The 110,904-nt window shown below is 73.4% G+C and carries 108 protein-coding genes (2 of these 108 running past the window's edge); 56 read left to right on the top strand and 52 right to left on the bottom strand.

Annotation, left to right across the window (positions count from 1 at the left end):
• Positions 1 to 203, bottom strand: the 5' portion of a protein-coding gene (locus OHA99_RS02620) for a hypothetical protein (protein ID WP_405693736.1). The gene continues 193 nt to the left of window position 1, outside the view; only the first 203 of its 396 coding nucleotides appear in the window; the start codon lies at positions 201 to 203; the stop codon falls past the left edge of the window.
• A gap of 237 nt (positions 204 to 440) precedes the next feature.
• Here OHA99_RS02620 and OHA99_RS02615 point away from each other — a divergent pair, with 237 nt between their 5' ends.
• Entirely contained in the window at positions 441 to 1,073 is a 633-nt protein-coding gene (locus OHA99_RS02615) for a bifunctional 4-hydroxy-2-oxoglutarate aldolase/2-dehydro-3-deoxy-phosphogluconate aldolase (protein WP_405693735.1), read from the top strand.
• Positions 1,070 to 2,125, top strand: a complete 1,056-nt coding sequence (locus OHA99_RS02610) for a sugar kinase (RefSeq protein WP_405693733.1) — start codon at positions 1,070 to 1,072, stop codon at positions 2,123 to 2,125. Before OHA99_RS02615 ends, OHA99_RS02610 begins: the two co-directional genes overlap by 4 nt.
• Here the strand turns inward: OHA99_RS02610 and OHA99_RS02605 are convergent.
• Positions 2,107 to 2,781, bottom strand: a complete 675-nt coding sequence (locus OHA99_RS02605; RefSeq protein WP_153176537.1) for a hypothetical protein — start codon at positions 2,779 to 2,781, stop codon at positions 2,107 to 2,109. The genes OHA99_RS02610 and OHA99_RS02605 overlap by 19 nt on opposite strands.
• 335 nt (positions 2,782 to 3,116) lie before the next feature.
• Positions 3,117 to 3,542, bottom strand: coding sequence for a hypothetical protein (locus OHA99_RS02600; protein WP_153176536.1), 426 nt, complete (start codon positions 3,540 to 3,542; stop codon positions 3,117 to 3,119).
• A gap of 220 nt (positions 3,543 to 3,762) precedes the next feature.
• Between OHA99_RS02600 and OHA99_RS02595 the strand changes: the two genes are divergently transcribed.
• Positions 3,763 to 4,806, top strand: coding sequence for a LacI family DNA-binding transcriptional regulator (locus OHA99_RS02595; protein ID WP_405693730.1), 1,044 nt, complete (start codon positions 3,763 to 3,765; stop codon positions 4,804 to 4,806).
• A 79-nt stretch (positions 4,807 to 4,885) separates the two neighbouring features.
• On the opposite strand, the gene OHA99_RS02590 is transcribed toward OHA99_RS02595, so the two are convergent.
• From OHA99_RS02590 to OHA99_RS02575, 4 genes are all read right to left on the bottom strand, one after another.
• Entirely contained in the window at positions 4,886 to 5,773 is an 888-nt protein-coding gene (locus OHA99_RS02590) for a carbohydrate ABC transporter permease (protein WP_240468924.1), read from the bottom strand.
• Positions 5,763 to 6,725, bottom strand: coding sequence for a carbohydrate ABC transporter permease (locus OHA99_RS02585; protein ID WP_153176535.1), 963 nt, complete (start codon positions 6,723 to 6,725; stop codon positions 5,763 to 5,765). The genes OHA99_RS02590 and OHA99_RS02585 overlap by 11 nt, the downstream gene beginning before the upstream one ends.
• The gene (locus OHA99_RS02580; protein WP_282881835.1) at positions 6,722 to 8,128 is read right to left on the bottom strand and encodes a sugar ABC transporter substrate-binding protein; all 1,407 of its coding nucleotides are present in this window, start codon (positions 8,126 to 8,128) and stop codon (positions 6,722 to 6,724) included. The genes OHA99_RS02585 and OHA99_RS02580 overlap by 4 nt, the downstream gene beginning before the upstream one ends.
• Before the next feature lie 75 nt (positions 8,129 to 8,203).
• Positions 8,204 to 9,295, bottom strand: a complete 1,092-nt coding sequence (locus tag OHA99_RS02575; protein ID WP_405693727.1) for a glycoside hydrolase family 172 protein — start codon at positions 9,293 to 9,295, stop codon at positions 8,204 to 8,206.
• A 284-nt stretch (positions 9,296 to 9,579) separates the two neighbouring features.
• Between OHA99_RS02575 and OHA99_RS02570 the strand changes: the two genes are divergently transcribed.
• From OHA99_RS02570 to OHA99_RS02555, 4 genes are all read left to right on the top strand, one after another.
• Complete coding sequence (locus OHA99_RS02570; RefSeq protein ID WP_153176532.1) at positions 9,580 to 11,058, top strand: FGGY-family carbohydrate kinase; 1,479 nt, start codon at positions 9,580 to 9,582, stop codon at positions 11,056 to 11,058.
• A gap of 137 nt (positions 11,059 to 11,195) precedes the next feature.
• Positions 11,196 to 12,854, top strand: coding sequence for a fucose isomerase (locus OHA99_RS02565; protein WP_405693726.1), 1,659 nt, complete (start codon positions 11,196 to 11,198; stop codon positions 12,852 to 12,854).
• A 9-nt stretch (positions 12,855 to 12,863) separates the two neighbouring features.
• A complete protein-coding gene (locus OHA99_RS02560) occupies positions 12,864 to 13,865 on the top strand; it encodes an NADPH:quinone reductase (RefSeq protein WP_405693724.1) in 1,002 nt (333 codons plus the stop codon).
• Positions 13,866 to 13,949: 84 nt separating this feature from the next.
• On the top strand, positions 13,950 to 14,402 hold the full coding sequence (locus OHA99_RS02555; protein ID WP_153176529.1) for a VOC family protein: 453 nt from the start codon (positions 13,950 to 13,952) through the stop codon (positions 14,400 to 14,402).
• Positions 14,403 to 14,430: 28 nt separating this feature from the next.
• Here OHA99_RS02555 and OHA99_RS02550 read toward each other — a convergent pair whose 3' ends face one another.
• Positions 14,431 to 15,234, bottom strand: coding sequence for a thioesterase family protein (locus tag OHA99_RS02550; RefSeq protein ID WP_164381246.1), 804 nt, complete (start codon positions 15,232 to 15,234; stop codon positions 14,431 to 14,433).
• A 182-nt stretch (positions 15,235 to 15,416) separates the two neighbouring features.
• On the opposite strand from OHA99_RS02550, the gene OHA99_RS02545 reads away from it, so the two are divergent.
• From OHA99_RS02545 to OHA99_RS02535, 3 genes are read left to right on the top strand one after another with little or no spacing between them, the layout of a single operon-like run.
• Positions 15,417 to 15,644 carry a DUF2945 domain-containing protein gene (locus tag OHA99_RS02545; RefSeq protein WP_366471526.1) on the top strand — a complete coding sequence of 76 codons (228 nt, stop codon included), beginning with the start codon at positions 15,417 to 15,419 and terminating at the stop codon, positions 15,642 to 15,644.
• Between the two features lie 6 nt (positions 15,645 to 15,650).
• Positions 15,651 to 15,992, top strand: a complete 342-nt coding sequence (locus OHA99_RS02540; RefSeq protein ID WP_054101253.1) for a DUF3140 domain-containing protein — start codon at positions 15,651 to 15,653, stop codon at positions 15,990 to 15,992.
• Positions 15,985 to 16,416 (top strand): hypothetical protein, encoded by a 432-nt coding sequence (locus OHA99_RS02535; protein WP_153176526.1) that lies wholly within the window; start codon positions 15,985 to 15,987, stop codon positions 16,414 to 16,416. The genes OHA99_RS02540 and OHA99_RS02535 overlap by 8 nt, the downstream gene beginning before the upstream one ends.
• A gap of 25 nt (positions 16,417 to 16,441) precedes the next feature.
• Here the strand turns inward: OHA99_RS02535 and OHA99_RS02530 are convergent, their stop codons facing one another.
• Together OHA99_RS02530 and OHA99_RS02525 are read right to left on the bottom strand one after the other, a co-directional pair.
• Positions 16,442 to 17,818 carry a deoxyribodipyrimidine photo-lyase gene (locus tag OHA99_RS02530; RefSeq protein WP_153176525.1) on the bottom strand — a complete coding sequence of 459 codons (1,377 nt, stop codon included), beginning with the start codon at positions 17,816 to 17,818 and terminating at the stop codon, positions 16,442 to 16,444.
• 556 nt (positions 17,819 to 18,374) lie between these two features.
• Positions 18,375 to 19,937 carry an SDR family oxidoreductase gene (locus OHA99_RS02525; protein ID WP_153176524.1) on the bottom strand — a complete coding sequence of 521 codons (1,563 nt, stop codon included), beginning with the start codon at positions 19,935 to 19,937 and terminating at the stop codon, positions 18,375 to 18,377.
• Between the two features lie 105 nt (positions 19,938 to 20,042).
• Here OHA99_RS02525 and OHA99_RS02520 point away from each other — a divergent pair, with 105 nt between their 5' ends.
• Positions 20,043 to 20,555, top strand: coding sequence for a MarR family winged helix-turn-helix transcriptional regulator (locus OHA99_RS02520; protein WP_405693721.1), 513 nt, complete (start codon positions 20,043 to 20,045; stop codon positions 20,553 to 20,555).
• Positions 20,556 to 20,698: 143 nt separating this feature from the next.
• Entirely contained in the window at positions 20,699 to 22,816 is a 2,118-nt protein-coding gene (locus OHA99_RS02515) for an MMPL family transporter (RefSeq protein WP_153176522.1), read from the top strand.
• A 52-nt stretch (positions 22,817 to 22,868) separates the two neighbouring features.
• On the opposite strand, the gene OHA99_RS02510 is transcribed toward OHA99_RS02515, so the two are convergent.
• Together OHA99_RS02510 and OHA99_RS02505 are read right to left on the bottom strand one after the other, a co-directional pair.
• The gene (locus OHA99_RS02510; protein ID WP_405693720.1) at positions 22,869 to 23,294 is read right to left on the bottom strand and encodes a TIGR03618 family F420-dependent PPOX class oxidoreductase; all 426 of its coding nucleotides are present in this window, start codon (positions 23,292 to 23,294) and stop codon (positions 22,869 to 22,871) included.
• A gap of 101 nt (positions 23,295 to 23,395) precedes the next feature.
• Entirely contained in the window at positions 23,396 to 23,608 is a 213-nt protein-coding gene (locus tag OHA99_RS02505; protein WP_405693719.1) for a hypothetical protein, read from the bottom strand.
• 213 nt (positions 23,609 to 23,821) lie between these two features.
• Here OHA99_RS02505 and OHA99_RS02500 point away from each other — a divergent pair, with 213 nt between their 5' ends.
• The 7 genes from OHA99_RS02500 to OHA99_RS02470 all read left to right on the top strand — a co-directional run bounded on the left by OHA99_RS02500 (position 23,822) and on the right by OHA99_RS02470 (position 29,667).
• The gene (locus OHA99_RS02500) at positions 23,822 to 24,823 is read left to right on the top strand and encodes a mechanosensitive ion channel family protein (protein WP_366471528.1); all 1,002 of its coding nucleotides are present in this window, start codon (positions 23,822 to 23,824) and stop codon (positions 24,821 to 24,823) included.
• A gap of 155 nt (positions 24,824 to 24,978) precedes the next feature.
• Positions 24,979 to 25,629, top strand: coding sequence for a bifunctional 2-polyprenyl-6-hydroxyphenol methylase/3-demethylubiquinol 3-O-methyltransferase UbiG (locus OHA99_RS02495; RefSeq protein ID WP_153176518.1), 651 nt, complete (start codon positions 24,979 to 24,981; stop codon positions 25,627 to 25,629).
• Positions 25,630 to 25,726: 97 nt separating this feature from the next.
• Complete coding sequence (locus OHA99_RS02490; RefSeq protein ID WP_007390169.1) at positions 25,727 to 25,915, top strand: hypothetical protein; 189 nt, start codon at positions 25,727 to 25,729, stop codon at positions 25,913 to 25,915.
• A 20-nt stretch (positions 25,916 to 25,935) separates the two neighbouring features.
• Positions 25,936 to 26,643, top strand: a complete 708-nt coding sequence (locus OHA99_RS02485) for a hypothetical protein (protein WP_405693716.1) — start codon at positions 25,936 to 25,938, stop codon at positions 26,641 to 26,643.
• Positions 26,644 to 26,684: 41 nt separating this feature from the next.
• Positions 26,685 to 27,662: a DUF6895 family protein gene (locus tag OHA99_RS02480; protein WP_153181625.1), complete on the top strand. Its 978-nt coding sequence runs from the start codon at positions 26,685 to 26,687 to the stop codon at positions 27,660 to 27,662.
• Positions 27,659 to 28,579, top strand: coding sequence for a DUF6895 family protein (locus OHA99_RS02475; RefSeq protein WP_153176516.1), 921 nt, complete (start codon positions 27,659 to 27,661; stop codon positions 28,577 to 28,579). The genes OHA99_RS02480 and OHA99_RS02475 overlap by 4 nt, the downstream gene beginning before the upstream one ends.
• On the top strand, positions 28,576 to 29,667 hold the full coding sequence (locus tag OHA99_RS02470; protein ID WP_153176515.1) for a serine hydrolase: 1,092 nt from the start codon (positions 28,576 to 28,578) through the stop codon (positions 29,665 to 29,667). The genes OHA99_RS02475 and OHA99_RS02470 overlap by 4 nt, the downstream gene beginning before the upstream one ends.
• 67 nt (positions 29,668 to 29,734) lie before the next feature.
• Here the strand turns inward: OHA99_RS02470 and OHA99_RS02465 are convergent, their stop codons facing one another.
• Together OHA99_RS02465 and OHA99_RS02460 are read right to left on the bottom strand one after the other, a co-directional pair.
• Positions 29,735 to 31,111, bottom strand: coding sequence for an alpha-lytic protease prodomain-containing protein (locus tag OHA99_RS02465; protein ID WP_153176514.1), 1,377 nt, complete (start codon positions 31,109 to 31,111; stop codon positions 29,735 to 29,737).
• Positions 31,112 to 31,307: 196 nt separating this feature from the next.
• Positions 31,308 to 32,969: an alkaline phosphatase gene (locus tag OHA99_RS02460; protein ID WP_164381221.1), complete on the bottom strand. Its 1,662-nt coding sequence runs from the start codon at positions 32,967 to 32,969 to the stop codon at positions 31,308 to 31,310.
• A gap of 146 nt (positions 32,970 to 33,115) precedes the next feature.
• Here OHA99_RS02460 and OHA99_RS02455 point away from each other — a divergent pair, with 146 nt between their 5' ends.
• The gene (locus OHA99_RS02455) at positions 33,116 to 33,421 is read left to right on the top strand and encodes a hypothetical protein (RefSeq protein WP_366471752.1); all 306 of its coding nucleotides are present in this window, start codon (positions 33,116 to 33,118) and stop codon (positions 33,419 to 33,421) included.
• 42 nt (positions 33,422 to 33,463) lie between these two features.
• Here the strand turns inward: OHA99_RS02455 and OHA99_RS02450 are convergent, their stop codons facing one another.
• Positions 33,464 to 34,264, bottom strand: coding sequence for a class I SAM-dependent methyltransferase (locus tag OHA99_RS02450; RefSeq protein WP_366471532.1), 801 nt, complete (start codon positions 34,262 to 34,264; stop codon positions 33,464 to 33,466).
• Positions 34,265 to 34,461: 197 nt separating this feature from the next.
• Here OHA99_RS02450 and OHA99_RS02445 point away from each other — a divergent pair, with 197 nt between their 5' ends.
• From OHA99_RS02445 to OHA99_RS02435, 3 genes are all read left to right on the top strand, one after another.
• On the top strand, positions 34,462 to 35,142 hold the full coding sequence (locus tag OHA99_RS02445) for a PAS domain-containing protein (RefSeq protein WP_345961686.1): 681 nt from the start codon (positions 34,462 to 34,464) through the stop codon (positions 35,140 to 35,142).
• Between the two features lie 8 nt (positions 35,143 to 35,150).
• Positions 35,151 to 36,128, top strand: coding sequence for a pyridoxal-phosphate dependent enzyme (locus OHA99_RS02440; protein ID WP_153176510.1), 978 nt, complete (start codon positions 35,151 to 35,153; stop codon positions 36,126 to 36,128).
• Between the two features lie 79 nt (positions 36,129 to 36,207).
• Positions 36,208 to 36,567, top strand: coding sequence for a cupin domain-containing protein (locus tag OHA99_RS02435; RefSeq protein WP_007389344.1), 360 nt, complete (start codon positions 36,208 to 36,210; stop codon positions 36,565 to 36,567).
• 71 nt (positions 36,568 to 36,638) lie between these two features.
• Here the strand turns inward: OHA99_RS02435 and OHA99_RS02430 are convergent, their stop codons facing one another.
• From OHA99_RS02430 to rhaI, 8 genes are all read right to left on the bottom strand, one after another.
• Positions 36,639 to 37,949: an FtsX-like permease family protein gene (locus OHA99_RS02430; RefSeq protein ID WP_405693712.1), complete on the bottom strand. Its 1,311-nt coding sequence runs from the start codon at positions 37,947 to 37,949 to the stop codon at positions 36,639 to 36,641.
• A gap of 3 nt (positions 37,950 to 37,952) precedes the next feature.
• A complete protein-coding gene (locus OHA99_RS02425; protein ID WP_054101241.1) occupies positions 37,953 to 38,744 on the bottom strand; it encodes an ABC transporter ATP-binding protein in 792 nt (263 codons plus the stop codon).
• A 120-nt stretch (positions 38,745 to 38,864) separates the two neighbouring features.
• Positions 38,865 to 39,512, bottom strand: a complete 648-nt coding sequence (locus tag OHA99_RS02420) for a lactate utilization protein C (protein ID WP_405693710.1) — start codon at positions 39,510 to 39,512, stop codon at positions 38,865 to 38,867.
• Positions 39,509 to 40,987 (bottom strand): LutB/LldF family L-lactate oxidation iron-sulfur protein, encoded by a 1,479-nt coding sequence (locus OHA99_RS02415; RefSeq protein ID WP_282880392.1) that lies wholly within the window; start codon positions 40,985 to 40,987, stop codon positions 39,509 to 39,511. Before OHA99_RS02415 ends, OHA99_RS02420 begins: the two co-directional genes overlap by 4 nt.
• Entirely contained in the window at positions 40,984 to 41,739 is a 756-nt protein-coding gene (locus OHA99_RS02410; RefSeq protein ID WP_153176506.1) for a (Fe-S)-binding protein, read from the bottom strand. The genes OHA99_RS02415 and OHA99_RS02410 overlap by 4 nt, the downstream gene beginning before the upstream one ends.
• Before the next feature lie 79 nt (positions 41,740 to 41,818).
• A complete protein-coding gene (locus tag OHA99_RS02405; RefSeq protein ID WP_405693708.1) occupies positions 41,819 to 43,273 on the bottom strand; it encodes a rhamnulokinase family protein in 1,455 nt (484 codons plus the stop codon).
• Positions 43,270 to 45,309 carry a bifunctional aldolase/short-chain dehydrogenase gene (locus tag OHA99_RS02400; RefSeq protein ID WP_405693706.1) on the bottom strand — a complete coding sequence of 680 codons (2,040 nt, stop codon included), beginning with the start codon at positions 45,307 to 45,309 and terminating at the stop codon, positions 43,270 to 43,272. The genes OHA99_RS02405 and OHA99_RS02400 overlap by 4 nt, the downstream gene beginning before the upstream one ends.
• Before the next feature lie 120 nt (positions 45,310 to 45,429).
• Positions 45,430 to 46,590 carry an L-rhamnose isomerase gene (rhaI, locus tag OHA99_RS02395; protein WP_153176503.1) on the bottom strand — a complete coding sequence of 387 codons (1,161 nt, stop codon included), beginning with the start codon at positions 46,588 to 46,590 and terminating at the stop codon, positions 45,430 to 45,432.
• A gap of 277 nt (positions 46,591 to 46,867) precedes the next feature.
• On the opposite strand from rhaI, the gene OHA99_RS02390 reads away from it, so the two are divergent.
• The 10 genes from OHA99_RS02390 (at position 46,868) to OHA99_RS02345 (ending at position 57,117) form a co-directional block, all read left to right on the top strand.
• Complete coding sequence (locus tag OHA99_RS02390) at positions 46,868 to 48,385, top strand: sugar ABC transporter ATP-binding protein (protein ID WP_165683774.1); 1,518 nt, start codon at positions 46,868 to 46,870, stop codon at positions 48,383 to 48,385.
• Positions 48,382 to 49,422 carry an ABC transporter permease gene (locus OHA99_RS02385; RefSeq protein ID WP_405693704.1) on the top strand — a complete coding sequence of 347 codons (1,041 nt, stop codon included), beginning with the start codon at positions 48,382 to 48,384 and terminating at the stop codon, positions 49,420 to 49,422. The genes OHA99_RS02390 and OHA99_RS02385 overlap by 4 nt, the downstream gene beginning before the upstream one ends.
• The gene (locus tag OHA99_RS02380; protein WP_405693703.1) at positions 49,415 to 50,428 is read left to right on the top strand and encodes an ABC transporter permease; all 1,014 of its coding nucleotides are present in this window, start codon (positions 49,415 to 49,417) and stop codon (positions 50,426 to 50,428) included. Before OHA99_RS02385 ends, OHA99_RS02380 begins: the two co-directional genes overlap by 8 nt.
• Before the next feature lie 40 nt (positions 50,429 to 50,468).
• On the top strand, positions 50,469 to 51,551 hold the full coding sequence (rhaS, locus tag OHA99_RS02375; protein WP_153176499.1) for a rhamnose ABC transporter substrate-binding protein: 1,083 nt from the start codon (positions 50,469 to 50,471) through the stop codon (positions 51,549 to 51,551).
• A 37-nt stretch (positions 51,552 to 51,588) separates the two neighbouring features.
• Positions 51,589 to 51,909: an L-rhamnose mutarotase gene (locus tag OHA99_RS02370; protein ID WP_153176498.1), complete on the top strand. Its 321-nt coding sequence runs from the start codon at positions 51,589 to 51,591 to the stop codon at positions 51,907 to 51,909.
• 87 nt (positions 51,910 to 51,996) lie between these two features.
• Positions 51,997 to 53,022, top strand: a complete 1,026-nt coding sequence (locus OHA99_RS02365) for a LacI family DNA-binding transcriptional regulator (RefSeq protein WP_153176497.1) — start codon at positions 51,997 to 51,999, stop codon at positions 53,020 to 53,022.
• 127 nt (positions 53,023 to 53,149) lie between these two features.
• A complete protein-coding gene (locus OHA99_RS02360; protein ID WP_381498054.1) occupies positions 53,150 to 54,451 on the top strand; it encodes an alpha/beta fold hydrolase in 1,302 nt (433 codons plus the stop codon).
• Positions 54,452 to 54,506: 55 nt separating this feature from the next.
• On the top strand, positions 54,507 to 55,250 hold the full coding sequence (locus tag OHA99_RS02355) for a PIG-L deacetylase family protein (protein ID WP_381498056.1): 744 nt from the start codon (positions 54,507 to 54,509) through the stop codon (positions 55,248 to 55,250).
• Between the two features lie 58 nt (positions 55,251 to 55,308).
• On the top strand, positions 55,309 to 56,211 hold the full coding sequence (locus tag OHA99_RS02350; protein ID WP_366471753.1) for a sigma-70 family RNA polymerase sigma factor: 903 nt from the start codon (positions 55,309 to 55,311) through the stop codon (positions 56,209 to 56,211).
• 57 nt (positions 56,212 to 56,268) lie between these two features.
• A complete protein-coding gene (locus OHA99_RS02345) occupies positions 56,269 to 57,117 on the top strand; it encodes a pentapeptide repeat-containing protein (protein WP_153176493.1) in 849 nt (282 codons plus the stop codon).
• Here the strand turns inward: OHA99_RS02345 and OHA99_RS02340 are convergent.
• Complete coding sequence (locus OHA99_RS02340) at positions 57,079 to 58,656, bottom strand: cytochrome P450 (protein ID WP_153176492.1); 1,578 nt, start codon at positions 58,654 to 58,656, stop codon at positions 57,079 to 57,081. The genes OHA99_RS02345 and OHA99_RS02340 overlap by 39 nt on opposite strands.
• Before the next feature lie 123 nt (positions 58,657 to 58,779).
• On the opposite strand from OHA99_RS02340, the gene OHA99_RS02335 reads away from it, so the two are divergent.
• On the top strand, positions 58,780 to 59,388 hold the full coding sequence (locus tag OHA99_RS02335; RefSeq protein ID WP_164381184.1) for a TetR/AcrR family transcriptional regulator: 609 nt from the start codon (positions 58,780 to 58,782) through the stop codon (positions 59,386 to 59,388).
• A gap of 114 nt (positions 59,389 to 59,502) precedes the next feature.
• Positions 59,503 to 60,228, top strand: a complete 726-nt coding sequence (locus OHA99_RS02330; RefSeq protein WP_381498058.1) for a DUF2470 domain-containing protein — start codon at positions 59,503 to 59,505, stop codon at positions 60,226 to 60,228.
• On the opposite strand, the gene OHA99_RS02325 is transcribed toward OHA99_RS02330, so the two are convergent.
• The 4 genes from OHA99_RS02325 to OHA99_RS02310 form a co-directional block, all read right to left on the bottom strand.
• The gene (locus tag OHA99_RS02325) at positions 60,196 to 61,431 is read right to left on the bottom strand and encodes a lactonase family protein (protein WP_405693700.1); all 1,236 of its coding nucleotides are present in this window, start codon (positions 61,429 to 61,431) and stop codon (positions 60,196 to 60,198) included. The two genes, OHA99_RS02330 and OHA99_RS02325, sit on opposite strands and share 33 nt — an antisense overlap.
• Before the next feature lie 30 nt (positions 61,432 to 61,461).
• A complete protein-coding gene (locus OHA99_RS02320) occupies positions 61,462 to 62,514 on the bottom strand; it encodes a hypothetical protein (RefSeq protein WP_405693698.1) in 1,053 nt (350 codons plus the stop codon).
• A gap of 39 nt (positions 62,515 to 62,553) precedes the next feature.
• Complete coding sequence (locus OHA99_RS02315; protein ID WP_366471542.1) at positions 62,554 to 63,810, bottom strand: aromatic acid exporter family protein; 1,257 nt, start codon at positions 63,808 to 63,810, stop codon at positions 62,554 to 62,556.
• A gap of 105 nt (positions 63,811 to 63,915) precedes the next feature.
• Positions 63,916 to 64,410 carry an FBP domain-containing protein gene (locus tag OHA99_RS02310; protein WP_153176487.1) on the bottom strand — a complete coding sequence of 165 codons (495 nt, stop codon included), beginning with the start codon at positions 64,408 to 64,410 and terminating at the stop codon, positions 63,916 to 63,918.
• A gap of 248 nt (positions 64,411 to 64,658) precedes the next feature.
• On the opposite strand from OHA99_RS02310, the gene OHA99_RS02305 reads away from it, so the two are divergent.
• Complete coding sequence (locus OHA99_RS02305; protein ID WP_153176486.1) at positions 64,659 to 65,948, top strand: ROK family transcriptional regulator; 1,290 nt, start codon at positions 64,659 to 64,661, stop codon at positions 65,946 to 65,948.
• 92 nt (positions 65,949 to 66,040) lie between these two features.
• On the top strand, positions 66,041 to 66,349 hold the full coding sequence (locus OHA99_RS02300; RefSeq protein ID WP_405693695.1) for a hypothetical protein: 309 nt from the start codon (positions 66,041 to 66,043) through the stop codon (positions 66,347 to 66,349).
• 32 nt (positions 66,350 to 66,381) lie between these two features.
• Here OHA99_RS02300 and OHA99_RS02295 read toward each other — a convergent pair whose 3' ends face one another.
• The 4 genes from OHA99_RS02295 to OHA99_RS02280 all read right to left on the bottom strand — a co-directional run bounded on the left by OHA99_RS02295 (position 66,382) and on the right by OHA99_RS02280 (position 70,727).
• On the bottom strand, positions 66,382 to 67,413 hold the full coding sequence (locus OHA99_RS02295; protein ID WP_153176484.1) for an SDR family oxidoreductase: 1,032 nt from the start codon (positions 67,411 to 67,413) through the stop codon (positions 66,382 to 66,384).
• Positions 67,414 to 67,711: 298 nt separating this feature from the next.
• Positions 67,712 to 68,911, bottom strand: coding sequence for an aromatic acid exporter family protein (locus OHA99_RS02290; RefSeq protein ID WP_381498063.1), 1,200 nt, complete (start codon positions 68,909 to 68,911; stop codon positions 67,712 to 67,714).
• A gap of 76 nt (positions 68,912 to 68,987) precedes the next feature.
• Positions 68,988 to 69,644 carry an HAD family hydrolase gene (locus OHA99_RS02285; protein WP_153176483.1) on the bottom strand — a complete coding sequence of 219 codons (657 nt, stop codon included), beginning with the start codon at positions 69,642 to 69,644 and terminating at the stop codon, positions 68,988 to 68,990.
• A 51-nt stretch (positions 69,645 to 69,695) separates the two neighbouring features.
• Complete coding sequence (locus OHA99_RS02280; protein ID WP_405698879.1) at positions 69,696 to 70,727, bottom strand: PHP domain-containing protein; 1,032 nt, start codon at positions 70,725 to 70,727, stop codon at positions 69,696 to 69,698.
• A gap of 164 nt (positions 70,728 to 70,891) precedes the next feature.
• Here OHA99_RS02280 and OHA99_RS02275 point away from each other — a divergent pair, with 164 nt between their 5' ends.
• Entirely contained in the window at positions 70,892 to 71,128 is a 237-nt protein-coding gene (locus OHA99_RS02275; protein ID WP_007389380.1) for a hypothetical protein, read from the top strand.
• A gap of 33 nt (positions 71,129 to 71,161) precedes the next feature.
• Here the strand turns inward: OHA99_RS02275 and OHA99_RS02270 are convergent, their stop codons facing one another.
• Positions 71,162 to 72,427 (bottom strand): ricin-type beta-trefoil lectin domain protein, encoded by a 1,266-nt coding sequence (locus OHA99_RS02270; protein WP_405693692.1) that lies wholly within the window; start codon positions 72,425 to 72,427, stop codon positions 71,162 to 71,164.
• A gap of 139 nt (positions 72,428 to 72,566) precedes the next feature.
• A complete protein-coding gene (locus tag OHA99_RS02265) occupies positions 72,567 to 73,106 on the bottom strand; it encodes a VanZ family protein (RefSeq protein ID WP_153176481.1) in 540 nt (179 codons plus the stop codon).
• A 393-nt stretch (positions 73,107 to 73,499) separates the two neighbouring features.
• Between OHA99_RS02265 and OHA99_RS02260 the strand changes: the two genes are divergently transcribed.
• From OHA99_RS02260 to OHA99_RS02235, 6 genes are read left to right on the top strand one after another with little or no spacing between them, the layout of a single operon-like run.
• On the top strand, positions 73,500 to 73,682 hold the full coding sequence (locus OHA99_RS02260; RefSeq protein WP_153176480.1) for a hypothetical protein: 183 nt from the start codon (positions 73,500 to 73,502) through the stop codon (positions 73,680 to 73,682).
• Entirely contained in the window at positions 73,679 to 74,131 is a 453-nt protein-coding gene (locus tag OHA99_RS02255) for an MrpF/PhaF family protein (protein ID WP_366471543.1), read from the top strand. The genes OHA99_RS02260 and OHA99_RS02255 overlap by 4 nt, the downstream gene beginning before the upstream one ends.
• Positions 74,124 to 74,396 carry a hydrogenase subunit MbhD domain-containing protein gene (locus tag OHA99_RS02250; protein ID WP_405693690.1) on the top strand — a complete coding sequence of 91 codons (273 nt, stop codon included), beginning with the start codon at positions 74,124 to 74,126 and terminating at the stop codon, positions 74,394 to 74,396. The genes OHA99_RS02255 and OHA99_RS02250 overlap by 8 nt, the downstream gene beginning before the upstream one ends.
• Positions 74,393 to 75,169, top strand: a complete 777-nt coding sequence (locus tag OHA99_RS02245) for an MnhB domain-containing protein (protein WP_381498071.1) — start codon at positions 74,393 to 74,395, stop codon at positions 75,167 to 75,169. The genes OHA99_RS02250 and OHA99_RS02245 overlap by 4 nt, the downstream gene beginning before the upstream one ends.
• A 7-nt stretch (positions 75,170 to 75,176) precedes the next feature.
• Positions 75,177 to 75,536, top strand: a complete 360-nt coding sequence (locus OHA99_RS02240; protein ID WP_153176476.1) for a sodium:proton antiporter — start codon at positions 75,177 to 75,179, stop codon at positions 75,534 to 75,536.
• Entirely contained in the window at positions 75,536 to 77,317 is a 1,782-nt protein-coding gene (locus tag OHA99_RS02235; RefSeq protein ID WP_405693687.1) for a complex I subunit 5 family protein, read from the top strand. The genes OHA99_RS02240 and OHA99_RS02235 overlap by 1 nt, the downstream gene beginning before the upstream one ends.
• Positions 77,318 to 77,342: 25 nt before the next feature.
• Here OHA99_RS02235 and OHA99_RS02230 read toward each other — a convergent pair whose 3' ends face one another.
• Positions 77,343 to 78,026, bottom strand: a complete 684-nt coding sequence (locus OHA99_RS02230) for a DUF4230 domain-containing protein (RefSeq protein ID WP_153176474.1) — start codon at positions 78,024 to 78,026, stop codon at positions 77,343 to 77,345.
• A 111-nt stretch (positions 78,027 to 78,137) separates the two neighbouring features.
• On the bottom strand, positions 78,138 to 80,006 hold the full coding sequence (otr(A), locus tag OHA99_RS02225; RefSeq protein WP_405693685.1) for a tetracycline resistance ribosomal protection protein Otr(A): 1,869 nt from the start codon (positions 80,004 to 80,006) through the stop codon (positions 78,138 to 78,140).
• A 191-nt stretch (positions 80,007 to 80,197) separates the two neighbouring features.
• On the opposite strand from otr(A), the gene OHA99_RS02220 reads away from it, so the two are divergent.
• The gene (locus OHA99_RS02220) at positions 80,198 to 81,151 is read left to right on the top strand and encodes a ribose-phosphate pyrophosphokinase (RefSeq protein WP_153176472.1); all 954 of its coding nucleotides are present in this window, start codon (positions 80,198 to 80,200) and stop codon (positions 81,149 to 81,151) included.
• On the opposite strand, the gene OHA99_RS02215 is transcribed toward OHA99_RS02220, so the two are convergent.
• Positions 81,117 to 81,503, bottom strand: a complete 387-nt coding sequence (locus OHA99_RS02215; protein WP_164381158.1) for an anti-sigma factor antagonist — start codon at positions 81,501 to 81,503, stop codon at positions 81,117 to 81,119. The genes OHA99_RS02220 and OHA99_RS02215 overlap by 35 nt on opposite strands.
• Before the next feature lie 193 nt (positions 81,504 to 81,696).
• Positions 81,697 to 82,638, bottom strand: a complete 942-nt coding sequence (locus tag OHA99_RS02210; protein WP_153176470.1) for an NADP-dependent oxidoreductase — start codon at positions 82,636 to 82,638, stop codon at positions 81,697 to 81,699.
• Between the two features lie 216 nt (positions 82,639 to 82,854).
• Between OHA99_RS02210 and OHA99_RS02205 the strand changes: the two genes are divergently transcribed.
• Positions 82,855 to 83,250 carry a VOC family protein gene (locus tag OHA99_RS02205; RefSeq protein WP_153176469.1) on the top strand — a complete coding sequence of 132 codons (396 nt, stop codon included), beginning with the start codon at positions 82,855 to 82,857 and terminating at the stop codon, positions 83,248 to 83,250.
• Between the two features lie 25 nt (positions 83,251 to 83,275).
• Here the strand turns inward: OHA99_RS02205 and OHA99_RS02200 are convergent, their stop codons facing one another.
• Entirely contained in the window at positions 83,276 to 83,587 is a 312-nt protein-coding gene (locus tag OHA99_RS02200; RefSeq protein WP_153176468.1) for a DUF4235 domain-containing protein, read from the bottom strand.
• A 59-nt stretch (positions 83,588 to 83,646) separates the two neighbouring features.
• Positions 83,647 to 84,672 (bottom strand): glutathione S-transferase family protein, encoded by a 1,026-nt coding sequence (locus OHA99_RS02195; protein ID WP_405693681.1) that lies wholly within the window; start codon positions 84,670 to 84,672, stop codon positions 83,647 to 83,649.
• Between the two features lie 121 nt (positions 84,673 to 84,793).
• Between OHA99_RS02195 and OHA99_RS02190 the strand changes: the two genes are divergently transcribed.
• Entirely contained in the window at positions 84,794 to 85,810 is a 1,017-nt protein-coding gene (locus tag OHA99_RS02190; protein WP_381498081.1) for a cation diffusion facilitator family transporter, read from the top strand.
• Between the two features lie 64 nt (positions 85,811 to 85,874).
• On the opposite strand, the gene OHA99_RS02185 is transcribed toward OHA99_RS02190, so the two are convergent.
• Positions 85,875 to 86,324 carry a nitroreductase family deazaflavin-dependent oxidoreductase gene (locus OHA99_RS02185; RefSeq protein WP_405693679.1) on the bottom strand — a complete coding sequence of 150 codons (450 nt, stop codon included), beginning with the start codon at positions 86,322 to 86,324 and terminating at the stop codon, positions 85,875 to 85,877.
• Positions 86,325 to 86,635: 311 nt separating this feature from the next.
• On the opposite strand from OHA99_RS02185, the gene OHA99_RS02180 reads away from it, so the two are divergent.
• A complete protein-coding gene (locus tag OHA99_RS02180; RefSeq protein WP_405693677.1) occupies positions 86,636 to 87,874 on the top strand; it encodes a cytochrome P450 in 1,239 nt (412 codons plus the stop codon).
• 12 nt (positions 87,875 to 87,886) lie between these two features.
• Positions 87,887 to 88,087 carry a ferredoxin gene (locus OHA99_RS02175; protein WP_007389386.1) on the top strand — a complete coding sequence of 67 codons (201 nt, stop codon included), beginning with the start codon at positions 87,887 to 87,889 and terminating at the stop codon, positions 88,085 to 88,087.
• On the opposite strand, the gene OHA99_RS02170 is transcribed toward OHA99_RS02175, so the two are convergent.
• The gene (locus OHA99_RS02170; RefSeq protein WP_405693675.1) at positions 88,062 to 88,640 is read right to left on the bottom strand and encodes a TetR/AcrR family transcriptional regulator; all 579 of its coding nucleotides are present in this window, start codon (positions 88,638 to 88,640) and stop codon (positions 88,062 to 88,064) included. The two genes, OHA99_RS02175 and OHA99_RS02170, sit on opposite strands and share 26 nt — an antisense overlap.
• 97 nt (positions 88,641 to 88,737) lie before the next feature.
• On the opposite strand from OHA99_RS02170, the gene OHA99_RS02165 reads away from it, so the two are divergent.
• The 3 genes from OHA99_RS02165 to OHA99_RS02155 all read left to right on the top strand — a co-directional run bounded on the left by OHA99_RS02165 (position 88,738) and on the right by OHA99_RS02155 (position 90,780).
• Positions 88,738 to 89,175 carry a nuclear transport factor 2 family protein gene (locus OHA99_RS02165; RefSeq protein ID WP_405693673.1) on the top strand — a complete coding sequence of 146 codons (438 nt, stop codon included), beginning with the start codon at positions 88,738 to 88,740 and terminating at the stop codon, positions 89,173 to 89,175.
• 9 nt (positions 89,176 to 89,184) lie between these two features.
• Entirely contained in the window at positions 89,185 to 89,733 is a 549-nt protein-coding gene (locus tag OHA99_RS02160) for a flavoprotein (protein ID WP_405693671.1), read from the top strand.
• 78 nt (positions 89,734 to 89,811) lie between these two features.
• Positions 89,812 to 90,780, top strand: coding sequence for an aldo/keto reductase (locus OHA99_RS02155; protein ID WP_153176460.1), 969 nt, complete (start codon positions 89,812 to 89,814; stop codon positions 90,778 to 90,780).
• A gap of 62 nt (positions 90,781 to 90,842) precedes the next feature.
• Here OHA99_RS02155 and OHA99_RS02150 read toward each other — a convergent pair whose 3' ends face one another.
• Both OHA99_RS02150 and OHA99_RS02145 read right to left on the bottom strand, forming a co-directional pair.
• Complete coding sequence (locus tag OHA99_RS02150) at positions 90,843 to 91,511, bottom strand: DUF4232 domain-containing protein (RefSeq protein WP_405693669.1); 669 nt, start codon at positions 91,509 to 91,511, stop codon at positions 90,843 to 90,845.
• Between the two features lie 152 nt (positions 91,512 to 91,663).
• Complete coding sequence (locus tag OHA99_RS02145) at positions 91,664 to 94,045, bottom strand: SpoIIE family protein phosphatase (protein ID WP_405693668.1); 2,382 nt, start codon at positions 94,043 to 94,045, stop codon at positions 91,664 to 91,666.
• Positions 94,046 to 94,316: 271 nt separating this feature from the next.
• Here OHA99_RS02145 and OHA99_RS02140 point away from each other — a divergent pair, with 271 nt between their 5' ends.
• From OHA99_RS02140 to OHA99_RS02130, 3 genes are all read left to right on the top strand, one after another.
• Positions 94,317 to 97,403, top strand: coding sequence for a glycoside hydrolase family 2 TIM barrel-domain containing protein (locus tag OHA99_RS02140; protein WP_405693666.1), 3,087 nt, complete (start codon positions 94,317 to 94,319; stop codon positions 97,401 to 97,403).
• A 167-nt stretch (positions 97,404 to 97,570) separates the two neighbouring features.
• Positions 97,571 to 99,814 (top strand): cellulase, encoded by a 2,244-nt coding sequence (locus OHA99_RS02135; protein WP_153176456.1) that lies wholly within the window; start codon positions 97,571 to 97,573, stop codon positions 99,812 to 99,814.
• 369 nt (positions 99,815 to 100,183) lie between these two features.
• Entirely contained in the window at positions 100,184 to 101,785 is a 1,602-nt protein-coding gene (locus tag OHA99_RS02130) for an RICIN domain-containing protein (RefSeq protein WP_153176455.1), read from the top strand.
• Between the two features lie 43 nt (positions 101,786 to 101,828).
• On the opposite strand, the gene OHA99_RS02125 is transcribed toward OHA99_RS02130, so the two are convergent.
• Positions 101,829 to 102,998, bottom strand: a complete 1,170-nt coding sequence (locus OHA99_RS02125; protein ID WP_405693664.1) for a lactate 2-monooxygenase — start codon at positions 102,996 to 102,998, stop codon at positions 101,829 to 101,831.
• 358 nt (positions 102,999 to 103,356) lie between these two features.
• Here OHA99_RS02125 and OHA99_RS02120 point away from each other — a divergent pair, with 358 nt between their 5' ends.
• A complete protein-coding gene (locus tag OHA99_RS02120; RefSeq protein WP_164381129.1) occupies positions 103,357 to 103,791 on the top strand; it encodes a protease inhibitor in 435 nt (144 codons plus the stop codon).
• A gap of 145 nt (positions 103,792 to 103,936) precedes the next feature.
• On the opposite strand, the gene OHA99_RS02115 is transcribed toward OHA99_RS02120, so the two are convergent.
• The 7 genes from OHA99_RS02115 to OHA99_RS02085 all read right to left on the bottom strand — a co-directional run.
• Positions 103,937 to 104,182: a CDGSH iron-sulfur domain-containing protein gene (locus tag OHA99_RS02115; protein WP_405698877.1), complete on the bottom strand. Its 246-nt coding sequence runs from the start codon at positions 104,180 to 104,182 to the stop codon at positions 103,937 to 103,939.
• Positions 104,183 to 104,237: 55 nt separating this feature from the next.
• Entirely contained in the window at positions 104,238 to 104,882 is a 645-nt protein-coding gene (locus OHA99_RS02110) for a HemK2/MTQ2 family protein methyltransferase (RefSeq protein WP_205616621.1), read from the bottom strand.
• Positions 104,883 to 104,912: 30 nt separating this feature from the next.
• Positions 104,913 to 105,944, bottom strand: a complete 1,032-nt coding sequence (locus tag OHA99_RS02105) for an iron-containing redox enzyme family protein (protein WP_405693661.1) — start codon at positions 105,942 to 105,944, stop codon at positions 104,913 to 104,915.
• Between the two features lie 54 nt (positions 105,945 to 105,998).
• Positions 105,999 to 106,178 (bottom strand): hypothetical protein, encoded by a 180-nt coding sequence (locus OHA99_RS02100; RefSeq protein WP_153176450.1) that lies wholly within the window; start codon positions 106,176 to 106,178, stop codon positions 105,999 to 106,001.
• Positions 106,179 to 106,254: 76 nt separating this feature from the next.
• Entirely contained in the window at positions 106,255 to 107,265 is a 1,011-nt protein-coding gene (locus OHA99_RS02095) for a Ppx/GppA family phosphatase (protein ID WP_405693659.1), read from the bottom strand.
• Between the two features lie 30 nt (positions 107,266 to 107,295).
• Positions 107,296 to 110,118, bottom strand: a complete 2,823-nt coding sequence (locus tag OHA99_RS02090; protein ID WP_381587980.1) for an NHLP bacteriocin export ABC transporter permease/ATPase subunit — start codon at positions 110,116 to 110,118, stop codon at positions 107,296 to 107,298.
• Position 110,119: 1 nt separating this feature from the next.
• Positions 110,120 to 110,904: the final stretch of an NHLP family bacteriocin export ABC transporter peptidase/permease/ATPase subunit gene (locus OHA99_RS02085; protein WP_164381122.1), read on the bottom strand. It continues 1,435 nt past the right edge of the window; 785 of the gene's 2,220 nt are visible here — the last part of the coding sequence; its start codon lies beyond the right edge, outside the window — the gene reads right to left on this strand; its stop codon occupies positions 110,120 to 110,122.

The following is a 110,904-nucleotide window of genomic DNA, read 5'->3' as shown; positions in this document are numbered from 1 at the left end:
CCGGCCATGAGCATCCACATGCCCAGGCCGAAGATCAGGGTCAGGGCGATACCGCCGAGAAACGCCCCGAGGGTACTGATCGTGAAGGGGTCGCTCCCCAGCAGGGTCACGGTGTAGTCCGGACCGCCGGACAGGTTGTACGCGATCAGCAGGCCTGCGAAGGCGGCAGCGCCCGCTATGAGCAGGAGGCCCAGCACCAGCATGTCTCTCACCTCGTCGCACGTGGATGTCCTCCAACCGGGTCACCATCAGGAATGGGGCAAAACGCGCAACTTGGTCGCGATGCCCTCCAGGACGACAGGGCCGCCGCCCCCTCCGCGCCGGTGCCCCATCGGCCCCGGCCTCCGGACCGGGTGCGGCGGCGTTCTACCCTGGCCGCCGAGTGCCGCTGGGCGCCGACCGACCCGTAACCCCGATCCCCCGGAGAAGGAGCCTCGCCCGTGGATCTGCGAGCCACCCTCGCCGCCCACCGCCTCGTCGCCATCGTGCGCGGGGACGACGCCGACGCCGCGCTGCGCACCGTACTGACCCTGGCCGACGAGGGCGTGGAACTCATCGAGGTGTCGCTGACCGGCAAGGACGCCCTGGTGGTCATCGAACGGGCCAGAGCCGCCCTCGGACCGGGCCGGCCGCTGGGCGCGGGCACGGTCCTCACCGCCGACGACGCCGTGGCCGCCCACCGCGCCGGCGCCGACTTCGCCGTCACACCGGGCCTGGGGGAGGGCGTCGTGGCGGCCCGCGAGCTGGGCATGCCCGTCCTGGCCGGCGTCATGACCCCCACCGACGTGATCACCGCACGCACCCTCGGCGCCACCGCCCTGAAGATCTTCCCGGCGGCCCAGGCCGGTGGGCCCGCGTACGTCAAGGCCCTGCGCGGGCCCTTCCCGCACGAGGCCCTCGTGCCCGTCGGCGGTGTCGACGAGGCCGCCGCCCGCGCCCACCTGGCGGCCGGCGCGACCGCGGTCGGGGTCGGTTCCCCACTGATCGGCGACGCCGCGGACGGAGGCAGCCTCGACGCCCTCCGCGTCCGCGCCCGCGCCTTCCGCGCCGCCGTGGGGGAGGCCCGGCCGTGACCGGCGTACGGCCCGTGTCCGAGGACCACGACGCCACGGCGAGCGGCAGCGAGAACGCCGCCGATGCGGCCACGAGCCCCTGGCGGCCGCCGCGCGGACCCGTCGTGTGCCTCGGGGAGACCATGGCGGCCATGGCCCCGGCGCCGCCGCACTCGCTGGACGGCACGGAGTCCCTGCTCGTGTCGGTGGCGGGGGCCGAGTCGAACGTGGCCATGTACCTCGCGGACCTGGGCCTGCCCGTCTCCTGGCTCTCGGCCGTCGGCGACGACGCGCTCGGCCGGCGGGTCCGGGCGGCCGTCGGACGGGCGGGCGTGGACGTCTCCGGTGTACGCACCGACCCGGCACGGCCGACCGGCCTGCTCCTGAAGGACCCGGGCGCCGCCGGAACCCGCGTGCACTACTACCGCCGGGGCTCCGCGGCGTCGGCCCTCGGCCTCGACGTCCTGGACGACGAACGGCTCGGCGGGGCCGCCCTCCTCCACCTGACCGGGGTCACCCCGGCCCTGTCCCCGTCCTGCCGGGCCCTGGTCGAACGGGCCCTGGACACCCCGCCGGAACGGCGCGCCCACGCCGTCAGCTTCGACGTCAACCACCGCCCCGCGCTGTGGCCCCCGGACACGGCCCCCGAGGTGCTCCGGGACCTCGCCGACCGCGCCGACATCGTCTTCGTCGGCCTGGACGAGGCCCAGGACCTGTGGGGCGCCGGGCTGACCGAGGCGGACGTCCGGGGGCTGCTCGGCCGCCCGCGGGTCCTCGTCGTCAAGGACGGCGGGCGGGGTGCCACCGCGTTCACCGAGGGGGACGCGTGCACCGTGCCCGCCCTGGCCACGGAGGTCGTGGAGCCGGTCGGCGCGGGTGACGCGTTCGCCGCCGGCTTCCTCGCGGGACTGTGGCGCGGCACCGACCTCACCCGGGCCCTGCGCCTGGGCCACATCACCGCGGCCTCCGCGCTGAAGGTCGTGGGGGACCACGGACCCCTGCCCGACGAGGGCACCGTCGGTGCCCTGCTGGCCCCCGCCGAGCAGGACTGGCGTCAGGCGCCGATGTCGTAGAGCACGAACTGCTCCCACGAGCCCGTGACCTCGGCGGAACGGGCGCGCAGCGCGTACTGGAGCGAACCCGTGTAGCCGTTCTCCATGGTCACGAAGAGGCCGTTCAGCGTGGACTGGAGCGCCCAGCGGTCGAGCGTCTCGTTGTAGTACAGGACGAACCGCTCCCAGCCGCCCGCGCTGGTGGAGCGGGCGCGCAGGACGTTCTGGGCGCTGCCGGTGAAGTTCTTCTCCACCGCCACGTAGCGGTTGTTCGCCAGGGACCGCAGCGCGTACGTCTCGGTGGTCTCGTCCCACTCGAAGGCGTAGCTCTCCCAGGAGCCGCCGAACTCGGTCGAACGGGCCCGCTGGACACCGGTGTTCGGCTCGGCGTAGTTCTTCTCGGTGGCCACGAAACGGTCGTTGCGGACCGACTGCACGGCCAGCAGCTCGGGCTCGTCGGCCGCGGTGGCGGCAGCGTCCCCGGCGGCGAGCGGGGCCCGCCGGGCGTCCTTCTCGCCGGTGATCCGCGCCAGAGCGGTGGCGTCCACCGCCTCCCAGCCGGCCGGGGCGGCCGCCGGCCGGTCGGCCCCGGGCGCCGCGACGGCGGTGGGAACGGTCAGCGCGGAGGCCGCCAGCAGGGCGCTCAGGGACAGCAGGACGGAGGTCGTACGTCGCACGGGAAATCCTCGGCTTTCGTCACACGGATACCGGGGCGGCGGGACGATAATCCCGCGGGAATGGCAACCGGACATGACGGCGGCACCCCCGAATTTCTCCGCACCCCCCACAAAGGCCGCGCTCGGCACCCCTCCCCGGGTGCCTCGGCAGCCGCCGCGCCGAATCGGCGAAGCGGCATCAGCATAGTGATGTTGAAGTGCGAACGGACACCTTTTCCGTCCGCGATCGAGCCCTTCCGCACCGGAATTGTTCGGCATTACGGATTCCGTGGTCCGCCGTTAATTCTCCGGCAACGCGCCGTTACCGCGGCGGCCGCCGCACCGGTCGGACGGGCTCAGCACGCCCTGCGACTGGCTCCGTCGACGACGAAACCGACCCCGATGCCGAGCATCCAGGTGTCCTTCGCCAGTGCCGTACCCTCCTGGGTCGGGCGCAGGCTGCCTTCCTCGCGCATGCCCGGCGTGCGCAGATACAGACCCACCAGGGCGGCCGAGAACGCGGTCAGGCCGATGCCCGCCACAGCCGTCGGGACGACCGGCAGAAGGAGTGCGGCGCCCAGCGTGATCTCACCCGCGGAAAGCAGCCGGAGAAAAGCCGTCGGCTGCAATCTGCCGAGGAACGGATACGTGTTCTTCGCCATTCCGTGCATCATGGCGGCGGTCTGCTCATCGGCTCCGCGCTTGCTCAGACCGGAGTTGAGAATGAAGGCCCCGGTGGCCAGTCGCGGGGCGACATGCCTGAGTTCGACGGGCAGACGCATGGGAACTCCTCGCGGCGTTTTCTGGGAACGGGCTCAGGCTACGGCGCGCGCCCGCCCCGCGCAGCGCGGGCGTACAGGGCCTGCTCCGATCGGGTCAGGGTGCAGTCCCGTCGCACACGCCGTCGCACCCGCCGGGCTCCGGCAGGGCGGGTGCCCCCTCCGCCGCTCGCCCGCTCCGGCAAAGGGTGAAATCCTTTTCAGACGCAGGTAGGGTGAGCAGGTGGACCTTACGCACAGTGAGAGGGCGCGGACGCAGGTGGTGACCATCCAGGACGTGGCGCGAGCCGCCGGAGTATCCCCGGCGACCGTCTCACGGGTCTTCAACGGCGGCAATGTCACCCCGGCACGGGCCCAGTCCGTGCAACAGGCGGCGGTGGCGCTCGGCTTCGCGCCCAACCGCCTCGCCCGGTCGCTGCGCAAACAGCGGTCGAGCGTGATCGCGCTGCTCATCCCGGACATCGAGAACCCGTTCTTCACCTCGCTCGCACGGGGCGTCGAGGACGCCGCGCAGCGCACCAGTCTCTCGGTGGTGCTGTGCAACTCCGACGAGGACACCGACAAGGAGCGCCGCTACCTGGAGGTGGCGCTCGGCGAGCAGATGGCCGGCGTGATCGTGGCGGCGGCCTCCCAGGACGAGACGGACCTCGGCCCCCTGACCGCCCGGGGCGTCCCCGTCGTCGCCGTCGACCGCCGCCCCCGGGACGCGGAGGTGGACGCGGTCCGCCTCGACGACCGCCACGGCGGCGAGGCCGCCACCCGGCACCTGCTGCGGGCGGGATACCGCCGGATCGCCTGCATCACCGGGCCCCAGGGCGCCTCGACCTCCGAGGAGCGCCTGGCCGGCCACCGGGAGGCGCTGCGGGCGGCGGGTCCGGGCCGGGGCGCGGACGACACCTACGTCCGCCACGCCGACTTCCGGGTCGAAGGGGGCCGGGCCGCGATGCGCGACCTCCTGTCGCTGCCCGAGCCGCCCGACGCCGTGTTCGTCGCCAACAACCTCATGACCATCGGCGTGCTCGACGCCCTGCGCGAGGCCGGGCTCACCCCGCCCGGCACCGGCGTCCTCTCCTTCGGCGACGTCCCCTGGGCCTCGCTGGTGCGCCCGTCCCTGTCGGCCGTGGAGCTGCCCTCGTACGAGCTGGGGCGCACGGCGGCCGACCTGCTGTTGCAGCGCATCGAGGGCGGCGCCGCGCCCCTGCAGACCGTGGTGCTGCGCACGACGCTCCAGGTCCGGGAGAGCACCGGCGGCCCGGCCGGCCGGTGAGGACACGGGAGCGGCGCCGCACCGGTCCCCTCGGCCGGTGCGGCGCCGCCCGGCACCGATGGAGTGTGTCCCCGTCCCGCTACTTGATGCCCGACGTCTTGATCGACTCGACGATCTGCCGCTGGAAGACGAAGAAGAGGATCAGCATGGGCAGCGCGGCCACCGTCGCCGCCGCCAGGATGTAGTTCCAGTTCGAGGTGTACTGCGTCTGGAACGAGGCGATGCCCAGCTGGACCACCGTCAGGTCCTGGTCGCTGGTGGCGACCAGCGGCCAGACGAACGCGTTCCAGTTGGCGAGGAAGAAGAAGATCGCCAGCGCGGAGAGGATCGGCCGGGACATCGGGAGCACGATGTTCCAGTAGACCCGCCAGTGGCCGCACCCGTCGATGACGGCCGCCTCCTCCAGCTCCTTGGGCAGCCCCAGGTAGAACTGGCGCAGCAGGAAGATGCCGAAGGCGTTGAAGATCGCCGGGATGATGAGGCCGGCATAGCTGTCCAGCAGGCCCAGCTCGCGGGCGACCATGAACAGCGGGATCAGCACCACGGGCGCGGTGACCAGCAGGGTCGCGAAGATCGCGCCGAAGAGCTTCTCGCGGCCCGGGAAGCGCAGCCGGGCCAGCGCGTAGGCGGCCATCGAGTGGAAGAACAGGGCCGCGATCGTGATCACCGCGGAGATGAAGAAGCTGTTCCACAGGTAGCGCGCGAACGGCACCTCCGTGAAGACGTACACGAAGTTGTCGACGGTGAAGTCCGTCGGGATCAGCTTGCCGTCGGTGACGGTCTCGCGCGTCTTGAAGGACGACGTGAGCATCCACAGGACGGGCAGGACGCTGATCACGGACAGGACGACGGCCAGCGCGGTCAGCCCGGCGCGCGGGGAGAGCGGCCGGCGCCGGCCCGTCTCGGTGCCGGACCGTCCGGGGCCGCCGGAGCCGCCGGTCCCGGTCGTCAGGGTGTCACTGGCCATCGTCGAACCTCCCGCCTCTCGTGAACTTGAAGATCACCGCGGAGACGGCGACCATGATCAGCACCAGGAACGAGCCCATGGCCGACGCGTAGCCGTACTCACCGAACCCGAAGGCCTGCTGGTAGATGTAGAAGATCGCCAGCGACGTGCCGTTGGCGGGCCCGCCGTTGGTCAGGACGAAGATCAGGTCGAGACCGCCGGTGATGGCCGCGACCGTGGACATCATCAGGACGAAGAAACTGGTCGGGCGCAGCAGCGGCCAGGTGATGGAGCGGAACTGCCGCCACGGACCGGCGCCGTCGAGCTTCGCGGCCTCGTAGTACTCCTTGGGGATCTCCTGGAGACCCGACAGGAAGATGATCATGTAGTAGCCCATCATCACCCACACCATGACCGCGATGACGCAGCCGAGGGCGAGCGAGGGGCTGCCGAGCCAGGACTCGCCGTCCAGGCCGGCCGCCCGCATGGCCCGGTTGACCGCGCCGGTCTGCTCGTCCAGCAGGAACTTCCACAGCACGCCGACCACCACGAGGCTGATGACGTACGGCAGGAAGAGCGCCGTGCGGTAGACGCCCATGCCGGGCAGCTTCTGCTTGACCAGCAGGCCGAGGCCGAGGCTCACGCAGAACAGCACGGGCACGAGGATCACCACGTACAGGCCGGTGATCTTCATGGAGTCCCAGAAGAGCGGGTCGTTCATCATCCGCTCGTAGTTGCCGAGCCCGATCCACTCGTAGCTGCCGAAGCCGCTGACCTGGAAGAAGCTCAGCGCGACGGACAGCACCATCGGGACGGCGACGAAGACCAGCAGCCCCAGGACGTCGGGGGCCAGGAAGAGCGCGGCGGCCAGCCACTCGCGGTGCCTGCGGCTGAGCCCGGGGCCTCTGGTCGAGGCCGGTGCCTGCGCCGGGGCCGCGGAGGCCCGGCGCTCCTTCGCGGCGACGCTGCTCATATCAGGCTCGCCCCCTTGTAGCTCTTGGTGTACGCGTCGATGGACCGGGTGGCCCGCTCGATCTCGCCCGCCACACCGCGGCCGGCGAGCATGGTGCCCTGGATGGCGTCGGAGATCGCCTTGTAGACCACCGGGGGATAGCGCGGTTCGGCACGGCCCCCGGGGAAGATCTCGTCCTTGAAGCGGCGCATCACCTCGGCGTCGTAGCCGCCCTTGGCGGCGCCGCGCTCCAGGGCGCTGGCGCGGGGTGCCACATCGGTCTTGGCCCGGACGCACCAGTCGACCATCCGGTCGATGGAGTCGTCCTTCATGGACCCGAGGGCCCAGACGCAGAACTCGGCCGCGACCTCGGGATTGCGGCCCTGCGCGTTGGCGCAGAAGGACCAGCCGCCCAGCGCGGTGACATAGTCGCCGCCCGGGGGAGTGGGGAGCCTGAAGACGCCGTACGGGTAGTCGGGCGCGAAGGCCTTGAAGCTGGCGACGTTCCAGATGCCCTGCTGCCACATGCCGACGTTGCCGCCCTTGAAGCCGCCGATCACGTCGCCCGCGGCGGGCACGGTGCGCGGGGCGATGCCGTGGCGCACGGCGTCCTGCCACAGCGCGAGGGCCTGGCGGGTGCCCTTGGAGTCGAAGGCGACGCCGCCGCGCTCGTCGAGGACGTCGCCGCCGCCCTGCCACATCCACGGGTACCAGGTGAAGTTCTGGTAGTAGCCCGGGTTGGTCTCGAAGACGAGCCCGGCCGTGGTGCGGGAGCCCAGCTTGTCGCCGATGTCGAGCATCTGGTCCCAGGTGGTGGGGATGTCGGCCTCGGACAGGCCGGCCTTCTCCCACAGGTCCTGGGAGTAGAACATCGCCAGCGGCTCGACCTCCATGGGGAGGGCGTAGACCTTGCCGTCGACCTTGCGGCTGTCCAGGGCGGAGCCGAAGTCCTCGACGGCCGCCTTCTCCATGTGCGGGGTGAGGTCCTCCAGGACGCCCCCGTTGTAGTACCGCAGGAAGTCGCCGGGGGAGAGCATGAAGATGTCCGGGCCCTCGCCGGTGGCGAAGGCGGACGGCAGCTTGAAGCCGTTGAGGTAGGTGGGCTGCGGCAGGTAGACGAGGTCGATCTGCTGCTTGTGGGTGGCGTTCCACTTCCCGACCATGTCGGTGAACCACTTGGACTGCGCGTTGATCGCCGGGTCGGGCGAGCGCTGGGGTCCGTAGAAGTTCCAGAACTGGAGGTTGCCCCCCTTGGCCCGGGCCGTGCCGCAACCGGTGAGCAGGGCCGGGGCCGCGACCGCCGCGCCGGTGCCCGCCACGGCGGTGAGGAAGCGGCGGCGTGAGGCGCCGGCCGGGGACGGCGCCGAAGCCGGCGCCGGGGAAGCGGGTGCCGGGTGCCCGGCTTCATTGCCGTGCTGGAGCATGCGTGCGCTCCTGTCGGAGTGGGATGGAGTCGGAGGTGGGACGCTGTGGGGGGCGTGGGGAGGGGACGTGCCCGGTCAGTCGACCTCGAGCGTGAGCAGGTCCGGAGTGGCCGGACGGGACGCGCAGGCGGGTGCGTCCAGGTAGAACAGAGAGGTGCTCGCGATGTCGTCGCCGGTGTGCCGGTAGCGGTGTGGCAACCCGTTGCCCTGACCCGGGCCGATGCCGAGGCTCTGCACGGTGACGCTCAGGTCCTCGGCGAAGCGGATCGGGTCCAGGACGTGCCAGCGGTACATCCCGAACCGCTGCTGGCTGCGGTACAGCCCGTCCGGGCGCAGGATCTGGTTCAGCCCGAGGTACGGGGTGGTGTACGCCGTGTAGCCCTGCCCGGGGACGTCGAAGTTCCAGGCGCCGCCGAAGTAGTCCTCGGTGCCGGTGCCGCAGATCGTCGGGTACTCGTCGTCGCCGTCGAGGTAGAACTTCAGCTCGCCCTCGCCCCACCAGCCGGGGCTGTTGACGCCCCACGCCAGGTACGTGCCCACGTAGCTGCCGGCGCCGGTGACGCCGTCGAGCAGGGTGTGCACCTCGCCGAACGGCACGGGGTGGCTGCGGCGCCACTGGGCGTGGAAGTAGGAGGCGTCCTCCTCGACCTCGTCCAGTTCGTAGTCCACCTGGTAGTACAGCGTGACCTTCTCGGCGGTCAGGTTCTCCAGGGTGATGCGCGCCCTGCGGCGGAAGGGCATCGGCCAGTACGCGTTGAAGCCGCCGTTGGGGTTGGCCGCGACGGGCACGGAGGAGACCTGGCTGAAGACGTTCCAGCCGTTGCAGAAGAAGTCGCCGAGCGGGACCTCGACGGCCGGGGTCTCCTCCCCCTCCCAGTACATCCGCAGCAGGGTGCCGCGCCAGGCGCCGTGCGGGTCGGTGGTGCACCACAGGTGACGGATGGTGCCGGGGCCCTCGATGTCCGCGAGCACCGCCGTCCCGCCGGCGGCGATGTCGATGCTGGGGGAGATCTTCCAGCCCGGTCCGAGGCGGCTCGCCGCCACGGCTCCGGTGCCCTCCGTGGCCCGGCCGCCGCCGGCCCTGGCGCCGGTGAAGTTCTCGGCGCTGATGGAGCGGCTCACGGCGCGCGTCCTGCGGGAGATGCCGTCGAGTCCAAAGGTCGTCATCGTGTCTTGCCCTCAAGGTGGAGTTGCGGAGCGCGCCGTGGGCCCGAGCGGGCGTCGTGGGCGCGGGGAGGACGGTACGCCGCCTTCGTGACGTCGTGCCGGTTCCTGCATCCCTGAAATCCATTTCACCGAAACGTAGAGCGGCCTCCAAGGGGTGTCAAGAGGTGAGACGTCTGTGCGTTTCCGCGCCGCGTCCACCCCCTTTGACCCGGCCTTCTGTGGACAAGTCGCGTCATGTGCGCGCTCCCTTGACGCTGAAATCGATTTCTGCAAACGTGCTCGCCATGCCTCGCAACGCAGTCATCGGTGTGGACATCGGCACCTCGAGCAGCAAGGGCGTACTCGTCGGCCTCGACGGCACCCTGATCCGCTCGGCCGTACGGGAGCACACCCCCGCCAGGCCGGGTCCCGGCCGCTTCGAGATGGACGCCGCCGTCTGGTGGGACGAGTTCACCGCCCTCGCCCGCGAACTGGCCGCCCCCGGCGACGTCACCGTGACCGCCGTCGGCGTCAGCGGCATGGGGCCGTGCGTCCTGCTGACCGACGAACACGACACGCCGCTGCGCCCCGCCATCCTCTACGGCGTGGACACCCGCTCGGTCCGCCAGATCGAGCGCATCGAGGCCGGGCTCGGCGCGGACGAGATCATCCGCCGGGGCGGATCCGCCCTCACCACCCAGGCGGCCGGGCCCAAGATCGCCTGGATCGCCGACGAGGAGCCCGAGCTGTACGCCCGGGCCCGCCGTCTCTACATGCCCAGCTCCTGGCTGGTCCGCAGACTCACCGGTGCCTACGTCCTCGACCACCACTCGGCGAGCCAGTGCACGCCGCTCTACGACACCCACGCCCGCCAGTGGTACGCCCCCTGGGCCGCCGAGGTCGCCCCCGGCATCGAACTGCCGCCGCTGCGCTGGTCCGGCGAGGCCGCGGGCACCCTCACTCCGGACGCCGCCCGGGAGACCGGCCTGCCCGCCGGCATCCCCGTCACCACCGGCACGATCGACGCCTGGGCGGAGGCCCTGAGCGTGGGCGCCCAGGGCACCGGCGACCTGATGCTGATGTACGGCACCACCATGTTCCTCGTCCACACCGTCCCCGAGCCCCTCACGAGCGAGTCCCTGTGGGGTACGGTCGGCGCCCTGCCCGGCACCCGCAACCTGGCCGGCGGCATGGCCACCTCCGGGGCGGTCACCAACTGGCTGCGGGACCTGTTCGCCGACGAGGACCACGCCGGCCTCACCCGCCGGGCGGCCGAGTCGGGGCCCGGCGCCAACGGCCTGCTGATGCTGCCGTACTTCTCCGGTGAACGCACGCCGGTCATGGACCCGGACGCCCGCGGCGTGATCGCCGGCCTGACGCTCTCCCACACCCGCGGCGACCTCTACCGGGCGGCCCTGGAGGCCACCGGCTTCGGCGTCCGGCACAACATCGAGGTGATCGAGGCGGCCGGCGGCGACATCCGCCGCGTGGTCGCCGTCGGCGGCGGCACGCAGGGCGACCTGTGGACGCAGATCGTCTCCGACATCACCGGCCGCCCGCAGGAACTGCGCACCACCACCATCGGCGCGAGCTACGGCGGTGCGCTGCTGGCCGCCGGGCTCGTCCAGGACGTCTGTGTCGACGACTGGAACCCGGTGCGCGCCACGGTGACACCACGCCCCGAACACAGCCGGCGCTACGACGACCTCTACGCCCTCTACCGGCGCCTCTACCCGGACACCTCGGACGTCGTCCACACGCTGGCGACGTTGCAGGACCGCTGACCGGCCGCCCCGCCGACCCACCCCTTCCGGGAACCGGCCGACTGCCCCGGGCCGTCGGCCGGCCGCCCGGGCGCCGGGCCCGACCCGCTCGACCCCGCCGGCCCCCGCCGGCCGCACGCACAACCTACGGAGACCGCATGCCCGCGTACACCCTGCCCGTACTCCACGAGCCGCCGGCCGCCGAGCCGGCCACCGTCTACACCGTGACCAGCGGCGATCTCCGCCCCGCCGCCAACACCACGTGCTGGCCCACCCAGGAGAAACTGGAGAAGGACCTCGCGGCCGCCGTCACCGCCCTCGGCCGGCAGGTGCGCCGCGGCCACCCGGTGGACGAGGCCAAGGGCCACGGGTTCATCGACAGCCAGCGCGCCGGCATCGAGGTCTTCAAGAACCTGCCCAAGGACGCCCCGCTGATCGTCGTCGAGGCCGTCTGGCAGTACAGCCACCACGTCCTCGCCGGGCTGCGCGGCCACCGGGGCCCGATCCTGGTCGTGGCCAACTGGAGCGGCGAGTTCCCGGGCCTGGTCGGTCTGCTGGGCCTGGCCGGCAGCCTCACCAAGGCGGGCGTCGACTACTCGGTGCTGTGGAGCCCCGACTTCACCGACGACTGGGCGCGCGAGGGCCTGCGCACCTGGCTGGAGACGGGCACCCTCACCCACGACACCGGCCACGTCCGGCCCCTGCCCCCGCTGCCGAAGGACGCCGAGACCGAACTGGGCACGGCCCTCGCCCGGCAGCTGCGCGAGGAGAAGGCGATCATCGGCGTCTTCGACGAGGGCTGCATGGGCATGTACAACGCCATCATCGACGACGAGTTCCTCAACCCCCTCGGGATCTACAAGGAACGCCTCTCGCAGAGCGCCCTGGTCGCGGAGATGGACAAGGTCTCCGACGAGGAGGCCCGGGCCGTCCGCACCTGGCTCGACGACGCCGGCATGACCTTCCACACCGGCACCGACGAGGCCACCGAACTCACCGACGCCCAGCTGCTCAGCCAGTTCAGGATGTACATCGCCGCGCTGCGCATCTCCGACGACTTCGGACTCGACGCGGTCGGCATCCAGTACCAGCAGGGCCTCAAGGACACTGTCCCGGCCAGCGACCTCGCCGAGGGCCTGCTCAACAACGTCCAGCGCCCGCCGGTGCGCAGCCGCGACGGTGCCCGCGAGCTGTACGCCGGCGCGCCGCTGCCGCACTTCAACGAGGTCGACGAGGGCGTCGCCGTCGACTCCCTGGTCACCAACCGCATCTGGACGGCGATGGGCCTCGACCCGGCCACCACGCTGCACGACATCCGCTGGGGCGAGGAGTACGACGGCCGGTTCGTCTGGGTCTTCGAGATCTCCGGCTCCGTCCCCGCCTCCCACCACGGCGGCTACGACAAGTCGTACAGCATGCGGCAGCCGCCGATGTTCTTCCCGCTCGGCGGGGGCACCCTCAGCGGTGTCTCCAAGCCCGGCGAGATCGTCTGGTCGCGCGTCTTCCTGATGGACGGCCGCCTCCACGTCGACCTCGGCCGCGCGAGCGCCGTCGAGCTGCCGGCGGAGGAGACGCGGCGCCGGCTGGACGCCACCAACCCGCAGTGGCCGATCATGCACGCGGTCCTGCACGGCGTCACCCGCGACCAGTTCATGGCCCGCCACCGCGCCAACCACCTCAACGTCGCCTACGCACCCGACGCGGCCATCGCCGACCGGGCGCTGCGCGCCAAGGCCGCCCTCTTCGCCGAGCTGGGCGTCGAGGTGCACCTGTGCGGGGACGTGGCGTTGCAGGCCGCGGTGCCGGACGGTTCGTAGCATGCACTCATGAACGGCACAGTCCCCGACATGATGCGGGCGGCGTACATCGACGCCGTCGGACCGGCCGACGCCGTCCGGTACGGAGAACTCCCCGTGCCGGCCGTGGGACCCACGGACGTGCTCGTGCGGGTGGCGGCCGTCGCCGTGAACCCCGTGGACACCTTCGTGCGGTCCGGTGCGTACGCCACACCCCTCCCGACGCCCTTCGTCGTCGGCCGCGACCTGGTGGGCGAGGTCGCCGCGACCGGGCCCGGCGCCGCCGGCTTCGGTGTCGGGCAGCGGGTGTGGTGCAACAGCCTCGGCCACGCCGGCCGGCAGGGTTCCTTCGCCCGGTACGCGACGGTCGCCGCCGAACGCCTCTACGCGGCGCCGTCCGATGTGGACACGGACCACCTCATAACGGCCGCCCACCCGGCGGCCTCCGCCTGGCTCGCCCTCTTCCGGCACGGACGGCTGCGGGCGGGGGAGACCGTGTACGTCGGGGGCGGCGCCGGGAACGTGGGCGGCGCCGCCGTGGCCCTGGCCTCCCGGGCCGGGGCCCGTGTGGTCGCCACGGCGCGTGCGGAGGACGCCGGGACGGTGCGGGAGCTGGGCGCGGCCGAGGTCCTGGACCACCACGCCCCCGACCTCGCCGAGCGCGTGCGCCGGGCCGCTCCCGACGGCTACGACGTGCACCTGGACACGTCCGGGCACGGGGTGCTCGCCGACGCCGTGGACTCGCTGGCGCCGGGCGGGCGGCTGGTCGCGATGGTGGGCCTGGGCACCGGGCCCGCCGCCCTGCCGTTGAGCCGGCTCTACACCAGGGACGCGAGCATCGTCGGCTTCGCCATCAGCAACGCCACGACCGCCGACCTCGCCGAGACGGCGCGGGGCGTCGTGGGCGTCCTCACCGGCACTCCGTGGCGCCCGCGCATCGCCGACCGGCTGCCGCTGTCGATGACGGCCGAGGCGCACCGCAGGCTGGAGGCCGGCGAGGTGCGGGGGCGTCTGGTCCTCACGCCCTCTTGATCGTCTTTCCGGCCGGCCGGGCGCGGTCCATGATGGGCAGGTCGGAGAAACCGAAACCCGTCACAAGAGCGTGGGGGTCCAGGAATGCGCCGTGAAGACCTGCCGGCACCCGAGACGGGGCTGCTGCTCACCCACTTCCTCACCGTGGCCGACGTGCCGCGCTCGCGTGCCTTCTACTCCGAGGTGCTCGGCGGCGAGGTCGTGCTCGACGAGAACCCGTGCATCGTCAGGCTCGCGAACAGCTGGCTCATCATGAACCCGGGCGGCGGACCGACGCCCGACAAACCCGACGTCACCCTGCGCCCGCCGGACGATCCCGGCACGGCGACGAGCTTCCTCAACATCCGGGTCGCCGACATCGAGCGCTGCCACCGCGAGTGGAGCGCGCTCGGCGCCGAGTTCCTCACCCCGCCGATCGACCGGAAGGCCGAACTCCGGTGCTATCTGCGCGACCCGGACGGCTACCTCATCGAGGTCGGCCAGGCCACCGGGCTGCTGGAGGGCATCCTCGCCGATCCGCCCGCGGACCGGGGCTGATCCCCTCCGGCGGGCCCAGCGGGGCGGCTCAGGGCTGCGGACGGACGGTCAGCAACTGCTGGGCGTGGCCCACGGGCCCGTCCACGTCGTGCAGCACGGTGCTGGTGATGCCCTGACCGGTGGGCCCGAAGACGACGGTGGTGTCCAGGCCGGTCCAGCGGCCCCGCGGGGCACGGTGCAGGTGCAGGGTCAGATCGACGTTCGGGAACATCCACTCCCGGGGTGACTGGCGCACCGCGATGCCGTTGGCCGTGTCGACCAGCGCGACGTAGGAGGCCAGTGGGCTCGCGCTCTCCCCGGCGACCAGATCGAGGCCGGTGGAGACCCAGGCGGTGGTGCGGCCGGGGGAGGGCGGTGCGAGCGGGCGTACGTCCAGGGAGGCGATGTAGCCGCCGGGCCACTCGGACTCCATCGGCCAGCGGGCGAGCGTGTCCGGCGCGGTGAGCCGGTCGGCGCCGCCACCGGCGACGGCGCTCGTGTCCCCGTCCGCCAGCAGCCACGCCCTGGCCCGCGCCACCGACCGGTCCGCCATCAGCACGGTCGCCTCGACCAGTTCGATGGTGCGTCCCGGACGTATCGTCTCCACCCGTATCTCGCACTCGTCGAGGGCCGGGCGGCCCAGGATGTCGAAACTGATCCGGCTCAGTGACATGTCCGCCGCGCCGGGACGGCCCGCCAGATGACGGTCGACGGCGTGCACGATCAGCCCCCCGAGCGGACTGAAGTGCTGTTCGTCCCGGCTCCACGCGCCGCCCGCGTGCGGGGTGGGCTTGTAGCGGTGCTCGTCGATCCGCTCGTAGTAGCTGTCCGGGGTCGCTGTGCTGGTGTTCAACGGGCTGCTCCTGGAACGACGGCGGTGCGAGGGCGGCGAGGGCGGGCCGGGACGGCGGCGCCGGGGCCGCGACCAGGATAGTTCGACGGCGAATCGGACCCGGGCCCGAGTGGGGCGCCCCCGGCTGGGAACCCAGACGGTCCGAGGAGACCGAGGGGGAGCGCAGGCGAAGGAGCAGCGCCATGGCGAAGGACCGCGACGACGGCGAGCGCCTGAAGAAGGGCGACAAGGTCACCTGGAGCAGCCACGGCTCCCGCACCGAGGGCGAGGTGGAGAAGAAGATCACCGAGCGCACCGAGGCCGCGGGCCGCACCGTGGACGCCTCCTCCGACGCCCCGCAGTACCAGGTCCGCAGCGACAAGTCGGGCAGGTCGGCGGTGCACAAGCCGTCCGCGCTGAAGAAGAAGTGAGGTGACATGGACGGCGACGAGCAGGACGAGACGCGGGACGCGTTCCACGAGCTGGTGAACATGACACCGGCCGAGCTGGACAAGTGGCTCGACACCGACGAGTCCCGGGACGCCGGGCACCACCAGGACGGCGGCGAGTCCGTCGGGCACGCTTCAGGCCGCCGGATCGTCGGGATCCTGCGGAAGAAGAAGGGCGACCTCACCGACGACGACTACGAGCACATGCGGAAGGTCGTCGGGTACGTCCGCCGGCACCTGGCCCAGCGTCCGTCGGGCGACGTCCGGGACACCCGGTGGCGGCACTCGCTGATGAACTGGGGCCACGACCCCCTGGAGCGCCATGGATGACGACGCCCACCGGCGTCCCGAGGGCGTGAGCGACGCGACGGTCGAGGCCCTCGGGTCGCTGTCCAAGGCGCTGGAGACGACCGAGTGCGCCCGCGGCCACCTGTTCGCCTTCCACCAGTTCACCGGCTCGGCGGACTTCGAGCTCGACCGCGCGGTCCGGCTGCTGCGCGCCGCCGGACACGAGGACTGGGCGGAACGCGTCCGCACCGAGATCCTGGGCCGCAACGTCATCCCGGGCCACTGGACGTTCCAGATCGTCGAGGCGTACGACCGGACGTACTACCAGGCGTTCCGGGAGCTGGAGCGGGACGCGGTGGCCCGCCTCGCCGGGGGCCGCGACCACCTGTACGAGGCGGAACTGAAGGAGGCCCGGCGGACCCGGGACCATCCGGACCACACGTCCCGCCCCGACAGCCCCGCCTGACCGCGGCGCGCGGCGCGTCCGGGGCTCAGTCGCGGCCCCGGGCCCGCTTGAAGCGGTCCAGACCCTCGGCGAGATCGACGATCGGGTCCGGACAGGCGCCGTACCCGGACCGCTCCTCCTTGGGCAACCGCCACGGCTCGTGCACGGAGCGGCCCTCCAGGCCGGCCAGTTCGGGCACCCAGCGCCGGACGTACGCCCCGTCGGGATCGAAGCGCCGCGCCTGGGTCGTGGGGTTGAGAACACGGTGCGGGCGGGTGTCGGTGCCGGTGCCCGCGGCCCACTGCCAGTTGAGCTGGTTGTTGGCCACGTCGCCGTCGGCGAGCAGCTCAAGGAAGTGCCGGGCGCCGACCCGCCAGTCCACGTACAGCGTCTTGGTGAGGAAGCTCGCGACGAGCAGGCGGCCGCGGTTGTGCATCCAGCCCTCGTGCCGCAGCTGGCGCATCGCGGCGTCCACGATCGGGTAGCCCGTGCGCCCCTCCTTCCACGCGGCGACGTCCGCCTCGGCCGCCGCCCCGGTGCGCCAGTGGTCGTGCCGGGTGCGGTAGTCGGCGGCCGAGGCGTGCGGGCGGGCGGCCAGCACCTGGTGGTGGAAGTCCCGCCAGGCCAGCTGCCGTACGAACGCCTCGGGGCCGGGACCGTCCTTGCCGCGGGTCCGGTGGACCAGTTCGACGGGGGAGAGGGCGCCGAAGTGCAGGTCGGGGGAGAGCCGGGACGTCGCGTCCCCTGCCAGGTCGTCGTGGTGGTCCGCGTAGCCCGTGACGCCGCCGCGCAGCCAGGCCGTCATCCGCTTCCTGGCCTCCCGCTCCCCGCCGGCCGGCAGCCCCGGGGACAGTCCCGTCAGGCCCTTGCGGCCGGGCAGCCGCTCCGAGCCGACGCCGTCCGGGACCCGGACCCGGCGCGGGGCGGCCAGCGGCTCGCGGACGGAGCGTTCGCCCCAACGCCGGAAGTACGGTGTGAAGACCGCGAAGTGGTCGGAGGAGGCCGGGGTGACGGACCCCGGGGCCAGCACGGTCGTCACGGCGTCGTGGACGTGCAGCCGGCAGCCGCGCGCCTCGAGCGCGGAGCGCAGGAGTTCCTCGCGCCGGTGCGCGTACGCGCTGACGTCGGCCGCCACGTGCACCTCGTCGGCCTCCGCCTCCCCGGCCACCGCACACACCTGTCCGACCAGGTCGCCGGAGCGCACGACGAGCCGTCCGCCCCGGTCGCGCAGGCCCGCGTCCAGGTCCCGCAGGCAGTCGGCGAGCAGGGCGAGCCGGTTGGGCGCGGCGAAGCCGGCGGCGTCCACGGCCCGGTCGCGGACGAACAGCGGCACCACGGCGGCGGAGCGGTCGAGGGCCGCACGCAGCGGCGGATGGTCGTGCAGCCGCAGATCACGGGTGAATAGGACGACCGACGTGGTCATGGCGCTCCTCGCAGCGGGTCCGGGCGACGCTACCGGACCGCGCGACGCCCTCCCCGGGGACGCGCGGGACGCCGCCACGCCGGGGAAGGGCGGGAGGCGGAGGGGACGGACGGATGCGACCGCGCGCCGCACCCTGCCGGGCGACAGGCGACCCAGGGGGCCAGGCCCGCCGCGCCCTCGCTGCCGGTCCGGAGGCCGGGAAGCAGCGGCGGTCCGGGGCGAGGCGGGGGCGGGCTGCCCGGCCGGGCGGGTTCGGCGTTGCGCCGGTCCGGCGCATCGGACGGTGTCCGAGGGGGCGTCGGCCCAGTACGGGCGCGCGGGGCGGAGCGGTGCGGCGCACACCCGGCCGGGACGCGGGCGCCCGCTCCTGGGTAGGGCGGTGGTGGTGGGCAGGTTCAGTGGCGGGGTGCCGTGACCCGGCCGGGCGGGCTGGGGAGGAGGCGGCGGTGCCGGTCGAGGCCGGGGCCGGGGCCGGGACCGCGAACGGTCACCCGGTACGGGGGTACAGGGCACCGGCCCGGGTCGACGGCAGCACGGCGCGCGGTGTGCCGGTCGCTCACGGGGCAGGGGTGCCGTGGCCCCCGTCGGAGCCGCGCGGGGCGTGTGCGGCGGCGCGGGCGATGTTGCGGGCCATGCCGCCGAACACCACGGCGTGGAAGGGCGACACGCTCCACCAGTACGCCTGGCCCGCCAGTCCGTGGGGATGGAACAGTGCCCGCTGGCGGTACCGCGTCCGCCCGGCGTCGTCGGTCTCGGCGTACATCTCCAGCCAGGCCAGCCCCGGCAGCCGCATCTCCGCGCGCAGCCGCAGCAGCCGGCCGGGGACGATCTCCTCCACCCGCCAGAAGTCCAGCGAGTCGCCGACCCGCAGCCGCGCGGCGTCCCGGCGTCCCCGGCGCAGGCCCACCCCGCCGGCCAGCCGGTCCAGCCAGCCCCGCACCGCCCAGGCCAGGGGGAAGGAGTACCAGCCGTTGTCGCCGCCGATGCCCTCGATCACCCGCCACAGCGCGTCGGGCGGCGCGTCGACCGTCAGCGCGCGGTGGTCGGTGTAGAGGCTGCCGCCGGCCCAGTCGGGGTCGGTGGGCAGCGGATCGCTGGGCGCCCCCGGCACGGAGGCGGACGACCAGCGAGTGCTGACCCGGGCCTCCCGCACCCGTTGCAGGGCGAGGCGCAGCGCCTCGTCGAAGCCCAGTGGGTATCCCGGAGGTGGCGGCACGTACCGGACGATGTCGTTCTCGCGGCACACCACCTCGTGCCGCAGCGACTCGGTGAGCGGGCGCGCGATGGCCGCCGGGACCGGTGTGACCAGCCCGACCCAGTGGCTGGACAGCCCGGGGGACAGCATCGGCACCGGCAGGATCAGCCGCCTGGGCAGCTCGGCGACCTCCGCGTAGCGGACCATCATGTCGCGGTAGGTGAGGACGTCGGGACCGCCGATGTCGAACGCCCGGGACACCTCGGCCGGCATGGTCGCGCTGCCGGCCAGGGCGCGCAGCACGTCCCGGACGGCGACCGGCTGGATCCGGGTGTGGACCCAGCTGGGCGTGACCATCACCGGCAGCCGCTCGGTGAGGTAGCGCAGCATCTCGAAGGAGGCCGACCCGGAGCCGATGACGACCGCCGCCCGCAGCACGGTCGTGGGCACGCCCGAGGCCAGCAGGATGCGGCCGACCTCGGCGCGGGAGCGCAGGTGCGGTGACAGGTCCCGTTCCGGCACCCCGGCCGGGGTCAGGCCGCCCAGATAGACGATGCGCCGCACCCCCGCCGCCTCGGCCCGCTCGGCGAAGGTGCGCGCCGCCCGCCGGTCGGTCTCCTCGAAGTCGTCGCCGCTGCCCAGCGCGTGCACCAGGTAGTAGGCGACGTCGACGCCCTTCATCGCCGCCGCCACCGAGTCGGCGTCCGTGACGTCGCCGCGCACCACCTCCGCCCTCCCCGCCCACGGATGGTCGCGCAGCTTGTGCGGGGAGCGGGCCAGGCACCGCACCCGGTGCCCGGCGTCGAGCAGTTCCGGCACGAGGCGGCCCCCGATGTACCCCGTCGCGCCGGTGACCAGGCAGCGCAGCCCCGCTCCGCCGCTCTCGTCGCTCGTCCGGTCGGGTCGTTCGCTTCCCTGGCTCATGGGGCTCCGTCGCTCGCGGGACAGTCGTCACCGTCACCCCTTCCCCCGGACCGGCCGCGGTGGACGCGTCCCGGCCCAGGTCGACCCTTTCTATACGCTGATCGCGTGGCGACAGCGAACCAGCGCGGACAGCACGCGCACGAGCGGAGGACCGGCCCCGGCCCCGGCACCGAGGCGGGCGACCTGCACGTGCTCGCCGCACAGCTGAGGCGGATGAACGGCGAGATCAACCGTCTCGTGCACGGCTTCGCCGGCAGCCACGGCCTGCACGCCACCGACGTCCAGGCGCTCGCCGCGATCCTGGACGCGCGCGAGCCCATGACCCCCGGGCGGCTGCGCGAGCACCTGGGGCTGACCTCGGGCGCGGTGACGGCGTGCGTGGACCGGCTGGAGCGCGCGGGGCACGTGCGCCGGGTCCGGGAGAGCGCCGACCGCAGGGTCGTCCACCTGCGCTACGTGCCCGAGGCCAAGGAGGCGGCCCGGCGGTACTTCCTGCCGCTGGCCGAGGCCGCCGCCGCCACCCGCTCGCGCTTCGACGACGACGAACTCGCGGTCGTGGTCCGCTTCCTGACGGCGATGAACGAGGACCTGCGGCTCGTGCGGTCCGACGAGCGCTGAGCGGCGGCCCGGCGGTACGGCGTACGGGGGAGCGACCGGGGCACACGCCGGTGTGTCACGAGGGGAAAGTAACTCAATCATTGAGATTGTTTATGATCGAGTCACTTTCCCGCCGCCCCCGCAGCCCTGGAGACCCGCCACCGATGTCCACCCCCTCCCGACGGGCCCGCTGGCTCGTCCCCGCCGTTCTGCTCCTGGTCTGGCTCGGCATCGGCGGAGCGCTCGGGCCGTACGCCGGAAAGCTCGGCGAGGTCGCCACCAACGACCGGGCCGCCTTCCTGCCCCGCAGCGCGGAGTCCACGCGGGTCATCGACGCCCAGAAGGCCTTCCAGCAGGACGAGACGCTCCCGGTGATCGTCGTGTGGACCGCCGACGGCGGCGGCTCCGTCACCGGCCACCGGGCCGGGGCCACCCGCTCCCTGGCACCGCTGGAGGGCGAGCCGGGTGTCGTCGGCCAGGCATCACCCGCGCTGCCCTCCGAGGACGGCGAGGCCCTCCAGGCCGTCGTACAGGTCGAACCGGACCTCGGCGACGCGCTGCCCGACGTCCTGGCACGGATCGGCGACGCGGCCGAACGGGTGCCCGGCACGCAGGCGCAGCTGGCCGGACCCGCCGCCTCCCAGGCGGACCTCTCCGACGCCTTCTCCGGCATCGACGGGCTGCTGCTGGGCGTCGCGCTGATCACGGTGCTGGTGATCCTGCTGCTCGTCTACCGCAGCGTCCTGCTGCCCCTCGTCATCATCCTGGGCGCCGTCTTCGCCCTGGGCCTGGCCTGCGCGATCGTCTACGCGCTGGCCGAGCACGACGTCGTACGCGTCGACGGACAGGTCCAGGGCATCCTGTCCATCCTGGTCATCGGCGCCGCCACCGACTACGCGCTGCTGCTCACCGCCCGCTTCCGCGAGGAACTGGCCCGCCACCCGGACCGCTTCACCGCCGTACGCGCCGCCCTGCGGGCCTCCTGGAGCGCCGTCGTGGCCAGCGCGGCGACCGTCGCCCTCGCCCTGCTGGCGCTGCTGCTCAGCGACCTGACCAACAACCGCGCGCTCGGACCCGTCGGCGCCATCGGCATCGTCTGCGCCGTGCTGAGCACGCTCACCTTCCTGCCCGCCGTCCTGGTCCTGCTCGGCCGGGCCGCGTACTGGCCCGCGAAGCCCGTACCGGCCGGCGACCCGGAGGCGGCCGGCGGACACCGGCTGTGGCACCGCGTCGCCGCACTGGTGGACCGGGCCCCGCGCCGCATCTGGGCGATCTCGCTGGCCGCGCTGCTCGCCTGCGCCGCCTTCGCGCCGACCCTGACCTCCAAGGGCGTGCCCCTGGACGAGATCTTCGTGAACGACACCCCGTCGGTCGCCGCGCAGCAGACCCTGGCCCGGCACTTCCCCGGCGGTTCCGGAAATCCGGCGGTGATCATCGCCGAGGCGGACCGTCTCGACCCGGTCCTCGCGGCCGCCCGCGACACCCGCGGCGTCGCCTCCGCCGCCCCGGTGACCGCCTCCGGACGTCCCGGCGGGGGTGCGCCCAAGGTGGTCGACGGACGGGTGCGGATCGACGCGACGCTCGAGGCGCCGGCCGACAGCGACGCCGCCAAGAGCGCCGTGGCCCGCCTCAGGACGGCCGTCCACGAGGTGCCCGGCGCGGACGCCCTCGTCGGCGGCTACACCGCCCAGCAGTACGACACCCAGCGCACCGCCGAGCACGACCGCACGCTCATCGTGCCCGTGGTCCTCGCCATCATCCTGGTCATCCTGATCGCCCTGCTGCGCTCACTGCTGATGCCGGTGCTGCTGGTGGCGACCGTGGCGCTGAACTTCGTGGCCACCCTGGGCGTCTCCGCGCTGGTCTTCACCCACGTCTTCGGCTTCAGCGGCACGGACGCCTCCGTCCCGCTGTACGGCTTCGTCTTCCTGGTCGCGCTCGGCGTGGACTACAACATCTTCCTCATGTCCCGGGTGCGGCAGGAGTCCCTGCACCACGGGGTGCGGGAGGGCATCCTGCGCGGTCTGACGGCCACCGGCGGCGTGATCACCTCGGCCGGGGTCGTCCTCGCCGCCACCTTCGCCGCGCTCGGGGTGATCCCGCTCGCCTTCCTGGTGCAGATCGCGTTCATCGTGGCCTTCGGCGTCCTGCTGGACACGCTGGTGGTGCGCTCGCTGCTGGTCCCGGCGCTCGCCCGCGACATCGGCGCCGTCGCCTGGTGGCCGGGGCGGCTCGGGCGCCGGACCGGCGGGGCGGACAGGGGTGGCACCCCCGTGAGGTGACGCTCCCGTGAGGTGAGGCCCCCGCGGGGCGACGCCCCGCCCGCCGGGCGCGTCACGCGTCCGGACGTCCCGCCGGGGGCCGCACCGTGCCGAGGAAACGCCGTACGGCGATCTCGATGACGACCCGCTCCGGATTGACCCGGGGCTGCCGGTAGCGGGCGGCGTACCGGGCCTCCGCGTCGCGGACCGCCGCGGCGTCGTCCCGTACGGAAGCGATGCCCTCCAGCGTGGACCAGTACCTGCCCTCCACCTGGCCCACGGCGACGACCGCTCCGGGGGCCCGCCGCACGTTGCGGGCCTTCGTGGTGTCCCGGCTCGTGATGACCCGCGCGGTGCGGGTGGCGTGGTCGTACGTCACCCCGACCGGGACCAGGTGCGGCGTCCCGTCGGCCCGCGGCGTCGACAGGAAGCAGATCCGGCGCTCCTGCCAGACCGGGACGAACTCGTCGTCCGCGTCGTGCCGTTCCCCGGTGTCCATCCGCTCTCCTCACCCGCGCAGCCTGCGTTCCCTCCGGAACAGCATCGCCCGGCGGGCCGGACGCCCGCTCGGCGGGGTCCGGACGGCGGCGGGGACTCGGCTCAGGCGGCGTTCCGGTCGGCCGTGCGGGCCTCGGCCGGTCCCGGACGCGGGCCGGGGGAGCGACGGCCCCGGCCGCCGGGGAGCAGGCGCAGATGCCGCCGTCGCGCGTGCCGGGGCGGCCCGGGATCACCGAACAGCCGGTCCTCCAGGTACGTCATGGTGAACAGCAACAGCCCCAGCCCGGGCAGTAGCAGGACGGCAACGGTAACCACGCCGCAAGTCCCCCTCCGCTGTGGACGACTCCCTGCGGGTGCCCCGGCCGGGCCCGGTGATGAGGGGGAGCGAGTGAAGATGCCGAAACTGTCGGACATAAGGGGCAGCCGGCGGAACGGGTGACACGTGCGCGGGGTCATGTTCGTGCCGCGCGTGGGTAGGCGGCTCCCTCGGCAGACGAGTCGTCCCCGAGGAACGGAGCAGCCGAGCCGATGTCGCACCCCCTCCCGCCCGCCGAACCGGCGACCACCCCGCAGCTGGCGGCCTCGTGGTCGGACTGGATCGGCGACCACACCACGTCACTGATCGGGATACCGCTGCGCATCGCGCTCATCGTCGTGATCCTCCTCGTGCTGCGCATGGTGGCGAAGCGGGCGATCACCCGGGTCGTCCAGCGGGTCCTGGAACCGTCGGCGGGCGAGGCCGAACGCAGCCGCCCGCGCAGGCAGGCCCGCGGCGCCGCCGTCCTGCACCGGGACCGGTCCCGGGCCCGGCAGCGCCGCGAACAGCGGGCCCGCACCATCGGCTCGGTGCTCAGCAGCGCCGTGACCATCGTGCTCTTCATGGTGGGCGTGGCCATGGTCCTCGACCAGGTCGGCATCGCCCTCGGCCCGCTGCTGGCCAGCGCCGGGGTGGTCGGTCTGGCCATCGGTTTCGGCGCCCAGAGCCTGGTCGCGGACTACCTGTCCGGGCTGCTCATCATGGTCGAGGACCAGTACGGCGTCGGCGACTCGGTCGACCTCGGCGAGGCCGTCGGCGAGGTGGAGCACGTCGGCCTGCGCCTGACCCATGTGCGCGACCTCAACGGCGGCCTGTGGCACATCCGCAACGGCGAGATCCTGCGCGTCCGCAACGACAGCCAGGAGTGGGCCCGCGCCGTCCTGGACGTCGCCGTGTCCCACGACGCGAACCTCGACACCGTCTACCGCGTCCTGGAGGACGCCGGCCGCGCCCTGCGCGAGGAGCCGGACTTCGCGGACGTCCTGCTCGAGGACCCCGCGGTGTGGGGCGTGCAGTCCCTGGACGCCGACGGGATGCTGGTGCGCCTCGCGGTCAAGACCGTGCCGCTCCAGCAGTGGGGCGTCACCCGGGAGCTGCGCCGCCGGGTCAAGGAGGCGCTGGACGAAGCGGGCGTCGAGATCCCCTTCCCGCGGCGGACGGTGTGGCTGCGGACCGAGGACCCGGAGGACGAGAAACAGGTCCTGACGCGCTGACGCGCTGACGGGCTGAGGGGGCGGACCGTCGGCGCCGGATTTGCCGGACCGGCAAACATCTTTGGCGCCTCCTGGCCCGCCGGGGCAGCCTGCACGCGGGGCGCGCGACCGTCGCGCCCCGCGTGCAGACGACCGCGCCCGCCTCAGGAGGCACCATGACCGACACCCCCGCGCCGGCCCCCGCCGCGGAGTTCTGGGAAGCCCGCTACCGCGACACCGGCCGCGTCTGGAGCGGGCGCCCCAACGAGCTGCTGGTCCACGAGGCGGGCGACCTCGCCCCGGGCACCGCGCTCGACCTCGGCTGCGGCGAAGGGGCGGACGCCGTGTGGCTGGCCTCGCGCGGCTGGCGGGTCACCGGCGCCGACATCTCCGCCACCGCCCTCGCGCGTGCCGCCGGACACGCCGCCGAGGCCGGGGTCGGCGACCGCGTCGCCTGGGAACGCCACGAGCTGGGCCCCTCGTTCCCCGAGGGCTCCTTCGATCTGGTGAGCGCCCACTATCTGCAGTCCCCGGCCGAGCTCGACCAGCAGGCGGTGCTGCGCGCCGCCGCGGGGGCCGTGGCTCCCGGCGGCACCCTGCTGGTCGTCATGCACGCCGGCTGGCCCTCGTGGCAGACCGAGCCGCCCTTCGACGCCGTCTTCCCCACCCTGGACGGCCTCCTCGCCGAACTCGCCCTGCCCGAGGGGGAGTGGAGCGTCGAGACCCGTCGTACCGCCCGGCGGCCGAGCGTCTCGCCCGAGGGAGTCGAAGGCTTCCGCGAGGACCATGTGTGGCGCCTGAGGCGAAGCGCCGCTTTTGTTGAATGAGTTACCTCCTGAGAAATTTGGGAGGGAAGGCATGTTCTGGGACTTATCGGACACCCTTGGGTGTGAAGGCCTTTGGCTACCAGAGGGAGATGGTGAAATGCCTTCCAAGGACAAGGTGCTCGAGGAAGTCACCCGCACCGAGAACATCGACATCGACGCGGCACTCGACCCCGCCGAGCCCGACGGAGTCTTCCGCGACAGCCGCGAGTGCGCCGCGCTCGCCCTGCAGTCCGGAGGTACCAACCTCCTGCTCTCGCCGCCGACCCCGCGCCCGAAGAAGGGCTGACGGACCGACGGGAGAATCAGATGGAGCAGTCGAGCACATCGGCCCTCCTGCAGGGAACGGTGCTTGACCTCGCTTCCGACGTGGTCTCCGCTCTTCGGAGCGGAGACCACGTGCGAGCGGGGAGCACCCTGACGGGAGGCGGCGCCGGTGAGGGCGTCGCGCGTGCCGCGGTACGTGTCCTGGGCGCCGACACCCTGTTGCCCAGCGTCCTGCTGGGCGTCCCGCCCGACCCAGGACAACTCGCCGTGTTCAAGGACGCGGTGGCGGCCCACCCGCCGCGCGGCGATGCTGCACCCGCCGTCGTGTGGAGCCACTGGGCCATGACCCGCGCCCTGCGCCGGACCGGACCGTCCCCGGACGGACCGCCCGTCGGCGGCACGGGCGCCGAACCCGACGCCCGCTGGCTCGACGGGGCCGGCTGGCAGTTCCTGACCCACCAGCTCGCCGTTCTCGCCCCGCTCGCGCTGCCCGGCGAGGAGTGCGCCGTGACCCGCGTGGCGCGTGGCCGGCCCGTGGACGTCGCCCGCGGCTTCGTCCGGGCGGTGCGCCGCCGCGACTGGCAGCAGGCGGCCGGGGCCGGGCGCTGGCTCACGCTCCTGGACGGGGTGCCCGACACCCTCGGCCTCGAGGCCGGGCTGGACTTCGTACGCCTCATGGGCGGCTCCGACCCGCGGGTGGCCCTCCAGCTGGAGGCGGCGCGGCTGATGCCGGCCGGAGTCCTCCTGTGAGCGACCGGGACGCGGGCGTGCGCGACGTGCGCGTCCGGGACGTGGGCGTCCGCGGCGTCGAGGAGGCCGCGCTGGACTGGGTGTGGGCCCACCGCGACCGCTTCGCGCTCGGCGAGGACGCGCTGGCGGCCGACGGCCAGGTCAACCGGACGTGGAAGCCCCTGGGCGAGCTGACCCAGGTCTGCGCCTCCGTGGCCCGGTGCACCCCGCCGGGCGACCCGCTGCACACCCGCGTGACCGAACTGCTGGACTTCGCCTGGCAGCAGACCCACCGCGGCGAACTCTTCCCGCTCATGCAGTCGCTGGAGCCCTTCGCCACCTACCCGCTGGAGGTGTACGCGGCGTTCGCCTCGGCCGGACTGCGGCACCCCGGCTACGAGGCGTCCGCCGCCGTGGTGGCCCGCACCCGCGGCTGGCGGCTGACCGAGCAGTACCCCACCCGCCGCCTCGGCGTGCTCGAGGCGGAGCGGCGCAGCGGCATCCCCCCGCACGACGGAGTACCGCGGGCGACGGACCGCACCTGGCTGGGCGGCCTGCCGGAACCCTGGACCTTCGAACGCGCGGCCGGTTACGCGCTCACCCACGTCGTGTTCCACCTCACCGACTGGGGAAGCAGCGCCCGGGGCGTGCCGGCCGACCTCGCGGCCTACCTCCTGGACTGGCTGCCGCCCTGGCTGGACACCTGCCTGGACGCCCGGATGTACGACCTGAGCTGCGAGCTGCTCGCGGTCGCGGCGAGCCTGCCGCGCCCCCCGGAGCCGTCCCTCCTGGAGGACGCCTGGCAGCGTGTCGCGGCCGCACAGGCGGGCTCCGGCGCGATCCCCGAGGAGGGCGCCGCCCAGGACGCCGCCGGACCGGATCCGGGACCGGACCCCTACGACTTCACCGACTGCTACCACTCCACCCTGATGGCCGCGTTCGCGGCGGCCCTCACCACGGCGGCGACGGCACCCCCACCGGACGTACGGCACGCCGCACCCCTCGGCGGACAGCACGCCGGACAAGGAGCGCCGGGATGACGGACACCCGCCTGATCCACCGCGTCGGAGCCGGTGCCCTGGAGTGGCTGTGGGCCCACCGTGACGGATTCCGCCTCGAACCGGACGTGGACCCCGAGATCGGCTTCCTGGAACGCTTCAAGCCGATCGGCGAACTCGCCCTGATCTGCAAGGTGCTCTTCCGCGAGGGCGTCGCCGGCTCCCGGCAGGCCCAGCTCGCGCGCCAACTGCTCGACCACACCTGGCGCGAGACCCTCGACGGCGGGCGCATGCTGGTGCGCGGGCAGCGCGTCGAGCCCTTCTCGCCCGCTCCCTTCGAGGTCTACCTGCCGTTCAAGGAGCTGGGCTACAGCCAGCCCGAGATCGAACACGCCACGGTCCTCAACCACCGGCTGGACAGCTGGGCGCGGTTCCCGGTGACCCCCACCCGCCGCCTCGGCCTGTCCGCCTTCCAGCGCCGCTTCGGCCTGACCGCCCGGCCGCCCGAGGCCGACCTGGTCGCCACCACCTGGCTCGCCGGCACCCCCGAGCCGTGGACGGTCGAGGGCCACACCGCCTACGACGTCACGCACACCGTCTTCCACCTCACCGACTGGGGCGAGAACCCGGGCGGGCTGCCGCCCGACGTCGCCGACTACCTCGCCACCTGGCTCCCGGTCTGGATCGACGACTGGCTCGACCTCGAACGCTGGGACCTGCTCGGCGAACTCCTCGTCGTGGACGCCTGCCTGCCCCGGCCCACCCTCGACGAGGCCGCCTGGCGGGGCTTCGCCGCCGCGCAGCAGCCCGACGGCGCCATGCCCGCCGTACGCACGATGCCCGAGGGCACACCCGACGCGGTGTTCGACGTGGTCTACCACCCGACCCTGGTCGCCGCCTTCGCCTCCCTGCTCGCCACCTCCCGCGCCCTCTCCGAGCTGGCGCACTCCGCGTCATGACGGGCCGTCGCACGCCCTGGCCGGGCGTCCCCGCCGACGCGAACGCCCCGGACGCGGCCGCCCCGCCGGAGCCCGCACCGGCCGACGAGGCGGCGCTGCGCGAGCGGCTGACCGGGGCCGTGGCGGCCTCCGACGCCCCCGACGTCGTCTTCGCCGTGTCCCGGCACGGCCGCCGGACCCTGTGCAGCGGCGGTACCGCCCCGCCCCCCGACGTGCCCCGCGAGGACCTGCGCTACGAGACCGGGTCGGCGTCCAAGACGTTCACCGCGCTGCTGCTCACGCGCCTGATCCGGCGCGGCGTGCTCACCGGCGGCGAGACGGCGGCCGGCTGCCTGGCCCCCGGCACGAAGGCCGGCCCGCACCCCGTCACGCTCGCCCACCTCATCACCCACACCGCGGGACTGCCCGCCCTGCCGGCCGACTTCGTGCGCCGGGGCCTGCCCGCCTGGCGCACCAACCCGTACGCCCGGTACTCCGCCGAGCGGCTGACCGACACCTTCCTGCGCCACACCCCCAGGCACCGGCCCGGAACCCGCTGGCACTACTCCAACTACGGCGTCTCCGTGCTCGGCCACGCCGTCGCCGCGACCGTCGGCACCGCCTGGGAGGACCTGATGACCGGGCAGGTGCTGCGTGCCCTCGGCCTCAGCGGTACGGCCCTGCGCGCCGAGGGCCCGGGGACCGACGCGGTGGGCCACCGCAAGGACGGCCGCACCCCCGTCCCGGCTTTCGACGCGGGCGGCTTCCAGGCGGCGGGAGCCGTCCGGTCCACCCCGAACGACCTGCTCACCTTTCTCGAGGCCCACCTGGACCCGGCCCGCTCACCGGCCGCCGGTGCGCTGCGGGCGGTGCGGGTGCCGGTGCTGCGGCGGGGGGCGGGCCACCGGCACGTGCACACCGTGGGGTGGTTCCGGCACCCCACGGACGGCGGCCCCATGTACTTCCACAGCGGCGCCACCCTGGGCCAGCAGGCGTTCCTGGGCTTCCGGCCCGACACGGACACCGCCCTGGCCGCGGTGTGCACCCGGCGGTTCCGCGCCCGGGACCCGTTCATCGCCACCGCCTACGCGCTCCTCGCGGACGGATAGGGACACGCGTGGGCGCGGGGCCGCGTCGAGCGACCCCGCGCCGGGCACGGATGGAGCCTTCCGTCCGTCAGACCCGCTGCCACAGGGCCGGAGTGCTCGCCGGAGAACCGGCGCCCTGCGCCTGGTGGCTCTGGAGACAGCGGTACCGCACACCGTCGAAGGACACGGTGGTGCCGACCTGGTAGACGCGGCCCGCGGCCCACGCGTCCGCCGCCGCGTTGTCCTGCGGCGCGGGCGTCCCGGACGCGGCGGAGGTGGTCTTCAGCGTGAGGCCGAAGTCGCTGAGCAGCGGATTGATCGGCTGGTAGAAGGTCGTCCCGCCGTTCGTGCAGTCGCCCGAACCGCCGGACGTGGTGCCCTGCGCCTGGGTGCCCGACACGAAGGGGCCGCCGGAGTCGCCGGGCTCGGCGCACACGGTCGTCTGCGTCAGCCCGTCGACGGTGCCCTGCGGGTAGGTGACGCTCGTGTCGTGCTGCTGGATCGTCCCGCAGTGCCAGCCGGTGGTCGAGCCGGAACGGCACACCGAGGCCCCCACGAGCGCCTCCACCGACCCGGCGATCTGGATCTTCTCACCGTCCTGCGCCTTGACGTCCGGCGTCGCGGTCCAGTCGGAGTTGACGCCCACCCAGGCCATGTCCTTGCCGGGGAAGGTCGAGGCCTGGAAGGTGCCCTGGGCGGCCTCGTTGAACCCGGTGGTGGTGGCGCCCGGGTCGCCGCAGTGCCCGGCCGTGGCGAAGCCCTGCTGGTCGTCCTTGGTGACGGAGAAGCCGATGGAGCAGCGGGCCTGGTCGTTGATGTAGTAGGCGTCGCCGCCGACCAGGTCCTCCAGCACCCGGGGCCGGTCCGGCGAGACGCGGACACCCACGTCCTGGCCCGACACCCCGGAGGCCGCGAGGAAGGCGGTCGCGGCCGACTCGCTGGTGGCCTGGACGGTGACCCGGTTGGTCTTCACGTCGACGTACCAGACCGGCGTCTGCCGGGTCCGGGTCCGCACGGCGGCGGCGTCCAGCTTCTCCTTGACCGCGCGCAGTTCGGCCAGGTTCCTGCCGACGACGGCCGCCTCGGCGCCCTGTGCCTCGATGGCCGCGGTGTCCGCGGCGTCGGTGGTGGCGACGGTCAGCTCGGCCGAGGTCGCGCCGCTCACCCAGGCGCCGGCGAACCGGTCGCCCAGCGTGTTGCGCAGCATGCCCGCACGGGTGCCCGCCTCCGCCTCGTTGACCAGCCGGGCGGCCGCCTGTCCCGGCGCCAGCCGCAGGTCGCGCTCCATCGCGCTCAGCATGCGCGCCGGGGCCGCGGCCGCGTCGGGCGTGCGGGCCACGGCGGGCCGCGGTGCCGGGGCGGGCGGCGGTGCGGCCGACGCGGCCGAGGGGAGTGCGGTCAGGACCAGGGCGCCGAGCGCGGTGAGGGCTGCGCGGCGGCTGCGCGCGGCATGTCTGCCGACCATGCGATGTGCCTCCTTCGAGTGCTGTGCGAGACAGCGGTGTTCGGTGGGCGCACCGTGGGTCACGGTGCGCCGGCGGCGAAGTCACAGGCCTTGCCGCAAAGATCCGCGGCGATGCCCGGCCCGGGCCCGTTTCGCGCTATGGGGGACGCCGCGGGTGGCATGTGCAGTACGCGGACGCCCTGTGGCGCGGCCGGGATCAGGCGGGTTTCAGTCCCGGCTCGCCCGCCTCGGTGACGAAGGACGCGGCGGTGGTGACGGGAGCGCCGGGCGCGCTGATGGCGGAGACCGTCCTGAAGTCCAGGTGGGCGGCCTGGCGGCCGAGTTCGGCCCGGACGTAGCCGCGCTTGCCGTTGTAGAACTTCATGTGCGGGTTGGCCCGCATGTACAGGTCCCAGTTGGCGGGCTTCTCCACGCCGTCCCGGCCGCTGGCCACCGAGGTGCAGGTGACCTCGGTGCCGACGGTGGCGGACGCCGGGTCGTCGAAGTCCTCCTTGACGTCGAGCGCGTAGCCCACGTGCACGTCGCCGGTGAGGATCAGCCAGTTGTCGACCCCGGCGGCCTTCGCCCCGGCGACCACCCGGTCGCGCGAGGCCCGGTAGCCGTCCCAGGCGTCCATGGAGAGCGCGGCGTCGGCGGTCGTGTCGAACTTGCGCTGCGCGAAGCACACCTGCTGGGGCATCACGTTCCACAGGGCGGTCGAGCCCTTCCAGCCGTCGAGCAGCCACTGTTCCTGCGCGGCGCCGGTGATGGTGCGCGCCGGGTCGTCCGACTCGGCCCCGGGGGCGTGCGGCCGGTCGTCGTAGGCCTGGTCGGAGCGGTACTGGCGGGTGTCGAGGATGTCGAACTGCGCGAGCGTGCCCCAGTGCAGACGGCGGTACAGCCGGGCGTCGGGGCCCTGCGGCAGCTGGGCGGCGCGCAGCGGCTGGTTCTCCCAGTACGCGCGGTACGCGGCGGCCCGCCGCAGCAGGAACTCGGACGGCGGGATGTCGTTCTCCGGGGTGCTGCCCGCGTAGTTGTTCTCGGTCTCGTGGTCGTCCCAGGCGACGACGAACGGGTGCCGGGCGTGGGCGGCCCGCAGGTCCTCATCGGTCTTGTAGAGCGAGTAGCGCAGGCGGTAGTCCGCGAGGGTCATCGTCTCGCGGTTGAACACGTCGGGCAGCGTGACATCGGTGTAGTGGCGCTCTCCGCCCGCGGAGTTCACCGCGTACTCGTACAGGTAGTCACCGAGGTGGAACACCACGTCCACGTCGTCCTGGGCGACATGGCGGAGCACGGTGTAGTAGCCGTCCATGTAGGCCTGGCAGGCGACCGCCGCGAGTTTCAGCGACGAGACGGCGCCGCCCGCCGCGGGCGCGGTGCGGGTGCGGCCCGCCGGGCTGAGCCAGGCCCCGGCGCGGAACCGGTAGTAGTAGACCGTCCCGGGCGTCAGGCCCTTCACGTCGACGTGGACGCTGTGGTTGTACTCGGCGTGGGCGTCGGCGGTGCCCCGGAACAGGACACCCGCGAAGTACTCGTCCAGGGCCACCTCCCACTCGACCGTGACCCGCTCCGTGCCCATCCCGCCGTCCTCCAGGAACGGCTCGGGCGCCAGCCTGGTCCACAGCAGCACCGAGTCCGGCAGCGGATCGCCGGAGGCGACCCCGAGGGTGAAGGGGTCCTTGCTGATCCGGGCGGCGCGTTCGGGGGCGGCGACCGCGCCGCGGGCCGGCAGGTTGGTGGTGAAGGCGAGGGCGGCGGCCGCCGCGGTCACGGTGAGGAAGCGCCGGCGGCCGAGGTGCCGGACGGCGGCGCCCATCACGGCGTCGTGCGGGGAGAAGGCGTGCTCGGCCAGTGCGCTGGGACGGCCCGTGGGCGCCATCTGGTTGTCCTCTCGTACAACGGGGCGATGCGCGGACCCCGCATGCTAAGCAGACAAAACGCTTTAAACGGGCAGGGCTTGCGGAGTGATCACACAGGAGGCGGTACGCGCGTGTGGCCATGGCCCCCGTGGGGCACCCGGAGGCCATGGCCAGGACACGGCGCTACGACGTGGCGGCCTCCGGCCGCTGGTGGGACGAGGTCGACGGCCGTTGGCTGCCGGCCGGCGAGGTGCACGCGTGGGAGCAGGGCAGGAACGAGACGGTGTGCGGGCTGTCGCTCCACCGCTCGCGACTCTCCCGGTTCGCCGGGGTCACCTGGACCGATGTGCTGCCGGAGTCCGGCGGCGCCGCCGACGCAGTCCGCAGGGTCTGTCCCCGCTGCGCCGCCGCGGCCGGTCGCCGGGGAGCGGACTCCCGGCCCGCCTGGCGACGGGTCGACCCGCGCCCGTAGGGGCCGGACGCGCGGTCCGGCCCCTGCTCGCGATCGGGTGGCCTATGCGGGCAGCGGCGACCGGCTCACCCGGATCTTGGACTGGCCGTGCGGCCGCTTCTCCCAGTCCTCCATGAACCGCGCGTGCAGACTGTGCTGGGCGGCGAGCGTGAGCAGGGTGTCCGTGCGGTAGTAGAAGTCCTCGCGGAGCACCTGGTGCTCCGCGCCCTCCGTCCGGTCGAAGGTGAAGTCGAAGAACCCCGTGTCGGTCAGGACGCGGCCGACGTGCGCGAGGCACTCGTCGATGATGCCCAGCGGCGAGTGCGAGAAGACGCTGTGCGCGTGGACGACGTCGAAGTGGTCGTCGGGCAGGAACTCCAGCCGCAGGTCCCCGGTGATGGTCAGGTGGGGCAGCTTCGCCTGGAGCCCGCGCTCGGTCAGGGTCTGCTTGGCGGCGATCAGGATGTCCGGCGAGATGTCGACGCCGTAGTAGTGACCGGTGTCGAGGTGGTCGATGAACCGCCAGCCGCCGCGCAGGTTGCCGCAGCCGATGTCGAGCATCCGGTGCCCGGGGCGCAGCCCGTGCTCGACCAGGTAGTCGAACTGCATCCGTCCGAGCGCCAGCCAGCGGTCGTGCGTCCGGCTGCCGACCGCGGCCTCGGGGCTGCGCCGGGTGTCGGAGGCCATCACCGCCCGGTAGTAGCCGACGTGGTCGGGGTGCTTGATCCGCAGCCACGCGTCGCGTCCGGCCCGGCGGACGTAGGGGCCGACGCGCTCGGGGTGGCGCAGCGCGTACCCGACCTTGTGGGTGAGCGCGGCGCGGTTGTCGCGCAGCTTCTTGGGGGACTCGGCGTCCTTGGGCATGGGGGACGACCTCCGTACGAGTGACTCGGACACTGATGGGCCTCGTAGTAGCGGGAGACATACCCGTGCCGGGTCGTGCCCTCCCGCAACTCCCGGCCGGAGGGGGAGGCGCACTCCGGCGGAACCTGCCCGGCCGCTGCCGAGCGGTGTCGCACTTGGACTTCTGGTCCAGAAGCTGGACGTGTAGTCTGAGTGGGATGAACGAACCCGCACTGGACGCCGAACGCGACACCGTCCTCGCCGCACTGCGCCCCGTCGTCGACGGGATCGCCGCGACGTTCGGACCGGTCTGCGAGGCGGTGCTCCACGACTACCGGCACCCCGAGCACTCGGTCGTGGCCGTCGCCGGATCCGTGACCGGACGGACGGTGGGCGGCGCGATGAGCGAGATCGGCATGCGCGTGCTGGCCCGCGGCGACGAGGCACGCGACGAGCTGAACTACGTCACGCGCACGGCCGAGGGCAAGCTGCTCAAGTCCTCCACCATGGTCCTGCGCGACTCCACGGGTGCCGTCTTCGGTGCCCTGTGCGTCAACCTGGACGTCACCGCCGTCGACCGGGCCCACGCCCTGCTCGGCGCCCTCGCCGGCACCGCCCGGACCCCCGCCGAAGTCCCGGCGACCACCTTCGGCGACGACATCGACGCCGTGGTCGACGCCATCGTGGACGACCATCCGCTGCGACGGGACACCAGCTGGGCGGCGCTGGACCGGGAGCGGCGCCTGGAGCTGTTCCGCGACCTCGACGGGCGCGGTGTGTTCGCCGTGCGCCGCTCGGTCGAGCACGTCGCCGCCCGGCTCGGCATCTCCCGCGCCTCCGCCTACCACTACCTCTCCCAGGCCCGCGCCGTCCCCGGCCCGGCCGCCGACACCCTCTGAGGACCCCCGTGCCGACCACCACCCCGCCCGTCACCCTCGACGACGTCCGCTCGGCCGCCGCCCGCATCGAGGGCGTCGCACACCGCACCCCCGTGCTGCGCTCGCGCACCCTGGACGCCCTCGTCGGCGCCGAGGTCTTCCTCAAGTGCGAGAACCTCCAGCGGGTCGGCGCCTTCAAGTTCCGCGGCGCCTACAACGCGGCCTCCCGTCTCACGCCGGAGCAGCTGGCCCGGGGCATCGCCGCCTACTCCTCGGGCAACCACGCCCAGGCGGTCGCCCTCGCCGCACGCGAGCTGGGCACCACCGCGGTGATCGTCATGCCGGAGGACGCGCCGCCCTCCAAACGGGACGCCGCCGCCGGCTACGGCGCCGAGATCGTCACCTACGACCGCTACACCGGCGACCGCGCGGCCATCGCCGAGGCCCTGGCCGCCGACCGGGGCCTGACCCTGATCCCGCCCTACGAGCACCCGCACGTCCTCGCGGGCCAGGGCACCGCCGCCCTCGAACTGGTCGAGGAGACCGGGGAGCTGGACGCGCTGGTCGCACCGGTCGGCGGCGGCGGACTGATCGCCGGGAGCGCCACCGCGGTCAAGGCCCTGCACCCCGGCACCCGGGTGATCGGCGTCGAACCGGAGGCCGGCGACGACACCCGGCGCTCCCTGGAGGCCGGCCGGCGCGTCACCGTGCCCGTGCCCCGCACCATCGCCGACGGCCAGGCGGTGCCCACCCCCGGCGAGCTGACGTTCTCCGTCAACCGGAGGCTCCTCGACGGGGTGGTGCTGGTCTCCGACGACGAGATCCGGCACGCGATGCGGTTCGCGTTCGAACGGCTGAAGACCGTACTCGAACCCAGCGGCGCCACCCCGCTGGCCGCCCTTCTGAGCGGCCGGATCGACGCCCTGCCCCGCCGCGTCGGCGTGATCCTCTCCGGCGGCAACGTGGACGCCGCCCGCTTCGCCGAACTCTGCGGCGGATCCCGCTGACGGCGGGCGTCCCCCGGATGGCGCCGCCGAGTTGACAGGCGGACGATGGAGTGGTGGGGCCAGGGAAAGGAGGAGCGTCATGCTGGAGGCAAAGACGCTCGACAAGCCGGACGAGCGGCGCGACTTCCCGCGCGGGCACATCGAGGCCGTGCACATGGAAGGGCTCGACTTCGCCGTCGCCACCTTCGAACCGGGCTGGCGCTGGTCGGAGTCCGTGGCACCGATCGCCGGCACCGACAGCTGCATGATCCACCACAACTGCTACGTGGTCGAGGGACGCATGCACGTCCGCATGGACGACGGCACCGAGAGCGAGGTGGGCCCCGGCGACGTCTTCGTCTGCTCGCCCGGCCACGACGCCTGGGTCGTGGGCGACGGACAGTGCGTCGTGTACGACTTCGCCGGCAGCATGGCGAAGGAGTACGCCAAGGCCGACTGACCGGAGGTCCGGAAGGCAGGGAGGGGAGAGGGGGCGACCGCAGTGGCGGTCGCCCCCTCCCCTCCCGCCGGTCACGCGGCCGCCGCCACCGCCCCCACAGCCGGTGTACGCAGCACCCGCCGCGCCGTGCCCAGGCTCGTCCCCAGCGTCGCCGCCGCCGACACCGCCACCATCGCCAGCCACACCCCGAGGAACTGGTCCGGCAGCACCGCGTCGGTGCGGACCACCGTGAACGGCACCACACCGGCCAGCGCCGCCACCGTGCCGAAGAACACCCCGGTCACCGTGAGGACCACACCCTCGGCGGCCACCACGCCCAGCACCTGTCCCGGCGTCGCCCCCGCCAGCCGCTGTTGACCGAATTCACGCGAGCGGTTTGTCGTCGCCGCGTACAGCGAGTTGACCAGCATCACGCACACGAACACCGCGATGATGCCGACCACCGTGAGGTTCAGCGTCTCCAGGTTCTTCGCGTCGACCGACTTCACCAGGCCCGAGGCCTTCACCGCGTCGCTCTCCACGGCCTGCATCGTGACCGTCGCCGTCGAAACGGCGGTGAACATGATCAACGACACCAGGATCCCGGCCAGCTGATCCGCCCGCCGGCGCAGGTTCCGCACCGCCAGCCATCCGCTCGCGCCGCTCAGCGGCAGCCGGGCGAGGACGCCCTTCAGCAGCCGCGGCGACAGCAGCGCGAAACCGACCGAGAGGAGGATCGCCCCGTAGGCCGGCGCCGCCATCAGCGCCTCGTCCGTCGCGGAGAACAGGAAGGTGGAGCAGGCCCCGAGGGCCCCGGTGACCAGTGCCGCATACGCCAGGAACCGCTTCGCCCCGGCCCGCTCCCGGCCGCCCCGCGTCACCCGCCGTACCGCCAGGAACGCGGCGCCCGCGGCGGCCAGCAGGGTGATGTCCACACCGCTCAGCAGGGCGACGGGCCCGAAGGAGTAGTCCACGGACCGCGCCACCTGGCCGCTGTCCTGGAACAGGTCGAGCAGCGCCCGTCCGCCGAGCATCGCCGGGCCGACCGCCAGCGCCGCGCCCACCAGGGCCACGGCCACCGCCTCACCCACGACCATCCGCTTGATCTGCGCCGGGGTCGCCCCCGAGCAGCGCAGCAGCTCCAGTTCGGCGGTCCGCTGACGCACGTTGACCGTCAGCGTCGAGGCCACCGCGAAGAACACCAGCAGGGTCCCGTAACCGCCGACGACTCCCGCCGCCGTGCCCAGCGTCTCCGAGCTGACCGGGTCGACGCCGTCCTGCCCGGCGGTGTCGTGCATCGAGTTGAACGTCATGATGATCGCCGCCCCCAGGAAGGCGGACAGCAGCGTCGCGAGGAACCGTCCGGGACGCCGCCGGATCGACCGCAGAGCCAGTACGAACATCGCTCACACCCCCGCCGGCACGTCGTCGCCCAGGTGCGCGAGGCGCTCCGCCACCGCGTCCGGCGTCGGCGCGTCCATCCGCCCCGCCGGCCGGCCGTCGGCGAGGAAGACCACGGAGTCCGCGTACGAGGCGGCGACCGGGTCGTGCGTCACCATCACCACGGTCCGCCCGTGCACCCGCACCGCCTCCTGGAGCAGCAGCAGCACCTGCCGGGCGCTGCGCGTGTCCAGGGCACCCGTCGGCTCGTCCGCGAAGATCACCCGCGGCTCGGTGACCAGGGCCCGCGCGATCGCCACCCGCTGCCGCTGACCGCCGGAGAGCTGGTCGGGGCGGTGGCCGAGGCGGTCCCCGAGACCGACCGACGTCAGGATCTCCCGCGCCCGCCTCCGGTCCACGCGCCGCCCGGCCAGCTTGAGCGGCAGCACCGTGTTCTGCGCGACGGTCAGCGTCTCCAGCAGGTTGTACTGCTGGAACACGAAGCCGACCCGGCCGCGCCGGAACTTCGTCAGCTCCGCCTCGCCGCCCCCCGTCAGCTCCTTGCCGTCCACGCACACGATGCCGCTGTCCGGCCGGTCGAGTCCCGCCGCGCACTGGAGCAGCGTGGACTTGCCCGACCCCGACGGCCCCATGATCGCGGTGAACGTGCCGCGTCCCAGGCTCAGCGTCACCCCGTCCAGGGCGGTCACGGCGTTCTCCGCCGAGCCGTACGTCCGGGTCACCTTGACGAGCCGGAGGGCCTCGGGGGCGGGGCCCGGGTCGTGGGTGCCTCGTGCGCCGGAGCGAAACATGGTCATCACCTTCCGTGCGGCCCGCCCGGTGCGGTGCCTCGTGGAAGACGCTACGGAGACCGGGGCCGGACCACACTGGGCGCAGGGCCCGTGTCCGGGGGTGTACTCAGCGACACCCCGGCGGCGCTACGAGCCGCTCAGCAGCACCACCTCCAGGGTGCGCGGACCGTGCACCCCCTCGACCCGGTCCAGCTCGATGTCACTGGTCGCGGACGGACCGGAGATCCACGTCAACGGCCGGGCCGGATCGAGGCGTTCGAGGGCCTGCGGGACCGACGCGACCACCTGGTCCGGCACCCGTACGACACAGATGTGGTGGTCCGGCACCAGGGTGATGCGGCGGCGGCCCTGGTCGGGGGAGCCGTCCAGGACGATGGTGCCGGTCTCGGCGACGGCCACGGCGCAGCCGGTGACCACGCTGTCGACCCGGTCGAGTTCCGGCGGGGTGCTCGCCGCACGGTCCTGGACGCGGGTCGCGTCGACGGCCTCCAGCCAGCCAGGCGGCAGCCCCGGGGGCACCGCCACGCTCTGCGAGCCGTGTGCCGCCAGAAGCCGCATCAGCAGGCCGGGCAACTGCCCGTCCGCGCACCGGTGCACGATCGCCCGGTAGTCCGCCAGGTTCTCGGCGAGGAGATCCACCGTCTGCGGGACGGAACGCCGCCCGTGCTCGCGCAGGTAGTCCCGGGTGACGGCCTCTTCGTAGGGCCGTGCGTCGCCCGGCACGTCCGCCAGCGCACGCCGCACCCGGCCCAGGACGCGTTCCCTGCTGCTCACTTCGCTCCGCCCTTTCCGCCGTGCGTGCGCTGCCACCAGTCCCGGAACGGCTCCGCGGGCACCGTCGGCAGGTCTCGGCTGCCGCTCCACGCCCGGCCGGGGCCCGGCAGGGTACGCGGATGCAGACGCCGGGTGCGCGAGGCCAGCCGCTGCCCGGTCCGCAGCGCGCCCGGGTGGGTGAACGCCCACTGCGCCGCCCGCATCGCCGCCCGCTCGGCCGCGTGCCCCTTGGCGGGCTTCAGGACGACCCGGTTGCCGTTGCGGACCGCGGGCCCGCCCTGCACCACCCGCTCCCGCAGGTGCACCAGCACCTCGGGGATGTCGATGGCGACCGGGCACACCTCGTAGCAGGCCCCGCACAGCGAGGACGCGTACGGCAGCGACGCGTCGATCTCGCTGCCGGTGCCCCGCAGCTGAGGGCTGAGGATGGCGCCGATCGGACCCGGGTACACCGAGCCGTAGGCGTGACCGCCGGCCCGCTCGTACACCGGGCAGACGTTCAGGCAGGCCGAGCAGCGGATGCAGCGCAGTGCCTGGCGGCCGACCTCGTCGGCGAGGGTGTCGGTGCGGCCGTTGTCCAGCAGGACCAGGTGGAAGGCGCGCGGACCGTCCTCGTCGGTGGTCCCGGTCCACATCGACGTGTACGGGTTCATGCGCTCGGCCGTCGAGGAGCGGGGGAGGGTCTGCAGGAACACCTCCAGGTCCTGCCACCGGGGCACGATCTTCTCGATGCCGACGACCGAGATCAGCGTCTCGGGCAGGGTCAGGCACATCCGCCCGTTGCCCTCGGACTCCACGACCACCAGGGTGCCGGTCTCGGCCACGACGAAGTTGGCGCCGGAGATGCCGACCTTGGCCCGCAGGAACTTCTCCCGCAGGTGCAGGCGGGCCGCCTCCGCGAGTTCGGCGGGCGTGTCCGTCAGTCCCTCGGGTGCCGGACGGCCCCACTCGCTCATCTCGGAGCGGAAGATGTCCCGGATCTCGCCCCGGTTGCGGTGGATGGCCGGGACCAGGATGTGCGAGGGCCGGTCCTTGCCCAACTGCACGATCAGCTCGGCGAGATCGGTCTCGTAGGCGTGGATGCCCCGGGCCTCCAGCGCCTCGTTGAGGGCGATCTCCTGCGTCGCCATCGACTTGACCTTGACGACCTCCGACTCGCCGGTCTCCTCGACCAGCCGGGCGACGATCTCGTTGGCCTCGTCCGCGTCGGCGGCCCAGTGCACGGTGCCGCCGGCGGCCGTCACCGCCTCCTCCACCTGCACCAGGTACCGGTCGAGATGGCGCAGCGTGTGGTCCTTGATCTGCTTCCCCGCCTCGCGCAGCGCCGCCCAGTCGTCGAGCTCGGCGACCGCGCGGGCCCGCTTGTCCCGGATGGTGTGCGTGGCGTGGCGCAGGTTGCCGCGCAACGTCTTGTTGCCCACGGCCTCCCGCGCCGCGACGGGAAAGGCCGGCATCCCCACGAACGTCCCGCTCATACGGCCGCCTCCTCCTCAGTGCTCGCCAGGATCTCCGCGATGTGCACCGGCCGCATGCCCGTGCGCAGCCGCGCCATGGTCCCGCCGATGTGCATCAGACAGGAGTTGTCGGCCGCGCACAGCACGTCCGCGCCGGTCGACTCGGCGTTGCGGACCTTGTCCGCGCCCATCGCCGCCGACACGTCGGAGTTCTTCACGGCGAACGTCCCGCCGAAGCCGCAGCACTCCTCGGCGCCCGGCAGCGCCACCAGCTCCAGCCCCTTCACCGCTTCCAGCAGCCGCCGCGGCCGGTCGCCCAGACCCAGGCTGCGCAGGCCGTGACAGGTCGGGTGGTACGTCACCGTGCGCGGGTAGTACGCCCCCACGTCGGTCACCCCCAGCACGTCCACGAGGAACTCCGTCAGCTCGTACGTCTTCGGTACCACCGGCGCCAGCGTGGCCGCGAGCGCGTCCCCGCGCCCCTCCGCGCGCGCCCGCTCGCCCATCCTCGGATACAGCTCCCGCACCATCGCGCCGCACGAACCCGAAGGTGTCACGATCGCGTCGTAGCCCGCGAACACGTCGGCGAAGCGGCGGGCCAGCGGCTCGGCCTCGTGCCGGTAACCGGTGTTGTAGTGCGCCTGACCGCAACAGGTCTGGTCCATGGGGAAGTCGACGTCGACGCCCAGCCGGGTCAGCAGCTTCACCACCGCCCGGCCGGTGTCCGGATAGAGCGTGTCGTTGACGCAGGTCAGGAACAGGGCGACACGCATCGCGGCTCCTCGTGTCCGATCGTCGGGCGCATGCCCAGAGCAGGGTAGTCGTCGGGGTGGAGGGCGGGGGAGACCCGGTTCACCGGTCGGCGAGTCGGGCTTCGGCCGCCCGCCAGCGCGCCGTGTCGCCGCGCGGTTCGTAGCGGGTCAACGACTGGGTGCGCGCCAGCAGTCGGCGCATCCCGGCGAGGTCGCCGACCAGACCGTGGGCGCGGGCCTGCACGAGGACGTTGCCGAGCGCGGCCGCCTCCGCCGGCCCCGCCACCACCGGCAGTCCGCAGGCGTCGGCGGTCAGCTGGCACAGCAGCGCGTTGCGGGTGCCGCCGCCGACCACGTGCACGACGTCGACCGGATGCCCGGCGAGCCGCTGCGCCTCCTCGACGGCCGCGCGGTGGGCCAGCGCCAGCGAGTCGAGGATGCACCGGGTCACCTCGGCGGGCGTTTCGGGCACCGGCTGCCCCGAGGCGCGGCACGCCTCGGCGATCCGCTCCGGCATCCGCCCCGGCGCCAGGAACCCCGCGTCACCCGCGTCCACCACCGACCGCAGCGCCGGTACGCGCGCCGCCGCTAGCAGCAGCTCACCCAGATCCGGGTCGCCCCAGGCCCGTACGCACTCCTGGAGCAGCCACAGACCCATGATGTTGCGCAGGTAGCGGACCGTGCCGTCCAGCCCCAGCTCGTTGGTGAAGTTGGCGGCCCGGCTCTCCTCCGTCAGTACGGGAGCGGTCAGTTCGAGCCCGGCCAGCGACCAGGTGCCGGTGCAGATGTAGGCGAACCGTTCGTCCGAGGCCGGTACGGCGGCCACCGCGGAGGCGGTGTCGTGCGACGCGACCGCCGTCACCGGCACGGGCCCGGCCAGCCCCGTCTCCTCCAGCACCTCCGGGCGCAGCAGCCCCGCCGCGTCCCCCGGCCGGCGCAGCGGTGCGAACAGGCCGAGGCCGATCCCCAGCCGGTCGGCCACCTCCCGCGACCAGTCCCCGGTGCGGGGGTCGATCAGCTGGGTGGTGGAGGCGTTGGTCAGCTCCGTGCCCTGCTCACCGGTCAGCCAGTACGTCAGCAGGTCGGGGACGAGCAACAGCCGCCGGGCCGCCGCGAACTGGGCCGTGCCCCGGGCGGCGACCAGCTGGTACAGGGTGTTGAACGGCGCGTACTGCAACCCGGTCGCCGCGTACAGCTCCCCGGCGGGCAGCGTCTCCCACACCCGCTCCGCGACGCCCTCGGTACGGGCGTCGCGGTAGTGCACCGGGTTGCCCAGCAGCGCTCCGTCCGCGTCCAGCAGACCGTAGTCCACCGCCCAGCCGTCCACGCCGACCGAGTCCACCCGGCCCGCCGCCCGCAGCCCGTCCAGCACACCGGCGTAGAGCGCGAGGACGTCCCAGCGCAGCCCGTCGGGGGTGCGGACCGGCCGGTTGGGGAAGCGGTGAGCCTCGGTCAGTTCCAGCCGGCCGGGGCCGACGCGGCCGACCATGACGCGCCCGCTGGACGCGCCGAGGTCGACCGCGGCGTACGCCTTGTCGCCGATGGCGGTGCTCATCGCAGGAACGCCGCGGCGACGCCGGCGTCGACCGGGACGTGCAGGCCGGTGGTGTGGGTCAGGTCGCCGCCGGTCAGCGTGAACACGGCGTTCGCGACGTGCTCGGGCAGCACCTCGCGCTTGAGCAGCGTGCGCTGGGCGTAGAACTCGCCCAGCTTCTCCTCCGGCACGCCGTACACGGCGGCGCGCTGGGCACCCCAGCCGCCCGCGAAGATCCCCGAACCCCGCACCACGCCGTCGGGGTTGACGCCGTTGACCCGGATGCCGTGCTCGCCCAGCTCGGCGGCGAGCAGGCGCACCTGGTGGGCCTGGTCGGCCTTGGTGGCGGAGTAGGCGATGTTGTTGGGGCCCGCGAACACGGCGTTCTTCGACGCGATGTACACGATGTCGCCGCCCAGCTCCTGCGCGGTCATCACCCGGGCCGCCTCGCGCGAGACGAGGAAGGAGCCGCGGGCCATGATGTCGTGCTGGAGGTCCCAGTCCTTGGCCGTGGTCTCCAGCAGGGGCTTGGAGATCGAGATCCCCGCGTTGTTGACCACCAGGTCGACCCCGCCGAAGGCGAGCACGGCCGCCCTGAACGCCTCGGCGATCTGCTCCTCGGAGGTGACGTCGACGGTCACCGCGACGGCCCTGTCGTCCCCGCCCAGCTCCTCGGCGACCGCCGCCGCGTTCTCGGCGTTCAGGTCGGCCACGACCACACAGGCACCCTCGTCGGCCAGCCGCCGCGCGATCGCCTTCCCGATCCCGCTGCCCGCGCCGGTCACGAGCGCGACCCGGGTGGCCAGCGGCTTGGGCCTCGGCATCCGCCGGAGCTTGGCCTCCTCCAGCGCCCAGTACTCGATGCGGAACTTCTCCGACTCCTCGATCGGCGCGTACGTCGACACCGCCTCGGCCCCGCGCATCACGTTGATCGCGTTGACGTAGAACTCGCCGGCCACCCGGGCGGTCTGCCTGTCCTTGCCGAAGCTGAACATGCCGACACCCGGCACCAGCACGATCGCCGGGTCCGCGCCGCGCATGGCGGGGGAGTCCGGCTCCGCGTGCCGCTCGTAGTAGGCGGCGTACTCCTCGCGGTAGGCCGCGTGCAGCTCCTTGAGCCGGGCGACGGCCTCGTCCAGCGGCGTCGTCGGAGGCAGGTCCAGGACCAGCGGCCGCACCTTCGTCCGCAGGAAGTGGTCCGGGCAGGAGGTGCCGAGCGCGGCGAGCCGCGGGTGCTCGGCGCGCGCGAGGAAGTCCAGGACCACGTCCGCGTCGGTGAAGTGCCCGACCTGCGCACGGTCCCGGGACGCCAGCCCCCGGACGTACGGCGCCAGCGCCGCCGCCCGCTCCCGCCGCTCGGCCCCGGGCAGCGCCGCGTACCCCTCGATCACCGCGCCGAACGGCTCGGCCCTGCCGCGCTCGGCGAGGAAGGCCTCGGCGGTGCGGATGATGTGCAGCGAGTTGCGCTCGCACTCCTCGGAGGTGTCGCCCCAGGCGGTGATGCCGTGCCCGCCGAGCACACAGCCGACGGCCTGCGGGTTGGCCTGCTTGACGGCGGCGATGTCCAGCCCGAGCTGGAAACCGGGCCGCCGCCACGGCACCCACACCACGGTGTCGCCGAAGCACTCGGCGGTCAGCTTCTCCCCGTCCGCCGCACAGGCCAGCGCGATCCCGGAGTCGGGGTGGAGGTGGTCGACGTGCGCGGCCTCGACCAGCCCGTGCATCGCCGTGTCGATCGAGGGCGCGGCGCCGCCCTTGCCGTGCAGGCAGTAGTCGAAGGCGGCGACCATCTCGTCCTCGCGCTCGACGCCCGGGTAGACGTCCTTGAGCGCCCGCATCCGGTCCAGCCGCAGCACGGCGAGCCCGCCCTCGGTGAGCGTCCCGAGGTCCCCGCCGGACCCCTTGACCCACATCAGCTCCACATCACCCCCGGTGACGGGATCGGTCCCGGTGCCCTTGGCGGAGGCGTTGCCACCGGCGTAGTTGGTGTTGCGCGGATCGGCACCGAGCCGATGGGAACGGGCGAGGAGGGCGGCGGCTTCAGGGTGAGATGTCATGACGGTGCCTTTTCGATCGAGGGGCGGAGATGCGCCCCGCAAGGGGCGCGGGGAACTGCGCGACCAGCCACATACGGCCCGCAGCCCGCGAACAACACAAACCCGGCAGACGCTTACGGACTAGGCCCCCCATCCCGCCTGCTCGCCACCAACCCGCTCGGCAACGACCTTCTCCGCCCACCCGCAGGAGCGATACGCCTTCATGGGCTCGGGGTCCAGCCCCGACTCCTCCCGCACCTCCCGAAGAAGCGGACGCACGTCCGTGTTGTACGCGTCCATCAACACCGCGTTGGCCTCCAGCACATCCCCCGATGCCTGCGCGGCAGCCAGCGCCGAACCGTCGACCAGCAGCGCCTTCGCCGTGGCCTCCTGCACGTTCATCACCGACCGGATGATGGCCGGAATCTTCGCCTCGATGTTGTGGCACTGGTCGAGCATGAACGCGACGTCGGACGTGAACCCGCCTCCGCGCACCACCTCGTACATGATCCGGAACAGCTGGAACGGGTCGGCCGCGCCCACCATCAGGTCGTCGTCGGCGTAGAACCGCGAGTTGAAGTCGAACCCGCCGAGCTTCCCCTCCCGCAGCAGCGTCGCCACGATGAACTCGATGTTCGTGCCCGGTGCGTGGTGCCCCGTGTCGACCACGACCTGCGCCTTCTCGCCCAGCTTCAGACAGTGCGCGTAGGCCGTGCCCCAGTCCGGCACGTCCGTCGTGTAGAACGCCGGCTCGAAGAGCTTGTACTCCAGGAGCATCCGCTGCCCCTCGCCGAGTCGCTCGTACACCTCGGCCAGACCCTCGGCCAGCCGGTCCTGGCGGGAGCGGATGTCGTCCTGACCGGGGTAGTTCGTGCCGTCGGCGAACCACAGCTTCAGGTCGCGCGACCCGGTGGCGTCCATGATGTCGACGCACTCCAGCAGGTGGTCGACGGCCTTCCTGCGCACCGCCGCGTCGGGATGGCAGATGCTGCCCAGCTTGTACGCGTCGTCCTGGAAGGTGTTGGAGTTGATCGCGCCGATCCGCACGCCCCGCTTCTCGGCGTGCGCCGCCAGCGCGGCATAGTCCTCGACCTTGTCCCAGGGGATGTGCAGGGCCACGGTCGGGGCCACGCCGGTGAACTCGTGCACCTTCGCCGCGTCGTCCAGCTTCTCGAACGGGTCGCGGGGGACACCGGCCTGGGCGAACACCTTGAAGCGGGTGCCCGAGTTGCCGTACGCCCACGACGGCGTCTCGACGGCCTGGGTCTTGAGCGCGGCTTTCACCGCGGCGAGCTCGGTCACTTCGGCGCTCCTGTGGCATCGGGTCGTGGCCTGCTGCGAGTACGACCATGTATGAAACGATTCAGAACGCGAAGTTATGAGCCTCTCGAAGGGGTGTCAACCCTTCTGGCCGCCCCGGCTGTCCGTGACTCGGTCGTAACCTTCGGAGATCGAAACTTTTTCGACCCGGAACCATTGACGTGACATGGCCTCGCTGCCTAACGTCCCCGGCAACCAAGTTGAAACCTTTCACGACGCCGCGAGGGCCGTCCCGCCCGGCGTCGTCGAGGAGCCCCCAATGACCCACCCGTCCGACACGGGTTCGGCCCCGGTTCTGGCGCTCAGGGACGTCTCCAAGTCCTTCGGCGCGGTCCGTGCGCTGCGGGACGTCTCCCTGGACCTGTTCCCCGGTGAGGTGCACGCCCTCGCCGGCGAGAACGGCGCCGGAAAGTCGACCCTCATCAAGACGCTGGCCGGAGTGCACCGGCCGGACGCCGGCCAGGTGCTGCTCGACGGCGCGCCGGTCGTGTTCCACGGCCCCGGCGACGCCCGCGACGCCGGCATCGCCGTGATCTACCAGGAGCCCACCCTCTTTCCCGACCTGTCGATCGCCGAGAACATCTTCATGGGCCGCCAGCCGCGCCGCGCCCTCGGCCGTATCGACCACAAGGCGACCCACGCGGCCACCGCCGCACTCATGCTCCGCCTGGGAGTCGAACTCGACCCCGACCGGCCCGCGCGCGGCCTGTCCATCGCGGACCAGCAGATCGTCGAGATCGCCAAGGCGCTCTCCTTCGACGCCCGCGTCCTGATCATGGACGAGCCGACCGCCGCCCTCACCGGCAGCGAGGTGGCCCGGCTCTTCGGCGTGGTGCGCACCCTGCGCGAACAGGGCGCCGCGGTGCTGTTCATCTCCCACCGCCTCGAGGAGATCTTCCGCATCTGCGAGCGGGTCACCACCCTGCGCGACGGCGCCCGGATCGCCGGCGAGCCCCTCGAGGGCATGACCGAGGACGACCTGGTGCGCCGCATGGTCGGCCGCGACCTCGACGAGCTGTACCCCAAGCAGGACGTCACCCCCGGCGAGAAGGCCCTCAGCGTGCGCAGGCTGACCCGCGAGGGCGTCTTCACCGACGTCTCCTTCGAGGTGCGGCGCGGCGAGATCGTGGCGCTGGCCGGACTGGTCGGCGCCGGACGCACCGAGGTCGCCCGGGCCGTCTTCGGCGTCGACCGCTGGGACGCCGGGGAGGTCGAGGTCGACGGCAAGCCGCTCGTCAACGGCGCCCCCTCCACCGCGATGGCCGCCGGGCTCGCCCTCGTCCCGGAGGACCGCCGCGCCCAGGGCCTGGTGATGGACATGTCCATCGAGCGCAACATCGGCCTCACCGGCCTGCGCACGACCGTGAGGGCCGGACTCGTGGACCGCGGGGCCGAGCGCAGCCGCTCCCTCGACTGGGCCGTCAAGCTCCAGGTCAAGTACGCCCGCATCGCCGACACCGTCGCCACCCTGTCCGGCGGCAACCAGCAGAAGGTCGTCCTCGCCAAGTGGCTGGCCACCGGCCCCAAGGTGCTGATCGTCGACGAGCCCACCCGCGGCATCGACGTCGGGACCAAGGCCGAGGTGCACCGGCTGCTCTCGCAGCTCGCCGCCGACGGCGTGGCCGTCCTGATGATCTCCTCCGACCTGCCCGAGGTCCTGGGCATGGCCGACCGGGTCCTGGTGATGCACGAGGGCCGGCTGACCGCCGAGATCGCCCGCACCGACGCCACCGAGGAGACCGTGATGGCCGCAGCCACGGGGAGGGCCGCCGCATGACGGTCACCGCACCGGAGAAGGCCCCCGCGGCCGACGTGCCGAAGGCGGGCGCCACCCGGCTGGTGGACCGCATCTTCAAGATGCGCGAACTGGCCATCCTGCTCGTCTTCCTGGTGATGATCGCCGTCACCCAGGCCGGCAACAGCGAGTTCCTGTCCGAGCAGGGCATCAAGGACCTCCTGCTGAACGCGACCATCCTGGTCCTGGTCGCCACCGGGCAGTCCCTGGTCGTCATCACCCGCAACGTCGACCTGTCCGTCGGCTCCACCCTCGGCATCAGCGCCTTCGCCGCCGGCGTCTACCTCCAGGACGGCGGCAACCCCGTCGCCGCCGTGCTGCTCGCCGTGCTGACGGGCGTCGGATTCGGCCTGCTCAACGGCGTGCTGGTCAGCCTCGGCCAGGTGCCCGCCCTGGTCGTCACCCTCGGCACCCTCTACATCATCCGCGGCATCGACTCCATCTGGGTCGGCTCCCGGCAGATCACCGCGGCCGACCTGCCCGGCGGCTTCGTCGACTTCGGCTCCGGCGGCATCTCCGCCGTGCCCTGGCTGGCCATGATCGCCCTGGCGGTGCTCGTCGCCACGGCCTACTACCTCAAGCACTTCGGCAGCGGACGCGAGCTGTACGCCCTCGGCTCCAACCCCGAGGCCGCCCGGCTGGCCGGCATCCCCGTCCGCAAGCGGATCCTCGCCGCCTACACCTTCTGCGGCGCCCTCGCCGGACTCGCCGGCGCCCTGTACCTCGCCCGCTTCGGCAACGTCGACTCCGGCACCGGCAACGGCTACGAACTGACCGTCGTCAGCGCCGTGGTGGTCGGCGGCGTCGTCTTCACCGGCGGCTCCGGCAGCGTCTACGGCGCCGCCCTCGGCGCGCTGCTGCTGACCTCGATCAACAGCGTGCTGCCCGCCCTCGGCGTCAGCTCCGTGTGGGTGCTGGCCATCAACGGCATCCTGCTCATCCTCGCCATCGCCGTCGACCGGATCGTCGCGCTGCGGGTGGCCAACGCTCTGAAGAAGAGGAACGCCCGCCATGGCTGACACCTCCCTGACGCGCGCCGTCCGCTGGGACACGGTTGTCGGCGCCCTCCTCGTGGTCGTCCTGCTGCTCTCCTTCGGCTTCGTCGACGGCTTCGGCAACGCCCTCAACCTGTCCTTCCTGATCGGCAACACCCTGCCGATCGCGCTCATCGCCCTGCCGATGACGCTGCTGGTCGTCTCCGGCGAGATCGACCTGTCGGTGGCCTCCACCGCGGGTCTGTCCGGCGCGGTGATGGGCGCCCTGTGGGACCAGGGCATGACCATCGAGACGATCATCCCGATCTGCCTGCTCCTCGGCGTGGTCTGCGGTCTGGTCAACGGCCTGCTGGTCACCCGCCTCGGGCTGCCCTCCCTCGCCGTCACCATCGGCACCATGGCCGCCTACCGGGGCATCGCGCAGATCGTGCTCGGGTCCGACGCAGTGACCGACTTCCCCGCGCAGTACCTGGACTTCGCGGCCGGACGCGTCGACGGCACCTTCCTCCCGTACGCCTTCCTGCCGTTCCTCGTGCTGCTGGCCGTCGCCGTCGTCGCCCTGCACGCCATGCCGTTCGGCCGGTCGCTGTTCGCCATCGGGGCCAGCGAGGAGGCTGCGCGCTTCGCCGGCATCCGGGTCAAGCGGCAGAAACTGGTCCTGTTCACGCTGACCGGCCTGATGTCCTCCCTCACCGGCGTCTTCTGGGCCCTGCACTACGCCAGCGCCCGCTACGACAACGCCACCGGTCTCGAACTGTCCGTCGTCGCCGCCGTGCTCCTGGGCGGCATCGACTTCGACGGCGGCAAGGGCACGCTCGGCGGGGCGATCGCGGGCGTGTTCCTGCTTGGCGCGCTCCAGAACGTCATGAGCCTCCAGGACGTCTCCGCCCAGTCGCAGATCGTCGTCACCGGCGTCCTGCTCGTCCTCTCCGTGCTCGGCCCCCGCGTCGCACGGCAGATCTCCCTCGCGAGGGCCGGACGCAGGGCGGCACCGGCGCCCCCGTCCAAGGCGCCCGCCCCCACTCCGTAACCCCGTCCCCGGCTCCGTCCACCCTCGTAAGGAACCCACCATGCGCAAGTCGTCCATCCGCCGTACCTGCGCGGCCCTCGCCGCCGTCACCTCCCTCGCCCTGGCGGCCACCGCCTGCGGCGGCACCACGAAGGAGGACGTCAAGGACGAGGGCGGCAAGGCCGCCGCGGCGGGCAAGGCCGACCCGAACGCCGCGACGAAGAAGGGTCTGACCGTCGGCTTCCTGCCCAAGCAGGTCAACAACCCCTACTTCACCGTCGCCGACAAGGGCGGCGAGAAGGCCCTCAAGGAGTTGGGCTCCAGCTACAAGGAGGTCGGCACCTCCAGCGGCACCGACACCGCCGGCCAGGTCTCCTACGTCAACACGCTCACCCAGCAGCAGGTCGACGCCATCGCCGTCTCCGCGCAGGACCCGGGCGCGCTGTGCACCGCGCTCAAGCAGGCGATGAAGAACGACATCAAGATCGTCACCTACGACTCGGACACCGACCCCGAGTGCCGCAACGCCTTCATCTCCCAGGCCTCCGCCGACGACATCGGCCGCACCCAGGTGCAGCAGATGGCCGAGCAGATCGGCAACAAGGGCGAGATCGCGATCCTGTCCGCCGCGCAGACCGCGACGAACCAGAACGCCTGGATCGAGATCATGAAGGACGAGCTGAAGGACCCGAAGTACAAGGACATCAAGCTGGTCAAGGTCGCCTACGGAGACGACGACGCCCAGAAGTCCTTCCAGCAGACCCAGGGCCTGCTCCAGGAGCACCCGAACCTGAAGGGGATCATCTCCCCGACCACCGTCGGCATCAAGGCCGCCGCCCAGTACCTGTCCGGCTCCAAGTACAAGGGCAAGGTCAAGCTGACCGGCCTCGGCACCCCCAACGACATGCGCAAGTACGTCAAGAACGGCACCGTCGAGGCGTTCGAGCTGTGGGACCCCGCCAAGCTCGGCGAGCTGGCCGCGCGCACCGCCGTCGCCCTGGCCTCCGGGCAGATCACCGGCAAGGAGGGCGAGACCTTCAAGGCCGGCGCCCTGGGCGAGTACACCATCGGCAAGGACGGCGTGATCAACCTCGGCAAGCCGACCGTGTTCACCGCCGACAACGTCGACCAGTACAACTTCTAGGCCCGGCACAACACCCTTCGTACGGGAGCGGTACTTCATGCAGCGCGTCTGTTTCCTGCTCAAGGTCCGCCGGGACCGCATCGCGGAGTACCGCGAACGCCACGCCGCCGTGTGGCCGGAGATGTGCGAGGCGCTCTCCGCCACCGGATGGCACAACTACTCGCTCTTCCTGCGCGACGACGGCCTGCTCGTCGGCTACCTGGAGACCGAGGACTTCGCCGCCGCCCGGGCCGGCATGGAGGCCACCGAGGTCAACGCCCGCTGGCAGGCGGAGATGGGACCGCTCTTCGAGACCCTCGACGGGGCCCGCCCCGACGAGGCGATGAAGCCTCTCACCGAGGTGTTCCACCTCGCCTGACGGGGGTCTCGCCGGGGCGGCCCGGGTACTGTGTGAAGGTCCCACGGCCGCCCCCCACCCCCACCCGACCTCGGAGGTCCCTGCCCGATGGCCCATTCCGTGGGTATCAAGGACGTCGCCCGCGCCGCCGGAGTTTCCGTGGGCACGGTCTCCAACGTCATCAACCGCCCCGACACCGTCGCGACCGAGACCCGCGCGCGCGTACTGTCCGCGATCGAGCGGCTGGGCTACGTCCGCAGCGAGTCCGCGCGCCAACTGCGCGCCGGCCGCAGCCGCATCATGGGGCTCCTCGTCCTGGACATGGGCAACCCCTTCTTCGTCGACGTCGCCCGCGGCGCCGAGCGGGCCGCCCGCGAGGCCGGACTCGGCGTGATGGTCTGCAACAGCGCCCAGAGCCCGGGCGAGGAGGCCGAATACCTCTCGCTCTTCGCCGAGCAGCGGGTCCGGGGCGTCCTGCTCACCCCCGCCGACGCCACCGGCCGCAACATCGAGAACTTCCGGCGCCACCACATCCCCTTCGTCCTCGTCGACCGCGTCGCCGAGGGCACCACCGAGTGCTCGGTCTCCGTCGACGACGTCGCGGGCGGCGCGCTGGCCGTACGCCACCTCGTGGACGCCGGACACCGCTCCATCGCCTACGTCAGCGGCCCGCCCGGCCTCAACCAGGTCCGCGACCGCCGCACCGGCGCCCTCGCCGCGCTCGCCGAGGCCGGGCTCGGCCCCGACGCGCTGCGCGAACTGCCCACCGAGCGCCTCGACGTCGCCGCGGGCCGCGACGCCGGCGCCCGCCTGCTGGGCCTCGCCGACCGGCCGACCGCCGTCTTCTGCGCCAACGACCTGCTCGCCCTCGGCGTCCTCCAGGCCCTGTACGCCGCCGGGGTCGGTGTCCCGGACGACCTCGCGATCGTGGGCTACGACGACATCGAGTTCGCCGCCGCCGCGGCCGTCCCGCTCACCTCCGTGCGCCAGCCCGCCGTCACCATGGGCGCCATGGCCGCCGAGCTGCTCCTGGAGGAGACCGAGCTGGAGGGCACGGACCGGACCCACCCGCACCGCCGGGTCGTCCTCCAGCCGGAACTGGTGGTGCGGCGCTCCAGCCTCGCCGCGCGCTGACCGGCCGTTCAGCAGGCCGTTCGGCACGATTTCATGATCCCGGGGGTCGGTGGCCGCAGGACCGTGTGCTGAACTGGGACCCGGCCGAAAGAACCGGCCGCCACATCCGTCCGCCCCGGGAGACCCCTTGAGCGTCAGCTACCGCCAGCCAGGCGTCGTGCTCACCGACCGCCGTTTCACCGTGCCCCTCGACCACGCCGACCCGGGCGGGGAGACGATCGAGCTGTACGCCCGCGAGGCCGTCGCGAGCGACAAGGCCGACCAGGACCTGCCCTGGCTGATCTACCTCCAGGGCGGCCCCGGCGGCAAGGCGGACCGTTTCGTCGGCCGCCCCGGCTGGTTCGGCCGGGCCCTCCAGGAGTACCGCGTCCTGCTCCTGGACCAGCGCGGCACCGGCGCCTCCACCCCGGCCAGTCGCCAGACCCTCCCGCTGCGCGGCGGCCCCGCCGAACAGGCCGACTACCTGGCCCACTTCCGCGCCGACGCCATTGTCCGGGACTGCGAGGCCATCCGCCCCCAGGTCACCGGCGGAGCCCCCTGGACCGTCCTCGGCCAGAGCTTCGGCGGCTTCTGCACCGTCGCCTACCTCTCGCTGGCCCCCGAGGGCCTGAGCGCCGCCCTGATCACCGGCGGCCTGCCCTCCCTGGACGCCCACGCGGACGACGTCTACCGGGCCGCCTACCCCCGTATCGAGCGCAAGGTCGTCGCGCACTACGCCCGCTACCCGCAGGACGTCGAGCGCGCCCGCCGCATCGCCGACCACCTCCTCACCCACGACGTGGTCCTGCCGAACGGCTACCGCCTCACCGTGGAGGCCTTCCAGTCCCTCGGCATCATGCTCGGCAGCGGAGAGGGCAGCCACCGGCTGCACTTCCTCCTGGAGGACGCCTTCGTCCGCACCCCGGGCGGACACGAACTCTCCGACGCCTTCCAGGAGCAGGCGCAGGGCCTGCTGTCGTACGCCGGCCGCCCGCTGTACGCCCTGGTCCACGAGGCCATCTACGGCCAGGACGCCCGGCCCACCGACTGGTCTGCCGAGCGGGTGCGCGCCGAGTTCCCGCGCTTCGACGCCGCCAAGGCCCTCGCGGGCGACGAACCGCTGCTCTTCACCGGCGAGACCATCCACCCCTGGATGTTCGACTGCGACCCGGCACTGCGCCCGCTGCGCGAGACGGCCGAACTGCTCGCCGCCCGCACCGACTGGACGCCGCAGTACGACCCGGCCCGCCTCGCCGCCAACGAGGTCCCGGCCGCCGCGGTCGTCTACCACGACGACATGTACGTCGACACCGCCCACTCGCTGACCACCGCCCGCGCGATCCGGGGCCTGCGCACCTGGGTCACCGACGAGTTCGAGCACGACGGCGTACGGGCCGGCGGCCCCCGCGTCCTGGACCGGCTGCTCGCGCTCGCCCGCGACGAGACGTGAGGGACGCGGCCTGAAACCGCGGTGGGGCGCCGGTGGCGCGGGTTAGTGTGCGGGCATGACGGAGCCGACGATCACGCAACTGGAGCCCATGCCCGGCGACTGGCGCCGCGCCCTCGCCGTCGTCGCCCACCCCGACGACCTGGAGTACGGCTGCTCGGCGGCGATCGCGTCCTGGACGGACGAGGGCCGCGAGGTCGCCTACGTGCTCGCGACCAGGGGCGAGGCGGGCATCGACACCCTGGCGCCCGCCGAGTGCGCGCCGCTGCGGGAGCGGGAGCAGCGCGCGAGCGCCGCCGTCGTCGGGGTGAGCCAGGTGGAGTTCCTCGACCACCGGGACGGCGTCGTCGAGTACGGCACCGCGCTGCGCCGCGACATCGCCGCCGCGATCCGGCGGCACCGGCCCGAACTGGTCATCACCATGAACCACCGGGACACCTGGGGCGGCGTCGCCTGGAACACTCCGGACCACGTCGCCGTCGGCCGCGCCACGCTCGACGCGGCGGCCGACGCGGGCAACCGGTGGATCTTCCCGGAGCTGACCGAGCAGGGCCTCGCACCGTGGAACGGGGTGCGCTGGGTCGCGGTCGCCGGTTCCTCCTCGCCCACCCACGCCGTGGACGCCACTCCTGGCCTCGAGCGCGCGGTGCGCTCGCTGCTGGAACACCGCACGTACATCGAGGTGCTGACCGAGGAGGACCCGGAGACGTACGTACGCGGATTCCTCACCGGCTTCGCCCGGGCCGCCGGCGAGCGGTTCGGCGGGAAGCCGGCCGTGACCTTCGAAGTCTTCGGACGGTAGCGGCGTGGCGGGGGAGCAGGGTGTGCGGGTGGGGCACGACGTGCGGGGGGAACCGGACATGCGGGGACAGCAGCGGCTCGCGGAGCGCTTCGAGGAGCACCGGGGGCAGCTCAAGGCGGTGGCCTACCGCATGCTCGGCTCACTGGCCGAGGCGGAGGACGCCGTGCAGGAGGCCTGGCTGCGGCTCGACCGCTCCGGCGAGGACCGCATCGACAACCTCGGCGCCTGGCTGACCACCGTGACCGGGCGGATCTGCCTGGACCTGCTGCGCTCCCGCACCGCGCGCCGCGAGGAGCCGATGACCGAGGGCTTCGACACCTTCGTGCCGGACCCCGTGCTGCGGGCGCTGCCCCGGGCGGACCCGGAGGAGGAGGCCCTGCACACGGACTCGGTGGGCATCGCCCTGCTCGTGGTCCTCGAGACGCTGGAACCGGCCGAGCGGCTGGCCTTCGTCCTGCACGACATGTTCGCCGTGCCCTTCGACGACATCGCGCCGGTCGTCGAGCGCAGCCCCGCCGCCACCAGGCAGCTCGCCAGCCGGGCCCGGCGCCGGGTGCGCGACGCGACCCCCGCGGCCGAACCGGACCTCGGCCGGCAGCGCCGGGCGGTCGAGGCGTTCCTCGCCGCGAGCCGGGCCGGCGACTTCGAGGCCCTGGTGTCCGTCCTGCACCCGGACGTGGTGCTGCGGGCCGACGCCGGGGCACTGGCCCGGGGCGTGGCGGCGTCGAAGACGGTCCGGGGGGCGCGGACGGTCGCCACCGGGGCGTTCCACTTCCGCCACCTCGCCGGGCTCGCCCGGGTCGTCCTGGTCAGCGGCGCGGTGGGCACCGTCGCCGTGTCCGAGGGGCAGCCGCGGTCGGTCACCTACGTCACCGTCGCCGACGGGCTCATCACGGGGCTGTACATCCTGTCCGACCCCGAGCGGCTCGCCCGTCTCGACCTGTCCGCGCTGGAGGTCTGACCGGCCGCACGGGGCCGACCCCGGGGCCGCGCGCCGACGGCCCGTATCCTCGACGACATGCGAGAACACACGGCGGACCGGACGGACACACCGGCCCCGGCGGAACTGCGCGGCGACTGCGGGAGCTGCTTCGGACTGTGCTGCGTGGCCCTGCCCTTCGCCCGCTCCGCGGACTTCGCGGTCGACAAGGACGCCGGCACACCCTGCGCCAACCTCCGCACCGACCACCGTTGCGGCATCCACGCGACGCTGCGGGAACGCGGCTTCAGCGGCTGCACGGTCTACGACTGCTTCGGCGCCGGGCAGCGGGTCTCGCAGGTCACCTTCGGCGGCGCGGACTGGCGCGGCGGCCCGCCGGAGCGCGGGCGCGGCATGTTCGACGTGTTCCCGGTCGTCCGTCAGCTGCACGAGCTGCTCTGGTACCTGACCGAGGCACTGACCCTGCCGGCCGCCCGCCCGGTCCACGCCGACCTGCGCCGGACCCTCGCCGACACCGAGCGCCTCGCCGGGGGGACCCCCGGGGAACTGGCCGCCCTCGACGTGGCCGCACACCGGCAGCGGGTCAACGTGCTTCTGCTGCGCACCAGCGAGCTGGTCCGGGCCGGCGCCCGGGGCCGCAAGAAGAACCGCCGCAACGCCGACCTGATGGGCGCCCGGCTGAGAGGCGCCGACCTGGCCGGCGCCGATCTGCGCGGGGCCTACCTCATCGCCGCCGACCTCACCGGCGCCGACCTGCGGGGCGCCGACCTGATCGGCGCGGACCTGCGCGACGCCGATCTGACCGACGCGGACCTGACGGGCGCCTTCTTCCTGACCCAGCCGCAGGTCAACGCGGCCCGTGGCGGCCCCGGCACCAGGCTGCCGGACTCAGTCACCCGCCCGGTGCACTGGACAGCGGGGCGCTGAGCCTGCGTTCCCGGTGTCCTGTTCCCCTGCCGCCCCGGCGTCGTCCGGGTGGGACGGGGACGACGCCGGGGCGGCGGTGCGCCGGTCCAGGTGCAGCCGCAGCCCCTCCGGCATCAGCGTCAGCCGCTCGGTCACCCGCAGCCGGTATCCGGGGTCCGGCCGCAACTCGTAGCGGCGCAGCAGCAGCCCGAGGACCAGCGTCGCCTCGTGCAGTGCGAATTGCCGCCCGATGCACGCCCGCGCCCCCGTCCCGAACGGCTTGAACGTGTGCGGGGCACGCGCGCGTACGGCCTTCGCGTCGAAGCGGTCCGGGTCGAACCGCTCGGCGTCCGGGCCCCACACCTCCGGATCGCGGTGCAGCATGCCCGTGAGCACCAGCGCCCAGGCCCCGCGTCGCATCGGGTACGCGCCGCCGAGCAGCGTGTCCTCGCGGGCCTCCCGTGCGAAGGCGGGCGCGGTCGGCCACAGCCGCAGCGACTCGTCGAGCACCCGGCGCACGTAACGCAGCTTGGCCACCTGCTCGTAGCCCGGCGCCTCGGTGCCGCCCCACACCCGGTCCACCTCGGCACGGGCCCGGGCCGCCACGTCGGGGTGCCGGGCAAGGTAGTGCAGCGCGAAGGAGAGCGCGCCCGAGGTCGTCTCGTGCCCGGCGACGAGGAAGGTGATGACCTGCCGGCGCACGTTCTCCGGCGACAGCCGCTCGCCGGTCCGCGGGTGGGCCGTCTCCAGCATCCGGTCGAGCAGGTCGCCGTCCCCGCCCCTGCCGCCGTCGCCGCCGGTCGCCCGGCGTTCGCGGACGAGGTCGTCGACCGTGCGGTTGAGGTAGGCGATGTCGGCGGCGTTGCGGCGGCTCGCGTCGCGCAGCAGCCAGGGGGCGAGCGGCGCGGGCACCGTGTTCCGGCGCTGCGCGTAGCCGAGCGTGCCCACCATCGCGGTGACGAAGGGGTGGAGGCGGGGGCGTTCGAAGGAGCCGAAGTCGTGCCCGAAACCGGTGCGCGCGATGGTCTCCAGCGTCAGCTTGGTCATGTCGCCGGGCACGTCCACCGCCCGGCCCGACGCCTCGGCCAGATCCCAGTGGCCGGTGAGCCGCGCGGCCACGTCCAGCATCATCACGTGGTACCCGGCCATGGCCTCGCGGCTGAACCCGGGCGCCAGCACGTCGTGCGCGAGCTGCCAGTTGGGCTCGTGGTTGTACGCTGTGAACAGCCCGTCCCCGGCGACCGGCCGCAGGTTGGCCACGCCCAGGCCCACGTGCTTGGCGAACCGCGTCTCGTCGGCCAGGTCGGCGGCGAGGGAGGCGCCCCACACGAACACGAACTCCTTGCCGAAGACCCGCCGCCGGTAGATCGGCCCCAGCCGCCGCGCGTACCGCAGCGAGTCCTGCATCGGGGTGCGCCGGCTCGCGCCCAGCACGTCACCGAGCAGCGGCAGCCGGTACGGCGGGTGCGGGATGCGGTGCAGCTCCGGCCAGCCCAGCTCGGCACTGCGGAAGCCCTTCGGCAGTCCGTCCCGGGCCGGTTCCCTCGCTGTCTGGGCCATGACGCGATCTCCCTTGACGCAGCGGCGTGTTGCACGAGCCGAGGCGAGCGTGTTGTACATGGATTCAATAACGCGGCCCCAGTCTCGTCCCGTTGTTGAACCGGCGTCAAGTAAGGTGCGGGCATGGCCGCGAACCAGGGCGCGCGCACCCGCCGCCGGCTCAGCACCGCCGAGCGCCGGGAGCAGCTGCTCTCGGTGGGCGCGCGGCTGTTCTCGGACAGTCCCTACGACGAGGTGTGGATCGAGCAGGTCGCCGAGATCGCCGGGGTCTCCCGCGGGCTGCTGTACCACTACTTCCCGAACAAACGGGACTTCTTCGCGGCGGTCGTCGAGCGGGAGAGCGAGCGCATGCTGCGGATGACGGCGGCCGTGCCCGGCGTCCCGGTGCGCGAGCAGCTCACCGCGGGCCTCGACGCGTATCTGGAGTACGTCCGGGCCCACGCACACGGCTACCGCGCCTTCCACCGTGCCGACGCGACCGGCGACCAGGCCGTGCGCCAGGTCTACCGGCGGGCGCTGGCCGCGCAGGAGCGGCAGATCCTCGCCGCCCTGTCCGCCGACCCCGAGTTCGGTCCGGCCGTCGAGGAACGCGGCGACGTACGGCTGGCGGTGCGCGGCTGGCTGGCCTTCACCACCGCCGTCTGCCTGGAGTGGCTGCGGGATCCGGAACCCGCCCGCGAGCAGGTGCGAGACCTGTGCGCACGGGCGCTGTTGGGGGCCATCGCGCCCTGACGCGGCGTGTCCGGATCGCGGTTCGAACCGGTGTCGTGGTTGGCGCGCTCCCCGATCTCCGATAGGTTAGGTGAGCCTTACCTAATGAATTGCCGAACCTGAACGGAGGTTGGGATGGGTGACACCCACGCCTGGACGGCCGCGCCGGCCGCGGCGGAGCAGGCCCGGTCCGTGCTCGCCGCCGCGTGGTCCTGCGCGGTGACCGCGGAGGGCGGCCGCGAGGAGCTCGTCGGCGCGCACACCGTCGCCGACGACGGCCGGGTACTCCTGCACGTGCCCGAGGACAGCGCCCTGCTCGCCGCGGCGCTGTGCGCGCCCCGGGGGGAGCCGTCCGCCGTGCTGGAGTTCGCCGACGTGGCGCCCGTCCCGGTGCGGAGCCGGATCAGGGCCCGGCTCTGGCTCGCCGGCCGGCTGGCCGTGGAGGACGGTCACCTGGCCTTCCGCCCCACCCGGGCGGTGCTGCGGCGCCCCTCCGGTGCCGTGGTCGTCGACGTCGACGAGTTCACCGCCGCCGCGCCCGATCCGCTGGCCCTGGCCGAGGCGCGGCTGCTGACCCACCTCGCCGACTGCCACGACGACGCCGTCCAGCGGCTGACCCGGCTCGTCGACACGGACAGCCTGCACGGAGCGGTCCGGGTGCGGCCGCTCGCCGTCGACCGGCACGGACTCACCCTGCGCATCGAACGCCTCCGTGACCACGGGGACGTACGCCTGCCCTTCCACGCGCCGGCCGACGAGATCGCGCAGCTCACCGAGCGGGTGCACGTGCTCCTCGCGCAGGCGGGCACCGTCTCCTGCCCCCGGGCCCTACAACGGCAGCGCGCAGACGGCGACGGGTGACGCGAACGGCCTGCCCGCGGTGCGCAGTTCGCCACCGTCCTCGCTCACGCGGAAGGCGCTGACGGTGCCGGAGCGCTGGTTGGCCGCGAACAGCAGTCCGCCGTCCGGGGAGAAGGCGATCTGCCGGGGGAAGTCGCCGCCCACCGGCACCGTGCCGAGCAGCCGCAGCCGGGCGCCCGCCGCCTCCACCGCGTACCGGCTCAGACTGTTGTGCCCCCGGTTGGCGAGGAAGGCGTACGCGCCGTCGGACGTGACCAGGAACTGCGCGGGGTGGTTGGGGCCGGACCCCGGGCTCGGCTCCGCCCCGGTGGGCTGTGCCTCGCCCACGGTCAGCCGTCCCGTCTCCGGGTCGTACGCGCAGACCGCGACGGTGTCGTCGACCTCGTTGGCGAGATAGGCGTGGCGCCCGCCGGGGTGGAAGGCGAGGTGCCGGGGCCCGGCGCCCGGCCGGGTCCGGGCCCGCGCGACCTCCGAGAGGGTCCCCGCGTCCTCGTCCAGACGGTAGGTGTACACGGTGTCCGTACCGAGGTCCACCGCGAGGACGTGGTTCCCGTCCGGGCCGGTGACGACCTGGTGGGCGTGCGGCCCCCGCTGTCCGGGGCCCGGCGGGGGATCGGAGTGCGTGACCAGGCCGGTACGCTCCCCGAGCGCGCCCGAGGCGTCGATCGGGTGCACGGCGACGCTGCCCGAGCCGTAGTTGGCGCTGAACAGCCAGCGTCCGCCCGGATGCACGGACAGATGGCAGGGTGCCGCGCCACCGGTGCTCCGGCTGCCCAGCACCCTGCGGTCCGACAGCCGGACCGCGGTCACGGCACCGTCCTCGCGCTCGTTCACCGCGTACAGGGTGCGGCCGTCGGGGTGCACGGCCAGGTACGAGGGGTCGTCGACCTCGGCGAGGACACCGCGGCCGGTGATCCGGCCCGTGCCGGGGTCGTACTCGGCGAGCCCGACGCCCTCGCCGCCGCCCTCTGCGGAGGTGTAGGTGCCGAGGAGGAGCGGGCGCGGTCCGGAGGGCTGCCGCTGCCTGCCCGGCGCACCGCTGCTCGCCCCGGGCGCGGTGCCCGCGGCGGCCGGCCCGTCCGGTCCGCCGTCCGGCTCCGCCGGTCCGCCACAGGCCGCTGCCGCGGGAAGCGCCGCCGCGGCGGTGGCGGTCCGTGCGAGGAGCGTCAGGAATCGCCGCCTGTCCGGACTGTCGCGGTTCATGACGCCCGCCCGCCCTTCCGTGCCGGTCCTCTACCAGTCCCCGTCCTGCACCGGACGGCCCGGGGTGTCCCCGAGGGGGTTCACCTGGTGGGGTGCGGGGGCCTGCCACGGTTCGTGGTCGTCCCCGATCCAGTCCCCGACCGGCTTGACGTCCTGGAGCGGCCCGGTGGGCTCGAGGTCGCGGGCGTCCTGGTCGTAGTAGTCGTACCAGGGCAGACCGGCCCGGGTGTACGCGGCCCGGTCCACCGGGGACGGCGGCGGCGCCTCCCCGGTGATGCGGCGCCACTCCGGCGGTGTCACCAGGTGCACGTAGACCCGCCCGGCCGGCCGCTCGGCCCAGTCCGTCAGCGGCCGTTGGTCGCGGTACACCTCCTGGCGCATGGAACCGCCGACGCCGAGCCCCATGGCCGGCGCGGACTGGCGCCGGACCGTCCCGCCGTAGCCCGGGGCCGCACCCGGGGCGGCCGGTGCCGCCGCCGGCGCCGCGGCTCCGAAGGCCCCGCCCGGACGGGCTCCCCGGGGGGCCGCCGCCCTGCGGCGCCGCTCCTCCTCGCGCCAGCGCAGCAGCTCGGGCGCGTTCAGGGTGAACGCCTGCAACTGCACGCCTCCCCAGACCTCCGCACCGGTGACCTGGCCCTCGACGGTCGCCCCCATGCCGAGCGGCACCGCCACGAACTGACGGACCGTGCCGGAGCCGGAGTTGATGCCGTCCAGCCAGGGCTGGCGGGGGAGGACCACGTAGTTCTGCGGGTCGCGCGACAGCCGGTCGCTCCACGGCCTGCCCGAGACCGCGCACACCTTGCCCACCCCCACCTGGAGGGCGGCGGGTTCCCGCGTGCCCGCGAAACTCAGCCACATGGCCTCACGCAGGTACACCGGCAGCATCACACCGCCGCGCGCACGCCACTGCTCGGGCACGGTGTCCGCGTAGTCGGCGACCCGGCGGACCGGGAACTCGCCGAGCCCCGGCGGCAGCGGATGCGTCCCCGTCTCGGGCAGCCGGAGCGTGCGTACGAAGCGCACCGACGCGCCGCCCGGCAGCGACAGCCGGTTCCCGTCGATCCGCACACTGGTGTCGGTCATCCGAACGCCCCTCATTCGCCGTGAACCGTTCCTCGTCCCTCAAGAGGAACGCCGGGCGGCGGTGCCGCGGTTCCGCCGGCGCAGCCGGGCCCGTACCCGGTCCCACAACCGGGTCAGCCGCGGCATGCGTTCGCGCTGCTCGCGCGTGTGCCGGTCCAGCTCCTCCAGGAGCCGGCGGGAGCGGTGCTCGGTGTCCATCTCGTCGATGATCCGGTTCACCTCGGCCAGCACCGCGCCCCGCAGCTGCCACTGCCTCGCGTCCCGCCTGACCTCGTCGAGGAGCAGGCCGGCCAGCCGGTCCCGGGTGACCGCGGCCTGGCGCAGCTCGGCGGCCAGCCGCTCCTCCGCGGACTCGGCGTTCTCACTCGCGTTGCTGGTGACCAGCACCGAGAAGCTCACCACGGCGTCGGCGATCTCGGACAGCAGCTCCTGGACGGCGGCCCCCGTCTCCGGTGCGAACAGGGGTTCCGGCTCCCGCTCCTTGGCCAGGTCCGTGAAGCTGCGCGCGAGGACCCGCATGACCACCGTGCAGATCTCCAGGGTGTCCAGACCGGTGCGCAGCACGACCCGGTGCAGCAGTCCCTCGCGCACCCGGGGGTTGAACCGCAGACTGTCCTCGGCCTGGCGGAGGTCCTCGTCCACCTCGCCGATGTCGTGGTCGAGCCGGCGCGCCTCGTGCAGCCGGGCCGCCGCCTCGTGGAACGGCATGCTGCCGGCGGCCTCCTCGCCCATGCGCAACAGCAGTTGGCGCACCTGCCTGGCCAGCCCCACGACGGACTCACCGGCCTGCTCCACCCACACCGGAGGCGCCAGGATCAGATTGAAGACCAGACCCACGATCGCCCCGACCAGGGTCTCCACCACCCGGGCCCACGCCAGGCTCCCGTGCGAGGTCACGCCGAGCACCAGCATCGCGCTGATCGCCACCTCGGCGGTGAACTCCTCGGCGCGCACCAGGTGCCCGACACCCAGCGCCGCCAGGATGATCAGGCCCAGGCTCCACCAGCTCAGTCCGACCAACTGGCTGAAGGCGATGGCGACCAGGACACCGGCCACCACGGCGTTCACCCGGCGGAAGCTCATCTTCAGCGTGGCGTACAGGGTGACCTGGACGACCAGCAGGGCGGTCAGCGGCGCGGTGAGCGGTGGCGCCGACTTGTCGGGGGTCAGCCGTACCGCGATGACGTAGGCGATCGAAGCCGCGGCGGCGGAGCGAAAAGCCTGCACCACCATGGGGTCCCGCAGCCACTTCACCCGCCGCAGCGCCGCCCTCGCGGCATCCAGCACATCCCGCATCCTCGGGCTGTTCCCTTCCGCAGGCGCCTCGAACGTGTCCGATCAGGACGGTAGCCGGACGCGGGCGGCCGGGCCCCTCTCACGCGCCGTGCGCCGCCGGACGGGTCAGCCGGTCACCTTGGCGACGAACGCGGACAGATTGCCCAGCGTACGGGCGATCTGCTCCTCCAGGGTGAGGCTCTCCTCGAACCGGCCCCCGCCCTCCGGCACCTTCCTGCCCCGCAGATAGAGGGGACAGGCGAGATCCGTGCACATGTAGAGGCCGACCGAGTTGCCCTCCCGGCCCGCCGCCCCCGCCTTGCGCGCCGTCATCAGCGACACACCGCCCCGCGGATGGGTGGTCAGGCACAGCCCGCACATGCTGCGCTGGAGGAAGCCGCTCCGGGACTGCTGGAACCGCAGCGCCACACCGGCGAGCCGTCCGTCCTGTTCGGCGACCAGATAGCTGCGGTCGGGCGCCCCGGGATCCCGCCAGCCGAAGAAGTCGAGATCGCCCCAGGGGCGCTCGTCGAGGTCACGGGGAACGGTCAGACGCTTGGCCTCGCCCTTCGAGCAGTTGATGAAGGAGGTGCGGATGTCCCGCTCGTCGAGTGCTCTCATGGGAGCCTCCCTTGGTCGAAAGGTTGCAAAGGCCGGTCGGGTCGGTCGGTCAGGGCGGTCGGGCCGGTCCTGGGACGAGGCCGGTCCTAGAGCCTCTAGGTTTTCGCCTAGCGTAAATAGCCTACGGGTCAAGTCGCCACCGGATTTCCGGGCGCGAGTTCATAGCATGAATTAAGGGTGAAGGGAAGTCGCGTGCGGCTGTCCCGCAGAGGTATGTTGCAGACCGGGCACAGCACGGGAGGAGCCACATGGCGGGGCGGAACGGGCGCACGGTGCGCGACCTCAGGAGGGCCAACCGTACGGCCGTGCTCCAGCGGCTCTACTTCGACGGGCCGCTCAGCCGGTTCGAACTGGGCCCGGCCACCGGCCTCAGCTCCGGTTCCGTCAGCAACGTGGTCGCCGACCTGGTCGCCGACGGACTGGTGGAGGAGGCCGGCAGCGTCGACTCCGACGGCGGCCGGCCCCGCACCCTGCTGCGCGTGGCTCCCGCCAGCGGCCACATGATCGGCGTGGACGTCGGCGAGACCCGGGTACGGGTCGAACTCTTCGACCTGACGCTCACCGAACTCGCCCGCGCCGAACGCCCGCTGGCCCAGCAGCGCTATGACGTCGACGTCATCGTCGGACACATCCGCGACGGCATCGCCGAGGTGCTGGCCGCGGCCGGACTCCCGGCCGAACGGCTGCTCGGCGCCGGGATCGGCGTCCCCGGCATCGTCGAGCACACCGCCGAGCGGGGGGCCGTGGTGCACGGCCAGACCATCGGCTGGGACGCGGTTCCGCTGGAGGCCCTGCTGCGCGCCGGATCCCCGCTGCCCGACACCGTCCCGTACCTCATCGACAACGGCGCCAAGACCCTCGGCCAGGCCGAGATGTGGTTCGGCGCGGGACGCGGCGCGCGCAACGCGGTCGTGGTCCTCTTCGGCTCCGGCGTCGGCGCCAGCCTCGTCACCCCCGACGTCGAGCAGGGCCGGGCGGTCGAATGGGGGCACCTGACGGTCCGGGTCAGGGGACGCCGCTGCCGCTGCGGCGCACTCGGCTGCCTGGAGGCGTACGCGGGCGCCGAGTCACTGCTGGCCCGCTGGCGGGAGGAGGGCGGCCGGGTGCCGGAGGGCACCGACGAGGAGACCGCCCTCACCGCGCTGCTCGCCGCCGCCCACCCGTCCGGCGACGAGAGTGCCGACCCGGTCGCGCTCGCCGTCCTGGAGGAGACCGCCGAGTACCTGGGCGCGGGCCTGTCCGACCTGATCAACCTCTTCCAGCCCGAGCGCATCCTCATCGGCGGCTGGGCCGGCCTCCAGCTCGGCACCCGCTTCCTGCCCGCCGTACGCCGCCACGCCGTGTCGTACGCGCTGCGTCATCCCGCCAGGAAGGTGACGGTCGACCTGGGGCGGCTCGGTCCCGACGCCGTCACCGTCGGCGCCGCGATCCTCCCCCTGGCCGACTTCTTCGCGCGCGGCGGCAGGCGTCCCGAGCCGGCCCCCGAGTATCCGGTCCCGGCCTGGCGCACGGCGCTCGAGGAGCGGGCCCCGCACTGAGGTTTCGCCGGTCACCGGGGAGGTACCCGACGCCGCTCCGAGGGCCGTCGGACGGCCCCGGACGAACGGAGCACCACGGGAAGGAGCGCGTCGTGTCCGACCACCGCCAGGAAGGCCCGGGTGAGAACGGTGCCCCCGTCCCGCGCGACATGCCGGACCAGCAGGCCGGGGACCACGACGACCCGTGGGAGGCGGCCTCGCCCACCCGCGAGCAGCGCGAGCACCGGCAGGGCCCGGCGGGCGAAGAGCCCGAGGCCGACGGGGACGCCGCCGGCGACGCGGAGACCGGGCCCGCGACCGACGTGCCCGACACCGACGAGGCGGGCACGGGCCGGCAGGGCGCCCCGTACTCGGGTGCCATGCACCCCGAGCACCCGGTGCCCGACGAGTCCTCCGGCTGAGACGAGTCCGGTCGGCTGAACGGCCGGGTGCGTCAGCCGACCTTCCGCCCCCGCATCGGCTCCGTGTCCGCCCCCGCGCCCTGCCGCAACCCCCGCAGGAACTCCTCCAGCACCTCCGTGGACGTACGCGTCGCGCGCCAGCCGAGCTCCACCCGCGCCCGCGTGCAGTCCATGATCGGCAGCCGCAGTACCGCGTCGAAGAGGTGGGGCGAGGCCGGCAGCAGCCGCAGCCCCCACGCGGCGGCGATCGCCGAGCGGGCCGCGGTGCGCGGCAGCCGTACGGGACGCACCCCGACCAACTCACCCAGCAACTCGGCGTCCACCGGCGGCTCGGCCGCCAGGTTGAACGCGCCCCGCGCGGTCCCGGAACGCACGGCCAGCCGGTAGGCGCCGGCCGCGTCGTCCGTGTGCAGGGCCTGCACCCGCAGCCCCGGGATGTCCGGCAGGAACGGGAGCCGCTCCGGACGCGCCGCCGGACCCGGCAGGAAGCGGCCGCCGAAGATCCGGCGCTGCTCGCTGGCCGACTCCCGCTTGAAGAGGAAGGCCGGCCGCATCCGCACCACCCGGATCCCCGGACGGTCGCGCTCGAAGGTGTCCAGGATCCGTTCCAGATAGGCCTTCTCCCGGCAGTAGGCCGCGTCCGGCCAGCCGTGCGTCGGCCACGACTCGTCCACCGCGTGGTTCTTGGGCCCCGGCGAGTACGCGCCGACGGACGAGGCGTGCACCAGCGCCGGCACTCCGGCCGCGGCCACCGCCTCGAAGACCCGGAGGGAGCCGAGTACGTTCGTGCGCCAGGTCGTCGCCGGATCGTGCGTCGGCTGGAACGCCCAGGCCAGATGGACCACGGCGTCGGCGCCGGCGAAGTGGCCGGTCAGGTCGGTCTGCTCCGAGGCGAGGTCGACCGCGGCCCACTCGGTCTTCGCGGGCGACCACTCGGGGACGCGCCGGGCCAGCCCCAGTACGGACCCCACCTCCGGATCCCCGGAGAGGAGCCGGACCACGCTGGTGCCCACGTTCCCCGTGGCGCCCGTGACCACGATCCTGCTGCCCGTTGTGCTGCTCACCCTGTGCTCCTCTCGGCGGCCTGCCCGTGCGGAGCGCACCGGGTACCCGCCGCCGGGAAGGGACACGCGCAAGAGGAAGCCCCGACCGCGACGGGGGAATCACGGCCGGGGCGGCTCGATGCGGATACGGATGGCGGTCGCCTCTCGGCGAAAGGCTCCACAGGGCTTCAGCCGAACGATCGTCCCTGTGGGCAATAGGTGAGGCCCGGGGACACTGTCCCATCCGTACCCACGGTCTGTTCAACGGCGAACGACCGGCCGGTGTTCCGCCGTCTGTCGCGGTTTGGGGTGATGTGCGTCACCGGTCGGTGGGCTCGCCGGGCTCGGGCACGATCTCGGCCCACAGGTTCTCCGCCTGCAACAGCAGGGTGCCGAGGACCGCGGTCCGCGCGGCCTCCCGCCCGGCGTGCTCCCGCAGCCCCTCCTGCAACCGCCGGTGCAGTTCCTCCATCGTCTCCTCGGCGGCCGCCTCCGTGTCGCCGGCGGTCGGCCGGCCCACCATCCGGTCCGCCTCGGCGTGGCAGGCGTCGCCGATGAGCCGCAGCAGGCGGGCGTACAGGTCGAGCACCGGCCCCTCGGGCGGGGCGGGCGTCCGTTGCTCGTCGGCCGCGACCGCCAGTGTCCGGGTCAGCGCCGTGACGTTCTCGGTGACCCGGCTCCAGCGCCGGTCCTCGCCCTCCGGCGGGACGGCGGTGGGCGCGCGGTGCAGCCTGCGCAGCGGACGCGAGGTGAGCCGCAGGCTCTCCCGGCTCCAGGACCGGGCCGACTCCAGGGCCTCGAGCCGCCGCTGGAGCCGCGCGGCATCGCTCGACCAGCCGGCCGCGCTCTGCGTGTCCCACTGGGTCTCCCGCAGGTCGGCGGCGACGGCGCACAGGAGGTCGCCCGACTCCCGCGCCAGCGCCGCGAGGTTCTCCCGCACGTCCCTCAGATGGATCGGCGGCAGCACCAGGGCGTTGACGGCCACCCCGATGACCGCGCCGAGCGCCGCCTGCCCCACCCGGTGGCCGACCGCGGCGGCCGACACGGCCGTGCCGGAGGCCAGGACGAACACCGCCGTGGTGGCCGCGTAGATGCCCTGGAGGCCGAAGCGGGACCAGTTCGCCACCAGCATCAGCAGCGGCAGGGACAGTGCCAGCGCCCCCGTGGTGTCCTCGGCGACGGCCTGTGCCGCCGACGCCACCAGTGTCCCCACGCAGATCGCCGCGAACTGCTGCCCGGCCTGGCGCACCGAGCTGTAGACGGTGGCCTGCACGAGGACGAGCGCCACCCACGGCGCCATCAGCGCCATCGGGTCGCCCAGCCACACCCCCGCCACGGCCCAGGCGATCAGCGCGGCGCCCGCTGCCTTCAGCGACTGCACCACCAGGTCGCGTTCCCGCCCCGGTCCCCGCCAGGCGGCCCGCACGGCCCGTCCGACGGCCCGCGTTTCCCACCACACCGCGGCCACCGGCCGCCTTCCCCGGAGTGCTTCCCGGAGGCCGTGGAACGCAGCGGTCATGCGGTGCCGGCCGTCCGTACGGCGGGCGGACACGTCCGGCGGCGGAACGTCGCGCAGGAGGGTACGGGCCCGCGGCTCATGCGAACGGGCTCCCGTGCAGGGAGGCCAGCAGGTCGGCCGGGTCGGCGTAGACCGCCCGGGCGCCCGCCTCCTCCAGGTCGGCCCGGGGCAGACCGCCGCACAGCACGCCCACGCAGCGCACCCCGGCCCGGGTGCCCGCACGCATGTCCCACACGGTGTCGCCGACGAAGACGGACCGCTCGGCCGGCACGCCGGCCAGTTCCAGGGCGTGCTCGACCGGCTCCGGAGCGGGCTTGCCCGCGGACACGTCGTCGGCACTGGCGGTGGCGCCGATCGCGTCGTCCGCGTCGATCGCCCGCCGCAGCGCGCCCAGCTCCGCGCCGCCCGCCGAGGTGGCGAGGACCACCTGCCAGCCGTCACCGGCCAGCCGGCGCAGCAGGTCACCGGCGCCCGGCAGGGCGGGCAGCCGGTCGAAGTACTGGCCGTAGAGGGCCTTGTGGGCGGCGCTCAGCCCGGCGTCCTGGTCCGTGTCCCGGTCCTCGCCCAGCAGATGGGCGATCAGGTCGGTGGAGGCGAGCCCCACCGCCCGGTGGATCGCGTGCATCGGCACCCGGTGACCGGCCTGCCGGAACGCCTCCCACCAGGTCGTCACATGCAGGTGATTGGTGTCGACGAGGGTTCCGTCGACGTCGAACACGGCCGCCCGTTCCATGCGCTGTCCCCTTCCGGTCCGTGGAGCGCGGAGCGACGGGCGGGTACCACGTCAGCGCCCCGCCACTCCGGACGGCGTCCGGCCCTCGCGGGTCCAGGCCAGCAACTCGTCCAGGGACCACGTGGTGACCACCCGCTCCGGCGGCACCCCGCACTCCTCGGCCCGTGCGCAGCCGTGGATCTGCCAGTCCAGCTGACCGGGCGCGTGCGCGTCCGTGTCGACCGAGAACAGCACGCCGGCCGCCACCGCCCGGCGCAGCAGCCGCCGCGGCGGGTCGAGCCGCTCCGGGCGGCTGTTGATCTCCACGGCCGTACCGGACTCCGCGCAGGCGGCGAAGACCTCGTCCGCGTCGAACTCCGACTCGGGCCGCCCCCGCCCGGTCAGCAGCCGGCCGGTGCAGTGGCCGAGCACGTCCGCGTGCGGGTCGCGGACGGCGGCGACCATCCGGCGGGTCATCGAGCGGGCGTCCATCCGCAGCTTGGAGTGGACCGACACCACCACCACGTCGAGCCGTTCCAGCAGCTCCGGCTCCTGGTCGAGCGAGCCGTCGTCGAGGATGTCGCACTCGATGCCGGTCAGCAGCCGGAAGGGCGCCCAGGCCGCGTTGAGTTCCGCCAGGACGTCCAGCTGCTCGCGCAGCCGTGCGGGGGAGAGTCCACGGGCCACCGTCAGCCGCGGCGAGTGGTCGGTCAGGGCCGCCCACTCGTGTCCGAGCGCCGCCGCGGTCCGGCCCATCTCCTCGATCGGGCTGCCGCCGTCGGACCAGTCCGAGTGCAGATGGCAGTCGCCGCGCAACAGCTCCCGCAGCTCCTCGCCGCCCCGGGCGAGCGGGGTGTCCGCCTCGCCCTCCAGCTTCGCGAGGTACCCGGGCACCTGTCCGTCCAGCGCCTCGCGCGCCACCTGTGCCGTCGTGGGGCCGACACCCTTGAGCGACTCCAGCGAGCCGGCCCGCTCGCGCAACTCGGCGGCCGGCAGCTCGCGGAGCACGCCCGCCGCGGTGCGGAAGGCACGGACGCGATACGTCGGCGCCCGGGTCCGCTCCAGGAGGAACGCGATCCGCTCCAGCGCCTCGACGGGGTCCATCGCCACCTCCTCGTCCGGCCTCGACCGGCCCTCCCACCGGTCCTCACCCGGCATGTCCAGGGTTCCCCAGAGCAGCGGGGCCCGCACCACGAGCCGGGCGCCCCGTGCCCCTGCCGGGCCGGGACGGGTCCTCGCTTCCACGGGTTCCGGCCTACCCTCGATGCATGACCGAGATCGACAGCCCGCACATCGGCAATCCGCGGATCCTCGTCCTCGGGGTGCACCCGGGCCCGCCCCCGTTCCGGATCGTGGAAATCGACGGCCAGGTGGTCGGTGAGGCCAGGGCCGTCACCGACGTCCTGGAGGCCGCCGCCGCCTTCGGCATCACCGTCCACGACCTGGACGACCCGGAGGTCGTCCGCTGGGTGGGCGGGGACAAGTTCACCTGGACCGCCCACTAGGACGGGTCCGGGCCGCCCCGCCCGTGCGGAGCCTCAGCCGACCGTCCACTTCTGGTTGGCGGCGCCCGTGCAGGTCCAGATCTGCAGCCGGGTGCCGTTGGCCGAGTTGTTTCCGGTGACGTCGAGGCACTTGTCGGCCTGGGGATTGACGATGTCGTGCGCGGCGGTGACGACCCATCGCTGGGCGGCGCTGCCGTTGCAGTCCCACAGCTGGACGACCGTGCCGTCCGCCGTGCCGCCGGCGTTGACGTCCAGGCACTTGCCGAGCGCCCGGACGGTGCCGTCGGAGCCCACCGTCCACCGCTGGGCCGCGGTGCCGTTGCAGTCGTAGAGCTGTACGGGGGTGCCGTTGGCGGTGTTCGCCGCGGCGACGTCCACGCACTTGCCGGCCAGGCCCCGGATCGCGCCGCCGGCCGGCGAGTCGCCCGTCGTCACCGAGACGTGGTCGACGACCAGGGTCTGCGGGAAGACCGTGGAGCCGTCCGGGTCGCCCGGCCAGTAGCCGCCGACCGCCAGGTTGAGGATCAGGAAGTACGGCTTGTTGAACACCCACTGCTTCCCGCCCAGGTCGGCCGGGGTGCGCCGCTGGTAGACGTTGCCGTCCACCGACCACGTGATCGAGTCCGGCGCCCAGTCGACGGCGAACGTGTGGAAGGCGTCCGCGAAGGCCTGGCCGCCCGGCAGGGTGTAGCCGGCGCCGATGCCGCCGGAGCCGGAGTAGCCGGGGCCGTGGATCGTGCCGTGCACGGTGGAGGGCTCGAAGCCGACGTTCTCCATGATGTCGATCTCGCCGGAGTCGGGCCAGTTCACCGGGGTGCCCAGCATCCAGAAGGCCGGCCACATGCCCTGCCCGCGCGGCACCTTCATCCGCGCCTCGACGTGCCCGTACTGCGCCGTGAACTTCCCCGAGGTGTTCAGCCGGGCTGAGGTGTACTGGCAGGTGCCGTACCAGCACTGGTAGTTGGCGGGGTTCTCCTTGCGGGCGGTGATGACCAGGTGGCCCTGCCCGTCCAGGGCGGCGTTCTTGTTGCCCGAGGTGTAGTACTGCCGTTCGTGGTTGTTGACGTTGTCGCCGGTCTCGATCTGCCACTTCGAGGAGTCGACGGCGGCGCCGGCCGGGCCGTCGAAGGTGTCGGAGAAGGCCACGGCGGCGGCCGCGGAGGACGGGGCGCCGACGGCCCCGGCGGTCCGGGCGGCGTCGGGTTCCGCCTGGGCGGAGCCGGTCACGAGGGACGCGGCCAGCCCGGCGGACAGGGCGGCGGCGAGGAGACATCTGCGGAGCAGGCGTGGGCGGGCCACGGCTCTCCCTTCCGTACGGCGCCCCGCGGGGCGCCGACCGAGGTGGGGGGTGGGGTGTGTCGCCTCTTTATTCAAGTAGTGAGATAAGGGCCGGTCAATACCTTGGTACGGACCAGCTTGGGTCGGGCGGACGCCGCACTCAGGTTCGCGCCCCGCGCGCGTGCACCGTGCGGCTCATCCGCCGGCCGAGAAGCAGGTAACCGACCAGCGCACCACCGGTGTTGAGGATGACGTCGTCGACGTCGAAGGCCCGCCCGGTGACCAGGGCGCCCTGCGCGAACTCCACCAGCAGCATCACGACGGCCGTCAGCAGCAGGACGCGCAGCACCCCGCGCGTGCGCGGCGCGACGACCGGGACCAGCACGCCGAACGGCACTCCGAGCAGAATGTTCCCGCCGATCTGCTTGACCGCGTCGCGCAGCGCGGGCTGGTCCAGATAGGCCTTCAGTGAGCGCCCCGGGTGCAGGTTGGTGTGCGTCAGGGCCTCGGACGCGGGGGAGGGGTGCAGCGTCAGCCGCGCCAGCACCACCGCGAACGCCACCATGAAGACGAACGCGCACGCCGTCGCCAGCAGCCGCAACGGCAGGGCGAGCGCGTGCCGCTCGCGACGGTCGGTCTCCCGCGTCTTGGCGGCGCGGGCGCGCGGCCACAGCCGCAGCCCTGAGGCGGCACGAGCCATGTCGGTCCTCCAGTCGTCAACTTCCCCGCGTGGTAGGGCGGTTACCCGCCGATCCACCGAGGATGCCCGGCGAACGGTACGGCCGGCCGCACCCGCCCGGGCCCGCCGTCCCGCCGCCGGTTTCCCCTCGCCCGGCCGGGGCGCTCAGGGGGTGTCGTTTGGATCTTGCCGGGGGCGCGGGGCTCGGGTCGGCCACAAGGTGCCGTCGCCCGGAGCCGGCCTGATCCAAACGACACCCCCTGGCCGGTGGAGCCGCCGCGCGCCGCCGTCGGCCGCCCCTCGCACGGTGCTTGGATGACGGCGAAGCCGGAACGAAAAGCAACAAGGGCGGCACAAGGGGCATCCGGGGCACGGCGCACCGGGCCCGGCCGTGCGGGGCCGCGGAGGTGGCGTGTGAAAGGCCGTAGGACACTCCTCGCCGGGGCCGAGGTGGCCGCCTGGTGGGTCCCGCTCGCCGCGCTCTGGCTGGTCCTCGTGAGCACCGTCGACCCGCTGGAACTCGCCGTGGGCGCGGGCGCCTCGGCCGTGACGGCGTTCGTGGCGCGCGGCGCGCGGCGGGCGGTGAGCGGGCGGTGAACGGCTGGCTCCTCGCCGCCGTCGTCGTCCTCGTCGCCGGAGTCGGTGCCTCCCTGTGGGGCGTGGCGACGGGGCCCCTGCGCCGCCGTGCCACCGCCCAGAACCTGTCCACCGCGCTCGCCTGCCCGGCCCTCCTGCTGCTCTCCCAGGGCTACGACCGTCCCGCTTACGTCGACCTCGCCCTGGTGCTCGCCGTCCTCGGACCCGTGGGCACACTCGTCTTCGCCCGGCTGCTCGCCGACGAACTGGCCGGCGACCCGCCGCACGCCCGGGTCCCGACCTGGACGGCCGCGGCCGTCGGCGCGGCGGTCGTGGTCGCGGTGGGCGTGGCCACCGGGCCGGGCCGGGCGCTGGTCAAACTGCTGGTGATCGGGGCGCTCCTGGTCGGCGGCAACCTGGTCGCCTCCCGGGCGCTCGCCGGCGGGATGCAGGAGGGCCGTCGTGACTGACGCCGTGATCGTCGTCGCTCTGCTGCTGGTCGCCGTGTCGGCCACGGCGGCGGTGGCCGTTCGCGACCCCGTGCGCCAGTCCCTGGTCCTGGCCGTCCTCGGGGTCGTCCTCGCCGTGCTGTTCACCGTGCTCCAGGCGCCCGACGTCGGCCTGTCGCAACTGGCGGTGGGCTCCGCGCTGACGCCCCTGTTGCTGCTGCTGACGGTCCGCAAGGTCAAGCGGCGCGGACGGCGGGGGCGCGGCGGGAAGGAGAGCAACGCGTGAGTGCACGCATGCGGCTGTGGCTGGTGGCCGTGGGCGGCGCCGGCCTCGCCGCGCTCCTCGTGGCCGCCTGCCTGGACCTGCCCCGCTTCGGCGGCGACCGGCACCCCTACGGAGACCGGGCCGTCGAGGCGTCCCTGAGCCGGCGCACCGCCAACACCGTCGCCTCCGTCACCTTCGACCAGCGGGCCTTCGACACGCTCGGCGAGATGAGCATCCTGTTCGCGGCGGTCCTCGGCAGCGTGGTCCTGCTGCGCCAGACCCGTGACGAGCACCGGGCCGCCCCCGAACCCGCCGCCGTCTCCCGGCCCGTGCGCCGCTACGCCCTGCTCGTCCTGCCCGTCGCCCTGCTGACCGGCCTCTACGTCGTCGCCCACGGCCAGGTCAGCCCCGGCGGCGGCTTCCAGGGCGGCGTCGTGGCCGCCACCGCACTGCACCTGCTGTACCTGGGAGCCGACTACCGCGCCCTCGAACGCGTGCGGCCCGTCGCCCCCTACGAGGCGGGCGACGCGCTCGCCGCCTCCGCCTACCTCGTCACCGGCCTCGCCGCGCTGCTCGCGGGGTCCGCCTTCCTCGCCAACACGCTGCTCCCGTACGGCACGTTCAACACCCTCGCCTCCGGCGGCACCGTCCCGCTGCTGAACGCCGCGATCGGCATGGAGGTCGCCTGCGCGGTCGTCGTCCTGCTCGCCGGGTTCCTGGACCAGGCGGTGGAGATCGTGGACGCGGGCGAGAGCGGCGACAGCCACGACGCCTCCGACGAGCACGGGAAGTGAGAGCCCCATGACCGCCGTGACGCACGTGCTGCCCTACCTGGTCGCCGCCTGGGTCTTCCTGGCCGGCTGCTACGGCCTGGCCACCAGCCGCAACCTCATCCACGCCGTCGGCTGCCTGTCCGTGTGCCAGGCCGCCACCTACGTCCTGCTGCTGGCCGTAGGTTACCGGGACGGCGCCACCGCACCGGTGTTCTCCGACATCACGCCCGGCTCCCGGCCGGTGGTCGACCCCGTGGTCCAGGCCCTCGCCCTGACCGACGTCGTGGTCGGGGCCACCGTCACCGCCCTCCTGCTGGCCCTGGTCGTGCAGGTCGCCAAGCGGCACGGCACGGTCGACCCCGACGAACTGAGCGAGCTGCGCGGCTGATGCACCACCTGCTGCCCCTCCTCGTCGCCGTCCCGCTGCTCGGCGCCGCCCTGCTCGCCGCCGTGGGCAGGCACGTGGCCCGTCTCGTCGCGGAGAGCACGGCCTGCGCCGTTGCGGTCGGCACCGCCGCGCTCGCGGTCGTCCTGCTGACGCACTCCTCACCGCCGCTGACCGAGTGGGCGGGCGGCTGGGAGCCCGTGGACGGGCACAGTGTCGGCATCGTCCTGACCGGCGACGGCCCCGGACTCGGCATGGCCGCACTGGTCTCCGTGCTGACCCTGGCGGCGCTCGCCTACTCCTGGCGCTCCTTCGACGAACCGCCGCACGGCCATGCCGGGGCGTTCCCGGCGCTGGTGCTGGTCTTCCAGGCCGGCATGTGCGGCTTCGTGATCGCGGGAGACCTGTTCAACGCGTTCGTCTGGTTCGAGCTGATGAGCGTCGTCGCCTACGCCCTGACCGGTCACCGGGTCGAGGAGGCCAGGGCCGTGCAGGGTGCGCTGGCCTTCGCCGTCGTCAACTCCCTGGGCGCCTACGCCCTGCTCATGGGCATCGCCCTGCTCTACGCCCGCACCGGTGAACTGGCCCTGACCCGGATCGGCGACGCGCTCGACGCCCAGGGGCCGCCCGACGCGCTGGTGCTGGCCGGCTTCGTGCTCGTCCTGACCGGGCTGCTGGTCAAGGCGGCGGCCGTTCCGTTCCAGTTCTGGCTGCCCGACGCGCACGCGGTCGCCCCCACCCCGGTGTGCATGCTGCTGTCCGGCGTCATGGTCGAGCTGGGCGTCTTCGGCGTCTGGCGCGTCTACGACACGGTGTTCTCCGGACCCGGCGGACTGCCCGCCGCCGACGCGGAGCGGGTCCTGACGGTGCTGGGCGCGCTGACGGCGGTGCTCGGCGCGGTGATGTGCTGGCACCAGCGGCACATCAAACGGCTCCTGGCGTACTCCACGATCGCGCACACCGGCCTGTTCCTGCTCGGCATCGGCACCCTCACGCCCGAGGGCGACGACGGAGTCGCGCTGTACGTCGTCGGGCACGCCGGAGTGAAGGCCGCCCTGTTCGCCTGCGCGGGGATCCTCCTCGACCGCTACGGCAGCGTCGACGAACACGTCCTGCACGGCCGCGCGGGCCCGCTGCGCGGCGTCGCCGTGATGGTCGTCGCCGGCGGGCTGGGCCTGGCCGGACTGCCGCCGTTCGGCACGGCGCTCGGCAAGTCCGTCGCCGAGGAGGCGGTGGGCGGCCCGCTCGCCGTGCTCTACGTCCTGGCGAGCGCCGTGACCGCGGCCGCCGTCCTGCGGGTCGCGGCACGGGTGTTCTGGGGGCTCGGCCCGGCACCGCGGGACGCCGGGGGAGAGGGCACCGCCGATCCGGACGAGACGACGGGCTCCGGGGAGGAACCCGAGACCACGCGGCGACTCGGCCGGGTGCCCGACACCATGACGGCGGTCCCCGCCCTCCTGCTGGCCGGGGCCCTCGCCGCCGGCACCGTCCCCGGCTTCGGCGACGCGGTGGCCCGCGCCGTGAGCGGGGCCACCACCGCCGGGCTGGTCCACACCTCCGTGCACTGGACGCCCCTGGGTGTCGGCCTGGGGCTGCTGTCCAGCGTCCTGGCCGTGGCCCTGGCCGCCGTCGCCGTCGTCCGGCCCGGGCTGCTCGTGGCACCGGACCGGGCGCCGGCGCTGCGGCGGTTGCAGTCCGGGCACATCGGCGACTACGTGGCGTGGCTGCTGGTCGGCACCACCGTGCTGGGGGTGCTGGCCCTCCCGGCCGTCCTGTCCGGGTGAGCCGGACGGTGCCCGCCGGCCCGGATCACGTCCCGTACGTCACCCGCACCCGCTCGAAACCGAGGGAGGTCAGCAGCCCCCGGAGCATGGCGGTGGTGTTGCTCTCGGCACGCGCCTTCAGCTCACTGTCCTTCGCGGCCTCACCGATGTGCCGGGCCGCGAGCTTCTGCACCGCCTGCTCGCCGTTCGGATTGTCCGAGAACAGGTCCCCGAGCCGGTCGAGCAGCCCGCGCTGCTTGGAGACCGCGTAGGAGCGGTCCGGGTCGAGGGCCGGCGCGCCCAGCGCGGCGTGCGGCAGCCGCAGCGTCGCCGACGTCCGCCCCTCGTCGACCGTCACGTCGCCCTCGCCCACCTTCCCGAGGTCGACGTAGGCGTCGACGGTGCCCGCCCCGACGTACAGGGTGCGGGTGCCGCGGATCGCGTCGGGCAGGAACCTGGCGTCCTTCTCCAGGTCCACCACGACCTGGAAGTTGCCGGACGCGGCGTCGTAACGGCTGATGTCCTGGACCGACTTCAGCAGCGCGGGACCCGAACGGTCCCGCGTCTCGGAGCCGAACAGGTCCTTCAGCCCCGGCAGGACACTCAGCCGCAGCCCCGCGAACAGCACGACGAGCACCACGGTCAGCACGGTCAGCGCCTTGGCCCAGCCGGGCATGCGCCACGCGGGCCGCTGGACGGAACCGGTGGGCTTCTTGACGGGAGTCGTCATGGCGACGGCCCTCCTTCCTACTGACCCGGATGCCCCCCATCTCTGTTGCCAGACCGAGCAGTTGAAGCGCGGCACACGGAGAAGGGGGTGCACGGGGCGTACGGCGGCGGCTCAGCGCCCCGGTTTCAGCGGACGGTCCGCGGACGGGCGCGAGGACCAGACGGCCTCCCCGCGTGTGAGCCCCGGCAGCCGCAGCCCGGCCTCCCGCGCCCGCCGGGCGGGCAGCTCGCCGGTGACGGTCCACGCCGGGTCGCCGCCCGTCGTGCCGGTGAAGTCCGCGCCCAGCGACGCCAGCAGGGCCGTCACGGCCGCCAGCGCGTCCGGCGGGACCTCCGCCTCGAAGGCGAGGTACGGCTCGTACAGCACGGTCCCGGCCCGGGCGAGGGCGCGGCGCAGCACGATCGGGGTCAGTCCGCGGAAGTCGGCTGCGGTGCTCAGTACGGAGCTGAAACCGGAACGCACCAGCGTCACCCGGTAGTCGGTGACCGCGGCGCCGGTGAGCCCGGCCAGCAGGGTGGCGTGGACGGTCTCCTCGACCGCCTGGTGGAAGGCGCGGGGCAGCGCGCCGAGTTCCGTCTCGTACCCGAAGACCCCGCCCGAACCGTACGGACCCGGCTCCACGCGCAGCCCGACCGTCGCCCAGTAGCGGGTGCGGTCGAGCCACGGCATCTCCTCCGCGGCCTCGCCGGTGCCGGCCGGGCGCTCCAGGAACCGGACGCGGCCCGGCGTGAACTCCGCCTCGATGCCGAACTCCTCGGCCAGCGTCGCCGCCAGCACCTCCATCTGGACCTCGCCGTACAGGAGCAGCGCGGTGGCGCCGGACGCCGCCGGGCGGGCGTGCAGCAGCGGATCCTCATCGGCCAGCGCCAGCAGGGCGGAGCGCAGCGGAGCCGCCTGCTCCGGACGCACCGCCCGGACCAGCGTGTGCAGGGTCGGCGGCGCGAACTGCGGTGCGCGGTCGGCCGGCTCGCCGAGCCGGTCGCCGACGCGCAGTCCCCCCGGCACCGTCAGCGCGGCGATGTCCCCGGCGGTGAGCGTGGCGTCCCCGCCGACCACGTCGAGGCGGGTCACCCGGCCGGAGACCTCGGTGCGCCGCCCGTCGGACTCGCGCCGCAGGAAGGTCAGCCGCCGGCGCGGACGCACCTCACCGTCGTACAGCCTCAGGTAGGCCGTGCGCTCGCCGGTGGGGCCGGGGCGCACGGCGAAGACCGTCCCGCGCGGTTCCGTGACCCCGGCCGTGCCCGGCGCGGCGGCCGGGACCAGTGCGACCAGGCCCTCGACCAGCTCCGCGACGCCCTGCCCGCCGAGCGCGGAGCCGTGGAACAGCGGGTGGAAGGAGCCGTCGGCGGTACGCGCGGCGAGGGCGGCGGCCAGTTGCCCCGCGGTCGGCTCGGGGCCGTCCACCAGCGCGGCCAGGATGCCCGGGTCGACCTCGGCGAGCGCCTCCGCGGTCCCTTTGCCGGGCGGGCGGCGCACGACCAGGGCGCCCTTGGTGCCCGCGTCCGTCACCCCGGTCAGCGGTGCGACGTGCGGCGTCAGCAGGCGCCGGACGTCGTCGAGCAGTCCGTCGGTGCGTGCGCCGGACCGGTCGATCTTGTTGACGAACACGAGGGTGGGCAGCCGCAGCCGGCGCAGGGTGCGCATGAGGACGCGGGTCCGCGCCTGGACGCCCTCGACGGCGGACAGCAGCAGCACCGCGCCGTCGAGCACCTCCAGGGCCCGCTCGACCTCCGCGACGAAGTCGGAGTGTCCCGGGGTGTCGATCAGGTTGACCCGCGTGTCACCGACCGTGAAGGCGGCGACGGCGGAGCGGACGGTGATGCCGCGGCGGCGCTCGATGTCGCCGTCGTCGGTAACGGTGTCGCCGGTGTCGACGCCGCCGAGCCGGTCGACGGCACCGTGGTCGAACAGGAGCCGTTCGGTCAGGCTGGTCTTACCGGCGTCGACGTGGGCCAGGATGCCGATGTTCAGGGTGCGCATGCGTGTGGGAGTCCTCGAAAGCCGTGGGCCGGAAGGGGCACTGGGGGTTTCCGAGGAGTCGGCGCATGCGAGGGATCCTGTTCTGGGGGAGTACGGACGGCGCCATCATCGCGGGTACCCCCTGGGGCGTGGCAACAGGATTTCCGTAAGCTGGGGACCCCGGCCGGACAGGATCACGCGAGGAGCGGTCCGTGCGAGACATCGCCGTGTTCAGCGGTAGTGCCCACCCCGACCTGGCCGAGGAGGTCTGCGCCCAGCTGGGCGTGCCGCTCAGCCCCACCCGGGTCAGCCGGTTCGCCAACGACTGCCTCGAGGTGCAGCTCATGGCAAACTGCCGCGAGCGGGACGTCTTCCTCGTCCAGCCGCTGGTCACACCGGTCCAGGAACACCTCGTCGAGCTGCTGATGATGTGTGATGCGGCCCGCGGGGCGTCGGCCGGCCGCATCACGGTGGTCATGCCGCACTACTCCTACGCCCGCTCCGACAAGAAGGACGCCCCGCGCATCTCGCTGGGCGGGCGCCTGGTGGCCGACCTGCTGGTGGCCGCGGGAGCGAGCCGGGTCCTCGCCATGACCCTGCACTCGCCCCAGGTGCACGGCTTCTTCTCCGTCCCGGTCGACCACCTGCACGCGCTGCGGGAACTCGCCGCGCACTTCCGGCAGTACGACCTCTCCCGCACCACCGTCGTCTCGCCGGACCTGGGCAACGCCAAGGAGGCCGCCGCGTTCGCCCGGATGCTCGGCGCCCAGGTGGCGGCCGGGGCGAAACAGCGGTACGCCGACGACCGGGTCAGCATCAGCTCGGTGATCGGGGACGTCGCGGGACGGGACGTCATCGTCCTCGACGACGAGATCGCCAAGGGCAGCACGGTGCTGGAACTCCTCGACCGGCTGCGGGAGGCGGGCCCGCGCACCGTCCGCGTCGCCTGCACGCACGGCCTGTTCGCGGCCGGTGCGCTCGGCCGGCTCAGCGAACAGCCGGACGTGCTGGAGATCGTGTGCACCAACACCGTGCCGGTGCCGGTGGACGACCACACGGACAAGCTGCGGATCCTGTCCATCGCCCCGGCGCTCGCCGAGGCGGTGCGCCGCATCCACAACGGCGAGTCGGTCAGCGCCCTGTTCGACGCCCGCCCGGCCGGCTGACGCCGAGGGCCTCCTCCAGGGTCGGGCGCGGTGGCAGCAGCCGCCCCAAACCGGTGATCCGCAGCATGCGCAGGGTCAGCGGGTGGGCGCACACCAGGTGCACCTGCCCGCCCTGTTCGAGTACCTGGCTGCGGGCCCGGTACAGCAGGCGCAGCCCGGAGCAGTCGAAGAACTCGACGCCGCCGAGGTCCAGGACCACCCGGGCGCCGGGCCGCCGTGTCTCCCGGTCCAGGTGGGGGCCGATCTCCGCCGCCGAGGCGATGTCGATCTCGCCCCGGAACTCCAGCACCGTGTGCCCCCGGTGGTGGCGCACACGAAGGTGCCGGGTGGGCGACGCCGATTCCTGCCGCACGAACCTTGCCTCCAGCCTGTCGCAGCCCGTTCCGGCCTGCTCCCGGGGCTCAACTACCCAGTCCGCTCGGAAAGTTACCTCGATCGAGCGAGTTTGAGCATGTTCGATTGACATATGTCATCGAAGTCTCACGCCCAGGCCCACACCCACGCGGCCGGCGGGCCGTGGGTCGGCGGGCCGACGGGCCGGACCGTCAGTCGACCACGAGGACCAGCTTGCCCGTCGTGCGACCGGTCTCGCCCTGCGCGTGCGCCCGCGCCGCCTCCGCGAGCGGGAACGTCCCCGCGACCGTGGCCCGCAACTTCCCCGACTCGACCAGGCGGGCGACCTCCTCCATGCCGGCCCGGTCGGCGTCCACCAGCATCCGCACCGCCCGTACGCCCAGCCGCTCGGCCTCCTCGTAGAACTCGTCCGAGCCGACCGGCAGGATCGACACCACGACCCCGCCCGGACGCAGCACCCGCAGGGACCGCAGCGACGTGTCGCCGCCGATCGTGTCCAGAACGACGTCGACGTCCTTCACGGCCTCGGCGAAGTCCGTCTCCCGGTAGTCCACGGTCTCGTCCGCCCCGAGCGAGCGCAGGAACTCGTGCTTGCCCGCGCTGGCGGTACCGATCACATGCGCGCCCCGGGCCTTGGCGATCTGCACCGCCACATGGCCCACACCGCCCGCCGCCGCATGGACGAGCACCCGTTGCCCCGGCCGCACGTCCGCGCGCTCCACCAGGGCGTGCCACGCCGTCAGCGACACCAGGGGGAGCGCGCCGGCCTGGACGTGGTCGATCCCGGCCGGCTTGTGGGTGAAGGCACGCGCCGGAGCGGTGACGTACTCCGCGTGGGAACCGTGGCCGAACGGGTAGGACAGCATGCCGAAGACCTCGTCGCCCGGCCGGAACGCGGCGACGCCGATCCCCACCGACTCCACCACGCCCGACACGTCCCACCCGAGGACGAACGGCGGCTCGCCGAGGAAGCCGCCGGTCGCCCGGTGCTTCCAGTCGGTCGGGTTGACCCCGGCGGCACGCACCCGGACCAGCACCTCGTTCGGGCGCGGCTCGGGGCGCTCGAGCCTTACCTCCTTGAGGACCTCGGGACCTCCGAGTACGTCCTGGCTGATGGCGCGCATGGTGTTCATCGGGACCTCGCAACTCCGGGAGGGGACGGCGGACACGGTCTGCAACCTCCGACGTGATCGTGCCATTCCCCGCGCGGTCCGGCACCCAGGGAGCCGGCGTGCGCCGACGCCCGGACCGCCGGGGCGGCCCGCGACTGATCCGGCCGGGCCGGGATATGCGCAAGGCAGGGGGCACCGGGGCACGACGCCCCACGCCCGGAATCCTTCGGAGGAGACATGGCACTGGTCAACGCGGGCGTCGTGGTGCTCGACTGCGCCGAACCCGAGCGGCTCGCCGAGTTCTACAAGGGGCTGCTGGGCGCGGAGGAGAGCGAAGTGAGCGCCAACCGCATCGAGATCGAGGGCCCCCGCGGCTTCCGCATGGCCTTCCGGCGGGACGTGAACGCCACCCCGCCGAGCTGGCCGCGCCCGGAGAACTCCCTCCAGGTCCACCTGGACTTCGTGGTGGCGGACCTGGACGAGGCCGAACGCGTGATCGTGGGGCTCGGCGGGCGTCCGGTGGAGGCGAAGGACCCGGCCGGCGTGCACGAGGAGCGCGGCTTCTCCGACCCGGCAGGGCACTCCTTCACCCTCCGCCACGCCCTCGCGCCGACGGCACCGAAACAGGGCTAGGGCCTGTCGGACCCGTCCACGGGCGTCAGTCCCGGCCGCCCTTGTCGGGGACCGGCCAACTGCCGGTGGAGCGCTGGATGACCTTGGCGCCCGTGCGGTCCACGGCGCTGCGCACCGCGGCGAAGATGGCGCCCTGGATCGCCGCGGCCAGCAGGATCTCGCCCCAGCCGCGGTCCGGGTCCAGGGCGTCGGGCGCGTCGTCCTCGTGCCGGATCATCTTCCAGGTCTTCTGGAACGTCATCCCGGCCAGCGTGCCGCCGAGCCAGCCGAGCGCGAACCCGACGGGCTTGTAGGCGAGGGGGAGCTTCTTCTTCTTTTTCTTCGCCGTCTTCGCCATGGGAATCTCCTTGGCCTCGTGCGTACTGAACGGTGGTGTGCCTCTGTGTGCCCCAGGGATCAGGGCCTGCCCCGTACCGGTACCTCCTCGTCGGTCCGGACCGGTCCGGGCGGGGTGCCGTCGCCGAACGGACGGCCGCCCAGCTCCTGCCGGTGGTGCGGCGTGAGCCAGCCGGTCAGGTCCGGGCCCAGCGGGACGATGCCGGTCGGGTTGATGCCGGTGTGCACCTGGTAGTAGTGGCGTTTGATGTGGTCGAAGTCGACGGTGTCCCCGAATCCGGGCGTCTGGAACAGGTCGCGGACATACCCCCACAGCACCGGGTTCTCGGTCAGCTTCCAGCGGTTGCACTTGAAGTGGCCGTGGTAGACCGCGTCGAAGCGGACCAGCGTCGTGAACAGCCGGATGTCCGCCTCCGTGATGGTGTCACCGACCAGGTAGCGCCGCCGTTCCAGCCGGGGCGCCAGCTGCTCCAGCCGGCGGAACACCCCCGCGCACGCGGCCTCGTACTCCTCCTGGCCGGTGGCGAAGCCCGCCCGGTACACGCCGTTGTTGACGTCCTCGTAGACCCCCGCCATCACCTCGTCGATCTCGTCGCGCAGGGCCCGCGGGTACAGGTCCGGCGCACCCGGCCGGTGCAGGGCGGTCCACTCGGTCGCGAGGTCGAGGGTGATCTGCTGGTAGTCGTTGGTGACCAGCGCCCCGCTCGGCACGTCCACGACCGCGGGCACGCTCACCCCGCCCGGATAGCCGGTCTCGCGCCGGTCGTAGGCCTCGCTGAGGTAGCGGATGCCGAGGACGGGGTCCCGGCCGTCCGGGTCGAGCGTGAACCGCCAGCTGCGGTCGTCCTGTACCGGGTCGGCGACCGCGAGGGACAGGGCGTCCTCCAGACCGAGCAGCCGCCGGGAGACCAGGGCCCGGCTCGCCCACGGACAGGCGCGGCTCACCACCAGCCGGTAGCGCCCGGCCTCCACCGGCCAGCCGTCCCGGCCGTCCGCCGTGATCCGGTCCGCGAAGTGGCTCCGGGACCGTTTGAACGCCTTCTTCCCGTAGCCGCTGTTTCCCGGGGTCCCGCCGTCACCGCTCATGGCCCTGCCCTTCCGATGTCCGCTGTCTGTCTGTCCGCTGCCCGTCCGTTGTCCGGGTGTCCCTGTACAGGCGTTCCCCGTTTTCGCCCGTCGGCACTGGTGGCCACCCGCAAGGCGGGGTGTGAGTCGCGCCGGCCGGGGCAGTCGGGGCTTCGTGAGTGGGACGGACGGGAAAGAGAAGCCGGGCCGGAAGGCCGACCGCAGGACGCGCGTCACCGTACTGGTCGCACTGGCGGCCAACCTGGTGATCGCCGTCGCCAAGGCCGTGGGCGGGTTCATCGCGGGATCGCCCGCACTGCTGTCGGAGGCGGCACACTCGGTCGCGGACAGCATGAACGAGATCTTCCTCCTCGCCGCCCTGCGCCGCAGCCGCCGGCCCGCCGACCGGAAGCATCCCTTCGGCTACGGGAAGGAGCGCTTCTTCTGGTCGCTCCTCGCGGCCGTCGGCATCTTCGTCATGGGCGGCTGCTTCTCCTTCTTCCAAGGCGTCGAGGCCCTGCGCAACGGAGCGGACGAGAGCCTCAGCGGCTACGTGGCGGGTCTGGTCGTGCTCGGCATCGCCCTGCTGGCGGAGGGCGGCTCCCTCCTCCGGGCCCTGCACCAGGTACGGGGCCAGGGCGGGCTCAGCGACGGGATGCGGGACCCGGCGTTGCGCACGGTCGTGGCGGAGGACGGCACCGCGGTGCTCGGTGTCAGCCTCGCCATGACCGGCATGGCGCTGCACATGGCCACCGGGCAGGTGGTGTGGGAGGCCTGCGCCTCGCTCGCCATCGGCGCACTGCTCGTCTACGTGGCCTACCGGCTGGGCCGCGAGGCCCGCGACCAGCTGATCGGCGAGGCCGCCGACCCCGAGGCCAGCGGCCGGATCCGGGCGCTGCTGCGGGCCCAGCCGGAGATCGACAGCGTCGAGGCGCTGTTCACCATGAAGACCGGCCTCGACTCCGCCCTGGTGGCCGCCCGCGTCGATCTCGTGCCGGGCCTGGACAGTGAACGGGTGGAGGAGGTGGCGATGCGCATCAAGGGGTCGATCCGGCGCACCGTCCCCGAGGCGCGGCAGGTCTTCCTCGACGTCACGGACCGGCCCGCGCGGGAGGCGGCGGAAAGCCCCGCCGCGACGGGGGAACGCGGCGGGGCCTGAACGACACTTTCCCGGCGGTCGCCGGTCCATGCACACCGATCCGGGGAACTTCGGCGGACCGGGTTCAGCCCGCGTCGGCCGGCTCCAGGACGAAGAGGGGAATCTCCCGGTCCGTCTTCTCCTGGTAGTCGGCGTACGGCGGAAAGGCCGCGACCGCGCGCTCCCACCACTCGGCCTTCTCCGCGCCGGTGACCTCACGGGCCGTCATGTCCCGCCGCACCGGACCGTCCTGGAGCTCCACCCGGGGGTCGGAGGTGACGTTGAAGTACCAGACCGGGTGCTTGGGGGCCCCGCCCAGGGAGGCGACCGCGGCGTAACGGCCCTCGTGCTCGACGCGCATCAGCGGCGTCTTGCGCACCTTGCCGCTCCGCGCGCCCCGGGTGGTCAGCACGATCACCGGCAGACCGGTGTCCCTCAGGGTCGTGCCCTTGGTGCCGCCCGAGCTCTCGTACAGCTCGACCTGTTCGCGCACCCACTGCGTCGGGCTGGGTTCGTACTCGCCGTCAAGAGGCATGTGCATCCGTCCGTGTTCGTCGTGACGTGAGGCCGGCGGACCGGCGCGTTCCCATCCTTACCGCATCCCGCGCCCCGGAACCCCGTGCCGCTCGGCCAGTCACGGGGCGCGATCCGGGCCGCGGGAGGCCGCGATCACGCCACGCGCGTCGCGGCGGAGACCGGCACGGAAGGGTCCTACCACCGCTGGAGCGGTGTTCCCCGGCCAGTCTGCCCCCGCCACCGATCTGGCCGAACTTGCCGTCGCCCCATAGGTGCCCCAGGCATCTAATGAAGATCGATCCGACGCACTCCTCGTCTGCGAGGTCTTCCATGACGGACACCGACACGACGACGAACACCGACGCGACGTCGCACACCCACCCGGCAGCCGCCGTCGCCTTCCCGCAGGACCGGACCTGTCCCTACCAGCCGCCCGCCGCCTACGACCCGCTGCGCACAGCCCGTCCACTGGCCCGGATCACGCTCTTCGACGGGCGCCCGGCGTGGCTGGTGACCGGACACGCCGCCGCCCGCCGGCTGCTGGCCGACCAGCGCCTGTCGACCGACCGCACCCGTGACGGCTTCCCCGCCACCTCGGCGCGCCTGGCCGCCGTACGCGGACGCAGGACCGCCCTGCTCGGCGTCGACGACCCCGAACACCGCACCCAGCGCAGGATGGTGCTGCCGGAGTTCACCCTCAGGCGTGCCGCCGCGCTGCGCCCGCACATCCGGCGGATCGTCGACGAACGGCTCGACGCGATGATCGCGCAGGGCCCGGCCGCCGACCTGGTGACCGCCTTCGCGCTGCCCGTGCCCTCGATGGTGATCTGCGCGCTGCTCGGAGTCCCCTACGCCGACCACGACTTCTTCGAGGAACAGTCCCGCCGGCTGCTGCGCGGCCCCCTGCCCGCCGACACCATGGACGCCCGCGACCGACTGGAGGAGTACCTGGGCGAGTTGGTCGACCGCAAGCGGACGGCCCCCGGCGACGGCCTCCTGGACGACCTGGTCCGGCGGCAACGGGACGAGGGCGGTATCGACCGGGAACAGCTGGTCGCGTTCGCGGTGATCCTGCTGGTCGCGGGGCACGAGACGACCGCCAACATGATCTCGCTGGGCACCTACACCCTCCTGACCAACCCCGGGGCGCTGGCCGAACTGCGCGCGGATCCCGCCCTGCTGCCCGGCGCCGTGGAGGAGCTGATGCGCGTCCTGTCGATCGCCGACGGGCTGCTGCGGATGGCCACCGAGGACATCGAGGTGGACGGGCAGACCATCCGGGCCGGTGACGGGGTCGTCTTCTCGACCTCCGTCATCAACCGGGACGAGTCCGTCTACCCCGACCCGGACGCCCTCGACTGGCACCGCCCCGCCCGCCACCACGTCGCCTTCGGCTTCGGCATCCACCAGTGCCTCGGCCAGAACCTGGCCCGCGCCGAACTGGAGATCGCCCTGCACACCCTCTTCGACCGGCTGCCCACGCTGCGCCTGGCCGCCCCGGCCGACGAGATCCCCTTCAAACCCGGCGACACGATCCAGGGGATGCTGGAACTCCCCGTGACCTGGTAGGAGGGTCCGTACATGCGGATCGGCATCGACAAGGACACCTGCATCGGCGCGGGCCAGTGCGCCCTGACCGCCCCCGACGTCTTCACCCAGGACGACGACGGCTACAGCACCCTGCGCCCCGGCCGGGAGGACGGCGGCGGCAGCGCGCTGGTCCGGGAGGCGGCCCGCGCCTGCCCCGTCGGCGCGATCACCGTCTCGGAGCGGGTGGGCTGACCCCGGCCGCGCCCAGCAGTACCCGTGCCGCCTCCCGTGCCTGACGCGCGGGCTCGGCATCGCCCGTCACGCCCGCCGTCACCATGGCGCCCTCCGCCAGCAGGAACAGCTGCCCGCCCAGCGCGGCGGGCAGTCCCGCGCCGGCCGCCAGAGTGTCGAGGAAGGCGCGGAACGCCGCCTTGTGCGCGCGCACCCGCTCCGCCACGGCGGGTGAGGCGGGGCCGAGTTCGCCGTAGGTGTTGATCCAGGCGCAGCCGCGGAAACCGGGCTCCGCGAACCACACGCCGAGCCAGTCGAACACGGCCAGGACGCGCGCGGCCGGTTCCTCGTACCGGTCGACGTACTCGGCCAGCCGCCCCCGCCAGCGCACGTCGCGCCGGTCCAGACAGGCCACGACGAGCCGCTCCTTGGCCGGGAAGAGCTGGTAGAGGCGTTTGAGCGAGACGCCGGAGGCACCGCGGACCTCGTCCATGCCCACCGCCCGCACACCCCGCGCGTAGAAGAGCCCCTCCGCCGCGTCCAGCGCCCGCTCCCGGGCGACCTCGCTGTCCATGGGGGACCTCTTCCTTGACCGGAGAACGTGCGTTCTCTTACGGTAGCAGTCCGGTGGAGAACGCTCGTTCTCCACTGCTGCCCCTGGAGGTTCAGCCATGACGACGACCGACCGGCCGCCCCTGCCGCCGTTCACCCGCGAGACCGCCGAACGCAAGGTGCGGGCCGCCGAGGACGCCTGGAACACCCGCGACCCGCACAAGGTCGCCCTCGCCTACTCCGAGGACTCGGTCTGGCGCAACCGCGACGTCTTCCTCACCGGCCGCGCCGCCGTCGTCGAGTTCCTTACCGCCAAGTGGGAGCGCGAGCGGCAGTACGCGCTGCGCAAGGACCTGTGGGCCTTCGACGGCAACCGCATCGCCGTCCGCTTCCAGTACGAGTCCCAGGACGCGGACGGCCAGTGGTGGCGCTCCTACGGCAACGAGCTGTGGGAGTTCGACGAGCACGGCCTGATGACCCGGCGCGAGGCGAGCATCAACGACGTGCCCATCCAGGAGGAGGACCGGCGCATCCACGGCCCGAGGGCCGCCCAGTAGGGTTCCGGGATGAACGATCGGGGTGGAAGCGGCAGGGCCGCACGACCTTTCCTCTACGTCGTCGTCTGCGCGGCGGGCGTGGCCGAGGACGTCGGCGGGCTGATCGACGCGGCGCTGAAACGGGGCTGGGAGGCCGGGGTCATAGCGACACCGGTCGCCATGGGCGGCTTCTTCGACGTGGCCGACGTCGAGGCGCGCACCGGCCGCCCGGTCCGCTCGGCCTGGCGCACGCCCGGCGATCCGCGGCCCTTCCCGGCACCCGACGCCGTCGTGGTCGCGCCCGCCACCTTCAACACGGTCAACAAGTGGGCCGCCGGCCTGGCCGACACCCTCGCCGTGGCCACCCTGTGCGAGGCGAGCGGCCTCGGTGTCCCCGTCGCCGTCCTGCCGTGCGTGGCGGACGCACTGGCCGCCCACCCGGCGTACGGGGAGAGCCTGGCCAGGCTGCGCGGCATGGGCGTGCGCTTCGGCGACCCGTACACCGGGGAGGCGGGGGAGGGCGGCGGCCGCCCCGGGTTCGGCTGGGAGAGGGCCCTGGACCTGCTCGAACGGCCCTGACCCGGACGGGGTTCGAGCCCGCACGAAGACGTACGCTCGCCCTGGTAACGATGACCGGCGAAGACAGGAGCGGCAACGATGCAGTACGTGAAGCTCGGTTCGACGGGCCTGGACGTCTCGCGGATCTGCCTGGGCTGCATGACCTACGGCGTTCCCGACCGCGGCACGCACGAGTGGACCCTCGACGAAGAGGCCTCGCGCCCGCTGATCCGGCAGGCGCTGGAGGCCGGCATCACCTTCTTCGACACGGCCAACGTCTACTCCGACGGCACCAGCGAGGAGATCGTCGGCAAGGCCCTCGCCGACTTCGCCCGCCGCGACGACATCGTGCTCGCGACCAAGGTGAACGGCCGGATGCGGCCCGGTCCGAACGGCGCCGGACTGTCCCGCAAGGCGATCACGACCGAGATCGAGCACAGCCTGCGACGCCTGGGCACCGACTACGTCGACCTTTACCAGATCCACCGCTTCGACCCGCACACCCCGGTCGAGGAGACCATGGAGGCCCTGCACGACCTGGTGAAGGCGGGCAAGGTCCGCTACATCGGGGCGAGTTCGATGTACGCCTGGCAGTTCTCCAAGATGCAGTACACCGCCGAGCGGCACGGCTGGACGAAGTTCGTGTCCATGCAGAACCACTACAACCTCGTCTACCGCGAGGAGGAGCGCGAGATGCTGCCCCTCTGCGCGGACCAGGGCGTCGGCGTGCTGCCCTGGAGTCCGCTGGCCCGCGGCCGCCTCACCCGCGACTGGGACACCGCCACCGGCCGCAGTGCCACCGACACCTTCGGCAGCACCCTCTACCAGGAGGGCGACCGTGCCGTGGTGGAGGCCGTCACCCGCATCGCCGGTGAACGCGGCGTCCCGCGCGCCCGGGTGGCCCTGGCCTGGCTGCTGCACCGGGACACGGTGACCGCGCCCATCGTCGGCGCCTCCAGGCCGGGCCACCTCGAGGACGCCGTGGCGGCGGTGGAACTGACGCTCACCGAGAAGGAGACCGAGGAACTGGAGCGGCCCTACGCGCCGCACCCGATCGCCGGTCACTGAGCACGGGACCGGGACGGTCGGGCACCCGTGCCTCGGGGACCGGCGTCTCAGGGACCGGCGTCTCAGGGACCGGTGCCCGCCTCCAGGGCGGTGACGGACACCGACGACTCGTTCCCGCCGACCGGGACCTCACCGGCCGTCCACTTCACCTTGAGGGGCTCGCGCTCGTCCGGCGGGGTGACGAGCAGCGCCGCCGGAGTGGCCGTACGGGCGCCGCTGATCTGCGGGCTGGAGAAGGACAGGCCGGCCCACGCGCTCTCGCCCGGCGTCAGCGTGACCGTCAGAGGGGAGCCCGGCGCGCGCTCGGGGTCGGGTCCGAGCTGCTGGCCGGACGCGTCCACGAAGGCGGCGCCCGGATAGCCGTACACCGTGCAGGTGCGCTCCGAGGTGTTGGTCAGCACCACCGGGAAGTTGCGCTGACCGGCCCCCGGGTCCACGCGGCCGACGGCGGCCCGCAGTTCGGAGGTGTGGCAGCGGCCGTCGGTGCGCGCGGAGGCGGAGGCCGAGCCCGCGGTGTCACTGGGCGCGGCGCCGACCGCCGGGGCGGTGTCGCCGGGCGTCGCGGTGCCACGGCCCGGGTCCGCGCTGCTGCTGTGGGGGGCGGCCCTGCTGGGCTCCGGTGTTCCGCTCGACGTGGCGCTCTCGCTGCCGCAGGCGGTCACCAGACCGAGCAGTGCGACCCCGCTCACGAGCAGGGCCGTCCGGCGGACCGGCTGGGACGTGTCAGCCATCGCTTCTCCACACTCCCGTCAGGTTCTCGCACCCGGCCCCTCGGAGGACGGCACCGTGTGCTCCGTCCTGTCGAGTGTCCCGTCCCGCGGTGCGGGAAACGAGGGGGCACACGCGGGGACGGAGCGGGGCACCGGAGCGGGGCGGCCCCGGCTCATTCCGCGTCGTCGAGCAGTCCCAGTTCCGCCCAGATCGTCTTGCCCTCGGTCGTGTGCCGGCTGCCCCAGCGCTGGGTGAGCTGGGCCACGAGGAGCAGACCGCGCCCGCCCTCGTCCCAGGTCCTGGCCCGGCGCAGGTGCGGAGCGGTGTGGCTGGTGTCGGAGACCTCGCAGATCAGCGTGGCCGTGTCGTGGATCAGCCGGAGCCGGATCGGCGGGGAGCCGTACCGGATGGCGTTGGTGACCAGCTCGCTGACGACCAGCTCGGCGGTGAACGTCGCCTCCAGCAGGTTCCAGTCGGAAAGCCGGTCGAGGACCTGCTTGCGCACCGGTGCGACCAGTGCCGGATCGGCGGGGATGTCCCAGGTGGCGACCTGCCCGGCGGGCAGTCCCCGGGTCCGGGCCAGCAGCAGGGCCACGTCGTCGGCGGCGTCGCCCGAGGGGAGGAGGGTGTGCAGTACGCGGTCGCAGGCGGCGTCCAGGGAGTCGGCGGGGGCGGCCAGCGCCTCGCGCAGCAGCGCCTGGCCGGCGTCGGTGGCCCGGTCCCGGCTCTCGACCAGGCCGTCGGTGTAGAGCGCCAGCACGCTGCCCTCGCGCAGCTCCATCTCGGCCGACTCGAACGGCAGCCCGCCCACGCCCAGCGGTGGCCCGGAGGGCAGTGCGACCAGCTCGGGCGGCCCGTCCGGCGGGATCAGCACGGGCGCCGGGTGCCCGGCCCGGGCCATGGAGCAGTGCCGCGACACCGGGTCGTACACCACGTACAGACACGTCGCGCCGACCTCGCCCGCCCGGTCGTCGCCGGACTCCTCGGACAGGCGCACCACCAGGTCGTCGAGGTGGGTGAGCAACTCGTCGGGCGTCAGGTCGATGTCGGCGAGGGTGCGCACGGCGGTGCGCAGCCGGCCCATGGTGGCCGAGGCCGGGATGCCGTGCCCCACGACGTCCCCGGCGACCATGGCGACCCGCATCCCGGACAGCGGGATGACGTCGAACCAGTCGCCGCCGACGCCCGAGCGGGCCGCCGGAAGATAGCGGGAGGCCGCCTGCACCGCGGCCGTGGGCGGCAGCCACCGGGGCAGCAGGCTGCGCTGGAGGGTCAGGGTGGCCTCGCGCTCCCGCGAGTAGCGGCGGGCGTTGTCGATGCAGACGGCGGCGCGGGCGCTGACCTCCTCGGCCAGCAGCACGTCGTCGTGCGTGAACGGGTCGGGACGCCGGAAGCGGGTGAAGACCGCGACGCCGAGGGTGGTGCCGCGGGCCTGGAGCGGCACCGACATCGTGGAGTGGATGCCGTACTCCTCCACCCGGCGCAGACGGACGGGGTCCCACTGGAGCCAGCGCTCGAGGTCGCCGTAGGCCACCGAGGCCACGATCGCCTGCCCCGAGAGCAGGCACTCGGCCTGGGGCGAGCCGGCCGGGTAGACGTCCAGCCGCCCGGTCTCGGCCACCGTCTGGGGGCACTCCGCCGTGACCGACTGGTGCGCCGTGCGGCGCAGGCCGACCGGTGGCTCGACCACGGCGGCCGGTTCACCGCCGTGCTCCCACGGGTCCAGCAGGTCGACGCTGACGAAGTCGGCGAGCGCGGGCACGCACACGTCCGCCAGCTCCTGCGCCGTCCGGGTGACGTCGAGGGTGGTGCCGATGCGCACACTGGCCTCGTTGACCAGTTGCAGCCGCTCCCGGGCGCGGTGCTGCTCCGTGAAGTCGTGGGCGCTCACACACACGCCGCACACCCGGCCGTCGGCGTCGGTGAGCGGTGCGATCCGCGCATGCCACGCGTGGGCACGGCTCTCGCCGACCGCCTTGAGGCGGGTCTGCATGTCGTGGCGGCGGCCGGTTTCGAGCACGCGCCGCATCCGCCGTTCCAGCTCCGCGTTCTGCGGCCGGTCGCCGAAGTCGGTGGCCCGCAGCCCGCGCACGCGGTCGGGCGGCAGTCCCATCAGGCGTGCCATGGCGTCGTTGACCCCGCGCAGCAGGAGCCGGTCGTCGAAGATCATCATGGCGCAGGGCGACTGGGTGAGGGCGGCTCTGACCAGCGGGTCGTCCTCCGGCCGGGGACCGGATTCCAGCGGGGTGACGGCGAGCCACGCGGCGGGGACGCCGTCCGCGGCCGACCGGCGGTGCGCGAGCACCCACACGGACACGGTGTGCCCGTCGCGGTGCCGCAGCGCCAGGGTGCCGCTCCACTGGTCGTCGTCGCTCCCGGGAGGTGTGCCGTCGCGGTCGTCCGCGAGCAGGTCGGCGGCGGGCCGCCCGACGACCTCGGCGGCCGGGTGGCCGAGCAGCAGACGGGCGCCCTCGTTCCACTCGCGCAGGGTGCCGGAGCCGTCGACGACGGCGCGGGCCGTGGCGGCATCGTCGAACGGGTTGACCGGACTCATCGTCGCCACTCCATTGCGCACACCCACAGTGATCAGCGCGTCACCTGCTTCCCAGCCTAGTGGGTTCGCGTCCCGCGCGGACCCGAACCCACCGGGCCCACAGAGCCCGGCCGCCGCGCCCGTCACCGGAACGACCGGGCGGCGCACGGCAGAAAGTGCTTTCCGTGCCCTTGACGGGCGCGTATGGCCCGACGTCAGAATCTGTTTGTTCACGATTGCTTGTGAGTGCTTCTGATTTTTTCGGATGGGGGAGAGATGAGGGAGACCCGTCATGACGGTCACGCGTAGATCGGTTCTGATCGCCTCCGCCGCCACGCCCGCGGCCGGAATGGCGTTCGCCGCGCCCTCGGCGTGGGCCTCGGACGCCACCGGCGGCGCCGCGGGCCGCAGCACCGTCGCCCTGCGCGACGGCTGGCGCTTCCGGCTGATCGACCCCGACGGCGCGGCCGAGGACACCACGGACGCCGCCGATCCCGCCCACGACGACTCGGCGTGGCGCGAGGTCGCCGTCCCGCACGACTGGAGCATCGAGCAGACGCCCACCACCGAGCACGGCACCACCAGCGGCACCGGTTTCCTGCCGGGCGGCCTCGGCTGGTACCGCCTCGCCTTCACGCTGCCGCGGGCGCTCACGGGGAAGCGGATCTCGGTCGAGTTCGACGGCGTGTACATGGACGCCCGCATCCACTGCAACGGCACGGAGGTGGGCCACCACCCCTACGGCTACACCGGTTTCGCCCTCGACCTCACCGACCTGGTGCACACCGACGGCCGCACCGAGAACGTCCTCGCGGTCCAGGTGCGCAACCGGCTGCCCAGCAGCCGCTGGTACTCCGGCAGCGGCATCTACCGCGAGGCCCGCCTCGTCGTCACCGAACCGGTGCACGTAGCGCGCTGGGGCACCTACGTCACCACGCCCCGGGTGGGCGAGGACAGCGCGGTCGTCCGGGTGGAGACGTCGGTGGCGAACGCCTCGGGCACCGCGCGCGAGATCGAGATCCGCTCGACGGTCGAGGACGCCGACGGCCGCACCGTGGCCCGCACCGCCTCCACGGCGGACGTCGCCGGCACCGCCACCGAGACCCACGAACTCACCGTCCGGCACCCGCGGCGGTGGGACTTCGCGAGCCCGCACCGCTACACCCTGCACACCGAACTGCGCGTCGGCGGCCGGACCGTGGACACCTGCCGCACCCCGTTCGGCATCCGCACCTTCCACGTCGACCCCGACGAGGGCTTCCACCTCAACGGCAGGTACGCCAAGATCAAGGGCGTCGACCTGCACCACGACCTCGGCGCGCTCGGCGCCGCCGTCAGCGCCGACGCGATCCGCCGCCAGATGACCCTCATGAAGTCGATGGGCGTCAACGCCTTCCGCACCTCCCACAACCCGCCCTCGCCCGAGATGATCGAGATCTGCGAGGAGCTGGGCATCATCATGCTGGTCGAGGCCTTCGACTGCTGGCGCACCGGCAAGAACCGCTACGACTACGGCCGGTTCTTCGACGAGTGGTGCGAGCGGGACGCCACCGAGATGGTGCTCGCGGCCCGCAACTCGCCCGCCGTCGTCATGTGGTCCATCGGCAACGAGGTACCCGACTCCACCGCCACCGCCGGACTCGCCATGGCCGACCGGATCATCGACGCCATCCGCGCCGCCGACGCCACCCGCCCCCTGGTCATCGGCTCCGACAAGTACCGCCGGCTGCCCGCCAAGGGCTCCGCGGCCGACCTGATGCTGGCCAAGCTGGACGGGCTCGGCCTCAACTACAACACCGCCAAGTCGGTGGACGACCTGCACGCGGCCTACCCGCACCTGTTCCTCTTCGAGTCCGAGTCGTCCTCCGAGACCTCCACGCGCGGCACCTACCAGGAGCCGGAGCACCTGAACACCGGCGAGAACCACACCCCGGGCGGGCGGGCCACCTCCTCCTACGACAACAACCTCGCCTCCTGGACGATGAGCGGCGAGTACGGCCACAAGAAGGACCGGGACCGCAGGTGGTTCGCCGGGCAGTTCCTGTGGTCCGGCATCGACTACATCGGGGAGCCCACGCCGTACGACGTCTTCCCGGTCAAGGCGTCCTTCTTCGGAGCGGTCGACACGGCCGGCTTCCCGAAGGACATGTACCACCTGTTCCGCAGCCAGTGGACGGACGAACCCATGGTCCACCTGCTGCCGACGACGTGGAACCACCGCGAGGGCGACACCGTCGAGGTCTGGGCCTACAGCAACGTCGACACCGTGGAGCTGTACCTGAACGGCAGGTCCCTCGGCACCCGGCGCTTCGACCGCAAGAAGACCGTCGACGGCCGGGCGTACCTGGAGACCACCGAGCCCACCGGCGACGACAAGACCTTCACCGACGGCCCCTACCCCGGCAGTTACACCAGCCCCAACGGCAGCGCGGGCAAGCTGCACCTGACCTGGAGGGTGCCCTTCGAGGCGGGCGAGCTGAAGGCCGTCGCCCGGCGCGGCGGCAGGACGGTCGCCACCGACGTCCTGCGCACCGCCCGGGCGCCGCACGCCCTGCGCCTCACCCCGGACCGGGAGTCCGTCGACGCCGACGGGCGCTCCCTGGTCTTCGTGACCGCCGAGGTGGTCGACCGGCACGGAGTGGTGGTGCCCGGCGCCGAGCACCTGATCTCCTTCGACGTGGCGGGCGGCTCGCTCGCCGGACTCGACAACGGCCGCCAGGAGAGCGCCGAGCGCTACCAGTCCCGTACCCGCACCGCCTTCCACGGCAAGGCGCTCGCCATCGTCAGGTCGGGCACCCGGCCGGGCACGGTACGGGTGACGGCGCGTGCGGACGGGCTGCGCATGGACACGGCGACGGTGCGCGCCCGCCGGGCCGGGGACCGGGCGACCACACCCGCGCCGGAGTTCCGCCCCGGGCACCCGGCGCCCGTGGACCACCCGTACGCGGACGCGAGTTACTCCGGCCGGCCGGACACCCTGCCCGCCGCCGTGCTGGACGGCGACCCGGCCACCGGCTGGTCCAACGGCTTCCACAAGGCGGCCACCGCGCTGCTGCCCGCCTTCGACGGCGCGCGCGCCGAGGACTGGATCTCGGTCGACCACGGGCGCACGCGCTCCTACGACCGGGTCGAGGTCTCCTTCACCGTGGACGACGGGCACAGCCTGCCCAAGGCCGTCGAGGTCGCCGTCTGGGACGGCCGTGCCTGGCGTGCGGCCACGGACGTGCGGACCGAGTGGGCCACCGCCTCCGACGCGCCCACGGTCATCGGCTTCCGTCCGCTGCGCGGGTCCCGGATCCGCCTCACGCTGACCAGCAGTCACCCCGGCGAGGCGCGGGGAGCGGTCCGGGTCAGCCGCCTGGAGGCACCCGCCGCCTGAACCGCCCTACCACGGTCCGGACGGGAACCGGTCGGGAACCGGTCGGGAAAACCGGTCCCGTCCGGACCGTTGACGGCATGTCATGTCTGCCACAAGCATGGCCTGCGACCGCATTTGGGAGCGCTCCCATTTTCGAGTGAGCGCCACCTCCCCCGAGGAGCCCGGACGTGAAAAGACGCAGAACCGCGCTCGTCTCCCTGACGGCCCTGCTGGCGGCGGCCGTCACCGCGCTGCCCGCCGCCCCGGCCGGCGCCGAGGAGACCGAGCAGGTCAGGAACGGCACCTTCGACAACGGCACGGACTCCTGGTGGACGAGCAGCAACGTCACCGCCGCCGTGACCGACGGCCGGCTGTGCGCCGACGCACCCGGCGGCACCGCCAACCGCTGGGACGCGGCCCTCGGCCAGAACGACGTCACCCTGGTGGCGGGGGAGTCGTACAAGTTCTCCTTCACAGCCACCGGTACGCCCGCCGACCACGTGGTCCGGGCGATCGTCGGCCTGTCGGTGTCCCCGTACGACACGTACTACGAGATCAGCCCGCAGCTGAGCGTGTCCGGCAACACCTACTCGTACACCTTCACCTCGCCCGTCGACACCGCTCAGGGCCAGGTCGGCTTCCAGCTCGGCGGCACGCCCGACGCCTGGCGGTTCTGCGTGGACGACGTGTCCCTGCTGGGCGGCGTGGCACCGGAGCCGTACGTGCCGGACACCGGGCCGCGGGTGCGGGTGAACCAGGTCGCCTACCTGCCGTCGGGGCCGAAGAACGCCACCCTCGTCACCGACGCGACGTCGCGCCTGCGCTGGCAGCTGAAGAACGACGGCGGACGGGTCGTCGCCCACGGCTGGAGCAGGCCGCGCGGCGTCGACGCCTCCTCCGGGCAGAACGTCCACTCGATCGACTTCGGCCGCTACAAGAAGCGCGGCGAGGGCTACACACTGGTCGCCGACGGCGAGACCAGCCGCCCGTTCGACATCGGCACGGCCGCCTACGAACGGCTGCGCCTGGACTCGGCGAAGTACTACTACACCCAGCGCAGCGGCGTCGCCATCAGCGACGAACTCCGCCCGGGCTACGGCCGCCCCGCCGGACACGTGGGCACGGCACCCAACCAGGGCGACACCGAGGTGCCCTGCCAGCCCGGCGTGTGCGACTACACCCTCGACGTCTCCGGCGGCTGGTACGACGCCGGCGACCACGGCAAGTACGTCGTCAACGGCGGCATCTCCACCTGGGAGCTGCTGAGCACCTACGAGCGCTCACTGCACGCCCGCACCGGGGAGCCGCGCAAGCTGGGCGACGGTTCGCTCGACATCCCCGAGAGCGGCAACAGGGTGCCGGACATCCTCGACGAGGCCCGCTGGGAGCTGGACTTCCTGCTGAAGATGCAGGTGCCGGACGGGCAGCCGCTGGCCGGGATGGCGCACCACAAGATCCACGACGAGCAGTGGACCGGGCTGCCGCTGCTGCCGAGCGACGACCCGCAGAAGCGCGAGCTGCACCCGCCGACCACCGCGGCCACCCTCAACCTGGCCGCGACGGCCGCGCAGGCCGCCCGTCTGTACCGCCCCTACGACCGGGAGTTCGCCGCCAAGGCGCTCGACGCGGCCCGGACCGCGTGGAAGGCGGCGCTCGCCCACCCGGACCTGCTCGCCGACGAGAGCGACGGCATCGGCGGCGGCGCCTACCCGGACAACGAGGTCGCCGACGAGTTCTACTGGGCCGCGGCCGAGCTGTACCTGACGACGGGGGAGCGGGACTTCAAGGAGTACGTGCTGAACTCCCCGGTCCACACCGCCGACATCTTCGGCCCGATCGGCTTCGACTGGGCGCGCACCGCGGCCGCCGCCCGCCTCGACCTGGCGACCGTCCCCAGCCGGCTCCCCGGCCGGGACAAGGTCCGCCGCTCCGTCGTCCAGGGCGCCGACGGCTACCTGGCCACGCTGAGGGCCCACCCCTACGGCATGCCCTACGCCCCCGACGGCAACGTCTACGACTGGGGCTCCAGCCACCAGGTCCTCAACAACGCGGTCGTCATCGCCACCGCCTACGACATCACCGGCGGCTCCAAGTACCGTGACGGCGCCGTCCAGAGCATGGACTACATCCTCGGCCGCAACGCGCTGAACATGTCGTACGTCACCGGATACGGCGAGGCCAACGCACACAACCAGCACAGCCGCTGGTACGCCCACCAGCTCGATCCCACCCTGCCCGCGCCGCCCGACGGCACCCTGTCCGGCGGTCCGAACTCGAGCATCCAGGACCCCTACGCGCAGAGCAAACTCCAGGGCTGCGTCGGTCAGTTCTGCTTCATCGACGACATCCAGTCCTGGTCGACCAACGAGCACACCATCAACTGGAACGCCGCACTGGCCCGGATGGCCTCCTTCGTGGCGGACCAGGGCTGACCGCCTCACCGGCTGACCGCCCGACCGCCTGACTCCGCCGCCGTCCCCGTCGAGGGCCGCACCGCTTCCGCCCGAGAGAATGCGGAAAGCCGGTGCGGCCCTCTTGCCGTGCCGTGGATTCTGACCTTCTTTCAAAGGCGGCCGAGGTTGCCCGGTCGCCTTGTTGACCATGAGTGGTTTGTGCGAGAGTGAAGCACCCGTGCGGGGGGTAAAGGCCGGGTCTCGCACGCGCTTTGACGGGCCGGGTCCGATTTCGCCATGGCGAATTCACGCCTCCCGTGCGCTGCCCAAGAGGTACACACCAATCCGTGGGTCCTTTTCGGCGCTCCGAACTTCTGAGTCACCTGCGCGTGGGAAGGAAACATCTCAGTGCCCACCCCCCACCCTCCCCGGCCCGTCCAACCGCCCTCCGGCGGGGACCACGGGGAGTCCGACGAGTTGTTGGCCGCACGGCTCCGGGACGGTCCGCAGAGCGAGGCCGCCCGGATCGCCGCGCTGCTGATGGCCCGCCACTGGCAGCCCGCGCACGACTACGCGACCATCTGTCTCGCCACGTCGGCCGAGGTCACCGCCATGGTCACGGCCGCCGCCTGGCAGCGGGTGCTGGCCCGTCTCGCCCAGGGCGAACCGGCCACCGCGCTGCGCCCGCGCCTGCTGGTGGCCGTGCGTGACACGGTCCGCCAGTGGTCCGCGGACGACGCGATATCCGCGGTGCTGCCGCAGCTGCTCAAACCCGCGGGCGGGCGCGGTATGCGGGCCGCGAAGTCGCTGACTCCGGAAAACCGCACGCTGGCCGCCCGGGCATTCGCCTCTCTTCCCGGACCGGCCCGTTGTTTGCTGTGGCACACGGAAGTCGAAGGGGAGTCCATAACCGTCCCGGCCGGTCTGCTCGGCATGGACACCGACACCGCGTCGGCCACTCTCGAACAAGCGCGTGAGAAATTCCGCGAAGGTTGTCTGGACGCCCACCGGCAGCTCGCGCCGAGTCAGGAGTGCCGCTTCCAGGGCCGGCTGCTCGATGTTCCGATCCGTCGGGGCGGTGCCCTGCTGCCGGACGTCCGCAAGCATCTGGCGGACTGCCGTCACTGCCGGCACGCGGCTGACCAACTCGGTCACTTCGAGAGGGAGTTGGGCACCCTGATCGCCGAGGCCGTGCTCGGCTGGGGCGCCCGGCGCTATCTCGACTCGCGTCCGGCGCGTGCGACGCTGGGCGCACTGGCCAAGGGCGCCGCCCGGCACCGCGGCTCACGCCCCGGGCTGCTGGCCCGGATCCCCGTTCCCGTGCGCAGGAGGCCGGGCCCGCCGCGCTCGGGCCGGTCGGTGCTCAGGCAGGTCGGCGCCGCCTCCGCCGGAGTGCTCGCCATCGTGCTGGTGGTGAGCGTGTGGTCCTACGACGGCGGTGGCGCCGATCCGGCCGCCTCCACCAGCGCCGTCGACGGCGAGACGTCCGCGACGAGCCGTCCGAAACCGCCCGGCGCGGCCGGCCTGCCCACGTCCGCCGACCGCACCCGGCTGCGCAACGTCGCCGCCGGTCTCTGCCTCGACGTACGGGGCGAGCCCAGGGTCGGGGCGGGTGCCCGGCTGGCCGGGTGCTCCGAGGCGTGGACCCAGCAGTGGACCCACGAGGACGACGGGCTGCTGCGCAGCGTCGCCGATCCCGGGCTGTGTCTGGACTCGCGGGCGGACGCCGGCGTCGTCATCCTCGGTACCTGCGCCGACAAGGGCACCGGGCGGGGCGACGACGTGCGCTACGACCGCACCGAGCAGGGGGAACTGGTGCCCCGCGGGCAGAAGATGCTCGCGCTCGCCACCACCACCCGTGCCCCGGACGCCGACATCGTCGTCAAGGTGCACGACGGTTCCGACGACCAGCGCTGGCGCGCCGAGCCGGTGCCGGAGGCCGAGGGCTCCCTGTCGATCGCCCGCACCGACGCCCCGGGCGCGCGAGCCGTGGACCTGTCCGGCGGCTGAGGGAACCCGCACCTTCCGGGGGGACGGCGCCGCCGCCGTCCCCTCACACCGGGTCCTCGGCGAGGTCGGCGCGCCCCGGCGTGGCCGGTGAGGCGTGCCCGGACAGGGCCAGGGTGAGGTCGAGTTCGGCGAGCAGGCAGCGGATCACGTGCTCCACGCCGGCCTGACCGTCCAGACCGAGCCCGTAGGCGTAGGGACGGCCCAGCAGCACCGCACGCGCGCCGAGCGCCAGGGCCTTGAAGACGTCGTCGCCGGTGCGGACACCGCTGTCGAACAGCACCGTCAGCCGGTCGCCGACTGCGTCCACCACCCGAGGCAGGGCGTCGGCCGCCGCGACGGAACCGGCCACCTGACGGCCGCCGTGATTGGACACCACCACACCGTCCATCCCGGCGTCGGCGGCGAGTCGCGCGTCGTCGGGGTGCAGGACGCCCTTGAGGACGATCGGACCGTCCCAGTTCTCCCGCAGGAAGGCCAGGTCGGGCCAGGACTTGGCGGGATCCGAGAACATGCCGACGAAATGCATCACGGCCGCGTTCGGGTCCTCGTGCACGGGCTTGGCCAGACCGGCCTGGAACGCGGGGTCGGAGAAGTAGTTGGCGGTGCCCACCCCGTGCAGGAACGGCAGGTACGCCTGGTCGAGGTCGCGCGGGCGCCACGACAGCAGGGGTGTGTCCAGCGTGACGAACAGCGCCGTGTACCCGGCCGCCCGGGCGCGGTCCAGGAAACTGCGGGCCACCTCGCGGTCCCTCGGCCAGTACAGCTGGAACCAGCGCTCGGCGTCGCCCATCGCCTCGGCGACCTGCTCCATGGGTGTGCTGGAGGCGGAGGACAGGATGTAGGGGACACCCTGCGAGGCGGCGGCCCGGGCGGCGGCGGACTCCGCGTCCGGATGCATGATCGACAGGACGCCGACCGGCGCCAGCGCCAGCGGTGCGGGCAGAGCGCGGCCCAGCACCTCGACGCGCAGGTCACGCTCGTGCACGTCCCGCAGCATGCGCGGGACGATCCGGCGCCTGGCCAGCGCCGCCCGGTTGGCGCGGGCGGTGCTGCCGTCCCCCGCGCTGCCCGCGACGTACCCGAACGGGCCGGGGCCCAGGCGCCGTTCGGTGAGCTCCTCCAGCCGGGTCAGGTCGGTGGGCAGCCGCGGAACCGCGCCCGTCATGCCGTTCAGGTAGATCTCGTACTGGAAGTCCGCCCAGTGCTTCGGCATCCCACGTCCGCCTCTCGTCGTCGAGCTCGCGCTGCGGGCACCATACCCGTGGGTATCCGGGGGTGGCCGTCAGGGTCGGCGGGCCTGTTTCGGGGGTGTTTCCGGCCTATTGGCGAACGTATGGATCACGCCATTCGGCCAGTTCTGTTCTCAATAATCGATCAAGAAACGCCCAGTTCCGGACTTGGAACGTTCTAACTCCGTAACTTCACGCCACTGATTGAATACCCAAGGTTACCGAAACCCATGGGGTCGAGATGAGTTTCGGTGCCGGACTCGGCAGACTCGCGCTCGCCGTTCCCGGCACCGACCGAGCCGGACCGGCACCACCCTCGAAACGAGCGGAAGGATGCACACAATGCGGAACACCGCGCGCTGGGCAGCGACTCTGGGCCTGACGGCCACCGCCGTCTGCGGGCCCCTCGCCGGGGCTTCTCTCGCCTCCCCGGCCACCGCCCCCGCGTCGCTCTACGCCCCCTCGGCCCTGGTGCTGACCGTGGGGCACGGAGAGAGCGCTGCCACCGCCGCACCCCTGCGCGCGGTCACCCTGACCTGTGCCCCGACCGCCTCCGGCACCCACCCGGCGGCCGACGCGGCCTGCGCCGAGCTGCGCGCCGCGCACGGCGACCCGGGCGCCCTGGCCGCCGAGGAGTCGGTGATGTGCACCCGGGAGTACGCCCCCGTGGTCGTCACCGTCGACGGGGTCTGGCAGGGCCGGCGCCTCTCCTACGAACGCACCTTCGCCAACGAGTGCGTGAAGAACGCGGGCAGCGCGAGCGTCTTCACGTTCTGAGGGACCGGGACCGCCGGGACCGTGCGGAGTGACCGGCCGCTCGCCACTGGGGAGTGCGAGCGGACGCCGTACGGGTCCCGCGGGCCCGCACCGGGGACGGCGGACGGAGTGGGGCCGTCCGCCGTCCTCCCGAACACCGGGCCGGTCACTCCTTGGTGGCCGGCCCGTCATCCGCCCCGGACGACCGGGCGCGGTGGCTGGTGTCGCACCAGGGGAAGCGCCGGCTGCGGCGGCAGGTGCACAGCGCGACCCGGAAGCGGTCGGAGGACACCGTCGTCCCGTCCTCCAGCTCCACCTCCACCGGCCCTTCCACCAGGAGCGGCCCCCGGCGCTGGACCTTGATCCGGCGCGGGGCCCCGGAAACGCGCGGCGGGTCGGACGGGGGCGGCAGGTCGGACGGGCGCTGCGGGTCGGACGGGCGCTGCGGGTCGGAGGGACGCGGCGGGTCAGACGGGGAGTTCGGCACGGACGACCACCAGCTCCTCCTCGTACGCGGCCCGGGGCAGCAGCCCGCGCTGCCGCAGCCAGCGCTCCCGGCCGCGCACCACGGGACCGAACGCGATCCGACGGCGCCGGGTCACCGCGGCCTTCAGGCCCGCCTCGCGCAGCAGCGCCTCGGTCCTCGCGGGATCGCTGAGCGCCGACTGCACGAGCAGCAGCACACCCCCGGGGCGCAGCAGCCGGGGCACCTCCAGGCAGATCCGGTCCAGGATCATGCGGCCGTCGTGACCCGCGTCCCAGGCCCGGGCGGCGCCGTGCGGCGGGTGGCCGCCGGCGGGCGCCGGGACATACGGCGGGTTGGCCAGCACCAGGTCGAACGACTCACCGCGTACGGGCGTGAAGAGGTTGCCGTGCCGGACGCGGATCCGCAGCCCGGCCCTGGCGGCGTTGAGCCGCGCGGCGCACACCGCGCGCCACGACACGTCCACCGCGGTCACCCGGCCGCCCCGCAGCGCCGCCGCCACGGCGAGGGCGCCCGTGCCGGTGCCCACGTCGAGCACGGCCGCGCCCGGTGGGAGCGGCTCGTCGGACAGCGCCCCGGCCAGCAGGGCGGTGTCCTCCTGAGGGGCGTACACGCCCGGTAGCACCATGAAATTCACGGACCCCAGGTACCCCGGTCGTCACGAGATATGAGCACTTCCCGCACGCGGGGGCGGTGCGGCCGGCAGCGGCGTGCGCAGCGACGACCGCCCCGCCCTCCAGTCGGCCAGCAGCCGGGCGCCGAAGCGGTCCTCGAGGTGCCCGGTGGCGTCGATGCCGAACACGACGTCCGCCGCCAGCTGCGGTTCCTGCTCCAGCAGCCCGTCGATCACCTCGTGCCGCACGATCTGCTCGTGCACCGCGTCGGCCTCCACGTGCTCGTCGTAGAAGTACTCGGCGGCCGGTCCGGCACCGGTGCGGCGCATCGCCTCGGCGAGCCGTCGGGAACCGGGCGACGAGGTGATCTCCACCGCCGCGAAATGCCCCACCAGCGCGCCGCGCAGGGACCGGTGCAGACCGAACAGGGACATCATGTTCACCGTGGCCAGGCACTGGGCCGAGGCGGCGTCGAGATGGGCCCCGTACGTCGTGTCCAGGCCCAGATCGCTCATCAGGCCGGCGAACAGGCGGGCGTGCACCCGGTCGGCGCGGCCGCCGCCGTACTCGTCGAACTCCACCGCCGCCATCGCCGCCTTCGAGCGGCCCCACAGCCGCGGCAGCACCCAGGCGTGCGGGTCGGCCTCCTTGAGGTGGTACAGGGAGCGCTGGGCCGCGTACTCGCGCAGCTGCCACAACTCGCCCTCGTCCCGCAGGAAGTGGCTGACACCCTCACCGTGGACGGGTTCGACGAGCAGTGCCCCGACCGCGTCCGCCACGCTCGCGTGGACGGGGGTGTCGGCCCGCAGGGCGGCCAGGAAGCGCCGCTCCAGCGCGGCCCGGACGCCCAGCAGCTCCGGGTCCCACTCGAGGTCGGGGCGGACGCCCGCGAATCCCCGGTAGTGCAGCTCGTAGCACTGGTACAGGGCGAGCTGGAGGTCGTCGCCGTACACCGACGCGACGGCGACGGTCTCGGGGGCCGGCAGCGGGCCCGTCCCGCGCAGCCGGGCGCCGACGGCCTCGGAGACCGGTCCCCGGGGCGTCGGCAGCTGTGGTCCTTCACGGTCGTACTCCATGCGCCGCGAGTACCCGGACAACGCCGCGGCACCCGGCCCGCGCGGAGCGGCGCGTCACTCGCCTTCGGCGTCCTTCTGGGCGCCGGTGTTCGGAGACGTGGCGTCGCCCGCCTCGCCCCGGTGCCCGCCCTCGTCCGACTCCGCGTCGCGGGGCCTGGACTCCTCGATCTCGCGCAGCACCTCCTCGACGGCGGTCTCGGGCTGCTTGCGGTCGTGCTCGCCGTTCCTGGACACGGGGTCCTCCTTCTCGCTTCTCGTCGTGCGTTTCCTGCGGGTGGTGCGGTTCGTGCGGTACGCGTGCCCGGTCGGTTCAGTGCGACGCCGACGCCAGGCGCAGCGGCACCGGTGCCGGGGCCGCGGCCTCGTCGCTGTGGCGGACCGTCTCCGCCCACCAGGACGGGCCGTCCTCGATGTGGCGCAGCAGGATGCCCTCCCGGATCGCCCACGGGCACAGCGTCACCGACTCCAGACCGGTCAGCTTCATCGCCGTGTGCCCCACGACGGCGCCGGCCAGACTCTGCGCGGAGCGCGGTGCCGAGATGCCGGGCAGCCGGGCCCGCTCGGCGGCGGACAGCGCGGCCAGCCTGCCGACCGCCTCCCCGAGGTCCGAGCAGAGCATCCGCCGCTCCGTGAACGGCCCGTGCCGGCCGGGCGGGGCACCGCACAGCCGGCCCAGCTGCTGGAAGGTCCGCGAGGTGGCCACGGCGGTCCGCGGCCCCTCCCAGCGGATCCGCGCCGCCACGTCCCGCAGCTGGTGGCGGACCCTGCGACGCAACGCCCTGACCTGGTCCGACGACGCCGGGTCCCGGCCGCCGGCCAGGAACTCGTGGGTCAGCCGGGCCGCCCCCAGCGGCAGCGAGGCCACGAAGCCGGGCAGCCGGCCACGCCCGAACGCGACCTCGAGCGAGCCGCCGCCGATGTCCAGCAGCGCGAGCGGTCCCGCCCGCCAGCCCATCCAGCGCCGGGCCCCGAGGAACGTCAGCTCCGCCTCCACCTCGCCCGGCAGGGTGCACAGCGCCACGCCGGTGCGGGCGTGGACGGTGCGCAGCACCTCACGCCGGTTCGGCGCGGCGCGCACCACCGCGGTCGCGAAGGCCAGCGGGCCCGACGCCCCCCACCGGTCGGCGGTCCGGCTCGCGTCGGCGACCGCCTCGACGAGCCGCTCCACGGCCTCCTCGGGGACCGGTCCGCCCGGCCGGACCTGCTCCGACAGCCGCAGCCGCCACTTCGCGGTGTGCACCGGCAGCGGAACGCCGCCCTCGGCGTCCGCCACCATGAGCCGGACCGTGTTCGACCCCACATCCACCACGCTGGTACGCATGAGGGCAACAGGTACCCATTCGAGCGCCGATCAGGCCAGCTGCCGCCGCACCAGCTCGTGCAGCCGGCCGCCCGTGTCCGCGAGCAACTCGGCCGGCGGGCCCTGCTGGGCGACCCTGCCGTCCTCCATCACGATCACGCGGTCGGCGTCCAGCACCGTGGACAGCCGGTGCGCGATCACCACGCGGGTGGCGTTCAGCGCCTTGGTGGACTCGATCACCGTGCGCTGCGTCTCGTTGTCCAGCGCGCTGGTCGCCTCGTCGAAGAAGAGGATGCGCGGCCGGCGGATCAGCGCCTGCGCGATCATCAGCCGCTGCCGCTGGCCCCCGGAGACCGCGCCGCTGCCCGACACGATGGTGTGCAGGCCCATCGGCATCCGCTCGATGTCCTCCGAGAGTCCCGCCATCCCGGCCGCCGCCATCGCCTCCTCCGGCGTGTACGGCTCGGTGCCGCAGATGACGTCCAGGATCGAGCCGGTGAACGGCTGCGCGTGCTGGAGCACCACCCCGCACTGCCGGCGCACCGCCGACTGGTCCAGCGCGGCCAGGTCCTGACCGTCGTACAGGACACTGCCCGACAGCGGCCGGTCGAAGCCGATCAGCAGGCGCAGCAGCGTGGACTTGCCGCAGCCGCTGGGGCCGACGACCGCGACGAACTCGCCGGGGCGCACGTCGAAGGAGACGTCGTCCAGGACCAGCGGACCGTCGTCCGTGTACCGGAACGACAGCCGGCGCGCCTCGATCGCCCCCGACAGCGGCCCCGGCCGGGTGCTCGCCGTCCGCACCTCGGGCGTGGCGTCCAGGACCGGCCTGATCTCCTCGAACAGCGGCAGCGCCGCCACCCCCGAAACGAACGCCCCGGTCAGCTGGGTGACCGACGTCAGCAGCATCGTCGCCGACGCGTTGAAGGTGAGGAACTCCGCCGCCGACATCGAACCGCGGGCCGGACCGGCCAGCAGCATGAACATCAGCAGCGTGCACAGCGGCAGGTACACCGCGCCGAGGACCGCGTTCAGGTTCTTGATCCGCCCCGCCCGCTGCTGGAGTTCCCGGCTGTGCGCGAACTGCTCCGCCCAGGCCGCGTAGGCGTAGTTCTCGGCCGCCGCCACCCGCAGCTTGGGCAGCCCGCGCAGGGTCTGGAACGCCTGGTTGTTCAGCTTGTTGGTGAGCTTGACCAGCCGCCGCTGCCAGCGCACCTGCCACAGCCCGAGCCCCAGGAACACCCCGGCGACGACCACCAGCATGCCGATCGCCGCGAGCGCCATCGGCACGCTGAACCACAGCAGCAGCACCAGGTTCACCGCCCCGACCGTCACCGACTGGGCCACCGTGGGACCGACCCCCGCGAGGAGCCGGCGGATCGCGCTGATGCCCATGGCCGCGCTCGCCAGCTCGCCGGTGGAACGCCCGGTGAAGAACCTGGTCGGCAGCCGCAGCAGCCGGTCCCACACCGCGGGCTGGAGCGTCGCCTCGATCCGGCCCTCCAGGCGCAGGATGGTCAGGTTCTGCAACAGCATGAAGGCCGCCGCGACGACGCTGCTCAGCATCACCGCGAGACACACCTGCACGATCAGCCCGGTCTGCGCCTTCGGCACGAACTCGCCGAGCACCTTGCCCGTCGCGACCGGCACCAGCGCGCCGAGACCCACCGTCACCAGACCGGCGAGCAGCAGCCCGGTCAGGTCCCGGCGCGTGCCCGTCAGGCAGAACCGCAGCAGCCGCAGCGGACTGAGCCGGCGCTCCGGCAGCGGACGGTAGAACATCACCGCGCGCGGCTCGAACTCCCCGGCGTTCGCCTTCTCCACCGGCGTCTCACGTCCGGTCGCCGGGTGGACGGCCACATAACCGCCGCGCCGCCACAGCAGCGCCACCGGCGCCCCCGAAAGGGTGCGGTGCCCGACCAGCGGTCCGACGTCGTCGCGCCACCAGCGGTCCTCCAGCCGTACGGACCTGGTGCGGACGCGTGAGGCGAGCGCGATGCGTTCCACGGGGTCGAGCCGGTCGCTCTCCGTGCCGCTGCGGGCCGGCTCGGCCAGCGGGATCCCGGCGGCGCGGGCGACCAGCGCGCAGGCCGCGTGGGTGGCGTCGGCGTCCGCGGCCGTCGTGCGCTGCGCCGACCGCTTGCCGATGGAGGCCAGCAGCGTCCGGTCGGCCTGCGCGCGCACCGCCTCACCGGCCTTGATACCGGCCGCGGTACGGGTCTCGTGGGTGCGCTCCAGCTGCTCGATCCAGCGGTCCAGGGTGGTGAGCAGCCGGTACTGCTGGTCGACCATGGACTGCCACAGCGCCGGGTCCATCAGCAGGTCGGCGGCCGCCTCCTCGCCGTACACCGCCCCGTACTGCACGCTGCCGGGCGGCACCTGCATCCAGAACACGTCGTCGTCGGCGGGCGCGTCGGCCCGCTCCGCGGCCATCGGCGCCTGGAAGAGGACGGTCAGGCCCCGGCCCACGCCGAGGGCGAGGGCGTACTCCAGCGGGCTCGTCGTCGGCGGCACGTACTGCGGGTTGCCGTACGCGTCGTACGACCACGTCTGGGTGTGCGCCGGCTGGTACAGCTCGCGCAGCCCGATGCGGTGCACGACGCAGTCCCGCAGCGGGCGCGCCACCAGCGTGTGCTGCGGCCCGGTGACCGGCCCGAGCAGCACCGAGCCCGCCTCCAGGCGCCCCAGGTGGTGCCAGTGGCCCTGCTCCGCCGCGTCCACCGCGAACAGGTCCACCGCGCCGGACACCACGAGCCACAGCACCTGCGGCCCCTCCAGGTCGAGCCGGTTGAACCCGGCGCAGTCGACACGGGTGCCCAGTGCGCCGAGCGCCCCGAGGACGAGGTCGCCCTGTCCTTCCCGCACGGTCGTCATCTCACCGCTCCCCGACCAGCGCCGCGTACGCGCCGCCGTGTGCCACCAGCTCCGCGTGCCGCCCGCGCTCCACGACCGTGCCGTGCTCCAGGACGACGATCTCGTCGCTGTCCCGCACGGTGCTGAGCCGGTGCGCGATCACCACGCAGGCGCAGCCGCGCCGGCGCAGGTTGTCCATGACCACCAGCTCGGTCTCCGCGTCCAGCGCGCTGGTCACCTCGTCAAGCACCAGGATGCTCGGCCGGCGCACCAGCGCCCGCGCGATCTCCAGGCGCTGGCGCTGCCCGCCGGAGAAGTTGCGGCCGTCCTGCTCGACCGGGCTGTGGATGCCGCCCGGCCTGCGCATCACCACGTCGTAGAGCGCGGCGTCCTTCAGCGCGTCCACCACGGCGTCGTCCGGGATCGACGGGTCCCACAGCGCCACGTTGTCGCGCACCGACCCCTCGAACAGGAACACGTCCTGGTCGACGAAGGAGACCGAGGAGGCCAGCGCCCCGCGCGGGATGTCGTCGAGCCGCTGCCCGTCGACGCGGATCACGCCGTCCCAGGGCGCGTACAGGCCCGAGATCAGCCGCGACACCGTCGACTTGCCGCTGCCCGAACCGCCCACCAGCGCCACCTGCTGCCCCGGCCCGACGGTCAGGTCGAAACCGGACAGCAACGGCTTGTCGAGCGGGTTGTAGCCGAAGGAGACGTTCTGCAACTCGACGTGACCGTGCAGCCGGCGCGTGGAGTCGCCGCCGGGACGGTCGTAGAGGGGGTCCGCCCGGAAGTTCTCCACGTCCT

This window comes from Streptomyces coelicoflavus (genome assembly GCF_045041415.1).
Taxonomy (GTDB): Bacteria; Actinomycetota; Actinomycetes; order Streptomycetales; family Streptomycetaceae; genus Streptomyces; species Streptomyces coelicoflavus.
This window is presented reverse-complemented; position numbering and strand designations above follow the sequence as displayed.

Coding starts and splice junctions, on each gene's coding strand:
- OHA99_RS02590 (WP_240468924.1), bottom strand. CDS start 5,773: ATGGCCAGTGACACCCTGACGACCGGGACCGGCGGCTCCGGCGGCCCC.
- OHA99_RS02425 (WP_054101241.1), bottom strand. CDS start 38,744: ATGACCATGTTTCGCTCCGGCGCACGAGGCACCCACGACCCGGGCCCC.
- OHA99_RS02415 (WP_282880392.1), bottom strand. CDS start 40,987: ATGAGCGGGACGTTCGTGGGGATGCCGGCCTTTCCCGTCGCGGCGCGG.
- OHA99_RS02450 (WP_366471532.1), bottom strand. CDS start 34,264: ATGCCCAAGGACGCCGAGTCCCCCAAGAAGCTGCGCGACAACCGCGCC.
- OHA99_RS02320 (WP_405693698.1), bottom strand. CDS start 62,514: ATGACCGACACCAGTGTGCGGATCGACGGGAACCGGCTGTCGCTGCCG.
- OHA99_RS02475 (WP_153176516.1), top strand. CDS start 27,659: ATGACGGACACCCGCCTGATCCACCGCGTCGGAGCCGGTGCCCTGGAG.
- OHA99_RS02195 (WP_405693681.1), bottom strand. CDS start 84,672: ATGAGCGGTGACGGCGGGACCCCGGGAAACAGCGGCTACGGGAAGAAG.
- OHA99_RS02160 (WP_405693671.1), top strand. CDS start 89,185: ATGAACGATCGGGGTGGAAGCGGCAGGGCCGCACGACCTTTCCTCTAC.
- OHA99_RS02105 (WP_405693661.1), bottom strand. CDS start 105,944: ATGGAGTACGACCGTGAAGGACCACAGCTGCCGACGCCCCGGGGACCG.
- OHA99_RS02230 (WP_153176474.1), bottom strand. CDS start 78,026: ATGACGACTCCCGTCAAGAAGCCCACCGGTTCCGTCCAGCGGCCCGCG.
- OHA99_RS02150 (WP_405693669.1), bottom strand. CDS start 91,511: ATGGCTGACACGTCCCAGCCGGTCCGCCGGACGGCCCTGCTCGTGAGC.
- OHA99_RS02465 (WP_153176514.1), bottom strand. CDS start 31,111: ATGGTCGGCAGACATGCCGCGCGCAGCCGCCGCGCAGCCCTCACCGCG.
- OHA99_RS02580 (WP_282881835.1), bottom strand. CDS start 8,128: ATGCTCCAGCACGGCAATGAAGCCGGGCACCCGGCACCCGCTTCCCCG.
- OHA99_RS02095 (WP_405693659.1), bottom strand. CDS start 107,265: ATGCGTACCAGCGTGGTGGATGTGGGGTCGAACACGGTCCGGCTCATG.
- OHA99_RS02310 (WP_153176487.1), bottom strand. CDS start 64,410: ATGAGAGCACTCGACGAGCGGGACATCCGCACCTCCTTCATCAACTGC.
- OHA99_RS02205 (WP_153176469.1), top strand. CDS start 82,855: ATGGCACTGGTCAACGCGGGCGTCGTGGTGCTCGACTGCGCCGAACCC.
- OHA99_RS02400 (WP_405693706.1), bottom strand. CDS start 45,309: ATGACATCTCACCCTGAAGCCGCCGCCCTCCTCGCCCGTTCCCATCGG.
- OHA99_RS02410 (WP_153176506.1), bottom strand. CDS start 41,739: ATGCGTGTCGCCCTGTTCCTGACCTGCGTCAACGACACGCTCTATCCG.
- OHA99_RS02560 (WP_405693724.1), top strand. CDS start 12,864: ATGAACGGCACAGTCCCCGACATGATGCGGGCGGCGTACATCGACGCC.
- OHA99_RS02460 (WP_164381221.1), bottom strand. CDS start 32,969: ATGGCGCCCACGGGCCGTCCCAGCGCACTGGCCGAGCACGCCTTCTCC.
- OHA99_RS02390 (WP_165683774.1), top strand. CDS start 46,868: ATGACCCACCCGTCCGACACGGGTTCGGCCCCGGTTCTGGCGCTCAGG.
- OHA99_RS02430 (WP_405693712.1), bottom strand. CDS start 37,949: ATGTTCGTACTGGCTCTGCGGTCGATCCGGCGGCGTCCCGGACGGTTC.
- OHA99_RS02350 (WP_366471753.1), top strand. CDS start 55,309: ATGCGGGGACAGCAGCGGCTCGCGGAGCGCTTCGAGGAGCACCGGGGG.
- OHA99_RS02530 (WP_153176525.1), bottom strand. CDS start 17,818: ATGACCACGTCGGTCGTCCTATTCACCCGTGATCTGCGGCTGCACGAC.
- OHA99_RS02365 (WP_153176497.1), top strand. CDS start 51,997: ATGGCCCATTCCGTGGGTATCAAGGACGTCGCCCGCGCCGCCGGAGTT.
- OHA99_RS02140 (WP_405693666.1), top strand. CDS start 94,317: ATGACGGTCACGCGTAGATCGGTTCTGATCGCCTCCGCCGCCACGCCC.
- OHA99_RS02515 (WP_153176522.1), top strand. CDS start 20,699: ATGTCCACCCCCTCCCGACGGGCCCGCTGGCTCGTCCCCGCCGTTCTG.
- rhaS (WP_153176499.1), top strand. CDS start 50,469: ATGCGCAAGTCGTCCATCCGCCGTACCTGCGCGGCCCTCGCCGCCGTC.
- OHA99_RS02540 (WP_054101253.1), top strand. CDS start 15,651: ATGGACGGCGACGAGCAGGACGAGACGCGGGACGCGTTCCACGAGCTG.
- OHA99_RS02305 (WP_153176486.1), top strand. CDS start 64,659: ATGGCGGGGCGGAACGGGCGCACGGTGCGCGACCTCAGGAGGGCCAAC.
- OHA99_RS02240 (WP_153176476.1), top strand. CDS start 75,177: ATGACCGCCGTGACGCACGTGCTGCCCTACCTGGTCGCCGCCTGGGTC.
- OHA99_RS02145 (WP_405693668.1), bottom strand. CDS start 94,045: ATGAGTCCGGTCAACCCGTTCGACGATGCCGCCACGGCCCGCGCCGTC.
- OHA99_RS02545 (WP_366471526.1), top strand. CDS start 15,417: ATGGCGAAGGACCGCGACGACGGCGAGCGCCTGAAGAAGGGCGACAAG.
- OHA99_RS02565 (WP_405693726.1), top strand. CDS start 11,196: ATGCCCGCGTACACCCTGCCCGTACTCCACGAGCCGCCGGCCGCCGAG.
- OHA99_RS02335 (WP_164381184.1), top strand. CDS start 58,780: ATGGCCGCGAACCAGGGCGCGCGCACCCGCCGCCGGCTCAGCACCGCC.
- OHA99_RS02275 (WP_007389380.1), top strand. CDS start 70,892: ATGACCGAGATCGACAGCCCGCACATCGGCAATCCGCGGATCCTCGTC.
- OHA99_RS02265 (WP_153176481.1), bottom strand. CDS start 73,106: ATGGCTCGTGCCGCCTCAGGGCTGCGGCTGTGGCCGCGCGCCCGCGCC.
- OHA99_RS02325 (WP_405693700.1), bottom strand. CDS start 61,431: ATGAACCGCGACAGTCCGGACAGGCGGCGATTCCTGACGCTCCTCGCA.
- OHA99_RS02405 (WP_405693708.1), bottom strand. CDS start 43,273: ATGAGCACCGCCATCGGCGACAAGGCGTACGCCGCGGTCGACCTCGGC.
- OHA99_RS02235 (WP_405693687.1), top strand. CDS start 75,536: ATGCACCACCTGCTGCCCCTCCTCGTCGCCGTCCCGCTGCTCGGCGCC.
- OHA99_RS02290 (WP_381498063.1), bottom strand. CDS start 68,911: ATGACCGCTGCGTTCCACGGCCTCCGGGAAGCACTCCGGGGAAGGCGG.
- OHA99_RS02600 (WP_153176536.1), bottom strand. CDS start 3,542: ATGCGTCTGCCCGTCGAACTCAGGCATGTCGCCCCGCGACTGGCCACC.
- OHA99_RS02485 (WP_405693716.1), top strand. CDS start 25,936: ATGGAGCAGTCGAGCACATCGGCCCTCCTGCAGGGAACGGTGCTTGAC.
- OHA99_RS02180 (WP_405693677.1), top strand. CDS start 86,636: ATGACGGACACCGACACGACGACGAACACCGACGCGACGTCGCACACC.
- OHA99_RS02175 (WP_007389386.1), top strand. CDS start 87,887: ATGCGGATCGGCATCGACAAGGACACCTGCATCGGCGCGGGCCAGTGC.
- OHA99_RS02125 (WP_405693664.1), bottom strand. CDS start 102,998: ATGCCGAAGCACTGGGCGGACTTCCAGTACGAGATCTACCTGAACGGC.
- OHA99_RS02315 (WP_366471542.1), bottom strand. CDS start 63,810: ATGCGGGATGTGCTGGATGCCGCGAGGGCGGCGCTGCGGCGGGTGAAG.
- OHA99_RS02535 (WP_153176526.1), top strand. CDS start 15,985: ATGGATGACGACGCCCACCGGCGTCCCGAGGGCGTGAGCGACGCGACG.
- OHA99_RS02575 (WP_405693727.1), bottom strand. CDS start 9,295: ATGACGACCTTTGGACTCGACGGCATCTCCCGCAGGACGCGCGCCGTG.
- OHA99_RS02210 (WP_153176470.1), bottom strand. CDS start 82,638: ATGAACACCATGCGCGCCATCAGCCAGGACGTACTCGGAGGTCCCGAG.
- OHA99_RS02510 (WP_405693720.1), bottom strand. CDS start 23,294: ATGGACACCGGGGAACGGCACGACGCGGACGACGAGTTCGTCCCGGTC.
- OHA99_RS02110 (WP_205616621.1), bottom strand. CDS start 104,882: ATGGTGCTACCGGGCGTGTACGCCCCTCAGGAGGACACCGCCCTGCTG.
- OHA99_RS02165 (WP_405693673.1), top strand. CDS start 88,738: ATGACGACGACCGACCGGCCGCCCCTGCCGCCGTTCACCCGCGAGACC.
- OHA99_RS02585 (WP_153176535.1), bottom strand. CDS start 6,725: ATGAGCAGCGTCGCCGCGAAGGAGCGCCGGGCCTCCGCGGCCCCGGCG.
- OHA99_RS02380 (WP_405693703.1), top strand. CDS start 49,415: ATGGCTGACACCTCCCTGACGCGCGCCGTCCGCTGGGACACGGTTGTC.
- OHA99_RS02435 (WP_007389344.1), top strand. CDS start 36,208: ATGCTGGAGGCAAAGACGCTCGACAAGCCGGACGAGCGGCGCGACTTC.
- OHA99_RS02570 (WP_153176532.1), top strand. CDS start 9,580: ATGCCTCGCAACGCAGTCATCGGTGTGGACATCGGCACCTCGAGCAGC.
- OHA99_RS02170 (WP_405693675.1), bottom strand. CDS start 88,640: ATGGACAGCGAGGTCGCCCGGGAGCGGGCGCTGGACGCGGCGGAGGGG.
- OHA99_RS02185 (WP_405693679.1), bottom strand. CDS start 86,324: ATGCCTCTTGACGGCGAGTACGAACCCAGCCCGACGCAGTGGGTGCGC.
- OHA99_RS02445 (WP_345961686.1), top strand. CDS start 34,462: ATGAACGAACCCGCACTGGACGCCGAACGCGACACCGTCCTCGCCGCA.
- OHA99_RS02155 (WP_153176460.1), top strand. CDS start 89,812: ATGCAGTACGTGAAGCTCGGTTCGACGGGCCTGGACGTCTCGCGGATC.
- OHA99_RS02340 (WP_153176492.1), bottom strand. CDS start 58,656: ATGGCCCAGACAGCGAGGGAACCGGCCCGGGACGGACTGCCGAAGGGC.
- OHA99_RS02470 (WP_153176515.1), top strand. CDS start 28,576: ATGACGGGCCGTCGCACGCCCTGGCCGGGCGTCCCCGCCGACGCGAAC.
- OHA99_RS02525 (WP_153176524.1), bottom strand. CDS start 19,937: ATGAGCCAGGGAAGCGAACGACCCGACCGGACGAGCGACGAGAGCGGC.
- OHA99_RS02285 (WP_153176483.1), bottom strand. CDS start 69,644: ATGGAACGGGCGGCCGTGTTCGACGTCGACGGAACCCTCGTCGACACC.
- OHA99_RS02355 (WP_381498056.1), top strand. CDS start 54,507: ATGACGGAGCCGACGATCACGCAACTGGAGCCCATGCCCGGCGACTGG.
- OHA99_RS02200 (WP_153176468.1), bottom strand. CDS start 83,587: ATGGCGAAGACGGCGAAGAAAAAGAAGAAGAAGCTCCCCCTCGCCTAC.
- OHA99_RS02330 (WP_381498058.1), top strand. CDS start 59,503: ATGGGTGACACCCACGCCTGGACGGCCGCGCCGGCCGCGGCGGAGCAG.
- OHA99_RS02345 (WP_153176493.1), top strand. CDS start 56,269: ATGCGAGAACACACGGCGGACCGGACGGACACACCGGCCCCGGCGGAA.
- OHA99_RS02555 (WP_153176529.1), top strand. CDS start 13,950: ATGCGCCGTGAAGACCTGCCGGCACCCGAGACGGGGCTGCTGCTCACC.
- OHA99_RS02280 (WP_405698879.1), bottom strand. CDS start 70,727: ATGGACCCCGTCGAGGCGCTGGAGCGGATCGCGTTCCTCCTGGAGCGG.
- OHA99_RS02090 (WP_381587980.1), bottom strand. CDS start 110,118: ATGACGACCGTGCGGGAAGGACAGGGCGACCTCGTCCTCGGGGCGCTC.
- OHA99_RS02455 (WP_366471752.1), top strand. CDS start 33,116: ATGGCCAGGACACGGCGCTACGACGTGGCGGCCTCCGGCCGCTGGTGG.
- OHA99_RS02370 (WP_153176498.1), top strand. CDS start 51,589: ATGCAGCGCGTCTGTTTCCTGCTCAAGGTCCGCCGGGACCGCATCGCG.
- OHA99_RS02490 (WP_007390169.1), top strand. CDS start 25,727: ATGCCTTCCAAGGACAAGGTGCTCGAGGAAGTCACCCGCACCGAGAAC.
- OHA99_RS02495 (WP_153176518.1), top strand. CDS start 24,979: ATGACCGACACCCCCGCGCCGGCCCCCGCCGCGGAGTTCTGGGAAGCC.
- OHA99_RS02120 (WP_164381129.1), top strand. CDS start 103,357: ATGCGGAACACCGCGCGCTGGGCAGCGACTCTGGGCCTGACGGCCACC.
- OHA99_RS02385 (WP_405693704.1), top strand. CDS start 48,382: ATGACGGTCACCGCACCGGAGAAGGCCCCCGCGGCCGACGTGCCGAAG.
- OHA99_RS02500 (WP_366471528.1), top strand. CDS start 23,822: ATGTCGCACCCCCTCCCGCCCGCCGAACCGGCGACCACCCCGCAGCTG.